Genomic DNA, 114,217 nt, shown 5'->3' with positions numbered 1-114,217 from the left:
AGTTTACCATGCACAAATTTACTAAAGCGCTGGCGGCCGTTGGTCTGGCTGCTGTTATGTCACAATCCGCTATCGCAGAGAATTTAAAACTCGGTTTTTTGGTAAAACAGCCAGAAGAGCCGTGGTTCCAGACTGAGTGGAAATTCGCCGATAAAGCCGGAAAAGATTTAGGTTTTGACGTCATTAAAATCGCCGTCCCTGACGGTGAAAAAACCCTGAACGCCATCGACAGCCTGGCGGCCAGCGGTGCGAAAGGTTTCGTTATCTGTACACCCGATCCAAAACTGGGGTCGGCAATTGCGGCTAAAGCGCGCGGTTACGACATGAAGGTTATTGCCGTTGACGATCAGTTCGTCAATGCCAAAGGCAAGCCAATGGACACCGTGCCGCTGGTAATGATGGCCGCGACCAAAATTGGTGAGCGCCAGGGTCAGGAACTCTATAAAGAGATGCAAAAGCGCGGCTGGGATGTAAAAGAGACGGGCGTCATGGCCATCACGGCCGATGAACTGGATACTGCACGTCGTCGTACTACCGGTTCCATGGACGCTCTGAAAGCCGCCGGCTTCCCGGAAAAACAGATCTATAAAGTTCCTACCAAATCCAACGATATCCCCGGCGCGTTCGACGCCGCGAACTCAATGCTGGTTCAACACCCGGAAGTTAAACACTGGCTGGTGGTCGGTATGAACGACAACACCGTGCTGGGTGGCGTGCGTGCGACAGAAGGTCAGGGCTTCAAAGCTCCGGATGTTATCGGTATCGGCATCAACGGCGTTGACGCCGTCAGCGAACTGTCCAAAGCGCAGGCGACCGGCTTCTATGGCTCTCTGCTGCCAAGCCCGGACGTACACGGCTACAAATCCAGTGAAATGCTCTACAACTGGGTGACCAAAGGAGCTGAACCGCCGAAATTTACTGAAGTGACCGACGTGGTGCTGATTACCCGCGACAACTTCAAAGAGGAACTGGCGAAAAAAGGACTGGGCGGTAAGTAATACGCTGTGATTGCGCCCCTCATTCACCATGAGGGGCCAGACGTACACACTACAGGAATCACGGAGACGTTATGCGACAGTCTGATCCGTATCTCTCATTTCGCGGCATCGGGAAAACGTTCCCCGGTGTTAACGCGCTGACCGATATCAGTTTCGACTGCTATGCCGGCCAGGTTCATGCCCTGATGGGTGAAAACGGCGCGGGAAAATCCACGCTGTTGAAAATCCTCAGCGGCAACTATTCCCCTACGACCGGCACACTGGCCATTCGTGGCGAAGAGGTGGCTTTCGCTGATACCACGGCGGCGCTTAATGCTGGGGTGGCCATTATCTATCAGGAACTGCACCTGATCCCAGAGATGACCGTGGCCGAGAATATCTATTTAGGACAGCTCCCGCACAAAAGCGGCGTGGTTAATCGTTCGCTACTTAATTATGAAGCAGGGCTGCAGCTTAAACATCTTGGGCTGGACGTCGATCCTCAGACGCCGCTGAAATACCTCTCCATCGGCCAGTGGCAGATGGTTGAAATTGCCAAGGCTCTGGCGCGTAACGCCAGAATTATTGCCTTTGATGAACCCACCAGTTCGCTTTCCGCACGTGAAATCGAAAACCTGTTCCGCGTGATCCGGGAGTTGCGCCAGGAAGGGCGCACGATTTTGTATGTTTCGCACCGTATGGAAGAGATATTTGCCCTGAGCGATGCCATCACCGTGTTTAAAGATGGCCGCTATGTGCGCACCTTTAGCGATATGGCGCAGGTGAACCATGACCAGCTTGTCCAGGCGATGGTCGGACGCGATCTGGGGGACATTTACCACTGGAAACCGCGTGAGTACGGCCCTGAACGCCTGCGACTGGATAATGTAAAAGCGCCGGGAGTACGCATGCCGGTTTCGTTATCGGTACGCAGCGGTGAAATCGTCGGGCTGTTCGGCCTGGTGGGCGCAGGGCGTAGCGAGTTAATGAAAGGGTTGTTCGGCGGCACGCGCATTACCGAGGGCGTGGTGTCTATTGACGGCGCACCGGTGGATATTCAGAAGCCCGCCCACGCGATTAAGGCAGGCATGATGCTCTGCCCGGAAGATCGCAAAGCGGAGGGGATTATTCCGGTGCATTCGGTGCGTGACAACATCAATATCTCCGCCCGTCGCAAATTTATCCGCGCAGGATGCCTGATCAACGATAGCTGGGAATCGAGCAATGCCGATCACCACATTCGTTCACTCAATATCAAAACGCCGGGACCGGAACAGCTGATCATGAATCTTTCCGGGGGGAACCAGCAGAAGGCCATTCTGGGCCGCTGGCTGTCGGAGGATATGAAGGTCATTTTACTGGACGAACCGACGCGCGGTATCGATGTAGGGGCAAAACACGAGATTTATAACGTGATCTATGAACTGGCAAAACGCGGCGTGGCGGTGCTCTTCGCCTCCAGCGATCTGCCTGAAGTGCTTGGCGTCGCCGATCGCATTGTCGTCATGCGTGAAGGGGAAATTGCCGGTGAATTGCTTCATGAACAGGCGAATGAACAACAGGCGTTGAATCTCGCCATGCCTAAAGTCAGCCAGGCTGTCGCCTGAGTAAGGAGTTAATGATGTCCTCTGTTACTACATCCGGAGCGCCAAAGTCGGCGTTCAGTTTTGGCCGAATCTGGGATCAGTACGGCATGCTGGTGGTCTTTGCCGCCCTGTTTGTCGCCTGTGCGATCTTCGTTCCTAATTTTGCCACCTTTATTAATATGAAAGGGCTGGGGCTGGCCATTTCCATGTCCGGCATGGTGGCCTGCGGTATGCTGTTCTGTCTGGCCTCGGGCGATTTTGACCTGTCGGTGGCCTCGGTTATTGCCTGTGCCGGTGTCACCACGGCTGTGGTAATCAACATGACGGAGAGCCTGTGGATTGGCGTGCTGGCGGGTCTGTTACTGGGCGTGCTCAGCGGTCTGGTGAACGGCTTTGTCATTGCTCGTCTGAAGATTAACGCCCTGATCACAACGCTTGCGACCATGCAAATTGTGCGAGGTCTTGCCTATATCATCTCTGACGGTAAAGCGGTGGGGATTGAAGACGAGCGCTTCTTTACCCTTGGTTACGCTAACTGGCTGGGGCTGCCAGCGCCAATCTGGCTGACCGTGGCCTGTCTTATCCTGTTCGGGTTCCTGCTCAACCGGACCACGTTTGGCCGTAATACCCTGGCTATCGGGGGCAATGAAGAAGCCGCACGTCTGGCCGGTGTGCCGGTTGTGCGTACCAAGATTATTATCTTTGTTCTCTCCGGGCTGGTCTCTGCAGCCGCAGGGATTATTCTGGCATCGCGAATGACCAGTGGCCAGCCAATGACCTCTATCGGTTATGAGCTGATCGTCATTTCAGCCTGTGTTTTGGGGGGCGTTTCCCTGAAAGGCGGCATCGGAAAAATCTCATATGTGGTGGCCGGTATCCTGATCCTGGGGACGGTAGAGAACGCCATGAACCTGCTCAATATTTCGCCGTTCTCTCAGTACGTCGTTCGTGGCCTGATCCTGCTGGCAGCGGTGATATTCGACCGTTACAAGCAAAAAGCGAAGCGTACCGTCTGAGGTTTTTCCTATCTTTATATTGCTCAACTAATAACCTTAGCTGACCCCCGAACCGCCTCGCCAGTTTTGCTGGCGGGGCGGTTGTCAAATGGCGAGCGACGTCACACTGTCTATACTTACATGGCTATGAAAGAGGTAAAGGCGTTTACCTCTCGTAAACCGTAAGGAGGAATAGGGTGGCTGACTTGTTAACTGCACCGCCTGTACTGCCCGGACACTATGCTTTCTTTTTTGATCTCGACGGTACGCTCGCCGAGATAAAGCCGCATCCTGACCTGGTGGCGATCCCCGCCACGGTTCTTCAGAAGTTGCATCAGCTCTCGCAGATGACTGAGGGAGCAGTGGCATTGATATCAGGGCGCTCGATGGCCGAACTGGACCAGCTTGCCAGGCCTTATCGCTTTCCGCTGGCCGGTGTACACGGAGCGGAGCGCCGCGACATCCATGATCAAACGCATATCGTTTCACTCCCCGACGCATTAATCCAGGCGCTACAGGTACAACTCTCGTCTGCGCTGGCAGAACTGCCCGGTACGGAGCTTGAAGCCAAAGGGATGGCTTTTGCCCTGCATTATCGCCAGGCGCCGCAGCACGAAGCGGCTGTGCTTGCGCTTGCGACCGCTATAGCAAATGCACATCCGGAGCTGGCGCTGCAGCCGGGTAAATGCGTGGTGGAGCTTAAACCTAAAGGGATCAATAAAGGCGCGGCGATTGCGGCGTTTATGGCGACACCGCCTTTTAACGGCAGGACGCCCGTTTTTATTGGGGATGACCTGACCGATGAGGCAGGGTTTCGTGTGGTGAATCAGGCCGGAGGGATCGCCATCAAGGTCGGGCCTGGTGAGACTGTCGCCGAATGGCGTCTGGCGGATGTCGCCAGCGTCTGGCAGTGGATATCTGACATCGCTAACCAGCAACAACAACAAATAGCGCAAAACAAAGGGGGAAACCATTATGGGTCGCTTAGTCGTCGTCTCTAACCGAATTGCACCGCCTGATGATAAAAAATCCAGTGCAGGTGGCCTGGCGGTTGGGGTATTAGGTGCCTTAAAAGCCGCCGGTGGGCTGTGGTTTGGCTGGAATGGTGAAATCAGTGAAGAACAGAAACCGCTCAAGAAAGTGACGCGCGGAAATATTACGTGGGCGTCGTTTGCGTTAAACGAAAAAGATTATGACGAGTATTACTCGCAGTTCTCCAATGCTGTGCTGTGGCCAGCGTTTCACTATCGTCTGGATCTGGTCAAATTCCAGCGCGAGTCCTTTGAAGGCTACACGCGGGTGAATTCGCTGCTGGCGGATAAACTGCTGCCTTTAATCGAGGAAGACGATATTTTATGGATCCACGATTATCACCTGCTGCCTTTCGCCAGAGAGTTGCGTAAAAGGGGAGTGAATAACCGGATTGGTTTTTTCCTGCATATTCCGTTCCCGACGCCGGAAATCTTTACCGCGCTGCCGCCGCATGAAGAGTTGCTGGATGCGCTGTGTGACTACGATCTGCTGGGCTTCCAGACCGAGAATGACCGACTTGCGTTCCTTGATTCTGTGTCCGGCAAAACGCGAGTGGTGACCAAAGGGGGTAAAACCCATACGGCCTGGGGCAAGACATTCCACACAGAAGTGTATCCCATCGGTATTGAACCTGAAGAGATTGCCGAGCAGGCTTCCGGTCCGCTGCCGCCCAAACTGGCGCAGCTTAAGAATGAACTCAAGCACGTGAAGAATATCTTCTCGGTGGAGCGTCTTGATTATTCCAAAGGGCTGCCAGAACGTTTCCTGGCGTATGAAACGCTGCTGGAGAAGTATCCGCAGCATCACGGTAAAATCCGCTATACGCAGATAGCGCCCACCTCGCGCGGTGAAGTGCAGGCTTATCAGGATATTCGTCACCAGCTGGAGACGGAAGCAGGGCGCATTAATGGCCGCTACGGTCAGTTGGGCTGGACGCCACTGTTTTATCTCAATCAACACTTTGACCGTAAGATCCTGATGAAAGTGTTCCGCTATGCGGATGTCGGGCTGGTTACGCCATTGCGGGACGGGATGAACCTGGTCGCGAAAGAGTACGTCGCCGCCCAGGACCCCGCCGATCCGGGTGTGCTGGTGCTTTCCCAGTTTGCCGGGGCCGCCAATGAATTGACGTCTGCGCTTATCGTCAACCCTTACGATCGTGACGACGTGGCGAATGCCCTCAACCGTGCGCTGACGATGCCGCTCACGGAGCGTATTTCCCGCCATGCCGAGATGATGGAAACGATCCGTAAGAACGATATTAACCACTGGCAGGCGCGTTTTATTCGCGATCTTCGTGATATTGTGCCGCAGAGTAATGAAGGCCATCTGCAAAAAAAGATCGCGACATTCCCTAAACTCGCCTGATTTTCCTCTGGGGGTTTAACGACCCCCAAGAGGCACTAACAACACATCCACTTGGCTTGAGGCCACAATCGATTTCGCCGCACAGGCTGCGCGAGAAAAAAAGCTGTGGTTATGATTCCCGCATATTACTAAATCAATATTCTGCTTACTGCATATGCTGAGAATATGCGCATTAAGCTCCCCGGTCGCAATAATGGTGTCATATATAGGATATTTCGCCTTTTCTACCAGCTCGCGCATAAATTGCTGCGTTTCTTCCTGTAATACCTCACGAATATCTTCCAACATGGGGGCAGCCAGTTGATTATACATCTCAGGCTCGGCCGCGAGGGTGATCAGGCTGATACGGGCATTATGCGGTCTGGCAATGGAAACCGCCCGGGCGATGAGTTCATGGCTTTCGGGCGAAACCGCAACAGAAACAAGAAGATGGGAGTAACTCATAACGCACTCCTTAGGTGTCTGAAAGACAGCGTCTTAGTCACCATTACCGCGATTTCACCGGATCTGCAAGAGGTGAATACGACATAAGTGTGAAGCTAATCATAATTATTCATTAATTATTCTTATAAGAAGAATAACGGGAAAACGTGCCTAAATGAAAAAAATTAACAACTTAACCTGAATCACACTTTTTTACGTTTCCGGTGTTAAATCGTTTTAACGCGTTATAAACACATTTCTAATGATTACCATGTGAAACAATTGTTATGGGCGTTTTGCATAACTACATGTTTTTTATAGGTAATGAAAATGTGACCTTAAGATGGATTCGCTGTGACGCGCATCCGGTCGCTGACACGTTTCGAACCGCACATGTCATGCCACTTCTGCTCATACTCCTGCATGAGTATTCGCCCATAAAGAATAGAAAACAGTGCTGATTGTTCAAAAAACAACCAACTTACAAGTCATACTGATGGATTTATGGGAGATATTCACTTAAATTGTGTGACGTAGATCACATTTTTTTTAAATTTGGGGGTGGCTGCATTGTATGTGTCAAAACTGACGAGTAGAGTTTGCGTCGAATTAGGAAAAATCTTAGTTATTTGTAAGAAATGATAAAACGTGTAAGAGACGTAACCGCGTTTCAGCTGTTGCGCGTTTCAATGAATACAAACCTAAATTCGACTATGCATTTAGCCTTTTCTTTTTTATACCGGGTGATTTCCCGGCGACATCACGGGGTGCGGTCTTTCCGCATAAAAATAATAGTTGGTTATTCGGGATGGGAACAATGCATACATCCGAGTTGCTAAAACATATCTATGACATCAATTTGTCGTATTTACTGCTCGCGCAGCGTTTGATTAGTCAGGACAAGGCGTCCGCGATGTTTCGTCTGGGTATTAATGAAGAAATGGCAACCATGCTGGGTGGGTTAACCCTTCCTCAAATGGTTAAACTGGCGGAAACAAACCAACTGGTTTGCCAGTTCCGTTTTGACAATCCTCAGACTATCACGCGTCTGACGCAGGATTCCCGTGTTGACGATCTTCAACAGATCCATACCGGTATTCTTCTTTCCACTCGCTTGCTTACCGAAATCAGCCAGCCTGATGACGCAGCCCGTAAGAAAAGGGCCTAGCAATGAGCGAGAAAAGCATTGTTCAGGAAGCGCGTGACATACAGTTAGCAATGGAGCTGATTACGCTCGGTGCTCGTTTACAAATGCTGGAAAGCGAGACTCAGCTGAGTCGTGGTCGCCTCATCAAATTGTATAAAGAGTTACGTGGTAGTCCCCCGCCGAAAGGAATGCTGCCGTTTTCAACGGACTGGTTTATGACCTGGGAACAGAACATTCATGCCTCCATGTTCTGTAATGCCTGGCAGTATCTTCTCAAAACCGGTTTGTGTAGCGGCGTTGATGCCGTGATCAAAGCGTATAAACTTTACCTTGAACAATGCCCGCAGCAGGACGAGGGTCCTTTGCTGGCGCTCACCCGCGCATGGACGCTGGTGCGTTTTGTTGAAAGCGGAATGCTTGAGCTGTCGCGCTGTAACTGCTGCGATGGCAATTTTATTACCCATGCGCATCAGCCTGCAGGCAGCTTCGCCTGTAGTTTATGCCAGCCTCCATCCCGAGCAGTAAAAAGACGTAAACTTTCCCGGGAAGCTGCCGATATTATTCCACAACTGCTGGATGAACAGATCGAACAAGCTGTTTAACCCGAACGTGTGGGCAAGATTCCAGCAGCGGTAAGCAATTACCGCTGCTTTTTTTTACCCCGCAAACGGTAAACGCTGCGAGCTGAACATCCTTGCCATAGTCACTAGCGGAAGGATGATGTCGTGCTTATCTTATTAGGTTACCTGGTAGTTCTCGGTACAGTTTTCGGCGGTTACATGATGACCGGCGGGCACCTTGGAGCACTCTATCAACCGGCTGAACTTATTATCATCGGCGGCGCAGGGGTAGGGGCTTTTATCGTTGGTAATAACGGTAAATCGATCAAGGGCACGCTGAAAGCTATTCCACTGCTGTTCCGTCGCTCTAAATACACCAAAAGCATGTATATGGATCTGCTTGCGCTGCTCTATCGTCTGATGGCGAAGTCGCGTCAGCAGGGCATGTTCTCGCTTGAGCGGGATATTGAAAACCCGAAAGAGAGCGAAATTTTTGCCAGCTACCCGCGCATTCTCGCTGACGCAATGATGCTGGATTTCATCGTCGATTACCTGCGACTGATCATCAGCGGCAACATGAATACCTTCGAAATCGAAGCGCTGATGGACGAAGAGATTGAAACGCATGAAAGCGAATCCGAAGTGCCGGCAAACAGCCTGGCGCTGGTGGGCGATTCCCTTCCTGCGTTCGGTATCGTCGCGGCGGTGATGGGCGTGGTACACGCGCTGGCCTCGGCGGATCGTCCTGCGGCAGAGCTGGGCGCGCTGATTGCGCATGCGATGGTGGGCACCTTCCTCGGTATTTTGCTGGCGTATGGTTTTATCTCTCCGCTGGCCAGCGTTCTGCGTCAGAAGAGCGCGGAAACGACCAAAATGATGCAGTGCGTGAAGATCACGCTGCTCTCTAACCTCAACGGTTATGCGCCACCTATCGCAGTTGAATTCGGCCGTAAAACGCTTTATTCCAGCGAGCGCCCGTCGTTTATCGAGCTTGAAGAACACGTGCGTGCGGTGAAAAACCCAAACCAACAGACGACAACTGAGGACGCATGAAAAATCAGTCCCATCCGATCGTCATCGTAAAAAAACGCAAGCACAAGGGGCATGGGCACGGCGCGCATGGCTCCTGGAAAATCGCGTACGCCGATTTTATGACCGCAATGATGGCATTCTTTCTGGTGATGTGGCTCATCTCCATCTCCAGTCCGAAAGAGTTGATCCAGATTGCCGAGTATTTCCGAACGCCGCTGGCGACCGCCGTGACCGGTGGGCAGCGAATCTCTAACAGCGACAGCCCGATCCCTGGCGGCGGCGATGATTACACCCAGCAGAAGGGTGAGGTGAAGAAAGAGCCGAACATCGACGAGCTGAAAAAACGCATGGAGCAAGCGCGCCTGAAGAAACTGCGCGGCGATCTCGATCAGCTGATTGAGGCGGATCCTAAACTGCGTGCCCTGCGACCACACCTGAAGATCGATCTGGTGCAGGAAGGTTTACGTATACAGATTATTGATAGCCAGAACCGCCCGATGTTCAAAACGGGCAGCGCGGAAGTTGAGCCATACATGCGCGACATTTTGCGCGGCATTGCGCCAGTGCTGAACGGTATTCCTAACCGTATCAGCCTGTCTGGACACACGGATGACTTCCCGTACGCCACGGGTGAGAAGGGATACAGCAACTGGGAGCTTTCTGCCGATCGTGCCAACGCCTCGCGTCGCGAGCTGGTGGCAGGTGGGCTTGATGATGGCAAGGTACTGCGCGTGGTCGGCATGGCATCAACCATGCGTGTCACTGACCGCGGGCCGGATGACGCCATCAACCGTCGTATCAGTCTTTTAGTGCTGAACCAGCAGGCGGAGCAGGCCATCCTGCACGAAAACGCCGAAAGTCAGAATGAGTCACTGGACGATTTAAAACAGCCTGGGGCCGTTCCTTCGGCTGCCGTTCCAACATCGCCACCAGCCAATCCGAGGTGATAGCGTGAGCATGGATATTAGCGATTTTTACCAGACATTCTTTGATGAAGCCGACGAATTGTTGGCCGATATGGAGCAACACTTGCTGGATTTGGTGCCTGAAGCACCGGACTCCGAGCAGCTCAATGCCATCTTCCGTGCGGCGCACTCGATTAAAGGCGGAGCCGGAACGTTTGGATTTACCATCCTGCAGGAAACGACCCATTTAATGGAAAACCTGCTGGATGAAGCACGACGCGGTGAGATGCAGCTCAATACCGACATTATCAACCTGTTTTTGGAAACCAAAGATATTATGCAGGAACAGCTCGACGCCTATAAAAGCTCGGCAGAGCCTGATGCCGCCAGCTTTGAATACATCTGCAATGCGCTGCGCCAGCTCGCGCTGGAAGCCAAAGGTGACGCAGCCGCAGCCGTTGTTCCGGCAGCCAAACTGAGCGTTGTCGATGCCGTTACCGCACAAGAGGCGGCCCCGGCCGCCGCTGCGAGTAAAGTGCGCGTGGTGCTGTCACGCCTCAAAGAGAACGAAGTTGACCTGCTTGAAGAAGAGCTGAGTAACCTGGCGAAATTAAGCAACGTGGTGAAAGGCAAAGACAGCCTGAGTGCGACGCTGGAAGAGGGGATCAGCCAGGACGATATCGTGGCGGTCCTGTGCTTTGTTATCGAAGCCGACCAGATCGCGTTTGAAACTGAAACGGCGGCGGTTGACGTGCCAGCGGCAGTGGAAGAGGTGGCGGTTGTTCCTCAGGCGGCCGCGCCTGCCGTTGCGCCTGCGGCGCCGGTATTGAAAGCGGTGCCAAAAGATGCTGCCGCGCCAGGCCGTGGTGACAAACCGGCCGCGCGTTCCAGTGAATCCACCAGCATCCGTGTCGCCGTCGAGAAAGTTGACCAGCTGATTAACCTGGTGGGTGAACTGGTGATTACCCAGTCGATGCTGGCACAGCGGTCTAACGAACTGGATCCGGTGACCCACGGCGATCTGATCACCAGCATGGGGCAGTTGCAACGTAATGCCCGCGACCTGCAGGAATCGGTGATGTCCATCCGTATGATGCCGATGGAATATGTCTTCAGCCGCTTCCCGCGTCTGGTGCGTGACCTGGCCAGCAAACTGAATAAACAGATTGAACTGACGCTGATGGGCAGCTCCACCGAGCTGGATAAAAGCCTGATCGAACGCATTATCGACCCGTTAACGCACCTGGTGCGTAACAGCCTCGACCACGGTATCGAACTGCCGGAAAACCGCATTGCCGCCGGAAAATCCCCGGTCGGGAATCTGATCCTCTCCGCCGAACACCAGGGCGGGAACATCTGCATCGAAGTGACCGATGACGGTGCGGGCCTGAACCGTGAGCGCATTCTGGCGAAAGCCATTTCGCAGGGAATGGCGGTCAACGAAAACATGACTGACGAAGAAGTGGGCATGCTGATCTTCGCGCCAGGCTTCTCGACCGCAGAGCAGGTGACGGACGTTTCCGGCCGCGGCGTGGGAATGGACGTGGTGAAGCGTAACATTCAGGAGATGGGCGGCCACGTTGAGATCAAGTCTAAGCAAGGTTCCGGCACCACCATTCGTATCCTGCTGCCGCTGACGCTGGCAATCCTCGACGGCATGTCGGTGAAAGTGGCGGACGAAGTCTTTATTCTGCCGCTGAACGCAGTGATGGAATCGCTGCAGCCGCGTGAAGAAGATCTGCATCCGCTGGCGGGTGGCGAGCGCGTTCTTGAAGTGCGCGGTGAGTACCTGCCGCTGGTCGAATTGTGGAAAGTGTTCGAAGTGGATGGCGCGAAAACCGAGGCCACGCAGGGGATCGTGGTGATCCTGCAAAGTGCGGGTCGCCGCTACGCGCTGCTGGTTGATCAACTGATTGGCCAGCACCAGGTGGTCGTGAAGAACCTCGAAAGCAACTACCGCAAAGTGCCAGGTATTTCTGCCGCCACTATTCTGGGTGACGGTAGCGTGGCGCTGATCGTTGATGTGTCGGCGCTTCAGGGATTAAATCGTGAACAACGTGTGGCGTACACAGCCGCCTGATTAAGTAGAAGGTAATAACATGACCGGTATGAGTAATGTAACGAAACTGGCGGGCGAGCCATCAGGGCAGGAATTCCTGGTATTCACTTTAGGCGATGAGGAGTACGGCATCGATATCCTGAAAGTGCAGGAAATTCGTGGTTACGACCAGGTTACCCGCATCGCGAACACGCCTGCCTTTATTAAAGGTGTCACCAACCTGCGCGGCGTGATTGTGCCTATCGTTGACCTGCGCGTGAAGTTCAGCCAGGGCGACGTGGACTATAACGAGAACACCGTGGTGATTGTCCTGAATCTGGGGCAGCGCGTGGTTGGGATCGTGGTGGATGGCGTATCTGATGTGCTGTCTCTGACGTCCGATCAAATCCGTCCGGCGCCGGAGTTTGCGGTCACGCTGTCTACCGAGTATCTGACGGGGCTGGGAGCACTGGGTGAACGTATGCTGATTCTGGTGAATATTGAGAAGCTGCTGAACAGTGATGAGATGGCGCTGCTGGATATCGCGACGAATCACGTGGCGTAATGTTTCTCTAAACGGTTCTGTGAGGCTTTCGTGGAACCGTTTCGTTCAGTCGGGCATTTCGGTTATCTGATTCGCCCGCTGCGGTGAACGTATTAAGGGGGCTATTGCAGCCCCCTTATCTTATTCACTTACTGCAGGCGTAGTATTTTCTGCTGGCCTTAAGGTGAACGAAACCATTCGGCCAACCCGTTACGCTTCCTGCTCTACCAGCTCAGTCTCCGCTTCACGCGCCCCTTCATTTTGCGACAGCATCGCAGTCGCAATACCGTTACCCAGCACGTTAATCGCTGAACGTCCCATATCCAGGAAATGATCGATCCCCATCAGCAGCAAAATACCCGCCACCGGAATATTGAAACTCGGGATGGTTGCCGCCAGCACCACCAGCGACGAACGAGGCACCCCCGCAATCCCTTTTGAAGCCAGCATCAGCGTCAGCATCAGCACGGTCACTTCGGTGAAGCTCAGGTGAATATTGTACGCCTGGGCGATAAACATCGAGGCGAAAGAGCAATACACCATAGAGCCCACCAGGTTAAAGGAGTAACCGATCGGCAGAACGAAAGAGGCGATATTGCGCGAGCAACCAAAACGCTCAAGCTGCTCCAGCGTTTTTGGATACGCCGCTTCTGAACTGCTGGTGGTAAACGCCACCAGCACCGGGTCCTTCAGCATGCTGACCAGGCGGAACACCTCTTTCTTCAGCACCATATAGCCGACGGCCAGCAGCACCATGCAGGTGAGAAGGATTGCCACGTAGTAGCCGCCAATAAAGGAGGCGTAGTTCAGCAGAATGCCCAGACCCTGAGTGGCAATCACAGATGAGATGGCGGCGAAAATGGCCAGCGGGGCGACGTACATCACGTAACCCGTCACCTTCAGCATGATATGGGAGACCACATCCAGCGCGGCCACCAGCGGGGCATTGAATTTTTGCCCCAGCGACGCGCCGGCGATGCCGAAGAACATAGAGAAGACCACAATCTGCAGGATTTCATTGTTCGCCATCGCACCGGCAATACTGGTCGGAATGGTATGGGACAAGAACGCTTTCAGCGTCATCCCCCCCACCGCAAGGCCGGTGTCTACCGCCTCTTTCGGGATAGCCAGGTTCAGGCCGCTGCCCGGACGCTCCAGCGTGACGATAAACAGTCCCACCAGAATGGAAAGCACGGATGAGCTAATAAACCACACCATCGCTTTGCCGCCCACGCGACCAATGGTGGAGGTTTCACCCAGTTTCATAATGCCCACGGTCAGCGTGCTGAAGACCAGTGGCGCAATAACCATTTTAATCAGACGCAGGAAAATATCGGTCAGCAGCGTGATGTTATCCGACCATGCTTTGATAGCATCCGCAGAGGCATACTCATGAATCGCCGCCCCTGAAAGAATACCCGCCAGCATGAATATCACGATGAAGAGTGTGAGTTTGTTTGCACTTGCCACGAAAAAAGACCCTCTATGCGCTTTGGTTGCCGTCTGCGCCGATGTATATAGATTTTTTATTACGACGCAGGAAATTATTCGGCACATAAATTGAAGTAAAGCGGAGGGAGATACAACTAGTTTTTAATTTTTATTAATTTTGTTGTTAATGCCTCGACGATATATTGTGATGCAGATCACATTTCGATGGATATATCCTCTGCGTATACGAGAAATAAGGCATTCACAAAGTATTAACATCCTGTTTTATAAATAAATATTCAGTCAATAAGCCATCAGTCTTGCCCTCCGCGGCGCGGGTGGTCGAAGCGGTATCCATAAACTAAATTCTCAATAACCCCCGGAAGAGGAACGTTAAGTGGGGCTAACATCTTGAACAGCAAAAATAAAATGTGGCAAGCGAACGGAAATGTCTTCTGGAGGGTGGTAAATGAAAAGAAAACTCCTTTTGATCTGTGCAGGCACGTTGCTGACGGTGACAACAGCCCAACAGGCGCTGGCGGTGACCAGCAGCGGTACTATTGGCGCGACGTTAACCCTGACGAACGGTTGTCTGATAAACGGCTCGCCCACGCAAAATGGCATTAACTTCGGGACCCTGGATTTCGGCACCCACCCCGCAACGTTTTCCACCCTGACGACGCAGTTGACCGGTGCCAGCGGCGGTAACACTTTCACCATTCAATGCACGACCGCCAGCTATACGGTGGCGATCACCGGGAATACCAACTCCACCGCGCCGGGTACCGTTGTGGGGACGCCAGGCACGCCTGCGCGCTATCTGGTCAACACCACCAATGCTGCACAGGGTGTGGCTTACAGCCTGTATAGCGACAGCGGATTTAACAACGTCGTTGCCAACAACGCGGCACTGCCAATAGCGTCAACCGCCGGGGGCATCGACAGTTACACACTTTACGGGCGAATTACCGGGGGCGGTAACAGCGTTACGGTCGTTCCGGGCACCTACACCGACACGATTAACGTCAGCGTCACCTACTAGTTTCACGCAGCCATGAAGGCATCCATTTTGCGTCTGCGCAACAGCGCGGAGGGGATCGTGCACCCGTTGTACGCGCTGATCGTCTGCCTGATGCTGGTGCCTGCGGCGGGGGCTGTGACGTCACAGTCATTTAAGGTCAGCGCGACCATTGTGCCCGGGTGCGCGGTATCCACGGGCAGCGGAGGAGTTTTCGGTACGCTCGATTTCGGTACCCACAACGGGGTGGAAAGTGCCCCGGTGAGCACCAGTTTTGTGCCTAACGGGGCCTTGTCCATCGCCTGCACGCCCGGCGTGGCGCTGAGTATGAGCATTAACGGCGGACAGAATTACTCCTCCGTTCGGCGTATGAAGCGCTCAGGGGGAACGGAAGTGGTGGGATATCGCCTTTACAGCAGCAGTTCGCTGGCGGCGAACAGCGAAATTGGCGTCAATCAGGCAATACCGGTGACCTATACCAACAGTAATAACATTGCGCTGCCGCTTTTTGGCGTGGCGCTGCTGACCGGGTTTAGCCCGGCAGGAACGTATTCTGATCAGCTCACCGTGACCTTGTCATGGTGATAAAGGGAGACAGTCGATGAAGCCATTTTTCAGACACCTTTGTCTGGTGAGTTTGTTGGGGGGAATGGCTGCGGCGACAGGCCAGGCGCAGGCGGCGGCAACCATTCTGTTGTGGCCCATCGATCCGTGGCTGTCAGCGGATGCCAAAGCCACTGAATTATGGATCCAGAATCAGGGGAACAGCGCAACGACAATGCAGGTCCGCATTGTGCGCTGGAAGCAGGAGGGCGGTTATGAACGCTACTCCGCACAGCAGGACGTGGTGGCCAGCCCGCCCATCGTCACCATTGGCAAAGGCAGTAAGCAGCTTATTCGTCTGATTAAGCAGGGTTCGGTGCCGCTCGGCGTCGAACAGGCCTACCGCATTATTGTGGATGAAATCCCCCAGCCGGATGCCAAAGCCGAGCCGGCCATTGGCCTGAAATTGCAAATGCGCTACTCCATTCCTTTGTTCGTTTATGGACAGGGGATCCCGACCCTAAAAGAGGGGGCACATCATGCGCTGGTGGAGACCAAAAATCTGAGCTGGCGGGTGACGCAGGAGAAGGGACAGCCTGCCCTGGAGGTCCGTAATCAGGGGGATGTGCACGTCAAACTCAGCCAGGTGGCGCTGGAGCAGGGCGGGCAGAAGCGGACGGTTGCAGACGGATTACTCGGGTATGTTCTTGCGGGCAGCACCCGCACCTGGTCAATCCCGGCCGGAATAGGTCAGCCAGACCGGCTGAGCGCGCAGATTAATGCCAGGGATACGCAATGGCAGTCGACGCCCGTCAACTGAAACCGGCGATGATGATCCTGCTCTTCGTCAGTACCAGCACCTGGGCTGAGCCCGGGGATGACAGTTTACCGCCGCCGCCGCAGGCTCAGGCGTTGAACGGCGAAGCGGTCTTTCAGCTCTCGATTGTGTTGAATCACTACGACACCGGTATGGTGGTGCCCGTGACGCAGCGCGAGGGGGCATTCTTTATTTCCAGCGCCGACCTGCTGCGGGCAGGGCTTCCGCCGGAGCATGTGCCTGCCGGAGACGTGAACCTTTCTACCCTGCCGCAGGTGCGCGTAGAGTACGACAGCGCCGCGCAGCGTCTGCTGCTGGGCGTTCCGGCCGACTGGGTCGCCTCACGCGTGACCCCTTTCAGCGGACAAATGTCACAAAGCAAACCGCACTTCGGGCGGGGAGCACTGCTTAATTACGATCTCTACACCAACCATACGGAACATGTTGGCGGACAGGCCTCGCTCTGGCATGAATTCCGCTACTTCAATGAGAACGGCTCCTTTTCTTCAACCGGCTATGCCCGGGAAAATTTCACCGGAAACGACGGTCAGCAGGAAGGGTATGTGCGCTATGACACGACGCTTCTGATAACGAACGAGGACGAGGCAACGACCTGGACCGTCGGGGATGTGATCAGCGATGCCCTGAGCTGGAGCACCAGTGTGCGTATGGGCGGGATCAGCTACGGGCGGGATTTCTCCCTGCGTCCTGATCTCGTGACCTGGCCACTCCCAGAGTTCTCGGGCGAAGCGGCGGTTCCCACCTCGGTGGATCTCTTTATCAATGGCTATCGTTCCGGCTCGACCCAGCTTCAGCCGGGACCGTTCACCCTGACCAATCTGCCCTATATCAACGGAGCAGGGGACGCGGTACTGGTCACCACCGATGCGCTGGGCCGCCAGGTGAGTACCACGCTGCCGTTTTACGTCACCAGCGAATTGCTGAAACAAGGCCTGAGCGACGGGGCGGTGACGCTCGGCAGCCTGCGGCGTAATTACGGCATCAAGAATTTTGACTACGGCCCGGCGGCGGGTAGTGGGTCGTATCGCTATGGCGTTACGGACTGGCTGACGCTGGAGGGCCATGCCGAAGGGGCAGAAACGCTGGCCCTGGGTGGGATGGGGACGGTGGTTAAATTGGGTCGGTTTGGCGTCGTGAATACCGCGTATTCTCAAAGCCGCATGCGCGGAGATAATGGCGGGCAAATCAACTGGGGCTATCAGTACAGTACCAGTGAATTTAGTGTAGCGACACAGCATACGCGGCGCGATCGCGACTTTGGCAACCTCGCCCTCTACGACCAACCGACGGTCTATGACGAAAATGACCGGCCCATCGCCAGTTTTAGTCGCAACACCGACCAGTACTCTCTCACCTTTAACCTGGGCGAATATGGCAGTCTCGGTGCTGCCTGGATCGGCGTGGAGAGCTTTGACAACCAAAAAACCGAACTGCTGAATCTCTCCTGGAGCCGCAATTTGTGGGGGGCGAGCAGTATTTATCTGGCCGCAAGCCGCGATCAGCAGCGGGGAGACTGGACGGTGGCCATGTCGCTTCAGGTGCCGCTGGGAGAGCGTGACAGTGCGGCCGTAACCTATGAAAACACGCCAGATGCCGGCAGCACGCAGCGTATCAACTACAACCACTCCATGCCTTCCGACGGTGGCTTTAGCTGGAACATGGCATGGGCCAACCAGTCGAAAGCCAATGATTATCAGCAGGGAACGCTGGGCTGGCGCAATAACAACATCGAACTTCAGGGCGGTGGTTATGGCGAAAGGGGCATGATGACCTGGTGGGGAGAGGCGATGGGCGCGATTGTGCTGATGGACGGCGAACTGTTTGCGGCAAACAAAATCAACGATGCGTTTGTGGTGATCAGCACCGACGGTCACCCGGACGTTCCCGTCAGCTATGAGAACCAGCCGGTCGGCAAAACGAACAATAACGGCTACCTGCTGGTCAGCGGTGTATCGGCTTATTACCCGGCCAGTTATCGCATTGATACCCTGAATCTGCCCGCGGATACCCGGCTGAAAGAGACAGAGCGGCGGATCGCTATTCGCCGCCACAGCGGTTATCTGGTCGATTTCCCGATGGAGCAGGAGCGGGTGGCAAGCGTCATTCTGCATGACAAGCAGGGGCAGGCTATCCCGGTGGGAAGCCAGGTTCGACGCGCCTCGCGCAACAATGCGGTGGTGGGGTATGACGGCATCGCCTGGCTGGAAAATCTCAGCGATGTGAACCCGCTTGAGGTGATTACGCCAGACGGAAAACACTGCTCGGCCACGCTGACCGTGGGGGCCAACCCGGAACATAAGCTGCAGACATACGGACCGCTGATTTGCCGGGAGGAACGGTGAAGCGCTTACTGCTGTTGATACTGCTGCTGTTTTCCGGCGGCGGCTGGGCGGCGTGTACCGTCAGTACGGTAAATGCGTCATTTGGTAGCGTCACCTCGTTCGCGCTCAGCGGAACCGGGGAGGTCGAAACCACCGGCAGGCTGATCGTGGCATGCGACGCTGTGCTCAATCTTCTGACCAACGACTCGGTGACGCTGAACTACACCGCCGCGTCGGTTTCAGGCAACAGCCGTGCCACCATGAAACGCACCGACAATGCGGCCATCACGGATGTGATCCCCACCCGGTTGTGCGGGTTAACGGGGTGTTCGAGCAATAGCGAAGTGCAAATCAGCAAAGCTTATACCTGGAGCGGCAACACCCTGCTGGGATTACTGGGGTCAAAACAGTACAGCATTCCGCTTTATTTCCGCACCGTTGCCGGACAAAACGTCACGGCCGGTCCTTATCAGGTGCTGCTCACCTTCAGCATCAACTACAGCGTCTGTTCCGTGGGCGTGCTGGGCCTTTGCACCGTTCCCCAGACAGGCACGGCGACCACCAGTATTCTTCTCAACATGACCGTCACCAACGACTGCAGCGCCATGACCACGCCGGACGTCAACTTCAACAGTGCGCCGCTGGTGCAAAGTTTCCCCACTGTCTCGCAGGCGATTGCCGTCACCTGTACCAAAGGAAGCACTTACACTATCGGAATTAATAATGGTGCCAACGCGCTGAATAATGTTCGCCGCATGGTGAGCGGCAGTAACTACATGAGTTACGACATTTATAAAGAAGCCACGACCAACCGCTGGGGTGGCAGCGGTACCGAGCGCTGGACCAGCGCAACCTCCTCGCAGGTCAGTACCGACGGTTTATTGCGAACCTACAACTACACTGCCAAAGTCCTTACCAGCCAGTCTACGCCGCCTGCCGGCACCTATACCGATACACTGATCGTTGACGTTGCGTTTTAACCCCGCGCTTTTCCCTTTCTCAAATGTAAAGTTCCTGTAGTCAGTGCCGATAACACCGTTAATAAATCTATGAGAAGGTGTTGTATGTTGAACCGTATCCGCGTTGTCACAATGCTTATGATGGTGCTGGTCATTTTCGCACTTCTTCAGCTTACCTCCGGCGGGCTTTTTTTCTCGTCACTTAAACAAAACCAGGACAGTTTCGCCGCCTCGAACGATCTCCGCGTACAGCAGAGTGAACTGACGTCGACGTGGGATCTGATGCTGCAAACGCGTATCAACCTGAGCCGCTCTTCCGCCCGCATGATGATGGATCCAAATAATCAGCAGAGCAGTGCGAAAACGGAACTGCTGAAAAATGCGCGGGCGACCCTTGCTGACGCCGCGAAACACTACGACGCCTTTAAGAAAATCACGCCACAGCCTGCCATGGCGCAGGTGAGCCAGAATATCGATGAAAAGTACAACGCCTACTACACCGGTCTGACGGAGCTTATTCAGTTCCTGGAAAGCGGCAACATGGACGCGTATTTCGCGCAGCCTACCCAGGGGATGCAAAACGCCCTCGGTGCGGCACTCGGGGAATATGCCAAAGCCAGTGGCGACCTGTATCACTCGGCCTTTACGCAAAGCCAGAATGATTACCGCTTTGCCAAATGGCAGATGGCCGTCATGGCGCTGGCGCTGGTCATCGTGCTGGTGGGCGTGTGGTATGGCATTCGCCACATCCTGCTTAATCCTCTCGGTCGCGTCATTGCCCACATTCGCGAGATTGCCGGTGGTGACCTGACCAAAACGCTGACCGTCTCCGGGCGCAATGAAATTACCGAGCTGGCAAACAGCGTTGATCATATGCAGCGCTCGCTAATTGAGACCGTCGCCAACGTGCGTAACGGATCGGAAGCCATTTATACCGGTACCAGCGAAATTGCGATGGGCAACAACGATCTGTCGTCGCGCACCGAACAGCAGGCGTCGGCGCTCGAAGAGACCGCCGCCAGCATGGAGCAACTTACCGCGACCGTGAAGCAGAACGCGGACAACGCCCGTCAGGCCTCACAGCTGGCGGAAAGCGCGTCCGAAACGGCGCAGCGAGGCGGTCGCGTGGTGGACGGCGTGGTGAAAACCATGCACGAAATCGCCGACAGTTCGAAGAAAATCGCCGACATCATTAGCGTTATCGACGGCATCGCTTTCCAGACCAATATCCTCGCCCTCAACGCCGCCGTTGAAGCCGCACGTGCGGGCGAGCAGGGGCGCGGGTTTGCCGTGGTGGCCGGGGAAGTGCGCAACCTTGCCAGCCGCAGTGCCAACGCGGCGAAAGAGATCAAGGCCCTGATTGAAGACTCCGTTTCCCGCGTCGATACCGGCTCCGTGCTGGTAGAAAGCGCAGGGGAAACCATGAATGACATCGTGAATGCCGTTACCCGCGTAACGGACATCATGGGTGAAATCGCCTCTGCGTCGGATGAGCAGAGTCGTGGTATCGACCAGGTCGCTCTGGCGGTATCGGAAATGGATCGCGTGACACAACAAAACGCCGCGCTGGTGCAGGAATCCGCTGCGGCGGCCGCTGCGCTGGAAGACCAGGCAAGCCGTCTGAAGATGGCCGTCTCGGCGTTTCGTCTCGCTTCACTCGCTGGAAACACGGTCACCCCGCAAGCAACGTATCTCGCGCCTGCCGCAGCAGCGGCAGCGACCCGTAAACCTGCAGCGACGACCGGACATGAAAACTGGGAAACATTTTGACTGACATTTAAACCGCGGCTGCTTGCCGCATGATGGGAGCGTGGATGTTAAATCGTATTCGTATCTCGACCACACTGTTTTTGATTCTGATCCTTTGCGGTGTGTTGCAGGTTGGCAGTAACGGGTTGTCTTTTTGGGCGTTTCGCGATGGCTATCAGAATTTGCAGGAAGTTGAGGCGAGTAACCAGCAGCGCGCCGCCGTGGCACAGACGCGCGCCGTACTGTTGCAGGCAAGCACGGCGCTGAACAAAGCGGGAACCTTAACCGCCCTGAGTTATCCGCCGGATGACATCAAGGCGTTAATGGTGACCGCGCGCGACAGCCTGAAGCTGGCTGACGCGCAGTTTAACGCCTTCGCGGCACAGGACGCCGGCAGCGCGGAAGTGAAAGCGCTGAAAGTCGCGATGAAGAAGCGTTTTGATCAGTGGCACAGCGACCTGGATCACCAGGCGACCTGGCTTGAGAACAACCAGCTCTCGGACTTTATGACCGCGCCGGTCCAGGCGTCCCAGGCGGCGTTTGATGCGAGCTTTAATGCCTGGCAGCAGAACATTAACCAGTTTGTCCAACGCGCCGGGAATGACAGCCGTAAAAACTACCATATGTCAGGCGTGATTTTTGCCGTGGTGGTGATTCTGGCGGTGCTGCTGACCGGCGGTGCCCTGTACTGGTCGCGCAGAATGATTGTTCAACCGCTGGCGATCGTCAGCAGCCACTTCGACAGTATTGCGAAGGGTAACCTGGCGCGTCCGGTGGCGGTGTACGGCAAGAACGAAATTTCGGCGATTTTTGCCAGCCTGAAGGCGATGCAGGGCGCCCTGCGGGAAACGGTCTCCGATGTGCGACAGGGCAGTTATGCCATGCACACCGGGATCTCGGAGATTGCGGCAGGCAATAACGATCTCTCGTCGCGCACCGAGCAGCAGGCAGCTTCGCTGGCGCAAACGGCTGCCAGCATGGAGCAGCTCACCGCGACGGTAAGCCAGAACGCGGATAACGCGCGTCAGGCGTCTGACCTGTCCAGACAGGCGGCGATGACGGCGAAGAAAGGGGGCGATCAGGCCTCTCACGTGGCCAGTACCATGCAGGATATTGCCGCCAGTTCACAGAAAATTGGCGACATCATCAGCGTGATTGACGGTATTGCGTTCCAGACCAACATTCTGGCGCTGAACGCGGCCGTTGAAGCGGCACGAGCCGGTGAGCAGGGGCGTGGTTTTGCGGTTGTGGCCGGTGAAGTCCGTAATCTGGCGAGCCGCAGCGCCAACGCCGCGAAAGAAATTAAAGGACTGATTGAAGAGTCCGTCTCACGCGTCCAGCAAGGCTCTGCCCTGGTGGACACGGCGGCGAAAACCATGCACGAAATCGTCACCTCCGTTACGCGGGTTAACGACATCATGGGTGAGATTGCTTCTGCGTCCGATGAACAGCGTCGCGGAATTGAGCAGGTGGCCCAGGCGGTAAGCCAGATGGATCAGGTCACGCAACAAAACGCCTCGTTAGTGGAGGAAGCGGCAGCGGCAACCGATCAGCTGGCCAGCCAGGCGGATCATCTGACCGGGCTGGTCGCGGTATTTAATGTGAAAGAGCACGTTGAAGCAGTAACAGAAGTCGGGCGGTCGCAGGCCGTGCCAGTTGTATCCTGAATGTAATTAAGAAGGCGCTATGACATCACCAATGCCCCCAGGGCAAACGTCATTACTGTTGCAGATGACACAGCGCCTCGCGCTGTCCGACGCGCATTTTCGTCGGATATGTCAGTTAATCTACCAGCGTGCGGGGATTGTGCTTGCCGATCATAAGCGAGACATGGTCTACAACCGTCTGGTGCGGCGCTTGCGTACGCTGGGGCTGGACGATTTTGGTCGCTATCTGAGCATGCTCGAAGCGAACCAGAACAGCGCAGAGTGGCAGGCTTTTATTAACTCGTTAACCACCAACCTGACCGCATTTTTCCGTGAAGCTCACCACTTCCCGGTCCTGGCGGAGCACGCGCGTCGCCGCAGCGGGGAGTATCGCGTCTGGAGTGCGGCCGCCTCAACCGGGGAAGAGCCGTACTCGCTGGCGATCACCCTTGCCGACACGCTGGGCATGGCGCCTGGACGCTGGAAAGTCTACGCCAGTGATATTGATACCGAAGTGCTGGAAAAGGCACGCAACGGCGTGTATCGCCAGGATGAACTGAAAACGCTGTCACCTCAGCAGTTGCAGCGTTACTTCATGCGCGGAACCGGCCCGCATGAAGGCCTGGTGCGCGTGCGCCAGGAGCTGGCGAACTGTGTCGAATTCGCGCCCGTTAACCTGCTGGATAAGCAGTACAACGTGCCGGGGCCATTCGACGCTATTTTTTGCCGTAACGTCATGATCTATTTTGATAAAACGACGCAACAGGACATTCTGCGTCGGTTTGTTCCGTTGCTCAAGCCTGACGGTTTACTGTTTGCCGGGCACTCGGAAAACTTCAGCAACCTCGTGCGTGAGTTTAGCCTGCGTGGGCAAACGGTATATGCGCTGAGTAAGGAAAAAGCATGAGTAAAATCAGGGTGTTGTCTGTCGACGATTCTGCGCTGATGCGCCAGATCATGACTGAAATTATCAATAGCCACAGCGATATGGAGATGGTGGCGACAGCGCCTGATCCGCTGGTAGCGCGGGATTTAATTAAAAAATATAACCCCGACGTGTTAACGCTGGATGTCGAAATGCCGCGCATGGATGGCATTGATTTCCTGGAAAAATTGATGCGCCTGCGGCCCATGCCGGTGGTGATGGTCTCATCCCTGACCGGAAAAGGATCTGAAATTACCCTGCGTGCGCTGGAGTTAGGGGCGGTGGATTTTGTCACCAAACCTCAGCTTGGCATTCGTGAAGGGATGCTGGCGTACAGCGAAATGATCGCCGAGAAGATCCGCACCGCGTCACGTGCGAAGCTTGCCGCGCACAAACCGATGGATGCACCGGTAACGCTGAAGGCCGGTCCTTTACTCAGTTCGGAAAAACTGCTGGTGATTGGGGCGTCAACCGGGGGAACAGAGGCAATTCGTCATGTACTCCAGCCATTGCCGCTTTCAAGTCCGGGTATTCTGATCACGCAGCATATGCCGCCAGGCTTTACCCGCTCGTTCGCCGAGCGTCTGAACAAGCTGTGTCAGATCAGCGTGAAAGAGGCGGAAGACGGTGAGCGCGTACTCCCCGGCCATGCGTATATCGCACCGGGTGACAAGCATATGGAGCTGGCGCGCAGTGGCGCTAACTATCAAATCAAAATTCATGACGGGCCGCCGGTAAACCGGCACCGTCCGTCGGTGGATGTGCTGTTTCATTCGGTGGCGAAACATGCGGGGCGCAACGCCGTTGGGGTGATCCTGACGGGGATGGGTAACGACGGTGCCGCCGGAATGCTTGCAATGCACCAGGCTGGCGCCTGGACGATTGCGCAGAATGAAGCAAGTTGTGTGGTGTTCGGCATGCCGCGCGAGGCCATCAATATGGGTGGCGTGAGCGAAGTGGTCGATCTTAGCCAGGTAAGCCAGCAGATGCTGGCGAAAATCAGTGCCGGACAGGCAATACGTATTTGACTCAGGAGTATTATTTTATGGCGGATAAAGAGCTTAAGTTTTTGGTTGTGGATGACTTTTCCACCATGCGTCGTATCGTACGCAACCTGCTGAAAGAGCTGGGCTTCAACAACGTTGAAGAAGCAGAAGACGGCGTTGATGCGCTGAACAAACTGCAGGCGGGCGGGTTTGGTTTTGTTATCTCCGACTGGAACATGCCAAACATGGATGGTCTGGAACTGCTGAAAACCATCCGTGCGGACGCGGGAATGGCGTCATTACCGGTTCTGATGGTGACCGCAGAAGCGAAAAAAGAGAACATTATTGCCGCAGCACAGGCGGGCGCTAGTGGCTATGTTGTGAAGCCGTTCACTGCGGCCACCCTGGAAGAGAAGCTCGGTAAGATCTTCGAGAAACTCGGCATGTGAGGTGTTGGTTATGATGATGCAACCTGCTATGAAACCCGTTGAAGAACACTCGCCCAGCGATATCATTGCCCGCATCGGCAGCCTGACACGCATGCTGCGTGACAGCCTGCGTGAACTGGGGCTGGACCAGGCAATTGCTGAAGCGGCGGAAGCCATTCCGGATGCCCGCGATCGTCTGGACTACGTTGTGCAGATGACCGCTCAGGCGGCTGAACGTGCGCTGAACAGCGTTGAAGCGTCACAACCGCATCAGGATGCGATGGAGAAAGGCGCGAAAGCGCTGACCAAACGCTGGGATGAGTGGTTTGAGAATCCAATCGAGCTGGCGGATGCCCGCGAGCTGGTCACGGATACCCGTCAGTTCCTGGGCGATGTGCCGGGCCACACCAGCTTTACCAACGCGCAGCTGCTGGACATCATGATGGCGCAGGATTTCCAGGACCTCACGGGCCAGGTTATCAAGCGCATGATGGATGTGATTCAGGAAATTGAACGTCAGCTGCTGATGGTGCTGCTGGAGAACATTCCGGAACCGGCCGCTCGTCCAAAACGCGAGAACGAAAGCCTGCTCAACGGTCCACAGCTCGACGCCACCAAAGCGGGCGTTGTGGCAAGCCAGGATCAGGTAGACGACCTGCTGGACAGCCTTGGTTTCTGATTGAGGTGATGACCCTCAGGTTGCGTACGCAACCTGAGGGTATGCCGCTTAATTTTGAGTGCATAACGCTGGGGTGGCTGGCCCTTGCTCACGCCCTGCTTGCTGACAGTGTTGCCAAACGCTATCTCAAATTTTTTTTTTGCCGTTTTTTACTCATCACCCGATTGCTCCGACGCTGAACTGGCTAAAAGAACCCGGTTATTGGGTTTTTTCAACCCATTGATGAAAGGTCAGGCTGGCATGATACCCGTGACTAAATGGGCTGCGAGCAGGCACTGTGGCAGAAGAGAACGACGACAAAACGGAAGCCCCCACACCCCACCGACTAGAAAAAGCGCGTGAGGAAGGGCAGGTCCCCCGATCCCGAGAACTGACATCCCTGCTGATCCTCATCGTAGGCGTGTGCATTATCTGGTGGGGTGGGGAGGCGCTCGCCCGCAAACTGGCGGGAATGCTCTCGGCTGGCCTACGTTTTGACCACAGTATGGTCAACGACCCTAACCTGATCCTCAGCCAGATAATCCTGCTCGTTAAAGATGCCATGCTTGCGCTGTTGCCCCTGATTACCGGCGTCGTGCTGGTGGCGCTGGTCTCGCCCGTGATGCTGGGCGGTCTGGTGTTTAGCGGGAAATCGCTGCAACCCAAGTTTTCGAAACTGAACCCGCTGCCGGGGATTGCGAAAATGTTCTCGGCGCAAACCGGTGCGGAGTTGCTTAAAGCGATTCTGAAATCGGTCCTGATGGGCAGTACCGGCGGTTTTTTTCTGTGGCACCACTGGCCGGAAATGATGCGCCTTATCAGCGAATCGCCGTTAACCGCGATGAGCAATGCGCTGAACCTGGCCGGGCTCTGTGCACTGCTGGTGGTGCTCAGCATTATTCCCATGGTGGGTTTTGACGTTATCTTCCAGCTTTACAGCCACTTCAAGAAACTGCGCATGTCTCGTCAGGATATTCGGGATGAATATAAGCAGATGGAAGGTGACCCGCACGTGAAAGGGCGTATCCGCCAGATGCAGCGTGCTGCCGCCCGTCGGCGGATGATGGAAGATGTGCCAAAAGCCGACGTCATTGTGACTAACCCGACACACTATTCCGTTGCGCTGCAGTACGACGAAAACAAAATGAGCGCGCCGAAAGTGGTGGCGAAAGGGGCGGGGCTCATCGCTCTGCGTATTCGTGAAATTGGTACCGAAAACCGGGTGCCCATACTCGAAGCGCCTCCGCTGGCGCGAGCGCTGTATCGCCATGCGGAAATTGGACAACAGATCCCAGGACAACTCTACGCCGCGGTGGCGGAAGTGCTGGCCTGGGTATGGCAGTTGAAACGCTGGCGTCTGGCTGGCGGTCAACGGCCTGTGAAACCTGAGAACCTTCCGGTGCCTGACGCGCTGGATTTTATGAACGAGAAGGACACTGATGGCTAATCTGGTGGCAATGTTGCGCCTGCCCGGCAACCTGAAATCGACGCAATGGCAGATCCTTGCCGGACCGATTCTCATCCTGCTAATTCTGTCGATGATGGTCTTGCCGCTTCCGGCGTTCATCCTCGACCTGCTTTTCACATTCAACATTGCGTTGTCCATTATGGTTTTGCTGGTGGCGATGTTCACCCAGCGCACCCTTGAGTTCGCCGCATTCCCGACCATTCTGCTGTTTACCACCTTGTTAAGGCTGGCGCTGAACGTGGCGTCAACCCGTATCATTCTGATGGAAGGCCACACCGGTGCTGCCGCGGCGGGTAAAGTGGTTGAGGCATTCGGCCACTTCCTGGTCGGCGGTAACTTTGCCATCGGTATCGTGGTGTTCGTCATTCTCGTCATCATTAACTTTATGGTTATCACCAAAGGTGCCGGACGTATCGCGGAAGTGGGCGCGCGTTTTGTGCTTGACGGGATGCCGGGCAAGCAGATGGCCATCGACGCGGATCTGAACGCCGGGCTTATTGCCGAAGATGAAGCCAAAAAGCGCCGCTCGGAAGTGACGCAGGAAGCTGACTTCTACGGCTCAATGGACGGTGCGAGTAAGTTTGTTCGCGGTGATGCCATTGCGGGCATCCTGATCATGGTGATTAACGTGGTCGGCGGCCTGCTGGTGGGCGTGCTGCAGCACGGTATGGACATGGGCCACGCGGCGGAAAGCTATACGCTGCTGACCATTGGTGACGGTCTGGTGGCGCAGATCCCGGCGCTGGTCATCTCAACGGCGGCGGGGGTTATCGTGACCCGCGTCAGTACCGATCAGGATGTTGGCGAGCAGATGGTCGGGCAACTCTTCAGTAACCCGCGCGTGATGCTGCTGGCCGCCGCGGTGCTGGGCCTGCTCGGTCTGGTGCCGGGAATGCCAAACCTGGTGTTCCTGCTGTTCACTGCGGCATTGCTGGGCCTTGCCTGGTGGATGCGTGGCCGTGAGATGACCCCGGCAGCGGAACCTGCCCCGGTAAAAATGCCGGAGAACACGCAGGCCGTGGAAGCGACCTGGAACGACGTTCAACTGGAAGACTCGCTGGGAATGGAAGTAGGGTATCGCCTCATCCCGATGGTCGATTTCCAGCAGGATGGCGAACTGTTGGGCCGAATCCGCAGCATCCGTAAAAAATTCGCCCAGGACATGGGCTTCCTGCCGCCGGTGGTTCACATCCGCGACAATATGGATCTGCCGCCTGCGCGCTATCGTATTCTGATGAAAGGCGTAGAGATTGGCAGCGGTGATGCTTATCCTGGCCGCTGGCTGGCCATTAACCCAGGCACCGCGGCGGGTACGCTGCCGGGCGAGCAAACCATCGACCCGGCCTTTGGCCTGGCTGCTATCTGGATTGAAAGCGCGCTGAAAGAGCAGGCGCAAATTCAGGGCTACACCGTGGTGGAGGCGAGTACCGTGGTGGCGACCCACCTGAACCATCTGATTGGACAATTCTCGGCAGAGCTGTTTGGTCGTCAGGAAGCCCAGCAACTGCTCGACCGTGTCACGCAGGAGATGCCGAAGCTGACGGAAGATCTCGTGCCAGGCGTCGTGACGCTGACCACGCTGCACAAGGTGCTGCAAAACCTGCTCGAGGAAAAAGTGCCGATCCGCGATATGCGTACCATTCTGGAAACCCTCGCCGAGCATGCACCGTTGCAAAGCGATCCGCACGAACTGACGGCGGTGGTGCGCGTGGCACTGGGGCGGGCGATCACGCAGCAGTGGTTCCCGGGCACCGGGGAAGTGCAGGTTATCGGCCTCGATACGCCGCTTGAACGTCTGCTGCTGCAGGCTCTGCAGGGCGGTGGAGGGCTGGAACCTGGCCTGGCCGACCGTCTGCTGGAGCAAACACAAGAGGCGCTGGCGCGTCAGGAGATGCTGGGTGCGCCACCGGTTCTGCTGGTGAACCATGCGCTGCGTCCGCTGCTGTCGCGCTTCCTGCGCCGTAGCCTGAACCAGCTGGTCGTGCTGTCGAATATGGAGTTGTCGGATAACCGTCATATCCGTATGACGGCGACGATCGGAGGAAAATAATGCGTAAGTGGTTATGGATTTTACTTTTTCCGCTGGTGGCCCAGGCCGCCGGGGAAGGGACCTGGCAGGCCAGCAGCATTGGCGTGACCCTCAGCAACCGCGGTGTCGCCATGTCTTCGCGACCACTATCACCGACTGAGCCGGTGTCCGGTCTGATGACCCTGGTGGTCTGGAACTACACGCTTATTGGCCCAACGCCTGCCGGGCTTCGGGTACGGCTGTGCTCCCAGACACGCTGTACGGAAATTGATGGAGAGAATGGCACCACTCAGGCCTTCAACGGCGTGCCTGCTGTCGAACCTTTGCGCTTTATCTGGGAAGTGCCGGGCGGCGGACGCCTGATCCCTGCGCTGAAAGTTCAGCGTAATTCCGTCATCGTCAACTACCGCTAATACCCCGCCTTCTGCGTCAGCCATCAGCCATTTCTGATGGCTGGCTCGCAAAAAATGACCTCCTCTTTTGATGTAAAAGAAACGCTGTTTTATAAATCAGTGACACGCGTAACGACACTCTTTGCATTTTTGCCAGCCGCTTGCCGGTGATGGCAAAAACAGAAAGGTATCACCAGGTGGATACTCTTACTGTAGCCGTGTAATAACTCCCGGATCAGATTTTGCTTACAGGGAGTCTCCCAAAACTGAGTAGGGTTGACGGCAATGAAAACACGAAAAATTGGACTCGCAAATTATCTTGCTTACGGGTCAGGCGATTTCCTCGGGGCGGGAACCACCGCCCTGACGGCGGCCTGGCTTTTGTATTTTTATACAACGTTCTGTGGACTCTCCCCGATTGAAGCAACCTTCATCTTTGCCGCCGCAAGGGTACTGGATGCTGTCGTCAGCCCTTTGATGGGCTTTTTGACCGATAACTTTGGCACGACCTGGCTCGGCAAGCGCTTCGGTCGGCGTAAGTTCTTTATTCTGCTGGGGATCCCGTGCGTGTTCAGCTACTCCCTGATGTGGGTGGGGGAGATGAGTTTCTGGTATTACCTGCTGACCTATCTGGTGTTCGATATCGTCTACACCATGATTCTGGTGCCGTATGAAACGCTGGTGCCGGAAATGACCGATGACTTCAAACAGAAAACCCGCTTCTCAGGTGCCCGTATCTCGATGGCGCAAATGTCTGCCATCCTGGCCTCATTCCTGCCGGGGATCCTGCTCACGCATTTCGGCAAAGACAACGCGGTCTCCTTTTTCTATGCAAGCCTGGTCTTCTCCGTGCTGTGCGCGCTGATGCTGATGCTCGTCTGGTTCTTCACCTGGGAGCGACCGCGGGAAGAGTGGAGCGAAGCCGCCCTGCGTGCCGAAGAAGAGAAGAAGAAACTGTCGCTCGGGCAGAGCCTCAACCGCCTGTTTGTGGAGTTGAGCTCTACGCTGCGCGTGAGAATTTTCCGTCAGCATCTGGGGATGTACCTTGGCGGGTATATCGCCCAGGACGTCTTTAATGCCGTGTTTACCTACTACGTGGTTTTCGTGCTGATGCAGGAAGCATCCATGGCCTCCAGCCTGCTGGGCACGATGGCCATCTTCCAGTTTATTGCGGTTATCGCCATGATCCCGCTGTGCATTCGCTTCGGACCCGCGCCGTCCTATCGAATGGTCGTGGTGCTGTTTGGCCTGGCATCGCTTTCCTACGCCGTGCTGTATTACGCGGGCCTGAGTGATATCTACTCTCTGTTATTGCTGGTCTCTGCAGTTGCCGGTCTGGGACGCGGTGGGATCAACTATGTGCCGTGGAATACCTACACCTACATTGCTGATGTCGATGAAGTGATCACCGGCCAGCGCCGCGAAGGGATTTTCGCCGGCATCATGACGCTGACCCGCAAAGCCTCGCAGGCGGGGGCGGTAATGCTGGTGGGCATTGTGATGCAGATGTCCGGCTTTGTCAGCGGACAGAAGACCCAGCCCGCGGAAGTGAGCCACACCATTCTGCTGATCCTGAGCGTGGGAACGCTTCTGGTTCTGTTCTGCGGCTTCCTGGTCTCGCTGCGTTTCAAACTCAATTTGCACACCCATACCACGCTGCGTGAAGAGACCGCCAAAATGCGCGCGTCTGGCCGCGCCATTCCTGAGAGTGCGACACCAGAAGCCCGCGCCACCGTAGAGATGCTGGCCGGTATGCCTTATGCGTCGCTGTGGGGCAATAACAACATCGGTTATCTGAATCGTAATAAGCCTGCGGCACCTTCGCTGAAGGGGCGCGCGGTACTGAATTCGACATACAACAGAGGTTAAGATAATGAAAGTTTGGCCGGTCAAACACAGTCCACTCCTGCGTCAGCCTGCGCATTTCATCGCCCGGGACGAGCTGAAATCGCTGATTGAAAAGGTGACGCATAACCTCGTTAATATCCACGACACGACAGGTGAGTTTTTACTGCGCCTGGACGACGGGCGGGTCATTGACACCAAAGGATGGGCAGGCTGGGAGTGGACCCACGGCGTGGGGTTATACGGTATCTGGCAGTATTACTGCCAGACGGGCGACGAAGCGATGCGTGACATCATTGACCGCTGGTTTGCCGATCGTTTCAGGGAAGGGGCGACCACCAAAAACGTGAATACCATGTCACCGTTCCTGACGCTGGCTTATCGTTACGAAGAGACCAGAAACCCGGCCTGGCTGCCGTGGCTGGAAAGTTGGGCGGAGTGGGCCATGAATGAGATGCCGCGCACCGACCATGGCGGCATGCAGCACATCACCCTGGCGGAAGAGAATTCTCAGCAGATGTGGGATGACACGCTGATGATGACGGTTCTGCCACTGGCGAAAATCGGCAAACTCCTTAATAAACCGGAGTACGTTGAAGAGGCGGTGTATCAGTTTCTGCTGCACGTGCAAAACCTGATGGATCGTGAAACCGGCCTGTGGTTCCACGGCTGGAATTACGAAGGCCACCATAACTTTGCGAAGGCACGCTGGGCACGAGGCAACAGCTGGCTGACCATCGTGATCCCGGATTTCCTTGAGCTGGTGGATTTGCCTGAACATAACGCCGTTCGCCGCTACCTTGTGCAGGTGCTGAACGCGCAGATTGCGGCCCTCGCCAAATGTCAGGACGATAGCGGCCTGTGGCATACGCTGCTCGACGATCCGCACGCCTACCTTGAGGCGTCAGCCACGGCAGGCTTTGCCTACGGTATTCTGAAAGCGGTGCGTAAACGCTATGTCGGCGCGGAATATGCTGAGGTGGCGGAGAAAGCGATTCGCGGCATTGTGGAAAATATCTCGCCGGAAGGGGAGTTACTGCAGACGTCGTTCGGTACGGGGATGGGCAGCGATCTGGCGTTCTATCGCCAGATCCCACTCACGTCGATGCCCTATGGACAGGCCATGGCAATCCTGTGTTTAACGGAATACCTGCGCAAATATTTTTGAACATAAAAAACCCGGCGATGGCCGGGTTTGTTTATTACATGCGCTCTACGGTTTCGATACCCAGGGTATCCAGACCCAGCTTCAGGGTCTTCGCCGTCAGCTGAGCCAGCTTCAGGCGGCTGTTGCGGACCGCTTCGCTTTCCGCAGACAGGATAGGGCAGTGTTCGTAGAAACCGGAGAACAGACCCGCCAGATCGTACAGGTAAGAGCACATCACGTGCGGGGTACCGTCACGTGCGACAACGGCCAGCGTCTCTTCAAACTGCAGCAGACGTGCCGCCAGCTGGGCTTCGCGATCTTCGGAAATGATCACCTCAGCATTGGCCAGCGCGCTTTCATCGATACTGGCTTTACGGAACACGGAGAGCACGCGGGTGTAGGCGTACTGCATATACGGCGCAGTATTACCTTCAAAGGCCAGCATGTTATCCCAGTCGAAGATATAGTCGGTGGTACGGTTCTTGGAGAGATCCGCGTACTTCACTGCACCGATACCCACGGCGTTGGCGAGTTTTTCCAGCTCATCGGCAGGCATATCCGGATTCTTCTCGGCCACCAGACGGCGAGCGCGTTCCAGCGCTTCGTCCAGCAGGTCGGACAGCTTCACGGTACCGCCTGCACGGGTTTTGAACGGCTTACCGTCTTTACCCAGCATCATGCCGAACATATGGTGTTCAAGCGGCACGGAATCCGGCACGTAGCCTGCTTTGCGCACGATAGTCCACGCCTGCATCAGGTGCTGGTGCTGACGGGAGTCGATGTAGTACAGCACGCGGTCCGCATGCAGCGTTTCGTAACGGTATTTCGCACAGGCGATATCGGTGGTGGTGTAGAGATAGCCGCCATCCTTTTTCTGGATGATCACGCCCATCGGTTCACCTTCCTTGTTTTTATACTCATCAAGGAACACGACCGTAGCGCCTTCGCTCTCAACCGCCAGGTTTTTGGCTTTCAGGTCGGCCACAATGCCAGGCAGCATCGGGTTATAGAGGCTTTCACCCATCACATCGTCACGGGTCAGGGTAACGTTCAGACGATTATAGGTGAGCTGGTTCTGGGACATGGTGATGTCAACCAGTTTACGCCACATCTCGAGGAAGTACGGGTCGCCGCCCTGCAGTTTTACCACGTAACTGCGCGCGCGCTCGGCAAAAGCGTCGTCTTCGTCGTAGTGTTTTTTAGCTTCGCGGTAGAACCCTTCCAGGTCTGCCAGGGCCATTTCACCCGCGTTTTCCTGCTGCTGTTTTTCCAGGTAAGCAATCAGCATCCCGAACTGGGTACCCCAGTCGCCCACGTGGTTCGCGCGGATCACTTTGTGTCCGAGGAACTCCAGGGTACGCACGGCTGCGTCACCGATAATGGTGGAACGCAGGTGCCCGACGTGCATCTCTTTCGCCACGTTTGGCGCTGAGTAGTCAATCACCACGGTCTGCGCTTCTGGCTGGGAGACACCCAGACGGTCAGATTTCAGCGCCGCGTCAACGTGGCGTGCCAGGAAAGCAGGCTCAAGGAAGATGTTGATAAATCCAGGGCCGGCGATTTCAGTTTTGCTGGCAATACCGGTGAGATCCAGATGAGTCAGCACCTGCTCGGCGAGTTGTCGCGGCGGCATACCCAGTTTTTTAGCCACTGCCATCACGCCATTAGCCTGATAGTCGCCAAACTGTACTTTTGCTGACTGACGAACCTGCGGTTCGCAATCCGCAGGCGCACCTGCTGCAATCAGTGCCTGACTGACTTTTTCGGAGAGAAGAGCCTGAATATTCACCTGGATACCTTACATTTTTGATGCGGGCAAATAACCGCCCGCGCCAGTTAAAGAATTTAGGGCGGGAGTATACTGCAAATGCCTTCTGGCGTCAGCATTGCGGGGGCCGAAGATTGCTCAGAATCCAGGCTAAGAAAGCATGCATAAACATGCAGTCGTAAAAACCGCTATTCAGAGGTTGGTCGAAAGAGGGCAACAGAGTAAATTAGCGGCTTTGCGACACGATAAGAGACTGACGTATGGCGAACTGGCACTCCATTGACGAACTGCATGATATTTCCGCAGATTTACCGCGCTTCACCCAGGCGTTCACAGAACTTGCCACCCGCCTTGGTCTGGATATTGCGCCGCTTGAGGCCGATCACATCTCCTTGCGCTGCCATCAGAACGCAACCGCCGAGCGCTGGCGTCGCGGATTTGAACAGTGTGGCGAGTTGCTCTCAGAGAACGTCATTAACGGTCGCCCCATCTGCCTGTTCAAACTGCATGAACCGGTGTGCGTGGCTCACTGGCAGTTCAGTGTGGTCGAATTGCCCTGGCCGGGCGAGAAACGCTATCCGCATGAAGGCTGGGAGCATATCGAAATTGTCCTGCCGGGTGAGCCCGAAACGCTGAATGCTCGTGCACTGGCGCTGTTGTCTGATGAGGGTCTGAGCAAGCCTGGCATTTTTGTGAAAACAAGTTCCCCGAAAGGCGAACGTGAGCGTCTGCCAAATCCTACTCTGGCCGTCACTGACGGACAGGTTACCGTGAAGTTCCATCCCTGGACGATTGAACAGATTGTTGCCAGCGAAGCATAAGATGTGACCGTACGCTGAGACCGGGCGTAGCCTGCGTGTCATGATGGTGCGTTAAGTGGATATTAAGGAGGATGTAATGGCGCTGCTGGAGATTTGTTGTTACAGCGTGGAGTGTGCCGTCACCGCGCAACAGCACGGGGCTGACCGCATTGAACTGTGCGCCGCACCCAAAGAGGGTGGGTTAACGCCTTCATACGGGATGCTGAAGTCTGCCCGTCAGGCTGTCACCGTTCCGGTACACCCGATTATTCGTCCTCGCGGCGGCGATTTCTGTTACACGCCGGGCGAGTTCAGTGCCATGCTTGAAGATATCACTCTCGTTGGCGATCTGGGATTCCCCGGCCTGGTTATTGGGTTGCTTGATGAAGACGGCAATGTCGATCTGCCGCGCATGCGTCAGGTCATGAACGCGGCAAAAGGGATGGCGGTCACTTTTCATCGCGCGTTTGATATGTGTAAAGATCCCCTGCAATCCTTTGATATTCTTGCTGAACTTGGCGTGGCGCGGGTCCTGACATCGGGTCAGCAGTCCTCTGCTGAAAAAGGACTGCAATTAATTACGGAACTAAAAGCACATTCCGGTGTTCCAATAATAATGGCGGGTGCGGGAGTGCGTGCCAGCAATATGGAACTGTTTTTAAACGCCGGGGTAGAGGAGCTTCACAGCTCTGCGGGCAAATGGATGCCATCGCCCATGCGTTATCGCAACACAGGGTTGTCAATGTCGACGGATGCTGAAGCGGATGAGTACTCACGCTACGGTGTAGAGGGAGCGTCGGTTGCGGTAATGAAATCGATGATTGAACGTCATCACGTGTAGCAACGTACCGATTTTTACCGCGCATCATGTCGCCCAATATGATGCTTGCTTGTACCAGGCCCCTGCAATTTCAACAGGGGCCTTTTTTTATGCCCCTCACCCTAACCCTCTCCCCAAAGAGGAGAGGGGACAGTACGGTGCGGTCTTTTCTCCCTCGCCCCTTTGGGAAGAGGACCGGGGGAATCTACGGTTTCGTCGCGATCAACACCGCGCGCATTGGCGCAGGATACCCTTCGACAGTCTTGCTGTGGTCTGCCGGGTCGAGGAATTCCGCCAGTGATTCCGTGATCATCCAGTCGGTGCGACGCTGTTCTTCAGTTGACGTTACGCAAACATCGGCAATTCGGACATCCACAAAACCGCACTTCTCCAGCCAGTTTTTCAGCGCCGGCGCGGAAGGAATAAAGTAAACGTTCCGCATCTGCGCATAGCGATCGCCCGGCACCAGAACGGTATTTTCATCACCCTCTACCACCAGCGTTTCCAGCACCAGTTCGCCGCCGCTGACCAGCTGATCTTTCAGCTGCCACAGATGTTCGAGTGGGGAGCGGCGGTGGTACAGGACCCCCATCGAAAACACGGTGTCAAACGCCTTCAGGGCAGGGAGCTGCTCAATACCCAACGGCAGCAGGTGCGCGCGCTGGTCGTTACCCAGCAATTTACGCACCGCTTCAAACTGGCACAGGAATAGCTGCATAGGGTCAATCCCCACCGCCAGATGTGCCCCTGCGCCAATCATGCGCCACATGTGGTAACCGCTGCCGCAGCCAACATCCAGAATGGTTCGCCCGGTCAGGTCGGAAAGGTGAGGCAGCACGCGATCCCATTTCCAGTCAGAACGCCATTCAGTATTAATGTTAACGCCGTAGAGTGAGAACGGACCTTTGCGCCACGGCATCAGGTTACGCATCAGCGTTTCAATGCGGTTTATCTGCCCGGGCGGAAGCGGCGTTTCGCTTTGCGCGGTAACACTGTGGAGCAGATCCAGACGGTGTGGGGTCAGTTCCGGCAGAAACTCCACCGCGTTGGACCACTGCTTTAACAGACCATGCTGCTGATCCCGCTGCCAGGCAGCAATTTGTGCAGGCAGCGTCTCCAGCCAGTGGGAGAGGTGGTTTTTGGCAATCAGCTGATAGAAATTACTGAACTCGATCATGCGATGTCCCCACCTTTCAGCGCCACCAGCGAGCCGAAGTTGAAGCACTGGAACCACAGTTCGCTGTGCTCGAAGCCTGCCTGACGCAGGCGTGCTTTATGGGTTTCGACGGAGTCCGTCAGCATCACGTTTTCGAGCATGCTACGTTTCTGGCTAATTTCCAGTTCGCTATAGCCGTTGGCCCGTTTGAAGTCGTGGTGCATATTGAACAGCAGCTCACCCACTTCGGCATCTTCAAAGCTGAATTTCTCGGACAGCACCAGCGCGCCACCGGGCTTCAGGCCTTTATAGATTTTGTCCAGCAACAGCTGACGGTCTTCAGGCACCAGGAACTGCAGAGTAAAATTCAGAACCACCAGCGACGCGTTATTGATGTCGATATCACGGATATCACCTTCCACAACCTCGACTGGCGTCGGGGCTTTATACGCGTCGATATGGCGACGGCAGCGTTCCACCATGGCCGGGGAGTTATCGACGGCAATGATTTTGCAGCCTTCATGGTGAACGTTACGACGAACAGACAGCGTTGCCGCGCCGAGCGAGCAGCCCAGATCATATACTTGCGTGCCGGGTTGAACGAAACGCTCAGCCAGCATGCCGATCATAGAGATGATATTGGAATAACCGGGAACAGAGCGCTGGATCATATCCGGGAAGACTTCGGCTACCCGTTCATCGAAGGTCCAGTCGCCCAGGCTGGCGATAGGCGCGGAAAAAAGCGTGTCGCGATCTGACATAACGTAAAAATCCGGGAAAAATAAAGTGGCGTATTGTGCGCTAATGGAAGGAGAAAACCAACTCCCACGGCATATACCAAAGGTTAGCCAGCACCATCAGCAAAAGCGAACACCAGGTCGCGCTCATGCCGGAACGACGCCAGCGGAATAAGCGGTGGTGAAAGCCGTAATAATGCATTAACCGGCCGGCAATCAGAAGCAGGCCGCAGACGTGCACCATCCAGGTTTCCGCGCCGTTCATTTCCATAAACAGCAGCAAAATTAACGCAACGGGGATGTACTCAACCGCGTTACCGTGAATGCGGATAGCGCTTTGTAACTCCGAAAAACCGCCGTCACCATAAGAAACACGGTACTGCATTCGCAGGCGCACAACATCAAATGAAAACTTAATCAGCAGTAATGCACCTAACACCGCATACAGCGCGCTGACCATACTAACTCCCTGTTTTTGGCAGATGGCACCTTCCTATGATAGGGGCTGATATCAGAAAAGAGAAGATTGTTGTGGGATAGAAGGGGCGCTGCCAACGGACGGAACCGCAGCCTGCAAGGCCTGCCAGAGAACATCGACCAGTTCGGGGGCATGAGCGATATCCGGCGTATGGAGAAAGAGATACGGCGTGGTGGTTTGCTCCCATTTCGCTAATTTTTGCAGCCAGACGGCGAACATCTCCTGGTTTTGCTGCATGTTATCGCTGCCGATAAACCTGACCATCGGGTTTTGCGCGGTGACCACGGCGTGAACAGGCACTCTGGGCTTTTTACGCTGGGCATCAATGATGGCCTCGTTATGCGGGATGGCGCTGTGCACGGGACGGCTGTCGAGAATCACCCGGTTCACCCCGCGCGCATGTAAGCCACGGTTAAGGGCCGTTTCAGCCTCTCCCTTGGCAAAAAACGCCGCATGTCTCACCTCAACGCCGTAGGTGAAGTCCTTGGGCAGGGTATCAAGGAACTGCCATAGCGCAGGCAGGTCGCGTGGGCTAAAGGTGGCCGGAAGCTGCAACCAGTACTGACCGATGCGGTTCGCCAGCGGCGACATCCGGCCAAAGAACTCGTCGGTCAAATCACCGCAGTTTCGCAGCGCAGCGGTGTGGGAGATCGTCGCCGGAAACTTGAAGCAGAAGCGGAAATCATCGGTCGTCTGGTCGCGCCAGCGCTCAACAATCTCTGCTCTGGGTAGCGCGTAGAGGGTGGTATTGCCCTCGACGCAGTTGAAATGACGGGCATATTCTTCAAGGCTGGTAATACCCAGGCGCACCCATTTCGGGTGCGACCACTGGGGCAGGCCAAGGTAGATCATAGGGCGCTTATAATGTCGTCCGTGCTACGCACGCGGCCAATGCGCGGGAAGATGTGGGTCATACTGCCCTGGTGCTGCTCCGCAGACGCTGCGCTGCATGCATCTTCAGCAATCACCAGGTTAAAGCCCAGCTCCCAGGCGTTCCGGGCAGTGGATTCCACGCCAATGTTGGTGGAGATCCCACAGAGAATCAGGGTGTCGATACCGCGCCGACGCAGCTGCAGCTCAAGATCGGTGCCGTAGAATGCGCCCCACTGGCGTTTGGTCACTTCGATATCGCTGTCCCGTTTGCCGAGCGAAACCGGATAGGTCCACCAGTTTTCAGGTAGTGAATGTGCTGCAACCTGAGCATCGACAGGCTGTTTTAAGGCCTCAGCGAAATCCGCTGACCAGCCAACGCGCACCATGATCACAGGGGCACCGCTGGCACGGCATTTTTCTGCCAGACGCGCGGCGCGGCTGACAACATCTTCGGCGCTGTGCGGGCCTCCGGCAAACGGCAGGATCCCTTCCTGTAAATCAATCACCACAAGCGCGGTTTTGCGGGCATTAAGTGTTAACATGGTAACTCCAGTGAAATGAGTCGCTTCCGCTACACCTTACGACGTAATGACCTGTTATCGGTCGGATAATTTTGTTAATTTTTGTGAGAATACGCAATAAGCGCGCAGCAAACGACCGTCTGGCCGTGGTTCGCTCTTATCGTCTGGCGGAATTTCCAGTATAATAGCCGCCTTTTTTCATCCAGTTGTGACATACAGAAAGCTGCGACATAGTAGCCTGCATTCCAGGCGACATTTAGCCTGCGGCTAATTAAGGGATATCTCATGCGTACAGAATATTGCGGGCAGCTGCGTCAGTCCCACGTTGGACAGCAGGTAACCCTGTGTGGTTGGGTCAATCGTCGTCGTGATCTTGGGAGCCTTATCTTCATCGATATGCGCGACCGCGAAGGTATCGTTCAGGTGTTCTTCGACCCAGATCGCGCAGATGCGTTGAAGCTGGCTTCTGAGCTGCGTAATGAGTTCTGCATTCAGGTCACCGGCACCGTACGTGCGCGTGACGAGAAAAACGTTAACGCAGACATGGCGACCGGCGCAATTGAAGTGCTGGCGTCGGATCTGGTTATCATCAACCGTGCTGAAGCGCTGCCGCTGGACTCCAACCACGTCAACACTGAAGAAGCGCGTCTGAAATACCGCTATCTGGACCTGCGTCGTCCGGAAATGGCTCAGCGCCTGAAAACCCGTGCGAAAATCACCAGCCTGGTGCGTCGCTTTATGGATGACCACGGTTTCCTCGACATCGAAACCCCGATGCTGACCAAAGCCACGCCGGAAGGCGCGCGCGACTACCTGGTTCCTTCCCGTGTACACAAAGGCAAATTCTACGCGCTGCCACAGTCTCCTCAGCTGTTCAAACAGCTGCTGATGATGTCCGGCTTCGATCGCTACTATCAGATTGTAAAATGCTTCCGCGACGAAGACCTGCGTGCTGATCGTCAGCCAGAATTTACCCAGATCGATGTGGAAACCTCCTTCATGACGGCCGAGCAGGTGCGTGAAGTGATGGAAGCCCTGGTGCGCAGTCTGTGGAATGACGTGAAAGGCGTGGAACTGGGTGATTTCCCCATCATGACCTTCGCTGAAGCTGAACGTCGCTACGGTTCTGACAAACCAGACCTGCGTAACCCGATGGAGCTGGTGGACGTTGCAGACCTGGTGAAATCCGTTGAGTTCGCGGTATTTGCCGGCCCGGCTAACGATCCAAAAGGTCGCGTGGCTGCCCTGCGTGTACCGGGCGGTGCGGCGCTGAGCCGTAAGCAGATTGACGATTACGGCAACTTCATCAAGATCTACGGCGCGAAAGGTCTGGCCTATATTAAAGTGACCGAACGTGCGAAAGGTCTGGAAGGCATTACCAGCCCGGTGGCGAAATTCCTGAACGCGGAAATCGTGGAAGCGATCCTCGAGCGCACCGGCGCACAGGATGGCGACATGATCTTCTTTGGTGCAGACAACAAGAAAATCGTTGCTGACGCGATGGGCGCGCTGCGCCTGAAGCTGGGTAAAGACCTGAGCCTGACGGACGAGAGCAAATGGGCTCCGCTGTGGGTAATCGACTTCCCAATGTTCGAAGACGACGGTGAAGGCGGCTTGACCGCAATGCACCACCCGTTCACCTCGCCAAAAGACATGACGGCGGCAGAGCTGAAAGCGGCACCGGAAGATGCGGTAGCAAACGCGTATGACATGGTTATCAACGGCTACGAAGTGGGTGGCGGTTCCGTGCGTATTCACAGCGGCGAAATGCAGCAAACCGTGTTTGGTATTCTGGGAATCAACGAGCACGAACAGCGCGAGAAATTCGGCTTCCTGCTGGATGCCCTGAAATACGGTACGCCGCCACACGCGGGTCTGGCATTCGGTCTTGACCGCTTGACCATGCTGCTGACCGGCACCGACAACATTCGTGATGTTATCGCCTTCCCGAAAACCACGGCTGCGGCCTGTCTGATGACGGAAGCCCCAAGCTTTGCCAACCCGGCCGCGCTGGCTGAGCTGGGCATTCAGGTGCTTCCGAAAGCTTCAAAAGAGATTTCGGAGAACGAATAATATGCAGTATAAGCGTCCCGTTTCGGTTCTGGTTGTCATTTATGCAGAAGATACGAAACGGGTGCTGATGTTGCAGCGGCGCGATGACCCTGATTTCTGGCAGTCGGTTACCGGCAGCCTGGAAGAGGGGGAGACCGCGTCGCAGGCCGCCGCGCGCGAAGTAAAGGAAGAGGTCACCATTGACGTTGCTTGCGAGCAACTGACCCTGAAGGACTGTCAGCGCACGGTGGAGTTTGAAATTTTTAGCCATTTACGTCATCGCTATGCGCCGGGTATTGAGCGCAATACGGAATCGTGGTTCTGTCTCGCGCTCCCCCATGAACGGGAGATCGTGTTTACCGAACACCTGACCTACCGCTGGGTGGATGCGGCGGATGCCGCTGCACTGACCAAATCGTGGAGCAACCGGCAGGCGATTGAAGAATTTGTAATTAACGTAGCCTGAAAAGGCGCGCTCTTTGAGGAAATTTTTATGGCAGGTCATAGTAAGTGGGCCAACACCAAACACCGCAAAGCGGCACAGGATGCCAAGCGCGGTAAGATCTTCACCAAAATTATTCGTGAGCTGGTTACAGCGGCACGTCTGGGCGGCGGCGATGCGGCGTCTAACCCGCGTCTGCGCGCGGCTGTGGATAAAGCCCTGTCCAACAACATGACGCGTGACACCCTGAACCGTGCTATCGCACGTGGCGTAGGCGGTGATGAAGACGCGAACATGGAAACCATCATTTATGAAGGTTACGGTCCTGGCGGTACGGCGGTGATGGTTGAATGTCTGTCCGACAACCGTAACCGTACCGTAGCGGAAGTGCGTCATGCCTTCAGCAAATGCGGTGGTAACCTGGGCACTGACGGCTCCGTGGCCTATCTGTTCAGCAAAAAAGGCGTCATCTCCTTCGAGAAAGGCGATGAAGACGTAATCATGGAAGCGGCGCTGGAAGCCGGTGCAGAAGACGTTGTGACCTATGATGATGGCGCAATCGACGTCTACACCGCGTGGGAAGAGATGGGCGCAGTACGTGACGCGCTGGAAGCGGCGGGTCTGAAAGCCGACAACGCTGAAGTCTCCATGATCCCGTCAACCAAAGCGGACATGGATGCGGAAACGGCACCTAAACTGCTGCGTCTGATCGACATGCTCGAAGACTGCGACGACGTGCAGGAAGTGTATCATAACGGTGAAATCTCTGATGAGGTTGCAGCGACTCTCTGATGAGAGCGTATAAACCGTTTACGGGAGACGCGTGATGTCGATTATCCTCGGGATTGACCCCGGCTCGCGCGTCACCGGTTATGGCGTCATCCGGCAGGTAGGGCGCCAGTTAACCTACCTTGGCAGCGGCTGTATTCGGACCAAAGTGGACGATCTGCCGTCGCGCCTGAAGCTAATCTATGCGGGCGTGTCGGAGATCATCACCCAGTTTCAGCCCGACTTTTTTGCCATTGAGCAGGTCTTTATGGCGAAAAACGCCGATTCAGCGTTAAAACTGGGTCAGGCACGGGGCGTCGCCATCGTTGCGGCGGTGAATCAGGATCTTCCGGTGTTCGAATACGCAGCCAGACAGGTCAAACAGACCGTCGTGGGGATTGGTAGCGCGGAGAAAAGTCAGGTGCAGCATATGGTGCGTACGCTCCTGAAGCTTCCCGCGAACCCGCAGGCAGACGCCGCCGATGCGCTGGCGATAGCCATTACCCACTGTCATATAAGCCAGAACGCGATTCAGATGAGCGAATCGCGGCTTAATCTGGCGCGAGGCAGGTTACGATAATGACAAATCAGGCTGGATGTTTATCCAGCCTTTTTTTATTATGTCGGCAGTTAATTTCTTCCAGAACGCAGGAGCGTCACGTGATAGGCAGACTCAGAGGCATCATCATTGAAAAACAACCCCCGTTAGTGCTGCTGGAAGTCGGTGGCGTGGGCTATGAAGTCCATATGCCGATGACCTGCTTCTATGAGTTGCCGGACGCGGGCAAAGAGGCAATTGTCTTTACCCAGTTTGTGGTGCGTGAAGATGCCCAGTTGCTGTATGGCTTCAACAACAAACAGGAACGGATGCTGTTTCGCGAGCTGATCAAAACCAACGGCGTCGGGCCGAAGCTGGCGCTGGCTATTTTGTCCGGCATGTCCGCTCCGCAGTTCGTCAATGCCGTTGAGCGCGAAGATCCTGCTGCGTTGATTAAACTCCCGGGTATCGGCAAGAAAACCGCGGAGCGTTTGATTGTCGAGATGAAAGACCGCTTTAAAGGTCTGCATGGCGATCTGTTTACGCCAGCCGCTGATCTGGTGCTTACCTCGCCGGGCGCACAAGCCTCTGACGATGCTGAACAGGAAGCGGTTGCTGCGCTGGTGGCGCTGGGATATAAACCTCAGGAGGCCAGCCGGATGGTGAGCAAGATTGCCAAACCGGATGCCAGCAGTGAAACCCTGATTCGTGAAGCGCTACGCGCGGCATTGTGAGGTAAAGGATGATTGAAGCAGATCGCCTGGTATCGGCAGGCACCCTTCAGGCAGAAGACGTGGTGGATCGCGCTATCCGCCCGAAACTGCTTGATGAGTATATTGGCCAGCCGCAGGTTCGTTCTCAGATGGAGATCTTCATCCAGGCGGCAAAACTGCGCGGCGATGCACTCGATCACCTGCTCATTTTTGGCCCCCCCGGTCTGGGGAAAACCACGCTAGCGAACATTGTCGCCAATGAAATGGGCGTTAACCTGCGCACAACCTCTGGCCCGGTGCTGGAAAAAGCGGGCGATCTGGCGGCAATGTTGACCAACCTTGAACCGCATGACGTGCTGTTTATCGATGAGATCCACCGTCTGTCGCCGGTCGTGGAAGAGGTGCTCTATCCGGCAATGGAAGATTACCAGCTGGACATCATGATCGGTGAAGGTCCGGCAGCACGTTCCATCAAGATCGATCTGCCTCCGTTTACCCTGATTGGCGCGACGACGCGTGCCGGGTCATTGACCTCTCCGCTTCGCGATCGTTTTGGTATCGTTCAGCGTCTGGAGTTCTATCAGGTTGCGGATCTTCAGCATATCGTTGGCCGCAGTGCCCGCTATATGGGGCTGGAGATGAGCGAGGAAGGGGCGTTTGAGGTAGCGAAGCGCTCCCGGGGGACGCCGCGTATTGCGAACCGCCTGTTGCGTCGCGTACGTGACTTTTCCGAAGTAAAGCACGATGGCACGATTTCGGCTGAGATTGCAGCGCAGGCGCTGGATATGCTGAATGTTGATGCTGAAGGCTTTGACTACATGGACCGTAAGCTGTTGCTGGCGGTACTGGATAAGTTCTTTGGCGGTCCGGTCGGACTGGATAACCTGGCGGCAGCGATTGGTGAAGAGCGCGAGACAATTGAAGATGTGCTTGAGCCGTATCTGATCCAGCAGGGTTTCTTGCAACGTACCCCGCGCGGTCGTATGGCAACGGTGCGGGCGTGGAACCATTTTGGTATTACCCCGCCAGCGATGCCGTAGCAGAGGTCCCCTCTCCCGGGTGGGAGAGGCGATCAGCTTGCAGGCTTCTTCATCATACTGAAGATAAACAGCACCGCCGCACACAGCACCACAGACGGGCCGGCAGGGGTATCGTAGAACGCCGAGAAGGTTAACCCTCCCGTTACCGCAATCATCCCGATGATAACCGCGACACCGGCCATTTGCTCCGGCGTACGGGCAAAACGACGCGCAGTGGCCGCGGGGATAATCAGCAGGGAAGTGATGATCAGCGCGCCGACGAATTTCATCGCCACACCAATCGTTAACGCCGTCACCAGCATCAGCAACAGCTTCACGCGCTGCAGCTTCACGCCGTCGACAAACGCCAGATCCGGGCTGACGGTCATCGCCAGCAAATTACGCCACTGCCAGAGCAGAATACCCAGCACGACCACCACACCAGCGGCGATGGAGATCAGATCTTCAGGCGTCACGGCCAGCAGGTCACCGAACAGGTAGGCCATCAGATCAACACGAATGTTCGACATCAGGCTCACGACCACCAGACCCAGCGACAGGGCGCTGTGGGCCATAATACCAAGCAGCGTATCGATGGCGAGGTGAGGGCGCTTTTCCAGCCATACCAGCCCTGCGGCTAGCAGCAGCGTGACCACAATCACCGCGTAGAAGGGATTCACGTCCAGTAACAGGCCAAAGGCAACGCCCAGCAGAGACGCGTGTGCCAGCGTATCGCCAAAATAGGACATTCTGCGCCACACCACAAACGAGCCCAGTGGGCCCGCGGCGCAGGCAAGCATAATCCCGGCCAGCCAGCCGGGCAATAAAAGTTCAATCATGAGTGTCCATTTCCCCGGCGCAGGACAATTCGTCCCTGTAAATCATGGCGGTGATTGTGATGATGGCGATAAATTCCCAGTTGCTCAGCGCCGCGAGGGCCGAACATGGAGATGAATTCAGGGTGCATTGACACCACTTCCGGCGTGCCGGAACAGCAGATGTGATGGTTAAGGCACAAGACTTCGTCGGTCTTGGCCATCACCAGATGGAGATCGTGGGATACCATCAGCACCGCACAGTTGAGTTCGCGGCGTAGCTGGTCGATTAAATCATAAAGTGCGACCTGACCATTGACGTCCACACCCTGCGTCGGCTCATCCAACACCAGAAGCTGTGGGCTGCTCAACAGGGCGCGGGCAAGCAATACGCGCTGGGTTTCACCGCCGGACAGTTTCTGCAGCGGGGCATCAATCAGATGGCCTGCCTGCACGCGTTTGAGCGCCGGAAGAATATCGGCTTTATGTGTCCCGGGGCGCAGACGCAGGAAGCGGCTAACCGTCAGCGGCAGTGTGGCGTCGAGGTGGAGTTTTTGCGGCACATAGCCGATGCGTAATTTTTCCTCACGGCGGATAACCCCTTCGTCAGGTGTTACCAGACCCAGCACCACACGCACCAGGGTGGATTTCCCTGCGCCATTGGGGCCGAGCAGCGTCAGAATTTTGCCGGGTTTCAGATCCAGCGACACGTCAGAGAGGACGCGACGTTGGCCAAATGAGACCGAAATATTGTCGAGAGAAACCAAAGTTGTCATGTCAATTTAAGCTTGCAGAAGTCAACGAATGTTATAATATCACATCCCACGCATTCATTACGATGATTAGTCGCATTATGTTACATAAAAATACGCTTCTTTTCGCAGCATTATCCGCTGCCCTTTGGGGTTCAACAGCACAAGATGTTAACGCTGCTGTTGTCGCTTCGCTTAAACCGCTCGGTTTCATTGCTTCCGCGATTGCAGATGGGGTTACTGACACCCAGGTTCTGCTCCCTGATGGGGCTTCCGAGCATGATTATTCCCTGCGTCCATCTGATGTAAAACGCTTACAAAACGCGGACTTAGTTGTCTGGATTGGTCCAGAGATGGAAGCGTTTATGCAGAAGTCGGCAAAACAGGTGCCGGGCGAAAAACAGGTCGCCATTGCCGAACTCCCGGGCGTGAAACCGTTGCTCATGAAAGGGGCTGACGACGACGGTGATGAACATGATGCCGGACACGCCGACGGCGAAAAAGGTGATGGGGATCACCATCACGGCGAGTACAACATGCACCTTTGGCTATCCCCAGAGATAGCGCGGCTTTCGGCGGTTGCAATCCATGACAAATTAGTGGAACTTATGCCGCAAAGTCGAGCCAAACTAGACGCCAACCTGAAGCATTTTGAGGCACAATTAGCCGCAACCGATAAGCAGGTGGGTAATGAGCTCGCACCGTTGAAAGGAAAAGGGTATTTCGTTTTTCATGACGCCTATGGCTATTACGAGAAACACTACGGCCTGACCCCGCTGGGGCACTTTACCGTCAACCCTGAAATTCAACCTGGTGCGCAGCGTTTACATGAAATCAGAACACAGTTGGTTGAGCAGAAAGCGACATGCGTTTTTGCTGAGCCACAGTTCAGGCCAGCGGTCGTAGAAGCCGTGGCCAGGGGAACATCCGTGCGCATGGGAACCCTTGACCCGCTAGGTACGAATATCCAGTTGAGCAAAGCGAGCTATTCGCAGTTTCTCAGCCAACTGGCGAACCAGTATGCGAGCTGCCTGAAAGGAGATTAACGAGGAAGTGAATACGTGCAACAGATAGCCCGCTCTGTCGCCCTGGCATTTAACAATCTGCCTCGACCCCATCGCGTTATGCTGGGGTCTCTTACAGTTCTCACGTTAGCGGTCGCCGTCTGGCGGCCCTATGTTTACCATCCGAGTTCTGCCCCAATCATCAAAACCATCGAGCTTGAGAAGAGCGAGATCCGCTCTCTCCTCCCTGAGGCCAGTGAACCTATCGACCAGGCGGCTCAGGAAGATGAAGCCATCCCGCAGGATGAGCTGGACGATAAAACTGAGAATGAAGCGGGGATCCACGAATATGTCGTTTCGACGGGTGATACGTTAAGCAGCGTTCTGAACCAGTACGGTATCGACATGGGAAACATCAGCCAGCTGGCGGCGGCTGATAAAGATCTTCGTAACCTGAAAATTGGTCAACAGCTCTCCTGGACGTTAACCGCTGATGGCGATCTGCAACGCCTGACCTGGGAAATGTCCCGTCGCGAAACCCGCACCTACGATCGCACTGCAAACGGTTTCAAAATGACCAGTGAAATGCAGAAAGGCGACTGGGTGAACAGCGTGATGAAAGGGACCGTAGGCGCAAGCTTTGTCTCCAGCGCGCGCGATGCGGGGCTGACCAGCGCCGAGATCAGCTCGGTAATCAAAGCTATGCAGTGGCAAATGGACTTCCGCAAACTGAAGAAAGGCGATGAATTCTCCGTTCTCATGTCCCGTGAAATGCTTGACGGCAAGCGTGAGCAGAGCCAACTGGTGGGTGTGCGTCTGCGCTCTGATGGCAAAGATTACTACGCCATTCGTGCCGAAGACGGTAAGTTCTACGACCGCAGCGGTACCGGGCTTGCGAAGGGCTTCCTGCGCTTCCCGACGGCTAAACAATTCCGAGTCTCATCCAACTTTAACCCGCGCCGCCTGAACCCGGTCACCGGGCGTGTTGCGCCGCACCGTGGCGTTGACTTTGCCATGCCGCAGGGGACACCTGTGCTGGCTGTGGGTGATGGCGAAGTGGTGATTGCAAAACGTAGCGGTGCAGCCGGGTATTATGTCGCGGTGCGTCATGGTCGTACCTATACCACCCGCTATATGCACCTGCGTAAGCTGCTGGTTAAGCCGGGACAGAAAGTGAAACGTGGCGACCGTATCGCGCTCTCCGGGAATACCGGGCGCTCTACCGGGCCGCATTTGCACTATGAGGTGTGGATTAACCAACAGGCAGTGAACCCGCTTACGGCGAAACTGCCGCGTACCGAAGGCCTGACAGGTAAAGATCGTTCCGATTACCTGGCGCAGGTGAAAGAGGTGATTCCGCAGCTGCGCTTTGATTAAGCCCTCTGTTTAGTGAAAAAGCCGGCCTCAGTATGTGCCGGCTTTTTGTTTTGTACGCGAGCGGCTGCCTCGCTACACTATCTGAATGAAATTTTGCGTCACCAGACCCTGGAACCAGCATGGAAACCCAAAAAAACAATATTGAGTACATTCCTGAGTTTGAAAAATCTTTTCGCCACCCGCGCAACTGGAGTGCCTGGCTTGGCGTTTACGCATTTGCGGGGATTGCGATGTTACCTGCCTCGGTTCGCGATCCGGTACTGGGAAAAATAGGCCGACTGGCGGGTCGGTTTGGTAAAAGTGCCCGTCGCCGTGCGCAGATTAACCTCCTGTACTGTTTCCCGGAGAAGAGTGACGCCGAGCGCGAAGCGCTGATTGACGACATGTACACAACCGCGCCTCAGGCCATGGCAATGATGGCCGAACTGGCGCTCAAAGGGCCGGAGAAAGTTCAGAGGCGTGTTGACTGGAAAGGGCTGGAAATCATCGAAGAGATGCGCCGCAACAACGAGAAGGTGATCTTCCTCGTTCCTCACGGCTGGGGTGTGGATATCCCTGCGATGCTGATGGCGTCACAGGGGCAGAAAATGGCGGCAATGTTCCATAACCAGGGCAATAAGATCTTTGATTACGTCTGGAACACCGTGCGGCGCCGTTTTGGTGGCCGTCTGCATGCGCGTAATGATGGCATCAAACCGTTTATACAGTCCGTGCGTCAGGGCTACTGGGGTTACTATCTGCCGGATCAGGACCACGGCCCCGAGCACAGTGAGTTTGTGGATTTCTTCGCGACGTATAAAGCCACGTTGCCGGCGATTGGCCGCCTGATGAAAGTCTGCCGTGCGCGCGTCATCCCGCTGTTTCCGGTATACGACGGGAAAACCCATCGCCTGAGCATTGAAGTGCGTCCACCTATGGATGATTTACTGACGGCGGACGATCACACCATTGCGCGTCGAATGAACGAAGAGGTCGAGATTCTGGTGGGACCGCATGCTGAGCAATACACGTGGATACTGAAGTTGCTCAAAACGCGTAAGCCCGGTGAAACAGAGCCGTACAAACGCAAAGAGCTTTACCCGAAGAAATAAGCAGAAATAAAAAAAAGCCCGCTTCGAAAAGAGCGGGCTTTTTAACAGGGACGTACTTACTCGACGGTCAATACGCGAGTGGTATTGGTCGAGCCGATGGTGCTCATCACGTCACCCTGAGTCACAATCACGATATCACCGGAGACCAGATAGCCTTTGTCGCGCAGCAGGTTCACGGCGTCGTGGGCAGCCGCGACACCGTCGTTGGTGCTGTCGAAGTGAACCGGCGTGACACCGCGATACAGCGCCGTCAGGTTCAGCGTACGCTCGTGACGGGACATGGCGAAGATGGGCAGACCGGAGCTGATACGGGAGGTCATCAGCGCGGTACGGCCAGATTCGGTCATGGTGATAATCGCCGTTACGCCTTTCAGGTGGTTAGCGGCGTACATGGCAGACATCGCAATCGCTTCTTCCACGTTGTCGAACTGCACGTCCAGACGGTGTTTAGAGACGTTGATGCTTGGGATCTTTTCAGCACCCAGGCAAACGCGTGCCATCGCGGCTACGGTTTCAGCAGGGTACTGGCCGGCTGCGGTTTCTGCAGAAAGCATTACGGCATCGGTACCGTCCAGCACGGCGTTAGCCACGTCCATCACCTCTGCACGGGTCGGCATTGGGTTGGTGATCATGGATTCCATCATCTGGGTTGCGGTGATCACGGCGCGGTTAAGCTGACGTGCACGGCGGATCAGGGCTTTCTGGATCCCCACCAGTTCAGGGTCGCCAATTTCCACGCCCAGATCGCCACGGGCAACCATCACCACGTCAGACGCCAGAATCACGTCATCCATCGCGTCCTGATCGCAAACGGCTTCCGCACGTTCCACTTTAGCAACGATTTTGGCATCACAGCCCGCATCACGTGCCAGACGGCGCGCGTAGTTCAGGTCTTCGCCACAGCGTGGGAAGGAGACGGCCAGGTAGTCAACGCCAATCAGCGCAGCGGTCACGATATCTGCTTTATCTTTATCGGTCAGCGCCTCGGCTGAGAGGCCACCGCCGAGTTTGTTAATGCCTTTGTTGTTTGAGAGCGGGCCCCCGACGGTGACTTCGGTGAATACCTTCATCCCCTGAACTTCCAGCACTTTCAGCTGAACGCGACCGTCGTCGAGCAGCAGGATATCGCCAGGCACAACATCAGCCGGCAGACCTTTATAGTCGATCCCAACTTTTTCTTTATCGCCTTCGCCTTTACCCAGGTTGGCATCAAGCAGGAATTTGTCGCCGATATTGAGGAAGACTTTACCTTCTTTGAAGGTTGAAACACGAATTTTTGGACCCTGCAGGTCCCCGAGGATAGCAACATGACGGCCAAGTTTGGCCGCAATTTCACGCACTTTGTCGGCACGTAATTTATGGTCTTCTGGCGTACCGTGAGAGAAGTTCATACGCACCACGTTGGCACCCGCGGCGATAATTTTCTCGAGATTGTTATCGCGGTCAGTGGCCGGGCCTAAGGTGGTTACGATCTTGGTTCTGCGAAGCCTTCTGGACATGTAATACTCCGTTGACTGAAACAACTTTGGTGTTGCGTGAACATTAAATCGGCCTTCATCTGCTGCAAGGCAACAGAGAGAGGACCGAATGCCGTAAATCGTTACATCGTAGTTATTAAACTATTTAGGGAACATCGCTTTTCATAAGCAATTCTTTATCAAAACGCGATTCCTTAAGCGCTTCCTTGACACGCTTCAAGTTATCTCTGAATTTTGCGCCACGGCGCAGGGTGAAACCGGTTGCCAGCACGTCAATCACCGTGAGCTGCGCCAGACGGGAGACCATCGGCATATACATGTCGGTGTCTTCCGGGACGTCAAGGGTGATGGCGAGCGTCGCTTCTCTTGCCAGCGGCGTGCCCGCCGTCGTGAGGGCAATAACCATGGCATCGTTTTCACGCGCCAGTTGCGCCAGCTCCACCTGGCTTTTGGTGCGCCCAGTGTGCGAAATGAGTACCACGACATCATCTTCACTGCAATTCATACAGCTCATGCGTTGCAGGACAATGTCATCGGAATAAATGACCGGGACGTTAAAGCGGAAGAATTTATTCATGGCGTCATGCGCCACGGCCGCCGACGAGCCGAGGCCAAAGAACGCAATGCGCTTGGCCTGGGTCAGTAAATCCACCGCGCGGTTCACGGAATTCATATCCAGGGACTGGCGAACGTGGTCCAGCGTAGCCATGGCCGACTCAAATATTTTTGCCGTATAGGCATCAACACTGTCGTCTTCATCCACATTGCGATTAACATAAGGCGTGCCGTTTGCCAGACTTTGTGCAAGATGCAGTTTAAAATCAGGAAAGCCGCGCGTTTCAAGGCTACGGCAGAAGCGGTTAACCGTCGGTTCGCTGACGCCTGCCTCCTGCGCCAGAGCGGCGATGCTTGAATGAATCGCCTGAGCAGGAGCGGCAAGAATGACTTCGGCCACTTTTCGCTCGGATTTGCTAAGGTGTTCCAGTTGGAACTGGATTTTTTCCAGCATGTTCATTGTTAACAGGGCGCTCATGGGTGGAAACGATTTCATTAATTCATGAAATCATGATTCGATTTAGCCGATATTACCCCTGCGGCTTCCATAAAGGGTAACAGTCGACAAGATAATGTTGTTGTTTTTTTTCATTACTTGATCGGTGTCGGGTTTTGTTATGACCCTGTAGTTCAAAGAATCAACGCTTTTTACGTGATTCCGCCACCACACGCGTCTGACGGCGAAAAAATCGCGGTATCGCACGCGAGGTTAAGCGCTAATGGTTTCGGGAATGACGTAAAAGCAGTACAGTGCAACGTAATAAAATTACAACGATACCTGGCAGAAGTACCAGGTGATCCAACTGAGGAGAATGACATGGCGGTAACGCAAACAGCCCAGGCATGTGACCTGGTCATTTTCGGCGCGAAAGGCGATCTTGCACGCCGGAAATTGCTGCCTTCCCTGTATCAACTGGAGAAAGCGGGCCAAATTCATCCGGATACGCGTATCCTGGGCGTTGGGCGCGCCGACTGGGACAAGGAAGCTTATACCAAGGTCGTACGCGAGGCGCTCGAAACTTTCATGAAGGAAAAGATTGATGAAAGTTTGTGGGATACCCTCAGCGGACGTCTTGATTTCTGTAACCTGGACGTGAACGACGTCAGCGCGTTTAACCGTTTAGGCGCGATGCTGGATCAGAAAAACCGTGTCACCATTAACTACTTCGCCATGCCGCCAAGCACTTTCGGTGCAATCTGCAAAGGCCTGGGCGAAGCGAAGCTGAACGCTAAACCGGCACGCGTGGTGATGGAGAAACCGCTGGGGACCTCTCTTTCAACCTCACGTGAAATTAACGACCAGGTCGGCGAGTACTTCGAAGAGTGCCAGGTCTACCGTATCGACCACTATCTCGGTAAAGAGACGGTACTGAACCTGCTGGCGCTGCGTTTTGCCAACTCCCTGTTTGTGAATAACTGGGACAACCGTACCATCGACCATGTGGAAATCACGGTGGCCGAAGAGGTAGGTATCGAAGGCCGCTGGGGTTACTTTGACCAGGCCGGTCAGATGCGCGACATGATCCAGAACCACCTGCTGCAAATCCTTTGCATGATTGCCATGTCTCCACCGTCTGACCTGACGGCGGACAGCATTCGTGACGCTAAAGTGAAAGTGCTGAAGTCACTGCGTCGCATCGATCGCTCAAACGTGCGTGAGAAAACGGTACGCGGCCAGTACACCGCAGGGTTTGCTCAGGGTAAAAAAGTGCCGGGCTACCTGGAAGAAGAGGGCGCCAACAAGGCGAGCAATACCGAGACGTTTGTGGCGATCCGCGTGGATATCGATGACTGGCGCTGGGCGGGCGTTCCGTTCTACCTGCGTACCGGTAAACGTCTGCCGACCAAATGCTCTGAAGTGGTCGTTTACTTCAAAAACCCTGAACTCAACCTGTTCAAAGAGTCCTGGCAGGAGCTGCCACAGAACAAACTGACCATTCGTCTGCAGCCAGACGAAGGGGTGGACATCCAGATCCTGAACAAAGTGCCGGGCCTGGATCACAAACATAACCTGCAGACCACCAAGCTGGACCTGAGCTACTCCGAAACGTTCAATCAGACGCACCTTGCCGATGCTTACGAGCGTCTGCTGCTGGAAACCATGCGCGGTATCCAGGCGCTGTTCGTGCGTCGCGATGAAGTGGAAGAAGCGTGGAAATGGGTCGACTCCATCACTGAAGCCTGGGCTGCGGATCAGGATGCGCCAAAACCGTATCAGGCGGGCACCTGGGGGCCTGTCGCGTCCGTCGCGATGATCACCCGTGATGGCCGCTCCTGGAATGAGTTTGAGTAAAATAATCAGCTGCCTCTTAGGTGTTATTTTACCGGTAACATGATCTAACACAGCTCGTGGCACAATTTATAAACTTTTAAGCTCCGCGTGGATTCACCCGCGGAGCTTTTTTTATTACACTGCCGGAAGTGATTTTGCCCCTGAGCTCCGGACAGCAAGCGTTTCAGCGTTGTTAATAATCGCCAGCGACTTTGTAAACTCCCGAGCCCGGACAGATAAATTAGAGGAGCTTTTATGAATCCGACATTGTTACGCGTAACACAACGCATTATTGAGCGCTCGAAAGAGACCCGTTCTGCCTACCTCGCCCGGATTGAACAGGCTAAAAGTAATACCGTTCATCGCTCACAACTCGCCTGCGGTAACCTGGCGCACGGTTTCGCCGCCTGCCAGCCCGACGATAAAGCCTCGCTGAAAAGCATGCTGCGTAACAATATCGCCATCATTACCTCCTACAACGACATGCTTTCTGCGCATCAGCCGTACGAAGTGTATCCGGAGATCATCCGTAAAGCGCTGCACAGCGTCAATGCGGTAGGCCAGGTCGCGGGCGGCGTGCCGGCCATGTGCGACGGCGTGACGCAGGGTCAGGATGGGATGGAGCTCTCTCTGCTGAGCCGCGAAGTGATTGCGATGTCGGCCGCAGTGGGCCTGTCTCACAATATGTTTGATGGCGCGCTGTACCTCGGCGTGTGCGATAAAATCGTCCCGGGGCTGGCCATGGCAGCGCTGTCGTTTGGTCATCTGCCTGCGATCTTCGTGCCATCAGGTCCGATGGCAAGCGGCCTGCCAAACAAAGAAAAAGTGCGTATCCGTCAGCTGTTTGCGGAAGGTAAAGCAGACCGTCAGGCACTGCTGGAAGCGGAAGCTGCCTCCTACCATGCGCCGGGCACCTGTACCTTCTACGGTACGGCCAACACCAACCAGATGGTGGTGGAATTTATGGGGATGCAGCTTCCTGGATCCTCTTTCATTCAGCCGGATGCGCCACTGCGTAAGGCCCTGACTGAAGCAGCTGCCCGCCAGGTAACGCGTCTGACCGGTAACGGCAACGCGTGGATGCCGCTGGGTAAAATGGTCGACGAGAAAGTGATCGTCAACGGTATCGTTGCGCTGCTGGCAACCGGCGGTTCAACAAACCACACCATGCATCTGGTGGCAATGGCGCGCGCGGCGGGCATCCTGATTAACTGGGATGATTTCTCTGATATCTCGTCTGTGGTGCCCCTGATGGCGCGCCTGTACCCGAACGGCCCGGCTGACATCAACCACTTCCAGGCTGCCGGTGGCGTGCCGGTGCTGATGCGCGAGCTGCTGAAAGGCGGTCTGCTGCATGAAGATGTGAACACCGTGGCGGGCTTTGGTCTGCAGCGTTATACCCATGAGCCGTGGCTCAATAACGGTGAGCTTGACTGGCGTGAAGGCGCCACCGCCTCGCTTGACGCACAGGTTATCGCCACCTTTGAACAACCGTTCTCTCGTCACGGCGGCACCAAAGTGCTCAGCGGTAACCTGGGGCGTGCGGTGATGAAAACCTCCGCCGTACCGGAAGAGAACCAGATTATCGAAGCGCCGGCCGTGGTGTTTGAAAGCCAGCATGACGTTTTGCCTGCGTTTGATACCGGTCTGCTCGACAAAGATTGCGTCGTTGTGGTGCGCCATCAGGGGCCAAAAGCGAACGGGATGCCAGAATTACATAAACTTATGCCGCCACTTGGTGTATTATTGGACCGCCGTTTCAAAATTGCGTTAGTGACCGATGGACGCCTCTCTGGCGCATCAGGTAAAGTGCCTTCTGCTATCCACGTGACCCCGGAAGCTTACGACGGCGGTTTGCTGGCGAAAGTTCGTGATGGAGACATGATCCGCGTTAACGGTCAGACAGGTGAGTTAACCCTGCTGGTGGATGACGCTGAACTGGCGGCACGTAAGCCACATATTCCTGACCTGAGCGCATCGCGCGTGGGAACCGGACGCGAAATGTTTGGCGCGCTGCGTGAGAAACTCTCCGGTGCGGAGCAGGGCGCAACCTGTATTACGTTTTAAGACGACTTGATTTTATCGATCTGGCGAGAGAAAACTCTGATGAAAAACTGGAAAACAAGTGCAGAAGCAATCCTGACCACTGGCCCTGTCGTGCCGGTAATCGTGGTGAATAAGCTGGAACATGCTGTCCCGATGGCGAAAGCCCTGGTTGCGGGTGGTGTTCGTGTTCTGGAAGTGACCCTGCGTACCGCCTGCGCGATGGACGCTATTCGCGCTATCGCCAAAGAAGTGCCGGACGCGATCATCGGTGCGGGTACCGTACTGAACGCACAGCAGCTGGCTGACGTGACCGAAGCGGGCGCGCAGTTTGCTATCAGCCCTGGCCTGACCGAGCCGCTGCTGAAAGCTGCAACCGAAGGCACGATCCCTCTGATCCCGGGTATCAGCACCGTATCTGAGCTGATGATGGGTATGGATTACGGCCTGAAAGAGTTCAAATTCTTCCCGGCTGAAGCTAACGGCGGCACCAAAGCACTGCAGGCTATTGCGGGTCCATTCTCTCAGGTTCGCTTCTGCCCGACGGGTGGTATCTCTCCGGCAAACTACCGTGACTACCTGGCGCTGAAAAGTGTCCTGTGCATCGGCGGCTCATGGCTGGTTCCTGCGGATGCGCTGGAAGCAGGCGACTGGGATCGCATCACTAAACTGGCTCGCGAAGCGGTTGAAGGCGCGAAGCAGTAAGCGAAGACAGTATGAAAAACGGGCCTGCTGGCCCGTTTTTTTTATCCTGCAACCTTCACATTCGCGGCGGCTGTTTTGGCTCTTGCTACAGCCTCATCCACGTTTTCACCGGTCGCTAGCGCCACGCCAAGGCGGCGCGTGCCGTCAATCTCCGGTTTCCCGAACAGACGAACCTGCAAGCCTGCACCCATAGCCCCTTCGACGTTATCAAAGGTGACGTTCTGGCTGGTTAATTGCGGCAGGATCACCGCCGAAGCCGCCGGGCCGTACTGACGAATGCCGCCAACGGGCAGGCCGAGGAAGGCGCGCACATGCAGGGCGAATTCAGAAAGGTCCTGTGAAATCAGCGTGACCATCCCGGTATCGTGCGGGCGAGGGGAGACTTCACTGAAAATTACCTCATCGCCGCAGACAAACAGCTCCACGCCAAACAATCCGTAACCGCCCAGCGCCAGAACCACTTTACGGGCAATTTCCTGCGCACGTGCCAGCGCCAGGTCGCTCATCTGCTGCGGCTGCCAGGACTCACGATAGTCGCCATCTTCCTGACGGTGGCCAATCGGATCGCAGAAATGGACGCCATCAACGGCGCTGACCGTCAGCAGCGTGATTTCGAAATCAAACTTTACGACACCTTCGATAATCACGCGACCGGCACCGGCACGTCCTCCCTGCTGGGCATACTCCCACGCCTTATCCAGCGTGCTGCTGTCGCGGATAAAGCTCTGTCCTTTACCGGAGGAACTCATGACGGGCTTAATGATGCACGGGTAGCCAATTTCGTCGACAGCCTGCAGGAAAGCGGCTTTATCGCCGGCAAAACGGTAGCCTGAGGTAGGTAAGGCCAGCTCTTCAGCTGCCAGACGACGAATGCCTTCGCGGTTCATGGTCAGTTTGGCCGCTTTTGCGCAGGGCACCACGTGCTGGCCTTCCTGCTCAAGGGCGATCAGCGTATCGGTGGCAATGGCTTCAATTTCGGGTACCACGAAATCCGGTTTCTCCTGCGTAATCAGCGTACGCAGGGCATCGCCATCCAGCATATTGATCACATAAGAACGGTGGGCGACATGCATGGCAGGTGCGTCAGCGTAACGATCCACTGCAATGACTTCCACGCCCAAACGCTGGCACTCAATGGCGACCTCTTTACCCAGTTCGCCCGATCCTAACAGCATCACACGGGTCGCCGCAGGTCGCAGCGCGGTTCCTAAACGAGTCATAACAATCCCCCTGAAAAAGTTGCGCGCATTATAAACGTAAACGTTTGCGTCTGTCTTGTTCAGGGCCCGAGAGCGGTTAAGAAATTTGCGCTTCTTTAGCCGTGGCAGACATTTCCTGACGCCTGCTCGCTTACGCTGGGAGACATATTTACCGTTAAGTGAGGGAAACCATGTCAGGCTGGCTAAATCAATTGCAATCCATGTTGGGACAGAAAACGTCGTCATCCGGCGAGCAGGGGCTGAGCAAACTCCTGGTACCGGGGGCGCTTGGCGGGCTGGCTGGACTGCTGGTTGCCAATAAATCCTCGCGTAAGTTACTGGCAAAGTATGGTACCGGCGCGCTGCTGGCGGGCGGCGGCGCTATTGCGGGTACCGTACTGTGGAACAAATACAAGGACAGAGTGCGGACCGCGCACAGCGACGAACCCCACTTTGGTGAGCAGACCTCGCCGCTGGATCTGCGTACCGAACGGCTCATCCTGGCGCTGGTGTTCGCGGCGAAAAGCGACGGGCACATTGATGACCAGGAACGATCGGCGATTGAGCAGCAACTGCGCGAAGCCGGTGTCGAAGAAAAGGGCAGAGCGCTGGTGGCGCAGGCCATCGAACAGCCACTCGAACCGCAGCGTCTGGCGCAAAGCGTGAAAAATGAGGAAGAGGCGCTTGAGCTCTATTTTCTGAGCTGTGCCGCCATCGATATCGATCACTTTATGGAGCGCAGCTATCTCAATGCGCTGGGTGATGCCCTGAAGATCCCACAAGATGTCCGGGACGGGATCGAGAAGGATATTCAGGAGCAAAAACGGGCGTTACAGGGCTAACTGCCACCGTCGCAGCCATGTTTCGCTTGCATCATGCGTGGGTTTTGCCAACCTTATAGGGTGTAAAACTCAAAAGAATGATGACATGCCACCGAAAGCCCGACGTACTCCTTATGCGATCACCACGCATGGCGATACGCGTATAGACAATTATTACTGGCTGCGGGACGACTCCCGTTCCCGGCCAGAAGTGCTCGACTACCTGCACGAGGAAAACGACTATGGCCGCAAGGTCATGTCCAGCCAGCAGGCATTGCAGGACCAGCTGTTAAATGAAATGGTGCAGCGTATCCCCCAGCGCGATATTTCCGCGCCCTGGACCAAAAATGGCTATCGATATCGCCATATCTACGAACCTGGCAACGAGTACCCTATCTACCAGCGACAGTCGGTGTTATGCGCCGAATGGGATGAGTGGGACATCCTGCTGGATGCCAACCAGCGCGCCGCCCACAGCGAGTTTTATACCCTCGGCGGCATGTCCATCTCCCCCGATAACACCATTATGGCGCTGGCGGAGGATTACCTCTCCCGTCGTCAGTACGGTTTGCGTTTTCGCAACCTGGAAACCGGTAACTGGTATCCGGAAATGCTGGATAACGTTTCGCCGGACTTTGTCTGGGCGAATGATTCCGAAACGGTCTACTACGTCAAAAAGCATGCCTCCACGTTGCTGCCTTACCAGGTGTGGCGCCATACCGTTGGGACGGATTCTGCTGACGACGAACTGGTTTACGAAGAGAAAGACGAAACGTTTTATGTCAGCCTGCACAAAACCTCGTCCCGCCACTATGTGATTATCTTCCTGGCCAGCGCCACAACCTCTGAAGTTCTGCTTCTGGACGCCGAACTACCCGATGCGCAGCCGCTATGCTTCCTGCCGCGGCGCAAAGATCATGAATACAGCCTCGATCACTTCCAGCACAGCTTTTACCTGCGCTCTAATCGGGAGGGTAAAAACTTTGGCCTCTACAAAACCAAAGTACGCGATGAACGTAAGTGGGAAGTGTTAATCCCCGCCCGGGAGCAGGTGATGCTCGAAGGGTTTACGCTGTTCACCGACTGGCTGGTGGTTGAGGAGCGCCAGCGGGGGCTGACCAGCCTGCGGCAAATTAACCGCAAAACGCGGGAAGTGATCGGGATTGCGTTTGACGACCCGGCCTATGTTACGTGGATAGGGTTTAATCCTGAGCCGGAATCGTCGCGTCTGCGCTACGGCTACTCGTCTATGACCACGCCCGATACGCTCTTTGAGCTGGATATGGACACCGGGCAACGTCAGGTGCTTAAACAGTCCGAAGTGAAAGGGTTCGATTCCGACAACTACCGAAGCGAACACCTGTGGGTTACCGCCCGCGATGGCGTCGAGGTGCCGGTCTCGCTTGTTTATCATCGGGCGCATTTCCAGAAAGGTAAGAATCCGATTCTGGTTTACGGCTACGGCTCCTACGGCTCAAGCATGGACGCTGATTTCAGCAGCAGCCGGTTAAGTCTGCTGGATCGCGGTTTTGTGTTCGCCATTGCGCATGTTCGCGGCGGCGGGGAGCTGGGACAGCACTGGTATGAAGACGGGAAATTCCTGAAAAAGAAAAATACTTTCAATGATTATCTCGACGTCTGCGATGCGTTGATTGAGCAGGGCTATGGCGATCCTGGGCTTTGCTTTGGTATGGGCGGCAGCGCGGGAGGATTATTGATGGGGGCCGTCATCAATCAGCGTCCCGAACGCTTTAAAGGGATTATTGCGCAGGTGCCGTTTGTCGATGTGGTAACGACCATGCTGGATGAATCCATCCCGCTGACGACCGGAGAGTTTGAAGAGTGGGGCAACCCGCAGGATGAGATCTACTATCGCTACATGAAAGAGTACAGCCCGTACGATAATGTGGAAGCGAAAGCGTATCCGCACATGCTGGTGACCACCGGATTGCACGATTCACAGGTGCAATACTGGGAGCCTGCAAAATGGGTGGCGAAACTGCGGGAACTGAAAACCGACGACAACCTGTTGCTGCTGTGCACGGATATGGACTCCGGTCACGGCGGGAAATCGGGACGATTTAAATCTTACGAAGGCGTGGCACTGGAGTATGCGTTTTTGATTGGCCTGGCGCAGGAGACGCTGCCAGGCCGTGCGGAGCGTTAAGCTTCGCCAAGATAGTGCTTAAGCGTTAAACGCAGTTCCGGGCTCATCTTATCGAGGTTGTTATAGAGCCAGCGCAGATAGCCCGGATCTTTATCCGCAATATCGGAAACCGCCCGACCGCGGTATTTGCCAAAGGTGAAGGTAGTCAGCAACGCCGGACGCCCGGTAATGGTCGCCATATCATCTGGGGTCCAGCCGGAGTTATTCATAATATCAATGAGTAACGCGGCGGTGATGTAGCAGTCATACAGGGCGCGGTGATGGTGCAGACCCTCCGGCGTTCTGACGCTCAGCTTACGGGATTTGTACAACGCCATATTGCTGTACTTAATCCCAGGCCAGAGACGACGCGCCAGTTTCATCGTGCAAATCCATTCTCCGGGCATGTCGGGGAGCACCCGGCGGTCAAAACTGGCGTTGTGCGCGACGTACCACGGGCTACCGTAATAATGGAGTATCACCTCTTCTATCCACGGTTTGTCCGCCACCATCGATTCTGTAATGCGATGAATAGCCATTGCCTGCGGGCTGATCGGGCGGTCGGGACGTACCAGATGGCTCATTGGGTTGACTATTTTTCCATCAATCACGTCGACAGAAGCCACTTCCACTATTCCGCCCTGAAGATCGCAGGTTTCGGTATCGATGACGCGCAGCATTGAACTCTCCTGAGCCTAAAACGCCTAGCCTAAAGGAATGATATCGCCTTGCCAACCCTGTCTGCCAAGAGATCCGGTCAATAGCAGTTCACCTTTGTCCGCGCGGACGATCAGCTGACCTTTTTCATCCCATAACGCGCTGCCGCCGCGCGCGTTCGCCATTAACACCGCAATGGCATATTTGTGTGCGAATCGCTGCAGGGTACTGATGGATTGCCGCCAGCGGCTATCTCCCACTGACTGGCAGCTGGTAAACAGCGTCGCCTGTGGGTCGAGATTTGGCGAATCAGCATGTGCATCGATGATCGTCAGCTGTTTATCACCCGGGATCAGGCTTGCACCACGACCCTGAGGGTAGCGCAGGATGCTATGGCGAGAAGGGGTAAACAGGGCAAGGCCTTTCTGACGACGGCCATTCACGTCGAGCGGAAGCCCGGCAATAATAGTGATCCGGTATAATTTCGCGGCGTTTAGCAACGGGGCCAGCTGTTTATCATCGGGAGGGGCAGGGAGCGTCGTTGTCCCTGGGCCAGTTAATGAGAGCTCCGGGAATACCAGCAAATCGCACTGCTGGCGTGCCGCTTCGGCAATGAAACGGAGATGGTGCGCGACATGTTCATCTACATTGTGGTGCAGCCCGGCATACTGGGCCGCAGCAATATTCCATTGTGACATCGTGACTTCCTTTACACAGAGTCGCAGTGATTTAAGAATACACCTAATTTAATCAGGGTTTTCTTATCCTGCCATATTCCGCGTAAGGAAGTGTAACGACTCGTTAAGCTTATTTAACTTTAGGTTCGTACGGTAAACGAGAGAGGTTAACTGAGGCGAGACGATGCGCAATTAAGCGTTCGCGAAACCAGTCGCGCAGATGAGCAGGTTGCTCACGTTCAACCACTTCAGCCACGATGGGCATGTTGTAACGCTCTTTAAATGCGACGCCAGCGGCAGCGAGATCGACATTCACTTTATCCATCTCGTCCTGAGGAAGGGCGGCCAGATTGATCTTCATTACCTTCTCCTTTTTAGACGGCGGCAACGTTACCGCGATTGCTCGACGATGACAAGCAGAGGTGGGATGATCCTCGACTCGCTTATTATACAGAGTTATTCTTTGCCATACAGGCATAACAAAAAGGAATGATTGCGATGGGTTTATCCTCTTCCCGCGCGGCAGGCGCACTGGTCTTTTTGGCCTCTTGCGTGATGTCACCCTCCGTGCTGGCGCACGCTCACCTTAAACAACAGACTCCGGCAGCAGATAGCCTCGTGACGGCACCGCGCACGCTGACGCTGACGTTTTCAGAAGGTATTGAGCCCGGTTTTAGCGGTGTGGTGGTGACGGATGCACAAAAGCAGACCATCAGGACCGGTGCCGTTAAACGCGACGAGAAAGACAAGACGCAGCTGAATGTGTCGCTGGATCGCGAGTTGACGCCCGGAACCTACCAGGTTGACTGGCATGTGGTGTCGGTAGACGGCCACAAGACAAAAGGCAGTTATCACTTTAGCGTGAAATAGCATGCTGGCGATGTGCTACGTAGGGCTGCGCTTTCTCCATTTCGGCGCGTTAATGCTTATTTTTGGCAATGCGCTGTATAGCGTCTGGTTTGCTCCTTCCTCTCTGCAACGGCTCATGTCCCGGCGTTTTCAGTCGCAGCAGAGAATGGCGGCGTTAATCAGCCTGGTGACAGCGCTCCTGATGTTTACGCTTCAGGGTGGGTTAATGGGGAATGGCTGGGGCGATGTCGTCAACCCCGACATCTGGCGTAGCGTGCTGGGGACGCAGTTTGGAAGCGTCTGGCTGTGGCAAATCATTCTCGCGGCCCTTACTGCCGGTACAGCATGGCTGGCTCCGCATAAAGGCTCACGACTGTTACTGCTCGCCATGGGACAGTTCGTCCTGCTGGCGGGAGTAGGGCATGCGACAATGAACGAAGGCGCGGTGGGCGCATTACAGCGTCTTAATCATGCTCTTCATGTGTTATGTGCTGCAACCTGGCTTGGCGGATTACTGCCGCTGCTGTTTTGCATGCGTCTGGCGAAAGGGCAGTGGCAGCCTGCCGCAATCTACACCATGATGCGCTTCTCACGCATGGGGCATTACGCCGTAGCAGGCGTGGTGCTTACCGGCGTTTTCAATGCGCTGTTTATTCTGGGTATCGATATTCCCTGGCAGGCCCGTTACGTGCAATTTTTGTTGTTCAAATGTGCGCTGGTGGCTTTGATGGTGGTAATTGCGCTGGCAAATCGGTATTTTCTGGTGCCACGGTTTCGTGCGCAAAGCGGGCGAGAACAACAAATATTTATCAGAATGACACAAGCAGAAGTGGTGCTGGGTGCGCTGGTGCTGGCTACAGTCAGTCTGTTCGCGACCTGGGAACCCTTCTGACAAGGTTAACTATCCTATGAAAAAGACACTACTCTCTCTCATCTTGCTGGCCTGCACGGGGAGTGCCCTGGCCGCACCACAGGTCATTACCGTCAGCCGTTTTGAAGTGGGTAAGGACAAATGGGCGTTTAATCGTGAAGAGGTGATGCTGACCTGCCGTCCGGGGCACGCCTTGTATGCGATTAACCCAAGCACGCTGGTGCAATACCCTTTAAATGATGTCGCAGAGCAGCAGGTCGCCAGCGGAAAAAGCAGTGGACAGCCAATCAGCGTTATTCAGATTGATGATCCCGCGCATCCGGGGCAGAAGATGAGCCTGGCACCGTTTATCGAGCGTGCAGACACGCTTTGTTAATCTTCGGGTTTCCAATAAAAAACCGCAGATGCTTGCGAAAGCACTGCGGTTTTTCACTTTTAATGATGCTCATACGCTTTTTTTCCGACCGCTTTAACTGAGGACTGGAAAACCTGGCGTCGTCATCTATTCTTAAAAGGCAAGGCGACTTAGCCTGCATTAATGCCAACTTTTAGCGCACGGCTCTCTCCCAAGAGCCATTTCCCTGGACCGAATACAGGAATCGTATTCGGTCTCTTTTTATCTATTTTAAATTTCAGTCACTTACAGCGATCTGCCACCAAAGTACCCTAAAATTGTCCGAACTTGAATATTCGGTATTTCCCGTTATACCACACCGTTTTTAACATTCACAATTCATTTACACGCAAATTTAGGGATCATCACGCACTCTTTTATCCTGCATCCCATTGTGTCCATGCGACGACAGTCAGTGCTGTTTGCCGCTTGAGTGTATGTCGGGACAGTGGCAATCATGGAAGATCGCTTGCAAATTTGCTTACAGGAACTGGGGTAACGGAGAGGTGTAGCACACATATGCGCGGCCATTAACCGTCAACTGTTGCGGAGCTATATCTTTTATCCGGGAAAGACTACGTTAAGGACAACCGGGAAAGGAGAGGGGGCATGGCATCAATGTTGATATAACCACAACACCCCGTTATGTTTGCTGGAAAGATATGACGTGATTAAAGGATAAAGTCTTTAAACTTATCTTTATTGTCAACGAGATAGGCTGGGAATACGGGTTTTTCTAGCGCCTGCCTGATTAGCTTCCTGTCTCTTCCCCAAATATCTTCTGCATTTTTGAGTACTTTCATAATGTGTTCTGGATTATTGAAATCAGGAGTATTGTATTCCTGATGAGAAATAGTCGCCATCTTCTCAGAAATGCGTTCAGGGGACATTACCCAGGAGAAATGCCAGCCACCATTATCGATAGTTTTATTCTTTAATTTAAAGAAGTTCCATTTAAACCACGACCAATTTTTATTTTTACGGGCATGCTTTATATTTCTGAAAGATTCAGGTTCACCATCAAAATAATTTAATAAATTTTTATATGTTGTTGCTCTCGGTAACGTGCATTTTCGGGGAGTACCATTAGTATTAAATACTTGCATATTAAACTGATAATTATAAAAATTTTGATGGATAGTCGTGCACAGATGGCGTGGGTTAATCCTGTCGATCACTGCGGGATCAAAAATTTCGTCTACATCAGAAACAAGAATGATATCGTCAGGCTGTGCGTTTACAAGCCCTTGCATAATGCTATTGCGGTGGTGCGATTCTACAGCCCAGGGATCAACTTCATTATCAGTGGTATATTTTGCACCCGGAATTTTTGTTGGGTCCGTATCGTTTACAACATAAATGATTTTATCGGCGAAACACGTGAACTTCTCGATGTCGAAATTGAGTTTCTTTGGTTTCCCGGTAAAAGTATATGTTGATTCAACAATAACGAATTTGTCAACGACATCCGAGAGTGTGTGTAGACGGATGTCTAACAACATATCTTCATCATAATATAAAAAACAATCATAAATCATCATCAATTCCTTAATCTTTTGCACCGATATCGCGCATTTTTCCTGTCACTTTATTTAATTCGTTTTCATTTAAAACTAAATGAGCGGCCAAAAAACACCTTGTACATCCCCATTACGCGAGGTAACTCACCGCCGGTGTATTTTCGCCAGCGATTGCTTCCTGCAAGCCCGGCAAACTTTGCCATTTGGGTACCCGTAAGACCGAGCGATGACTTGAGTAGAGCAAGGTCTTCCGGCGTAGGTGAGGCATAGTTTTCAATCAGAGGCATAACACACCAGTAAAAGCCGAACGGACATAGTTGGTTATCTAAATATAAGAAAATTAGGGTGGAGACAGCAATTGCATTCGTAAATCAGTATACAATTATAATCGTATCCCAACGAAATATCAGCAAAGTTTAGACACTTCAGTAATGAATAGCACCAGCATTTCTGTGACGATGATTGTACTACCTTTCGGGAGGTGAGACCCCGTGGCAAGAGGGCACGCTTTCGCACAACGGTAGCCCCTTCAGGATTTTTCATCAACGAACCAAAACAGAAACAAGCTTAATGTTCAGTCCGTTATTGTAAAATACCTTTGCAACAGCGGCAGAGTGGAGAGTAAATCACATTGAAAAGCGGGGCAAATGAACTGGGAGGAAGGTCAATTTTATCCCACAGATCGTCTGTTCTGGCCGGACGTAACCTCAAGGATCACTTTTTACCTATAAAAATACCCTTCGACCGAATCGACATCAATCACCCGGCAAAACAGCATGCCCTTTTTGCCGGTTTTGTTAAATTTTTGTGCAGAGTTGAAGAAAGCTCTCAGCGCGCTTAAAAGCGTGATTTCACCTCAGCCTCAATGCAGTCAAGCAGTTCAAAGCGACGGCGATATTCCGCCCGTTTTTTACTGGCGATATCTTCCAGGGATTTACGCTCCATCTGTAACGGCAGTTGCCAGCAGAAAGAGGATATTTTTTTACCGTCCAGACTTGCCCAGAATTCGTCATAGCTGGCATGGAAATGACGGCCTTTGCTCAGGCGGTAACGCAGTGCGCGGAAAACGTGTCCCTCATCACCAACAGCAAAAATTGCCCGGACGGATGAATGTGCGGCCAGCTGGAAAACCACTTCCATCAGCACGCGTTTTGGAAACAGGCCATGGCAGGCGCGGGTCGCCAGTTTAATGGCGTCATGCGAGACGTTGCGACGTGGCCCCTGAAGCCCACCAATCACCAGCACTCGCTGCCCGTTACTGCGGGCGACGCTAAACGTCAGGCTTGCGAGCACGGTATTCTCGCTGTCGCGCAGCCACAGCGTGCTTTCACCTTCCCGCTCGGCTTTGCCGGCAGAGGAGGCACTCACGGTATAGGTCGCGTCGTTTTTTGCCTGAAATTGCACTATCGTCTGCTCTTGCGGGCTGGTCAGCGCGTTGGCGAGGGTGATATTTTTCAGGCTATCGACCCAGTGATAATGGCTGATGATAGCGTCAGCCCGATCGCCGGCCGTCAGGCCACGCATCAGATACTGCCTATGGGTTTTACTCGGTAAGGTAATTTGAGAGGCCAGCAGACGGTCAAAATCATCACGTCCTGAGAGCGTTTCCAGCACGCGATGGGTGGAAGACCAGAACAGGAGCGAGCGCAGCAGGAACTTCAGACGATACTCGCGCTTCTGCCAGATTGGACCCGGAACGCGTTTTCCTTTCACCAGCTCGGAAATGATATTTGTGCGATGCGGATAGAACACATCGTTGTGCAGGTGCATATTAGACACGTTAAGACCTCTCGTTTAATTCATGCCTTATTCTAAAGAGTCAGCAAAAAGGGATTAATAGCGCGCGGATCTTTATTTCCATTTGGTTTACCGTTCGTTTGGCTTTGTGAATGCTGCGCGTGTCAGCTGTAATTTCTGCTGCGTCTATACTTAAGCAAGGAGGTTTTATGTATCAGCGAATCGATGGTGGGAAGTGGCGGCATGTCTGGGTTGTCAGCGACATACATGGTTGTTATCAGTGGCTCATGGATGAACTGAAACGCCGGCATTTTAATCCTTATGAGGATTTGCTTATTTCCGTAGGGGATGTAATTGACCGTGGCCCTGATAGTATTAAATGTTTACAGCTCATGAATGAAAAATGGTTTCGTGCAGTACGGGGCAACCATGAACAAATGGCTATCGACAGCCTTGATAATAATGATTTCGCACTCTGGACAATGAATGGCGGAATTTGGTTTACCCGCCTTGAGCACACACAGCAGCAGCTGGCGCTGACGTTACTTAATGCGTGTCGGGAACTGCCGCACATAATCGAGATAACCTGTGCAAACGGTTTGAATGTGATTGCTCACGCTGACTATCCCGCAGCGGAATACCGCTGGCAAAAACCCGTAAGCGCCCAGCACGTACTATGGGATCGCGACCGGCTGATGGGGTTTATGGTCGGGAAAGGGCAGGGGATCGGCGGTGCGGACCATTTCTGGTTCGGACATACGCCACTTGACCGGCGGTATGATTTTAATAACCTGCACTACATTGATACCGGCGCCGTTTTCGATGGTTACTTTACGCTGGCGCAGCTTCAGTAATAAATAACCCGCCTTCGGGCGGGTTCTCTTTAGGTCAGGCAAGACGCATGACCCAGGCATCGGATTGACTATCGTAATGCTCACGGTAAAGGACTGAGTGTTCGCCATCAAGTATTGCCGGTACGCTGGTATCGGCATCCCAGGCATCCAGTTGCATGCACAAATCCGGGTCGGATTTGCAGGGAATACTTAACGTTCGTTCGCCCTGTGCTTCGCCGCGCAATTCTGCGTCGTCGATTTCGAAAGCGCCAATACGCACGCTGGTTTTCGTCATATTGCTCTCCGGGTGTGTTATCAAAATCTGGTATGACCAGTATGGGCATCCATTTTTGATCGTAGACAAGGAGAGCAAAATCGCCAGTAAAAAAATGCGCTTTTTTCAGCCGGTGCGATCGTTACCGGTAAACAATCGCCCATCACGAACCAGCTCTCGCGGATAGCTGTTTTTCAGTCGTGAGCCTACCTTTTTCGCCAGCCCTAACGGATAACCCTGATAGGTCACCACCACTTCATCATGCGATGGCGTGTTGTCCGGATATACATCACGGCCCCGGTACCACTCTTCGGCTTCCTGGTGCGTCAGGGCGAACGTATTCTCGCTGCCGGCGAGGGCGATAACAGCCTCATGCTGCCAGCGATAGCCTTTATTGTGCACTTCCGCCAGGCGGATCCCGATGCGGGAAAAACGTACCTTGCCGATAAGCGGCTCAATATTTGCCGGGAAAAGCCAAATCTCTTTATCGCGAATCCAAAGATGGCATGTGTCATCCCAGGCCAGCCCGACCTTAGCGGCGGCGGTAGTGACTTGCTCCGCCTCACGCCTTTTCATGGGGGCGAAGGGGAAATTGCCGACCTTAAACGTCGGGGCTGGCAGTGGCTCAACCGTCTGCGTTTTACGCAACCGTGCGACAAAAAAACCTTCGCAGTCATAAATCTGGGGGAAAACGTGCAGAAATCCTTCAGGCGTGACGGCTTCATTGGCTGAAGCGAACAAGCCGTTTAACGGCAGGAACTCGACGGCATCAGGGTATTGCGCCTTGAGCCACAGACAGACGTCCTCGTTCTCGTCACGGTTTAAGGTGCAGGTCGAATAAACCAATGTGCCACCGGGACGCAGGGCATGGAAGGCGCTGTCGATCAGTTCGCGCTGGGTGGCGGCAATCTCAAGGTTACTCTCCACAGACCAGTTTTTTAACGCATCAGGATCTTTACGCACCACCCCTTCGCCGGAGCAGGGCGCGTCCAGCAGGATGGCATCAAACGCTTCTGGCAGGGCTGCGCCAAATACGCGGCCATCGAAGTGCGTCAGGGCAACGTTATGGATCCCGCAGCGGCTGATGTTAGCGTGCAGAACTTTAACGCGACTGGCTGAAAACTCGTTGGCGAGAATGGCCCCGCGATTTCCCATCCTGGCGGCAATCTGCGTGGTTTTGGAGCCCGGTGCGGCAGCGACATCCATGACGCGTTCTGGCGCATTATCATCCGTAAACAGGGCGGCAACCGGCAGCATCGAGCTGGCTTCCTGGATATAAAACAGACCACTCAGATGTTCTGCGGTACTGCCCAATGGCAACGACGCTTCGTCATCCCGTTCAATCCAAAAACCCTCTGCACACCATGGTACTGGCGTCAGTTGCCAGTTATACGGCGAGACCAGCGCCAGAAAATCGGCGACACTTATTTTCAGCGTGTTGACGCGAATACTCCGGCGCAACGGCCGCTGACAGGCGGCGATAAAATCGTCTAACGAGAGGTGAGAAGGAAGCGCCTCGCGCATCTGCGCCAGGAATTGTTCAGGAAGAAATACGGAGTTTTGAGCCACGTGCACACCACAGGGAAAAGTTCAGGGGCGCAGTGTAACATAAAGGCTCCGGTGCGTTGACACCGGAGCCCTGAGATTAACGCGGCAGGGCAGTGCCCCATTCACGCCACTCTTTCGGCTCGCTTTCGAGCAGCAGGAAGTGTTTGCCCGGTTGCGCTTTCGGCGCCAGCGGCGTCCCCGGTGGTGTAGCGAAAGCAATACCGCCACGAATAAACTGGTTGAAGGTGCCGGTTTTCACCACCCCGCCCGTCAGACCGAAGTCCAGTGAATAGCCGGAGGCCAGCCAGAACACCGAGTTATTACGCACCAGGTGCTGGTAACGATCGCTGATGCGTAATGCCACCATCACGCGGTCAGAGAGCGTACCGAGCGTCAGGCCCGTCACTGTACCCACCTCAATCCCGCGGAACAGCACCGGTGTGCCGATGTTCAGCGAGCCTGCTTCCGGCACTTCCACCACAATGCTCAGGCCATCCAGATAGCGAGAGTCAGTGATCGTGGCTTCCTGCAGTTCAAAGTCACGGCGAGCATTCCCTTTACCGGGTTCGACGTTGATATAAGGCTGCAGGATAGTGTCGAGGTGCTCAACGCCAGCGGCCGAAATCTGTGGCGTCACCACCGAGAAGCGGGAGCCTGAGCGGGCGAAGGTTTGAACATATTCCGGGTAGAGCACGGCGGTGGCCTGGACCTCGTTACGCGCGGTGATAAGCGTTAGCTTCTGGATCTGCCCGATATCAATACCCAGATAACGGATAGGCATCCCTTCCGCCAGCTTCCCTGCATCAAAAGCATGCAGGGTAATCTGCCCGCCAACGGCACGGGCAGCGGTTTCAGACGGGAAGAGAATACGCTTATCGCCTTTACGCAGGTTTGCACCCGCACCGCTGAGGTTATCGAAGCTGATCGCTCCGCGCAGCGCACGTGAAAGCGGGGAGGCCTGCACGGTCAGCCCGTTACCGTTAAGCTGCACTTTCGCACCACCTTCGGCCCAGAACACGCTATTCGGGGTCAGCAACTTGCGATACTCCGGTTTGATATGCAGTTCGATATCAAACGCGTCCGCATGAGGGCGTACGGCAATCACTTCCCCGACCTCAAACTTACGGTACAGCACGACGGAGCCAGCCTGGACATCAGGAAGCGTCTCGGCGCTTAGCGTCAGTGTCGTGGTTGGGAGATCGCTCATGCTGTTTTCAATCGCTTTGTCCAGGTTGGCATACAGCGGATAACTGTCGCGCACCGGGCCTTTATTGCCCGGTAAAATGCGGATCCCGCCGTTAACCCATTCGCTGGCGCTGGCACCGAGGAACTCAACGCCGTCGAGGCCAACCTTCACGTCGACGCGGCTGTTCACCACAAATTTACTGTCGCCATGCACGAGGTCGCTGTATTGCGGATCGATAGCCACCGAGAAGCTCACGCCGTTTTCAGAGAGCGTACGCTCCAGTACCTGGCCCACCTGGACGCCATGCAGAATCAGCGGCTGGCCGGCTTCGATACCGTAACTTTCAGGCGCGGTCAGTTTTACCGTTACGACGCCCGGTTTTTGCAGCAGCGCTTTATCTGCCGGCGCAACAACGAAACTGTTGCTGGGTTGACCTTCACCGGGGATCAGTTCAAACGTATTACCGGTCAGAAGATTGCTCAGGCTGGTATCGTTCAGAGACAGTTTTGGGCTGCGCATCTCGATACGCGTTTTTTCACGCAGGAGATCAACCACGCTCGGGTCGACGGTCATCTCACCGGTCACGGAACCGCCTGGATTGAGCGTCATTTTGGTGAGCTGCCCAACCTGCAATCCCTGATACATAAGCGGTGTGGAACCCGCTTTCAGCCCTTTAGCGTCGGGCAGGGCGAGTTTGACGATCACGCCGCGCTGGCTGTGCGCCAGGTCAGCATACAATCCGAAGGTGTCATCTGCCGTGGCCGGGCTGGAGTTTTCCGGAGAGTCGAAGGCAACGGCGCCGTTGACCAGTGCGGCCAGGCTCTCGAGCTTCACTTTGGCACCGCTCAGGCTGAGATCGGCATCCACGCCGGAGACGTTCCAGAAACGGCTGCCTTTTTTCACCAGGTTAGTGAAGCGGCGATCGATTAACACATCAATCGTCACGCCCTGTTTATTCGGGTTGATGGCGTAATCATAAACGCGACCTACCGGAATTTTACGGTAATAAACCAGTGAGCCACTGTTGAGGGAACCCAAATCCGGTGCCTGCAGATGGATCATCAGATCGCCGTTGTTCAGTCGGTATTTTGGTTGGGTATCCAGCGCAACAAAGTGATCCTGCGGTTCACCTTTACCCGGCATCATGCCGATGTAGTTACCGCCAACCAGTGCATCCAGCCCTGAAACACCCGCCAGAGAGGCCTTAGGCGTTACCAGCCAGAACTGCGTTTCGCTGCGCAGCGCATCCTGCATATCGGACTTAATGCTGGCGCGGACCTGAATTTTATTCAGCCCTTTTCCCAGGCTGATGTCCTGAACGGTACCCACCTCAACCCCCTGGAAGCGGACAGGGGTTCGCCCGGCCACAATGCCGTCGGCAGACTGAAAGTCAATGGTGATGGTGCTTCCGCGATCTTCATAACTCGTCCAGATAAGCCAGCCTGCAATCATCAGGGCGATGACAGGCAGCAACCAGAATGGAGAAATGCGGCGTTTTGTTTTAATTCTCGCTTCAGTCGGCGAAGCGGGCGTTTCCTGACTCATGTGCATCCCAAAGTAAGCGGCTATCCAGCCATTCCACAGCAAGAATAGTCAATATCACCGCGGAGCCGAAATAAAAAGCTGCGGGTCCCATTGTAAAAGCCAATAACTGGTCGCGATTGATCAGCGACATCATCAACGAAATCACGAACAGATCCAACATCGACCAGCGGCCAATCCAGGTGACGAATCGCAAAAGCAGAATTCGGGTACGTAAACCTTGCTCACATTTGAAGTGAATACTCAGGAGCAGGGTAAACATCACCACCACTTTGGTAAACGGCACCAGAATACTGGCGATAAACACAATTGCCGCCACCCCCACGTTGCTGTGGGCGAGGGAGATGATCCCGGAGAGGATGGTATCCTCCTGGCGCCCACCATTCACGTAAATGATGGAAATCGGCAGCATATTGGCCGGGATCAAAAAGACCAGTGAGGCAATCAGCGCGGCCCAGCATTTTTGCAGACTGTTGTTGCGCCGCAGTCTCAGGGGAATATGACACCGCGGGCAACGGCCACGTGGGTCGGGCAAGCCAGTATAGTGACACCCCAGACAGACCCGGAGACTTTCATCCGGTCGCGTGGCCGGGCGCTGAGGGTAAAAGCGCTCCCAGAGCTGTTCGACGTTCAGATGAATGAGTGTGAGGATGCTGAGCAAGACGAGGCAAATAAATGCAAAGAGTCCGACCCCGGGCTGCAAGAATGCATAGTCCTGCACTTTTATGGACGCCACGCCGACGCCCACCAGGTAGATATCCAGCATGACCCACTCTTTCAGTTTGTCCAGCATCAGCAACACGGGGCGGAGATTCATCCCCAGAATGTTACCAAACCAAAGATAGGCAATGGCAGCGACCAGCACCAGCGGCGCGCCGACCGTACAGAACAGCACCATGGCGGCGGTGAGCGGGTCACCCTGGCGCGTCATCTGCCAGATCCCCTGCAGTACGTTGGCATCAATACGCACACCAAGCAGGTACAGCTTCAGCAGCGGTTCGCCCCAGGCAAACGGCATAAGAAGCAGCATGGTGATGGCCATCGCGGCGAGACGGGTCAGCGACCAGTCGCGGCCGTCGCGAATTTTAGCGTCGCAGCGGGGGCAAAAAGCACTTTCATGCGATTTCATCTTCGGCAACATAAAAAGCGTATCGCACTGCGGGCAACGCTGATAATGTGCACGAGGCAAAGCTTCGCTTACCGTATGGACAGTTATCTTTTTTGTCGGCGTAATTTTGGTTGTTTTTAAGGCCATCAGCTGCGCACAAATAAGTATTGTTGAACGTTATATTAACTCATGAACGGATTCATCTTGAGCATGAGCGCATTTAATGCTTATTTTAATAGGCTATGCGGTAATTTTGTAAGACAACTAAGTGATTGAATAATGAACAAAACAGAATTCTACGCGGATCTTAACCGCGATTTTAAGGCATTGATGGCGGGTGAGACCAGCTTCTTAGCCACTCTGGCAAATACTAGCGCATTGCTGTTTGAACGGCTATCAGACGTTAACTGGGCCGGTTTTTACCTTCTGGAAGGTGAAACGCTGGTGCTAGGCCCGTTCCAGGGTAAAATTGCCTGCGTGCGTATTCCCGTAGGACGCGGCGTTTGTGGTACAGCGGTCGCGACTAAACAGGTACAGCGCGTCGAAGACGTCCATGCGTTTGACGGACACATTGCCTGTGACGCAGCTAGCAATTCTGAAATCGTTCTGCCTCTGGTGGTAAAAAATCAGATTATTGGCGTTCTGGATATCGACAGCACGGTCTTCAGTCGCTTCACAACCGAGGACGAACAAGGGCTGCGCGAGCTGGTGGCGAACCTCGAAAACGTTCTCGCCGCAACCGATTATCAAAAATTCTTTGCGAGCGTAGCAGGATAATCAACGGATAACGTAGCATTTACTGATAGCGTCATTATAATGACGCCTGTTCATGCCTGCGCTTGTTGGCAACGTCCGTTGTAATCAGGAAATTTCATGGAAAATCAACCTAAGTTGAATAGCAGTAAAGAAGTTATCGCATTTCTGGCCGAGCGTTTCCCACAGTGCTTCAGTGCTGAAGGTGAAGCTCGTCCCCTGAAAGTCGGTATTTTTCAGGATCTGGTGGCACGCGTTGAGGGGGAAATGAACCTCAGCAAAACTCAGCTTCGTTCCGCCTTACGTCTTTATACTTCGAGCTGGCGTTACTTGTACGGTATCAAAGCGGGCGCGACGCGTGTTGATCTTGACGGCAACCCTTGTGGTGAGCTGGACGAGCAGCACGTTGAGCACGCACGTAAACAGCTGGAAGAAGCCAAAGCACGCGTTCAGGCACAACGTGCAGAACATCAAGCGAAAAAACGCGAAGCCGCAGCGGCAAACGGCCAGGAAGAAGCGCCTCGTCGTGAGCGTAAACCACGCCCAGCGCCGCGTCGTAACGATAATAACGATCGCAAACCGCGTGCTGACAAACCAGCAGCTAAAGCCCCGCGCGCCCCTCGTGAAGAGCCGCGCCATACGCCGGTTTCTGACATTAACGCCCTGAGCGTGGGTCAGGCACTGAAGGTGAAAGCGGGTAACAACGCAATGGACGCCACCGTACTGGAAATCACCAAAGATGGCGTTCGTGTACAGCTGACTTCTGGTATGTCAATGATTGTACGCGCAGAACACTTGTTGTTCTGAAACGGAGGCCAAGCCTGGCATGAACACTTTTTTTAAGCTCACCGCGTTGGCGGGCCTGTTTGCTATAACAGGCCATGCTTTCGCAGTGGACGATATCACGCGTGTTGATCAAATTCCGGTCCTCAAGGAAGAGACGCAGCACGCGACGGTGAGCGAGCGTGTGACCTCACGCTTCACCCGTTCGCACTATCGTCAGTTCGATCTCGATCAGGCCTTTTCGGCCAAAATCTTTGACCGCTATCTGAACTTGCTGGATTACAGCCATAACGTACTGCTCGCCAGCGATGTCGAGCAGTTCGCTAAGCGTAAATCCGGGGTGGGTGACGAGTTGCGTTCAGGCAAGCTGGATCTGTTCTACGATCTCTATAACCTGTCGCAAAAGCGCCGCTTTGAACGCTATCAGTATGCGCTGAAAGTGCTGGAACGTCCGATGGACTTCACCGGCAACGACACCTTTAATCTGGACCGCAGCAAAGCGCCCTGGCCGAAAGACGAAGCCGAGCTGAATGCGCTGTGGGATGGAAAAGTAAAATACGACGAGCTGAGCCTTAAGCTGACCGGCAAAGATGAAAAAGAGATCCGTGACACGCTGACGCGTCGTTACAAATTCGCTATTCGTCGTCTGGCTCAGACCAACAGTGAAGATGTTTTCTCACTGGCGATGACTGCTTTCGCTCACGAAATCGATCCGCATACCAATTATCTCTCGCCTCGCAATACCGAACAGTTTAATACCGAAATGAGCCTGTCTCTGGAAGGTATCGGTGCGGTGCTGCAGATGGACGATGATTACACCGTGATCAACTCAATGGTCGCCGGTGGCCCGGCGTCGAAAAGCAAAGCGATAAGCGTAGGCGACCGCATTGTTGGTGTGGGTCAAACCGGACAGAACATGGTCGATGTGATCGGCTGGCGTCTGGATGATGTGGTTGCGCTGATCAAAGGTCCGAAAGGCAGCAAAGTTCGCCTTGAAATTCTGCCAGCCGGTAAAGGCACCAAAACCCGTATCGTTACCCTGACGCGTGAGCGTATCCGCCTGGAAGACCGCGCGGTGAAAATGTCGGTGAAGACCGTGGGTAAAGAGAAGGTGGGTGTTCTGGATATCCCGGGCTTCTACGTCGGGCTGACTGATGATGTAAAAGTCCAGCTGCAGAAGCTTGAAAAGCAGAACGTGAGCAGCGTCATCATCGACTTGCGCAGCAACGGTGGTGGGGCGCTGACCGAAGCGGTTTCACTGTCCGGGCTGTTTATCCCGTCTGGTCCGGTGGTTCAGGTGCGCGATAACAACGGTAAAGTACGTGAAGATGCCGACAACGATGGTGTGGTCTATTACAAAGGCCCGCTGGTGGTCTTAGTCGATCGCTTCAGTGCTTCCGCGTCTGAAATCTTTGCCGCCGCTATGCAGGACTATGGCCGTGCGCTGATTGTCGGTGAGCCGACATTTGGTAAAGGTACCGTACAGCAGTATCGTTCTCTGAATCGTATCTACGATCAGATGCTGCGTCCGGAATGGCCTGCACTGGGTTCGGTTCAGTACACCATTCAGAAATTCTATCGTGTGAACGGCGGCAGTACGCAGCGTAAAGGCGTGACGCCGGATATCATGATGCCGACAGGCACGGAAGAGACTGAAACCGGCGAGAAGTTTGAAGATAACGCATTGCCGTGGGATAGCATTAACGCCGCGACCTACGTGAAAGCGGGTGATATGACGCAGTTTGGTCCTGAACTGCTGAAAGCGCACAACGATCGCATCGCCAAAGATCCGGAATTCCAGTACATCATGAAGGATATTGCTCGTTTCAATGCCCTGAAAGATAAGCGGAATATTGTTTCTCTCAACTACGCTCAGCGTGAGAAAGAGAACAACGAAGATGATGCAACGCGTCTGGCGCGTATCAACGATCGCTTCAAGCGTGAAGGTAAGCCTCTGCTTAAGAAACTGGACGATCTGCCAAAAGATTACCAGGAGCCGGATCCTTACCTCGACGAGACGGTGCATATCGCTCTTGACCTGGCGAATCAGGAAAAGGCGAAGCCCGCCGTGCAACCCGCACCGGCAAAATAATTCCCCAACAGGCACAAGAAATTGTGCCTGTTTCTTTTTGTTCCGCATTCTCCCGTCAGGCAAATTTCCAATTGTGTAAAGTTGTGTCTTTCTGGTGACTTACGCCCGATGGATGCTTGAAAATAGCCGTAATACCCATACGATGTGGGTAATCGCATAGTGCGCTTTGTTAAACTGAGGTTAAAAGAAAATTATGATGCGAATCGCGCTCTTCCTGCTCACCAACCTTGCGGTGATGGTGGTTTTCGGGCTCGTGCTAAGCCTGACAGGAATTCAGTCGAGCAGCGTTCAGGGTCTGTTGATTATGGCGCTGCTGTTTGGTTTTGGTGGCTCATTCGTTTCACTCCTGATGTCGAAATGGATGGCACTGAAATCGGTAGGTGGTGAAGTCATTGAGCAACCGCGTAACGATATGGAACAGTGGCTGATGAATACCGTGGCTCAGCAATCGCAGCAGGCGGGTATCGCCATGCCGCAGGTGGCCATTTACCACGCGCCAGATATTAACGCCTTTGCTACAGGTGCCCGCCGTGATGCGTCGCTGGTTGCCGTCAGCACCGGGTTGTTGCAGAACATGAGCCGTGACGAAGCCGAAGCAGTTATCGCTCACGAAATCAGCCATATCGCTAACGGCGACATGGTCACCATGACCCTGATCCAGGGCGTAGTGAACACCTTTGTTATCTTCATCTCCCGTATTCTGGCGCAGATCGCCGCAGGCTTTATGGGCGGGAACCGCGATGAAGGGGAAGAGAGCAACGGCAACCCGCTGATCTACTTCGCGGTTGCGACGGTTCTGGAGCTGGTATTCGGTATTCTGGCCAGCATCATCACCATGTGGTTCTCCCGTCATCGTGAGTTCCACGCGGATGCTGGCTCGGCGAAACTGGTTGGCCGTGAGAAGATGATTGCCGCGCTACAGCGTCTGAAAACCAGCTATGAACCGCAGGAAGCGACCAGCATTATGGCATTCTGCATTAACGGTAAATCAAAATCGCTGAGCGAACTGTTTATGAGTCACCCGCCGCTGGATAAACGTATTGAAGCGCTGCGCAGTGGTGAATACCTGAAGTAACGCTAAGAAGAGCAATGAGCCGGGCTGGAGATATCCGCCCGGCTTTTTTTATGCCTGTACTCTGGGCTGGGTAATGCGCAGCCCGCTGATGATGGCGGCGAGGGTGGCAAGGGCGCCTGCGGTGAAAAGTGCAACGTGGTTGCCATTTTGCCCGGCAAGATTAAACATCAGCGCGACCAGGGCCGCGCCGGTGCTTTGTCCCAGCAGACGTGCGGTGCCTAACATACCGCTGGCACCACCGCTGCGATGGCGCGGCGCTGAGGTGATGATGGTGTGGTTGTTAGGCGACTGGAACAGACCGAACCCTGCACCGCACAGGATCATGCGCCAGATGATATCCAGATCGGTGGGTGATGAGGGGAGTAGTGCGAGTGCGAACAACCCCGTGGCCATGACGGCAAGCCCCAGCGCGCCAAGCAATCCGGCGTGGACGCGCTCAATCAAATACCCTGCCAGCGGCGCCATTACCATCGTCGCCAGTGGCCACGGCGTTAACAGCAGTCCGGTCTCGACTTCAGTACGTCCCACCACACTTTGCAGGAAGAAGGGCAGAGAGACCAGGGCCAGCATCTGAGCGCAGAATGAGCAAACAGAAGTACAAATCGAGAGAGAAAAAAGAGGAATACGCAGCAGGTCGACAGGCAATAAAGGGACAGGGAGCGCGAGCTGGCGGCGTACAAAGAAGAAGCCAATCACCAGCAACGCAATGAGCTCCGCGGCGGTAAGTAAAAGGGACTGACCTTGTGCAAAGCCGCTCAGGGCAGTAATCAGCAGGCCAAAGGTCAGGGCATTCATCACTGCGCTGATGAGGTCAAAGCGCGGCATCGTGCTTTTGGGACCGTTCGCGGGAAGATAGCGCAGAGCAAAGAAGAGGGCCACAATACCCAGCGGTACGTTAATGGCGAATAACCACTGCCAGGACGCGACAGAGAGTATGGCCGCCGCAAGGGTTGGCCCGGCCGCAGACGAGACGGCGACAATAAACGAGTTTATCCCCATACCGCGTCCCAGATGACGCTGCGGATAGATTAAGCGGATCAACGCCGTGTTGACGCTCATCAGTGCCGCCCCCCCAAAACCCTGCGCTATGCGCGCAAGCGTCAGAGTATGCAGCGAATCAGAAAGGGCACAGAAAAGGGAAGTAAAGGTGAATACCAGCAGGCCGCATTGATACACCCGTCGGTAACCGAACATATCGCCCAGGAAAGAGAACGAGAGCAGTGAAACCACGATCGCTATCTGGTAGGCATTGACTATCCATATAGAACTGGCAGGGGAGGCATGCAGGTCGCTGGCAATGGTTGGCAGGGCAACGTTAGCGATTGCACCGTCAAGGACGGCCATTGAAATACCGATAACAATCGTGGCGATAGCGCCATACCGCTGGGGCAAAGGCAGGCCATCGGACAAGTTTTTTTCCATTAGGGATGAAAAGCTCAGTGTGAAATTATTCTCAGGGTAACTATTTTAGCATCGTTATTTCAGTTTTATGTCGCAGATTTGTAACGAAGTAAACGAGGATCGATTGCAGGTAACATGACGGGAATTTATAATAAAAACCGGTTCTGATTTTTATAAAACACTCTCTATGAGGTGGTAAATGGCAATTGCAGATTTGGATAAACAGCCAGATTCTGTTTCTTCCGTGCTGAAGGTGTTTGGCATCTTACAGGCGCTCGGAGAAGAGCGTGAAATTGGTATTACAGAGTTGTCGCAGCGTGTGATGATGTCGAAAAGCACCGTTTATCGCTTTTTGCAAACCATGAAGTCACTGGGTTACGTCGCACAGGAAGGCGAGTCTGAAAAGTATTCTCTGACGCTGAAACTGTTCGAGCTCGGGGCCCGTGCGCTGCAAAACGTGGATTTGATCCGCAGCGCAGATATCCAGATGCGTGAGATCTCTCGCCTGACCAAAGAGACTATCCACCTGGGGGCACTGGATGAAGACAGCATTGTCTACATCCATAAAATCGACTCCATGTACAACCTGCGCATGTATTCACGCATCGGTCGTCGTAATCCGCTTTACAGTACCGCGATTGGCAAAGTGCTGCTGGCGTGGCGCGATCGCGAAGAAGTGAAGCAGATCCTCGAAGGCGTGGAGTATAAGCGCAGTACTGAACGCACTATTACCAGCACTGACGAATTATTGGCCGTGCTCGACAAAGTACGTGAGCAGGGGTATGGCGAAGATAACGAAGAGCAGGAAGAAGGGCTGCGCTGTATCGGTGTGCCGGTATTTGACCGCTTTGGCGTTGTCATTGCCGGGCTGAGTATCTCTTTCCCGACCCTGCGCTTTTCTGAAGAACGTCTGCATGAGTATGTGGCGATTCTCCATACAGCCGCACGCAAGATTTCTGAACAAATGGGCTATAACGACTACCCGTTCTGATCCTTACGGGCACAAAAAACGCCGCACACAGTGCGGCGTTTTTTGTCAGTATCAATCGGGGTGATTAGCCGTTATCAATGACGACGGATGTTTTACGCAGAACCGGGCAGTTGGTTAAACCAATGATCCCGCTGTCTGAATGAATATATTGTGCCGTGCTCATGCCCTGCGCGGTCATGTATTTGCATTGAATACCTAATCCAGCGGCGTTTTCGGTGCTTCCCACAAGCACGCCATAGCCGGTTAACAGAAGGCCAACCCATACTACGGCCAGTGCAATAATTGTACGAATGATTAAATGCATCATTGCCTCTTTATCTTTGTTGTCATGCAGTAAGCCTAAACGGTTTACTCTATGAAACAAGTGCATGATTCTGAAAACGACCAGATGGCGGTACAGTTAGTCCTTGTTTAAGATAGCCGTGATAACCTGGTTATATCGGGCCTTTAGACGGAGTGTGGAGTGAAAAAAATACGCTGGGTGATTCTGATTATTGTGCTGGTAGCCTGTGTGGTGTTGTGGACGCAGACTATCAATGTGATGTGCGATCAGGATGTACAGTTTTTTAGCGGCGTTTGCGCAATCAATAAGTTTATTCCGTGGTAACACGCATTTTTTCTCAAGGTGATTTCCTTCCTTCGCACCAGTGGTAAGATAGACGTTTTTATTGAGGTGGTGAAATGGGTGAGTTACTGAATTCAGGGCTGCTAAATATGGCATCCCTGATGATCTCGTTGGTTGTTCTGCTGGTGGGGCTTGTCATTTGGTTTTTCGTAAACCGTGCCAGTTCCCGTACAAACGAGCAGATCGAACTGCTGGAAGCGCTGCTTGACCAACAAAAACGTCAGAATGCGCTGTTACGTCGTCTGTGCGAGGCTAACGAACCAGAAGAGAAAGCGTCGGCGAAAGACGCGGTTGCTGAAGACAACACTGAGCAGGATGACTTTATCCGCCTGGTGGCTGAGCGTTAATTTGTCTTATCCGGGAGGTGGCTGTGGTCTGGAAAAATCCCTGGTATGACCCCTCCCTGAAACATCACACGCCGAACGGTTTTCGTAATACTGACCCCGTCGGGCATCAGCCCGGTGACGTTGATCGCTGGCGAAAAGCGCGCAAAGAAGCTGGCTTACCCCGCCCCCCGGCAAACGGATATGAGGACTTTATCCGCCAGTGGTGGCAGCCGGCAACGCTTAAGCAGCCGCAGGAAAATGGGGTATGGTGGCTCGGACACGCAAGCCTGTTGTTGCACATTGATGGCAACACTCTGCTGACCGACCCTGTTTTTTCTCGTCGCGCCTCTCCCTTACCTTTCCTCGGACCACAACGTAGAACGCCTCCCGCTCTGTCTGTCGAACAGCTCCAGCAGCTCGATGCAGTGGTTATTTCCCATAATCATTACGATCATCTGGATGACGCGACCATTCGCCGGATCCTTAAACGCTTCCCCGACGTCACTCTGTTTGTTCCCCTAGGTCTGGCAGTCTGGTTTCGCCGCCGGGGGGCAAGACGCATTGTTGAGCTCGACTGGTGGCAGAGTTTCACCTGGCAGGGGATAACGCTGTCCGCCGTACCGGCGCAGCACTGGAGTATGCGCACGCTCTGGAACCGCAATCGTTCCCTGTGGTGTGGCTGGGTGTTTGAAGGGCGGCATCATCGTTTCTGGTTTAGCGGCGACACGGGCTATTCACCTGAACTGCTGCGAATACCGGAAAGGCTGGGTAAAATTGACGCCGCGGCGTTGCCCGTTGGCGCTTATGCACCACGGTGGTTCATGGCCGTACATCATATGGATCCGCAATCTGCCGTTGCGTTGTGGCAACAGTTGGGATGCCCACTGGCGTTTCCCATTCACTGGGGCGTGTTTGAACTGGCTGATGAATCGCTTGATGACCCCGTGCGAGAGTTAACTGCAGTCCTCGATAATTTAGCACCGGTTAATAATTCCTTCAGGATACTGAAAATTGGTGAATATTTATCCTTATAAACGAAGCGCTGGATTGTTGCATATATTCTGTATGTCTAAGGTCTAAAGAATGTTTTATTTTTATCGAAACGTTTTGCTTGCCTTGTTTTGATGCAGAGTCATAAAAATTTCATTATTTTGGTGCATAACATTCTTTATTAGCTGGTGCTTTTTAATACAGTTTAGCGTGAAGGATTAACATTGTATTTCCACTGTAACAATACAGGGGCGTTACAATGATTTAAGCATAAGTTTTCACAAATTGTTCTAACTCAATCAATGTAGGGGTTTTTCTTAGCGGGTTGCTGGACGCACTGGAATGATTGAGCTATGTTAAAAAAGTCTTAGATAACAGCGGTTGTGAAAGCAACGGCGAGTCTGTGTAAGTGAGCAGGGCTGTCCATATGTCATGCGCATAATTGTGCAAAAGCATACCGGCACAGTTCGAATTTGTGCGGCGGATCGAGACATGTTTAAAAATGGCTTGCCATATTAAACATAGTGTGTGATAACACGTTTTGGGTCAAACGAGGTACAGTTCTGTTTATGTGTGGCATTTTCAGTAAAGAAGTCCTGAGTAAACACGTTGTCGTTGAATACCGCTTCTCTGCCGAACCTTATATTAGTGCCTCATGCAGTAATGTCTCAGTTTTATCTCAGTAATGCCTGCGGGCTAAGAAAACACTCTAAGGAATTTTGCAAATGGCAAAGATTAAAGGTCAAGTTAAGTGGTTCAACGAGTCTAAAGGTTTTGGTTTCATTACTCCTGCTGACGGCAGCAAAGACGTGTTCGTACACTTCTCTGCAATCCAGGGTAACGGCTTCAAAACTCTGGCTGAAGGCCAGAACGTTGAGTTCGAAATTCAGGACGGCCAGAAAGGCCCAGCTGCAGTTAACGTAACTGCTATCTGATCGAACCACTGCTGACTGAAGCACGTAGTACTTCACTCTCAGACATAAAGCCTCGCATATAGCGGGGCTTTTTTATGTGCCTTATCTTTCAAAATATTACCATCCCCGCTCTTGTTAGTAACTTGTTGCAAAGCTACGAGGTTAGTAGCACTGTTTTCCCTCCCTCTGGCCGTCTTTTCCCGTTAAATCAGGGCGTTGTTTAACAGTCCTGGGGTTCAGGTGAAGAAGAAAATGAAAACGACCGCCGGCAATTTCACACCGGCGCGTTTTGCGCTGCTCTGTTTAGCCATTTTTTGCAGTCTGGCGTTTTTGCTGGGCCGCGTTGCCTGGCTGCAAATTATTAAACCTGACAACCTGGTCAAGCAGGAGGATATGCGATCGCTACGCGAACTGCCGATTGATGCTCCCCGCGGAATGATCATGGATCGTGAGGGCCGGCCGCTGGCGGTCAGTGTCCCGGTCAGGGCCGTGTGGGCCGACCCAAAAACGGTGCTGGCAAAAGGGGGCGTGGGCTTTGACGATCGCTGGCAGGCGCTGGCGAATGCGTTACATCTCTCCCTGAACACCCTGTCATCACGGATTAACGCGAATCCACAGGGGAGATTCATCTACCTTGCCCGGCAGGTGGATCCTGCGCAGGCAAAATGGATCGATAAGCTGAATTTGCCGGGTATCAATTTACGCGATGAATCACGCCGTTTCTATCCTGCCGGGCATGTGGCGGCAAACCTGATTGGTTTCACCAATATTGACGGTCAGGGCATTGAGGGGGTGGAGAAAAGTTTCAACACCCAGCTAACAGGCAAGCCGGGCGTCCGGCAGGTCAGGGAAGACCGTTACGGTCGCGTGGTGGAGAATCTGACGGAAGTCGCGCCGGTGCCTGCGCACAATATTCAGCTCAGTATTGATGAGCGCCTGCAAACCATCACCGAAGATGCGCTTGATAACGCAGTGGCCTGGAACAAGGCGGAGTCGGGGGCATCAGTGCTCATTAATATCCCCACCGGTGAAATCCTCGCGATGGCGAGCTATCCGGATTTCAACCCCAATAACCGCCAAGGCGCGACAATAGACGATTTTCGTAACCGTGCCATCAGCGATACGTTCGAGCCAGGTTCAACCGTGAAGCCGCTTGTGCTGATGACGGCATTGCAACAGGGGCTGGTGCAGCCTGACAGCGTCATTGACACCCATCCGTATATGCTTGACGGGCACCGTATTCGGGACGTGGGTTACTACCCTGAACTCTCGATGACCGGGATCCTGCAAAAATCGAGCGACACCGGCGTATCGCGCCTCTCGCTGGCGATGCCTGTTCAGCATCTGATTGATACCTACCGGAACTTTGGTTTTGGTACAAACACCGGGCTTGGCTTAACCGGCGAGAGCGCCGGTCTGTTACCCCAGCGTAAATACTGGAGCCAGCTCGACAGAGCGACCTTCGCCTTTGGCTATGGCCTGATGGTTACCCCCCTCCAGCTGGCGCACGTCTATGCCACCATCGGCGGCTTCGGGCTGGAACGGCCCCTCTCAATTACCCGTATCGATCCGCCCGTTATCGGGCACAGAGTCATGCCGGAAGAGATTGCTCATCAGGTCGAGCATATGATGGAGAGCGTTGCGCTGCCGGGTGGGGGCGGCGTTAAGGCTGCGGTACGTGATTACCGTGTGGCGGTGAAAACCGGTACGGCGAAGAAAATCGATGATAGCGGCAAATATGTCGATAAATACGTTGCCTATACCGCGGGCGTCGCGCCTGCCAGCGATCCGCGTTTTGCGCTGGTGGTCGTGATTAACGATCCTCAAAACGGGGCGTACTATGGCGGCGCCGTCTCCGCACCGGTATTCAGCGAGATTATGGGTAACGTATTGCGTCTTGAGAACGTCAAACCCGATGGTCTGGCGCCTGATTCCTCGCACCTAATCGTCATGCGTTAACCCAGGCGTTTTATACCGGGGCGAATAGCGGTACACTTCGCCCTTTGATTTACGCCCCGGAGCTGCCATGTCCTTCAGTTGTCCCCTTTGCCACGCGCGTCTGACGCGATCAGAAAAAAGTTATGCCTGTCCGCAGGGACATCAGTTTGATATGGCAAAAGAAGGCTACGTGAATCTTCTGCCGGTGCAGCATAAGCGCTCGCGCGATCCGGGTGACAGTGCTGAGATGATGCAGGCACGCCGGGCATTTCTCGACGCCGGGCACTATCAGCCACTCAGAGAGGCCGTCGCGCAATTGCTGGAAGATAATCTGACTGACAGTGCAGCAGGCGTGCTGGATATTGGCTGCGGGGAAGGGTATTACACCGCGCGGTTTGCTGAGGTTGCACAAGAGAAGGGTGCGCAGACATTTGGTCTGGATGTTTCCAAAGTGGCTATCCGCGCGGCGGCAAAACGCTACTCCGGCGTGACGTACTGCGTGGCATCGAGCCACCGACTGCCGTTTGACGATGCCAGCATGGATGCGGTTATCCGCATCTATGCGCCCTGTAAGGCGCAGGAGCTGGCACGCGTTATCAAACCGGGCGGATGGGTCATTACCGTCACGCCAGGTCCCCGACATCTGATGGAGCTTAAAGGGCTTATCTATGATGATGTTCGGCTGCATGCGCCACATTCTGAGCAACTGGCGGGCTTTGCGCTGAAGCAGGAGCAGACGCTGGCCTACGAGATGAACCTGGCAGGGGAAGAAGCTGTAGCGTTGTTGCAGATGACGCCATTTGCATGGCGGGCGAAACCGGACGTGTGGGAAACCTTAGCGAAGCAAACAACGTTTCGCTGCCAGACGGATTTCAGTATCCACTGCTGGCAGAGCGAAGATTAACCGGCGAAGTGTGCCCAGAGGATCTGGGCACCAATGCCAATCAGCACGATACCGCCCAGGATCTCGGCGCGTTTGCCCAGCAGAGGGCCAATAAACCGCCCAACCATCATTCCCAGCGTCGACATAATCAGCGTGGCACAACCAATGGCCAGCGCGGTCGCAATAATATTGACCTGCAGGAATGCCAGGCCTACACCGACGGCCATGGCGTCGAGACTGGTGGCGATGGCAGTGGTCACCAGCAGCCAGAAACCGTGGCGGTGCTGCGGCTCGTCTTCCTCATCGCCATTGCCGCGAAAACCTTCAATCACCATTCGCCCCCCCAGAAATACGAGCAGCACGAAAGCGATCCAGTGGTTCCACTCCAGTATGAACTGGCTTGCCAGCATACCAAGACCCCAGCCGATGAGCGGTGTCAGCGTTTCGATAGCACCAAAGATAAGGCCTGTGCGTAGCGCTTCAGAGAATTTGGGTTTGTGCAGCGAGGCACCTTTACCGATGGAAGCGGCAAAAGCGTCCATGGACATACCGAAAGCAAGAAGAAGGGTTGCGGAGATATTCATTAAAGCGTCCAGACCGGGAGATATCCATATGACACATCACTGCCCCCAGTAAACAGCAGTTGATGTATCTATGGTCTCGCCTGACCGCCCTGCACAAATCTGTGCGGCAAACGGTCCGTACGTGCCACGTTTTTCAACGAGTATGTTGACACGTACATTTCCTGCGAACAGGAAATCAGCTACTCCCCAACGACGGGCGCAACCTTAACATATTTTGAGAATATAAAACAACAATGAAACGGCATTATTTCGCCAATGTGTTGATAACGATTTTCATTTAGATTTATGCGTGAAAATAACGTTAATAAATATAAGAGAAATGGCAGAATGGAATATAGCTTTGGCTATATCAGGTGCGCAAAATAAACGCAGAATATAGCCAAGGCTATGTAGTTAACTTACTGAGTTTTAAGCATTAGTTTGTATATTCTTTCCAGATCGTCAATATTCTTTACCCGAATAAGCAGCCGGCGTTGCTCTAATTGCATCACCAGTACACCGTCTTCCGATAAATTCATCTCTTTAATACGGTTATATTCTATCCATACATTGGCAAAGAAAAACCCGCGGCTTTTAAAAATGATTTTCGGAACACGGATCCAGAACAGATAAATCGCCATTAATGCCAGCGCACATAATAACCATGTGGTTAATATTGCACCATGACCGGTCACGTTGTTGTATATAAGAATGACGATGAGACCGGCGAAGATAAACGCATCCACGCGGCCGCGTCGCAGAAGGGGCAGGGAGAGCAGCGTTTCGCCGTGGCGGCGGGGCATGATGAACTCGTCATAGATCGCATATGCCAGAAGGGCCACAATAAACAAAACCAGTACGATGTCCGTGACAGTCATTCATCCTCCAGATAAAAAAACCGGGGGCAAGCCCCCGGCGTATTACGTGATGTCTTACAGGCCCAGCAGACCGACAGCGTAGCCCGCGATACCGATGACGAAGAAGCCAACAATGATCCACAGCGGGTTAACTTTCTTACGCAGCAGCCACATACAGGCGAAGGTCAGCAGCAGCGGTACCAGACCCGGCATCAGCTGGTCCAGAATCGTCTGCACGGTGGTAACACGGGTCTGACCATCCTGACCGGTGATGGTGGACACCACCAGCGGGATGTTCACGTGCGTCCACTTGTTAACCAGTGCCCCCATGACAAACAGGCCGAGGATTGACGCCCCCTCAGTCAGTTTCTGCAGGAAGCCGCCGCCCATATCCTTAACGATGTCCACCCCTTTACGGTAACCGTAAGCCACACCGTAGTAACGGGTCAGCAGACGCACCGCATTGAACAGGATGAAGAACAGCAGTGGCCCAAGCAGGCTTCCGCTCATGGCGATACCGGCACCCAGCGCCGCGAAGACCGGACGCACGGTACCCCAGAAGATCGGGTCACCGACGCCTGCCAGCGGACCCATCAGACCGACTTTGATACCGTTGATGGCACCATCGTCAATCTCTGCGCCGTTTGCACGCTGCTCTTCCATCGCCAACGTCACGCCCAGAACCGGAGCCGCCACATAGGGATGGGTGTTAAAGAATTCCAGGTGACGCTTAATCGCCTGACGGCGCGCTTCGTTGTTTTCCGGATACAGGCGTTTGATAGCCGGTACCATGGAGAAACAGAAGCCCAGCGCCTGCATACGTTCGAAGTTCCATGAACCCTGAAACAGGTTAGAACGGATGAACACGCCACGAATATCACCCGGAGTGAGTTTTTTCTCAGTGGTAGTTTTTGTCATATCAACCATTTCGCTCACCTGCTAGTCCAGTTCGTTATCGAGATCGTTATTACCAGCAGCCTGCGCTGGGGCACCCGCAACGCGGTTATATTTCGGGCTGAGCTGGATGTAGAGAATCGCCATCACTGCACCAATCACACCCAGCGCAACCAGGTTGAAGTTGGTGAACGCAGCAGTAACGAAGCCGAGGTAGAAGAACGGCATCAGGTAGCCTGCGCGCATCATATTGATAACCATCGCATAACCAACCACCACAATCATACCGCCTGCGATGTTCAGACCGCCGGTGACCACTTCTGGAATGGCGTTCAGCATGCTCTGTACTTCGCTGGTACCGACGGAGATCGCAACGATAACGGCCGGGATCGCGATACGCATCGCCTGCAGGAACAGGGACGAGACGTGGATCCAGGAGAGCGCCGTCAGGTTGCCATTTTCGGCCGCCTTATCCGCCGCGTGCTGGAAGGCCACGGTGATAGTACGCACGATGATGGTCAGTACCTGACCTGCTGCTGCCAGCGGGATGGCCAGGGCAATACCTGCACCGATACTCTGGTGACCGGCAATAACCAGAACCGTAGAAATGATGGACGCCAGCGCGGCATCAGGCGCAACTGCCGCACCGATGTTCATCCAGCCCAGGGCAATCATTTCCAGGGTACCACCGATGATGATCCCGGTTTTCATATCACCCAGAACGGCACCAATCAACGTACAGGCCACCAGAGGGCGGTGGAACTGAAATTCATCAAGTACGGATTCCATACCCGCAATACACGCGACGATGAACACCAGCACAATCTGAAGAGTGGTAATCTCCATTGTACTTCTCCTATTACATAAGCTTTATGTGAAAAACCGGCGCGGGCTTATTTCCCAACTTTACCGATCAGATCCATCATTTTCAGTTTCTGATCCGTGGAAACCTTACGGGCTTCCAGTTCGATACCGCGTGCATTCAGCTTGTTGAATGCCTCGATATCTTTCGCATCGACTGAAATGGCGTTGTTGACCTGCGTTTTGCCCTGACGGAATGCCATACCACCAATGTTTACGGAGGTAATTTTCACGCCGCCTTCAACCAGGCGTTCAACGTCTGTCGGGTTTGTGAACAGCAGCATCACGCGCTCGCCCGCATATTTCGGGTTGTTATAAACGCGGATCATTTTGGCGACATCCACCACGTGCGCGGTAACGCCAGGAGGAGCAACCTGTGTCAGAAGGGTTTTACGTACGGTATCAGCAGCAACTTCATCGCTGACGACAATAATGCGTCGAACGTTGGTCTCTTTGGTCCAGCGCGTTGCCACCTGGCCGTGGATTAAACGGTCATCGATACGGGCGAGGCCGATCACCATGTAATCATTCGGGCCCATGGGCTTCGCCGGGGCTGCAGCTTTTGGCGCCGCGGCCACTGGAGCAGGCTTCTCAACCGGTTGTGCTTTCAGCGCTTTCACGCCTTCGCGACCGGTTTCAACTGCCAGAGCGACCAGTTCATCGAAACTCGGATTGTCGTCGCGTGCCATGAAGGTTTCCACCAACATGGGGATATTCACCCCGGCGACAACTTCATAATGCTCTTTATCGACGACAATGCGGCTGGCAGCATTGAACGGACTGCCTCCCCATGTATCAACGAGAAACAGCACGCCTTTGCTGGTATCCAGTTTCTGCAGTTGAGCAGTGTACTTCTCAATCAGCGTTTCAGCGTTTTCACCGGGAACGAAATCGATCCAGCCGACGTTTTCCTGCTCACCCAACAGCATCTCTGCTGTTTTGAGTAACTGCTCTGCAGCCCAACCATGTGTGCCTATGACAATAGCAATGGTCACTTGCTACCTCCTTTTATTATCATTAATACGCCTGCCAGGCAGTCGCACTGTGAATCGTATCTGGCCAACCGAATCGATTCAGAAAAGGGTTAGAGTTAAAAAACTAAGACTTCCGCGAATTATTTTAGATAGTGAAAAAATAATTTATGTGATGAAGATCCGTAATTTAGCTATGGGTTACAGAATTATCTGTAAGGTAAAGCAGCTGTGTTACAGATCTTTGCAAAGGAACGTAAATCTTTGCTAAAAACGCATTGTCTCTGATATGTTTAGCCTCCGTTTAATTGTTCAGGAGTATAGGGCTACAGCCCACTATATGGACCGTCACCGACGTCAGTCATCCTCCAGGCCATTCCGCGCCTGTTTCACCGGCGATCCTCGCCACGTATCGACTCTGTCTGCCTCTGTTTTGCCCACGTTGAGTGGGGCACCGTTTGGTCATTCCGTTAGCAGGAGCGTTTCATGGAATTCTTAATGGACCCGTCAATCTGGGTGGGATTGCTCACGCTGGTCGTGCTTGAGATTGTTCTCGGCATTGATAACCTGGTGTTTATTGCCATCCTTGCGGACAAACTGCCGCCAAAACAACGTGATAAAGCGCGTCTGATCGGCCTCTCTCTGGCACTGGTCATGCGTCTGGCACTGCTGTCCGTGATCTCGTGGATGGTTACGCTGACGAAGCCGCTTTTTTCCGTCATGGATTTCACTTTCTCCGGCCGTGATTTGATCATGCTGCTCGGGGGGATATTCCTGCTTTTCAAAGCGACGACAGAGCTTCACGAGCGGCTGGAAAATCGCCAGCACGATGATGGACACGGTAAAGGCTATGCCAGCTTTTGGGTCGTGGTACTGCAGATCGTTGTGCTTGATGCGGTCTTCTCGCTGGATGCGGTGATCACGGCTGTCGGCATGGTGAACCACCTCCCGGTGATGATGGCTGCGGTGGTTATCGCGATGGCGGTGATGCTGCTGGCGTCTAAGCCACTGACGCGCTTTGTGAATCAGCATCCGACGGTCGTGGTGCTCTGCCTTAGCTTCCTGCTAATGATTGGTCTGAGCCTGGTGGCGGAAGGTTTTGGCTTCCATATACCAAAAGGCTACCTGTACGCAGCCATTGGCTTCTCGATCCTCATCGAGCTGTTTAACCAGATTGCACGACATAACTTTATCAAGCAGCAGTCTACCCAGCCGCTGCGTGCGCGTACGGCTGATGCGATTCTGCGTCTGATGGGCGGTCGCCGCCAGGTCAACGTGCAGAATGACAATGAAAGCCGTAACCCGGTTCCCGTCCCGGAAGGGGCATTTGTGGAAGAAGAGCGCTATATGATTAACGGCGTGCTCTCCCTGGCCTCCCGCTCGCTGCGCGGCATCATGACCCCGCGCGGTGAAATCAGCTGGGTCGATTCCCGCCTGAGCGTTGATGAGATTCGCCAGCAGTTGCTCTCTTCACCGCATAGCCTGTTCCCGGTATGCCGGGGTGAACTGGACGAGATCATCGGCGTGGTGCGTGCGAAAGAGATGCTGGTGGCGCTGGAAGAGGGGATTAACGTCGAAGCCGTCGCCGCCGCATCACCGGCGATTGTGGTGCCGGAAACGCTGGATCCTATCAACCTGCTTGGCGTCCTGCGCCGCGCACGCGGTAGCTTTGTTATCGTCACCAATGAATTTGGTGTGGTGCAGGGTCTGGTGACGCCGCTCGACGTGCTTGAAGCCATTGCCGGTGAATTCCCGGATGCGGATGAAACCCCGGAAATTGTCTCCGACGGTGACGGCTGGCTGGTGAAAGGCACCACCGATCTGCACGCGCTACAGCACACGCTGGGTCTGGAAAACATCATCAACGATGAAGAGGACATTGCGACCGTGGCTGGGCTGGTTATTGCCGTTAACGGACAAATCCCGCGGACCGGCGATATCATTGAACTGCCTCCGCTGCAGATCACGATAATCGAAGCGAATGACTATCGCGTCGATATGGTGCGCATTGTTAAAGAGCAGTCGGCCCACGACGAAGAAGAGTAACTGAGCCTAGCGTAACGGCATCAGCGGAACGATATGCCCGTTACGCGGTGCTGGCGGAGACGAACTCTCCGCCAGCCATTGCGGAAATTCCCTCAGCGGCATAGGCTGCGCAAACAAAAATCCCTGCAGTACCTCTACCCCGTGATGACGCAAATACCGCGCCTGCTCGGGCGTTTCTACCCCTTCAGCCACCAGCTCAATGCTAAGCCGTTGTCCGAGCGCAATGATGATGTCCGTCACCGTGGAGTTCACGGCATCAGTGCCGATAGCGCTGGTAAAAGACTTATCAATTTTCAGCACGTCCGGATGCAGCTTTTCCAGCCACGAGAGAGAGCTATTGCCGGTGCCAAAATCATCAATGGCCAGCTTCACGCCCTGACGGTGTAACTCTCTTACAATGCGATAATCCACGTCCTGCAGCGCGTCACGCTCCGTCAGCTCCACAATCAGCTGCTGGGTGGGATGCGCGCTGAACCAGTAGCGGTTCAGGTCCTGAATGAGCGTTCCATGCCGGAAATGGCTGGCGGCGGCGTTAATGCCAATGTGGAAGCCGGGCGTTGCCGGAAAATAGCCAATCTGACTCACCGTCTCGTTAATGACGTAACGTGTGAGAGGGATAATCAGGTTGTGCTCTTCGGCGAGCGGAATAAAAACGTCCGGGGAGATCCATCCCTGACGGGGGTTGTTCCAGCGCAGCAGGATCTCCACCCCCACGCATTTCTGCGTGCGGGCATTCAGCAGCGGCTGGCAAAACAGCTCAAATTCACGCGCGGCCAGGCCAAGGTTAATTTCCCAGGTAAAGCTCATGCGGTTCGCGGTCGCAAGCCAGGCGACGTAACCCATCAGGAGACTGAGCATCAGCGCCAGCGGCAGCTGAGAGGGCAAATATATCAACGCCAGCTCGCTGGCTCCCGGGCCACTGACGGTAATAGTGAACGGGAAATGGCTGGATTGCTGGCGCAGAACCCTCTCATCATCGTTTATTGTCAGCGAGTCGGAGACATTTTCACCGTAGCGCAGGTATTTATCCCCTACGGTCAGGGCCACGTCGGTGATAAGCGGGCGCTGTGGCTCCAGCATCAGGCGAGTGATGAGATCGATATTCACAATCTGCATCACCCCATCTTCTCCGCTATCAGAAACCGGATACCACTGGATCAGGATCGGGCTTCCCTTAAGCAAGGATTTGTCGGTGGAGAGCACCAGTTTTGTTTCGGCGGAGGGCAGGGCAGGCTGAATCTCTCGCAACGGGACGTCGCGATTGCCAAAAATACTTGAACAGTAAAGGATACCGTCTTTGACCAGTGCAATTGAGCGCACCGTTTGCAGTGAGGCCGCCTGTTTTCGTAACACTAAATGCGCCTGAGAGCAGGGCGCTCCGACCAGTGCCAGCAGCGGGTTGCGCCCTTTTTCCAGCGGCAATAAGACGTTATCCAGCACGTTGACGGAGTGCGCCGCAAAGTTCAGGGTGTTTTGCTGATTTACGTTACGCTGTGAAATAAAGCGTATACCCAGCGTAATGATGAGCGTAAGAAGCGCAACCATCACGCAGACGATGACGCGTTTTCGGCGATACTTTTTTATGATCCTCTGTGCTGTTTGCATGGGAGGCCGCCCAATACGCCTTCAGCACCAAAAGCCGAGGCAACACAGCAAGTGTAGTGGGGAAATATTAAGTCGACGAGAAAGGGATAAAAATTCGCCCATCCGTGGAAGATGGGCGAGAGAGGCGTTGAGGCGAAACGGTTAGTCGCACTGCACCTTTATCGCCAGACCGCCGCGGGAGGTCTCACGATATTTGGCGTTCATGTCTTTACCGGTTTCGTACATGGTCTCGATAACCTTGTCCAGAGAAACGCGTGGCTCGCTGGTACGGCGCATGGCCATACGCGTGGCGTTGATCGCTTTTACCGACGCGATAGCGTTACGTTCAATGCACGGTACCTGCACCTGACCCGCAACCGGATCACAGGTGAGACCGAGGTTATGTTCCATACCGATTTCAGCCGCCACACAGACCTGCTCCGGGCTGGCGCCCAGCAGCTCTGCAAGACCGGCCGCGGCCATAGAACAGGCCACGCCCACTTCACCCTGACAGCCCACTTCAGCGCCAGAGATAGACGCATTCATCTTGTACAGCGCACCAATCGCCCCTGCTGCCAGGAAGTAGCGAATGTAGATATCAGGCGTTACGGGTTCAATAAAGTGATCGTAGTAGGCCAGTACCGCCGGAACGATACCGCACGCGCCGTTCGTTGGTGCAGTCACCACCCGGCCACCCGCGGCGTTTTCTTCGTTCACCGCCAGCGCAAACATGTTCACCCAGTCGACCACGTTCATCGGGTCGTTAGAGAATTTGTCTGTGGTGACCAGCATACGGCGCAGCGCAGAGGCGCGACGCGGTACGCGCAGTGGCCCAGGCAGTACGCCTTCGGTGTTCATGCCGCGATCGATACAGGCCTGCATGGTTTGCCACACGTTCGCAAAATAGTCTTCAATTTCTTTTTTGCTGTGCAGCGCCAGTTCGTTCTGCATCACCATGCCGGAAAGTGACAGACCGGTTTCATGGCAGTAGTCCAGCATCTCTTTGGCGGACTTGAACGGGTAAGGTACGTTCACATCGCCCGTTGTATCTTTGCCAAAGTGTTCCTCATCAACGATAAAACCACCGCCAATGGAGTAATAGGTTTTGCTGTAGATCACTTTGTCGCCGTTAAAGGCGTGGATCTGCATACCGTTTTCATGCAGGGAGAGGTTATCGCTACGAAAACGCATGCCGTCATCATGCGGGAAATCCACTTCATGCTGACCGTTTGCCAGCAGCAGGCGGCCGCGCGTTTCCACGTCGCGGATAAATGCCGGAATGGCATCAATATCTACGGTATCCGGCATATTGCCCGCCAGACCCATAATAATGGCGATATCGGTGTGGTGGCCTTTACCCGTTAATGACAGTGAGCCGTAAACATCCACGGCGACACGGGTAACGCTTTCCAGTAATCCTTTTTCGACCAGATCATCGACGAACTGTTTACCGGCCTTCATCGGGCCAACAGTATGGGAAGACGAAGGGCCAATTCCCACTTTGAACATGTCGAATATACTAATCACTTTCACACTCCTGACAGGGTTACCGGGGTTCCAGTAACGATGTTATAACTGCGCATAGTGTAAGAGGGAAGACCGACCTCGGCTTAACTATTCACATGAATTAAACTAATGGTTAACGATGGTTTTGCTAATAGCGCGACGCCGATCGCAAACCTGGCAGAAGAGGGTGGAATGTAAAGTATAGTCAAGGCTTCAGGCCGATTTGCAGCGCCAGTTCACGAATGATGCCCGCCGTCATGCCCCAGACAAAATAATGCTGATACCAGGACAACCACACACGGTGCGCATGACCCCGACGCTGGATATCCAGCGGATGATAACGCCCGAGCCGAAGAGCCTCTTCCAGCGGCATCTCAAACACCGCAGACACTTCATCGACGCTGGCGTGATATTGCAGATCCGGCGGGATAATGCCGACCACCGGTGTGACCTGAAAACCGGTCACGCTGTCGACCGGCGGCAGCACGCCAATGATCTCAACCGCTTCAGGCGGAATGGCGACCTCTTCCTGGGCTTCGCGCAGCGCGGCAGCAATCAGCGAGGCGTCAGAACTGTCCACGGCGCCGCCCGGAAAGGCGACCTGACCGGCGTGCTTACGTAAATGTGGCGAACGCTGGGTGAGCAGCAGACCCGGCTGCTCACGACGGACCACCGGGATCAACACCGCTGCCTGACGTTGATTGAGGGCTTCGCGGCTCACGTTGGGCCGCAAAAGCTGAAAGCGCGACAGAAAATCATCCAGCGTCAGGTTCTCTTTTTCCACCCGTCATTACTCCAGTTGTTTCAGGATACGGTTAACTTTATCAAAGGTTTCCTGATATTCCGCATCGACCTGGCTATCCGCAACAATTCCGCCCCCTGCAGAACAGTACAGATTCCCGTTACAGGCGGTCAGCGTTCGAATGGTGATGCTGGTATCCAGCGTACCGCAGAGACTGATATAGCCAATGCTGCCGCACCAGGCGTTTCGACGATGCGGTTCCAGCTCATCGATTATTTGCATTGCCCGCACTTTAGGCGCGCCGGTTATTGAGCCCCCCGGGAACGCGGCGCGAAGCAGATCGCAGGCCGTGCGCGAGGCGGGCAGTTGTGCGGTAATGGTGCTGACCAGGTGATGCACCGCGGGGAACGGCTCGACGACAAACAGTTCAGGGACACGCACGCTTCCCGGTACAGCGACCCGGCCAATGTCGTTACGCATGAGGTCGACAATCATCAGGTTTTCAGCGCGATCTTTTAACGAGGCCGCCAGTTTTTCCGCCTGCTGGCGGTCGGCAACAGGATCGGCCAGGCGGGGAAGCGTGCCTTTAATCGGTCGCGTCTGAATAGTGCCATCGGCAAGATGAATAAAACGCTCGGGCGAGAGGCTCAGGATAGCGCCCTGTTCCAGGCGCAGAAATGCACTGAACGGTGCCCGGTTACTGGCGTTGAGGCGGGTAAATGCCTGCCACTCATCGCCTTCACAGGTTGCCTGAAAACGCTGGGCAAGGTTGACCTGATAGCAATCACCGCTCTGCAGATAGCCCTGAACCCGCTCAAACTTCGCGGCGTACTCCCGCGCGGTCATGTTGGCGCGCCAGGCAGAGGTCAGGTGGAAATCCGCTGTTGCGACGGGGACCTGTGCCTCAAGCCAGGCAAGCCGGGCGGACACATCCTGATGGCTGAGCAGAGAGACCGCCTGCTTGTGGTGATCGACGATTATTGCCCAGTCGTAAAGCCCCACCGCCATATCCGGCAGCGGAATGTCGTCCTGCGCAGTCTCCGGCAAGGTTTCGAAGCGGCGACCTAAATCATAGCCGAACAAGCCCAGCGCACCTCCCTGGAAGGGAAGGTCGGGATTTTGCGGAACGGTTAAGCTCAGCGCGTCCAGCGCCTGCTGAAGTAATGACAGCGGATCGTCCGTTGACTGCGTTTCGCCCGTCGTAGTCACATTCCCTTGTGTTATCAGGGTCTGCAGAGGGTCGGCAACCAGAATATCAAAGCGGCTATAGGGATGATCCGCATAACCGGAGTGCAGCAACATCGCAAAAGGAAGATGGCTGAGGCGGGCAAACCAGAATTCCGCGGCGTCTGAACGCCAGGGTAATGAAATGACTGTAGGGGGTAACGGGTTCATGTGTGGCATACTACCGGGCAGCGTGAAATAATTAGCGCGGATAATTTAGCAGGAGTTGACAATGTTTGCAGGTTTACCTTCTCTGAGCCATGACCAGCAGCAGAAAGCGGTTGAGCGTATTCAGGAACTGATGTCCCAGGGGATGAGCAGCGGACAGGCGATCACGCAAGTTGCTAATGAACTTCGCGCCACCCACACCGGCGAGCGGATCGTGGCGCGTTTTGAGGATGATGAAGAGGAGTAATCCGGCTTAAACCGCCGCGATAATCTTAATTTCGACTTTGTATTCCGGCTTCATCAGCGTCGCCTGTACGGTACACCGTACGGGCGCATGTCCCGCCACAACCCAGGCATCCCAGGCTTTATTCATCGCCGCAAAATCGTCTTTACTGGCAAGAAAAATGGTCGCATCCAGAATGCGTGATTTGTCGCTGCCTTGCTTTTCCAGCACGGCGTCAATCTGCGCCAGCGTATTCGCCGTCTGTTCGAAGGCATCTGCGTCGAGATTTTCCGGTACACCGGTGTAGTAGAGCGTCTGGTTATGGATGACCACATCAGACCAGCGTGCTTCGGCATCAATGCGCACAATTGTCATAAACGTTTCCTCGTTATTTTCATGTCAGTCGGCAAGACTGCCATATTGTGTTCCCCTCGTCACTATTTGGGGTGGCACTGGAGAGGATGGGCTGACATAATCCCTGTGCAAAAATACAGTGAGAGAGCAACGTGGCAGACGATTTTTCCCCAGAAGGTCAGTTAGCACAGGCGATTCCCGGTTTTAAACCGCGTGAACCCCAGCGGCAGATGGCGCATGCCGTGGCCCGCGCAATCGACACCGCGCAGCCGCTGGTGGTGGAAGCCGGTACCGGCACGGGCAAAACCTATGCCTACCTGGCGCCAGCGCTGCGGGCTAAAAAGAAAGTGATCATCTCCACCGGGTCTAAAGCGCTGCAGGACCAGCTTTACAGCCGCGATCTGCCCACGGTCGCCAACGCCCTGAAGTATAAAGGCCGCCTGGCGTTGCTGAAAGGCCGCTCCAACTACCTCTGCCTTGAACGGCTTGAGCAGCAGGCGCTGGCGGGCGGTGATCTGCCGGTGCAGACGCTCAGCGATGTCATTATTCTTCGCGCCTGGGCCAATCAGACGGAGGAGGGGGATATCAGCACCTGCGCGAGCGTGCCGGAAGACTCTCCCGCCTGGCCGCTGGTCACCAGTACCAACGACAACTGCCTGGGGAGCGACTGCCCGCTGTATAAAGATTGTTTTGTGGTGAAAGCGCGTAAAACCGCCATGGATGCGGATGTCGTGGTGGTAAACCACCATCTCTTCCTTGCCGATATGGTGGTTAAAGATAGCGGCTTTGGCGAACTGATCCCGGAAGCGGACGTGATGATCTTCGATGAAGCCCACCAGCTTCCTGACATCGCCAGCCAGTATTTTGGCCAGTCGCTCTCCAGCCGCCAGCTGCAGGACTTAGCGAAAGATTTCACCATTGCCTACCGCACCGAGTTAAAAGATACCCAACAGCTGCAGAAGTGTGCTGACCGCCTGGCGCAAAGTGCGCAGGATTTTCGCCTGCAACTGGGTGAGCCGGGCTATCGCGGTAATCTGCGTGAGCTGCTGGCAGACAAAAATATCCAGCGCGCGCTGTTGCTGCTCGATGATGCCCTTGAGCTTTGTTACGACGTCGCGAAACTATCGCTCGGCCGTTCCGCACTGCTGGATGCCGCCTTCGAGCGCGCCACGCTCTATCGGGCACGCCTCAAACGGCTGAAAGAGATAAACCAGCCGGGGTTCAGCTACTGGTATGAATGCACCTCCCGCCATTTCACGCTGGCCCTGACGCCGCTGACGGTAGCGGATAAATTCAAAGAGGTGATGGCGCAAAAACCGGGAAGCTGGATCTTCACGTCGGCAACCCTTTCGGTGAATGACGATCTACACCACTTTACCGGGCGTCTGGGGATTGAGGAGGCGGAGTCGCTGCTGCTGCCCAGCCCGTTTGATTATGAAAAACAGGCGTTGCTCTGCGTTCCGCGTAATCTGCCTCTGCCTAACCAGCCCGGCGCGGCGCGCCTGCTGGCGGCAATGCTCAGGCCGATGATCGAGGCCAACAACGGCCGCTGTTTTATGCTCTGCACCTCCCACGCGATGATGCGCGATCTGGCGGAGCAGTTCCGCGCCACCATGACTTTGCCAGTTCTGCTTCAGGGCGAGACCAGCAAAGGGCAACTGTTACAGCAGTTTGTCAGTGCCGGTAACGCCCTGCTGGTAGCCACCAGCAGCTTCTGGGAAGGGGTGGACGTGCGGGGAGATACCCTGTCACTGGTGATCATCGATAAACTGCCGTTTACCTCACCGGACGATCCGCTGCTGAAGGCACGTATGGAAGACTGCCGTTTGCGCGGCGGCGATCCTTTTGATGAGGTCCAGCTACCGGACGCGGTGATCACCCTTAAACAAGGGGTAGGACGCCTGATTCGCGACACAGACGACCGCGGTGTGCTGGTCATATGCGATAACCGGCTGGTGATGCGCCCTTACGGTGCGACCTTCCTTGCCAGCTTGCCGCCCGCGCCGCGCACGCGGGACATTAAACGCGCGGTTCGCTTCCTGGCAAACCCAACGGCGGAGTAATTTGCCCGTGAGTATGCTAAGATGCGCGCCATTTTGTGACTGACCATTGCGAGAGCGCGACGACTGATGCGAATTCTGGCTATTGATACCGCGACAGAGGCCTGTTCTGTTGCTCTGTTGAACGACGGTGCTATCTCTGCTCATTTCGAAGAGTGCCCACGAGAACACACCCAACGCATTCTGCCTCTGGTTAAAGAGATTTTAACCCGGGGCAACACCACCTTAACCGACCTTGACGCACTGGCCTTTGGCCGTGGCCCCGGCAGCTTTACGGGCGTACGCATTGGAATTGGCATTGCGCAGGGGCTGGCGCTGGGCGCAGAACTGCCGATGATCGGTGTTTCCACGCTGGCAACCATGGCGCAGGGCGCATGGCGCATGACCGGGGCAACGCGCGTTCTGGCGGCCATTGACGCCCGAATGGGGGAAGTTTACTGGGCAGAATACACCCGCGATGAAAACGGCATCTGGCACGGTGAAGAGACCGAGGCTGTCCTCAAGCCGGAAGCGGTGACCGAGCGGCTGAAACAGCTGTCCGGCGAGTGGGCGACAGTAGGCACCGGCTGGCCGGCATGGCCAGAGATGGCTAACGGCACCGGGATCACGCTGACAGACGGCAACATGCTTCTGCCCGCCGCAGAGGATATGCTTCCCATCGCCTGTCAACTGCTTGAGGCGGGCAAAACCGTGGCCGTTGAACATGCGGAGCCGGTTTATTTGCGAAACACCGTCGCGTGGAAGAAACTTCCAGGCCGGGAATGAATCTCAGTAACAGGAACTGAGAAAAAGGAGTCGCATCATGGCGGTTCAGACTAAAGTTGTACGCCTTTTTATGGCAGGCGCAGTGGCCATAGCACTGAGCGGATGCGTTTCCGTTCCTGATGCGATTAAGGGCAGCAGCCCCACGCCACAGCAGGATCTGGTTCGCGTGATGAATGCGCCTGAGCTTTACGTCGGCCAGGAAGCGCGCTTTGGCGGCAAGGTTATCGAGGTGCAAAACCAGCAGGGGAAAACCCGTCTGGAGATTGCCACCGTTCCGCTGGATAGCGGTGCGCGGCCCATCCTTGGCGAACCTTCCCGCGGGCGTATTTATGCCGACGTTGGCGGTTTTCTCGACCCGGTCGATTTTCGCGGACAGCTGGTCACCGTCGTCGGCCCGATTACCGGTTCGGTAGAGGGCAAAGTCGGCAACACGCCGTATAAATTTATGACCATGCAGGTTAACGGGTATAAGCGCTGGCGGCTGACGCAGCAGGTCATCATGCCACCTCAGCCGATGGATCCGTGGATGTGGGGACCACATCCTTATCGGTATGGCTACCCGGGCTGGGGCTGGTATAACCCGGGGCCTGCACAGGTTCAGACAATCGTTACTGAGTAACTCCCTGTAATTGTTAGAAAAGAGACAGCGGCTCAGCCGCTGTCTCTGTTTTTTACGAATAAAACGAAAAAAAAGAGTGACGCGCTTCGCAACCTTAAATCTGAACAATTAATAAACTGGTACGCTGAGTTAATATAATGTTAACAAACTGTTTATTATCGGGGTTGTGATGACGACGAACACTCATTTCAGAGGTGATGCATTGAAGAAGGTTTGGCTTAACCGTTATCCCGCAGATGTTCCTGCCGAGATCAATCCTGACCGTTATCAATCCCTGGTTGAATTGTTTGAACACTCGGTGAGGCGTTACGCAGACCAGCCTGCTTTTGTGAATATGGGCGAGGTCATGACGTTCCGTAAACTTGAGGAGCGTAGTCGGGCGTTCGCCGCCTATCTGCAGGAAGGGCTGGGGCTGCAAAAAGGGGACCGCGTCGCGCTGATGATGCCGAACCTGCTGCAATACCCGGTGGCGCTGTTCGGTGTCCTGCGTGCCGGGATGATTGTTGTCAACGTTAACCCGCTGTATACGCCGCGGGAGCTGGAGCATCAGCTCAACGACAGCGGTGCCGCCGCCATTGTGATTGTCTCTAACTTTGCCCACACGCTGGAAAAAGTGGTCGACAAAACCCAGGTCAAACACGTCATCCTGACGCGTATGGGGGATCAACTCTCAACCGCCAAAGGGACACTGGTTAACTTTGTCGTCAAATACATCAAACGTCTGGTGCCGAAATACCACCTGCCGGACGCGATCTCCTTCCGCAGTGCGCTGCAGGCGGGCTACCGCATGCAATACGTTAAACCGGAAGTGGTATCAGAAGACCTCGCGTTTCTGCAGTACACCGGCGGCACAACGGGTGTGGCTAAAGGCGCCATGCTGACCCACCGTAACATGCTGGCAAACCTTGAGCAGGTGAATGCCACCTACGGACCGTTGCTGCATCACGGAAAAGAGCTGGTGATCACCGCGCTTCCGCTTTATCACATCTTCGCGCTGACCATGAACTGTCTGCTGTTTATTGAGCTGGGCGGTCAAAACGTATTGATCACGAACCCGCGCGATATTCCGGGGCTGGTGAAAGAGCTGGCGAAATATCCGTTCACCGCCATGACCGGGGTGAATACGTTGTTTAACGCGCTGCTCAACAACAAAGAGTTCCAGAAGCTCGATTTCTCCACGCTGCACCTCTCTGCGGGTGGCGGTATGCCGGTTCAACAGGCCGTTGCCGAACGCTGGATGAAACTGACGGGTCAGTATTTACTGGAAGGCTATGGCCTGACGGAGTGCGCCCCGCTGGTCAGTGTGAACCCGCACGATATCGACTATCACAGCGGAAGCATTGGCCTGCCGGTTCCGTCGACCGAAGCCAAACTGGTTGATGATGACGATAACGAAGTGGCGCCAGGTGAACCGGGCGAACTCTGTGTCAAAGGGCCGCAGGTGATGCTGGGCTACTGGCAACGTCCCGATGCGACCGATGAAATTATCAAAGACGGCTGGCTGCACACCGGTGATATTGCCGTGATGGATGAAGAGGGCTTCCTGCGTATTGTCGATCGTAAGAAAGACATGATCCTGGTTTCCGGTTTCAACGTCTACCCGAATGAAATCGAAGATGTGGTGATGCAGCACAGCGGCGTGCTCGAAGTGGCTGCCGTAGGCGTCCCTTCCGGGAGCAGCGGCGAGGCGGTGAAGATTTTTGTGGTCAAAAAAGATCCTTCTCTTACGGAGGAGGCGCTGATCACCTTCTGTCGTCGTCAGCTGACCGGCTACAAGGTGCCGAAGCTGGTTGAGTTTCGCGAGGAACTGCCGAAATCGAATGTCGGAAAGATATTACGACGAGAATTACGTGACGAAGCCCGTGGCAAAGTAGACAATAAGGCCTGAGCTTCACGCTAATCGCCCAGACGCCGGTTAAGCCGGCGTTTTTTATGGGCGCAAACAAAAGAGAATCCGTTTTGAATTACCAGATGATCACGACCAACGACGAGCTGGCTTCGCTGTGCGAAGTGACGCGCGACTTTCCTGCCATTGCCCTGGATACCGAGTTTGTCCGTACCCGGACCTACTATCCGCAGCTGGGGTTGATTCAGATGTACGACGGTAAACACGTGTCGCTGATCGACCCGCTCGGCATTACCGACTGGACGCCGATGCGTGACCTGCTGCTCGATACTGCGGTAACGAAATACCTGCACGCAGGCAGTGAAGATCTGGAAGTCTTTCTGAATACTTTTGGCGTCATGCCACAACCGTTGATTGATACGCAGATCCTCGCGGCCTTCAGTAATCGACCGCTCTCATGGGGCTTTGCCGCCATGGTTGAGGAGTATACGGGCCTGACGCTGGATAAAAGCGAATCCCGCACCGACTGGCTGGCACGCCCATTAACCGAGCGTCAACTGGAATACGCGGCGGCAGACGTGTTTTACCTCCTGCCGATTGCCGGCCAGCTGATGAAAGAGGCGGAAGCGTCAGGCTGGTTGCCCGCCGCGCTGGATGAGTGCCGAATGACGCAGCAGCGTCGTCAGGAAGTGGTTGATCCGAAAGAGGCCTGGCGCGATATCAGTAACGCCTGGCAGCTGCGTACGCGTCAGCTGGCGTGTCTGCAGCTGTTAGCGGACTGGCGTTTGCGTAAAGCACGCGAGCGTGATCTGGCCGTTAACTTTGTGGTACGCGAAGAACACCTCTGGGCGGTCGCGCGGTATATGCCGGGCAGCATGGGCGAACTGGACAGCATCGGGCTTTCCGGCAGCGAGATCCGTTTCCACGGTAAAACCCTGCTTGCGCTGGTGGCAAAAGCGCAGGAAATGCCGGACGAAGCACTGCCGGAGCCACTGCTGAATCTGATGGATATGCCGGGCTATCGCAAGGCGTTCAAGGATATCAAAGCGCTGGTGCAGGACGTCGCGACGCAAAGCAAACTGGGCGCGGAACTGCTGGCGTCACGCCGTCAGATTAACCAGCTGCTGAACTGGCACTGGAAGCTGAAACCTCAGAATGGTTTGCCGGAAATGATGGCGGGCTGGCGCGGGGAATTGATGGCCGCTCGCCTGAATACTGTGCTGGAAGGTTATCCGCGATAATGAAAATGCCGGGTCATGCTGACATGCCCGGCACATTTCCCCGGCGGCATACGCTTACCGGGGATACACAATCCCGAACTACGGACGTGACTCTTCGGCTTCCGGGAGCGTAACGTTCAGCTCCAGAATCGAAATATCCCCGTCTTTTTGCTCCAGCTGCACCGTGACCATCTCCGGGTCAATCTGCACATACTTACAGATCACTTCCAGGATGTCCTTACGCAGCTGCGGCAGGTAGTGTGGCTCGGCGTCACTACGACGACGCTCCGCAACGATGATTTGCAGTCGTTCTTTTGCGATGTTGGCGGTGTTCTTTTTCCGCGAGAGAAAAAAGTCCAGTAATGCCATAACTTATCCTCCGAACAGGCGTTTGAGGAAACCTTTCTTCTCTTCTTCAATGAAGCGGAAAGGACGTTCTTCTCCCAGCAGACGGTCAACGGTATCCGCGTACGCTTTACCTGCATCTGCCATTGTATCCAGGATCACTGGCTCGCCCTGGTTAGAGGCGCGCAATACGGATTGATCTTCCGGGATCACGCCGACCAGTTTGATGCGCAGGATCTCCAGCACGTCTTCCATGCTAAGCATGTCACCTTTGTTCACGCGACCCGGGTTATAGCGGGTCAGCAGCAGGTGCTCTTTAATGGGTTCTTCGCCATTTTCCGCACGACGCGATTTGGAGGCGAGGATCCCCAGAATACGGTCCGAGTCACGCACGGATGAGACTTCAGGGTTGGTGGTGATGATGGCTTCATCAGCGAAGTAGAGTGCCATCAGGGCGCCCGTTTCGATGCCGGCAGGGGAGTCACAGACAACGAAGTCGAACTCCATTTTTTTCAGCTCGTCGAGCACCTTTTCCACGCCTTCACGGGTCAGGGCGTCTTTATCACGCGTCTGAGAAGCCGGAAGGATGTAGAGGTTTTCGGTGCGCTTGTCTTTAATCAGCGCCTGGTTCAGTGTGGCGTCGCCCTGAATGACGTTCACGAAGTCATAGACCACGCGACGTTCACATCCCATGATCAGGTCGAGGTTACGCAGACCGATATCGAAATCGATAACGACGGTTTTCTTTCCCTTCTGGGCCAAACCAGTAGCGATGGCCGCGCTGGAGGTGGTCTTGCCAACGCCTCCTTTACCCGAAGTAACAACAATAATGCGTGCCATAGAAATTCCTTGTTAAAAAGGGATCAATTCAACGGTTGAACGGTCAACGCGTCGTCTGCCAGTCGCAGACGAGCCGCTTTGCCATAAAATTCGGCTGGGATCTTGTCGCTCAGCCAATATTCACCTGCGATGGACACCAGTTCCGCCGTCAGATGAGTACAAAATATTTGCGCATCCCTGTCACCACTTGCACCCGCGAGCGCACGCCCACGCATCATACCGTATACGTGAATATTGCCATCTGCAATCAGCTCTGCGCCAGCGCTGACGTGGCTTGTAACAATCAGATCACAGTTTGGTGCATAAATGCGCTGACCGGAACGAACCGGCACATCAATCAATCGCGTTTTTGTGACAGGTGTAACGTTTTGCACCGGAGGAGGAGGCGTTTGGACTGCCGCAGGGGCAGGACGCGCGGCTTTTTCTTTGCCTTCGGTCAGAATGGGCAGACCCGCCCGGTCAATTTCTGCTTTCAGCTCAGCATCTTTGCAGCCGCTGATACCGACGATACGCAGCCCGGTCGCGGCCACGGCTTGCTGGAGAAGTTTCCAGTTAACCGGTGCATCCAGACCACTGACATTCACGACGACGGGGGCATGTTTCAGAAAAGCGGGAGCCTGCGCAATTTTGTCTTCTAACGCCTGACGAATAACCTCGGGTTTTGCATCATGCAAATGTACCACTGATAAGGTGAAGCTACTGCCTTTAAGCTCGATTGGCGTGTTTGACATCCTGGCCTTACTCAATTTGCTATTAACCGCAACACCGCCGTTGCGATATTCCGAAGAGTATCAGGCATGTTATAGTCAGGAGTATATTGAGGCAAGCAACCACCCATTAATTCAGAGTAAAAACATGTTTTGTGTGATCTACAGAAGTACAAGTCGTGACCAGACCTATCTTTATGTCGAAAAGAAAGACGATTTTTCGCGCGTACCTGAAGAATTAATGAAGAACTTTGGCCGACCTCAGTTGGCGATGCTGCTGCCGCTGGATGGCCGTAAGAAACTGGTCAACGCCGATCTGGAAAAAGTGAAAACCGCATTAGCGGAGCAAGGCTATTATTTACAACTCCCGCCACCACCCGAGAATTTATTAAAACAGCATCTTGAGGTGAACGGGAAAAAATAGTCCCGGCTGTTTTCGGGGTTAACACATCAACCGTTTAGGGGTCGTACATGTATCAACATCATAACTGGCAAGGTGCATTACTGGATTATCCCGTCAGCAAAGTGGTCTGCGTAGGCAGTAACTATGCCAAACATATTCAGGAGATGGGCAGCGCGACGCCAGACGAGCCGGTTCTGTTCATCAAACCAGAAACCGCGCTGTGCGACATTCGCCAGCCGCTGGCGCTGCCGCAGGGGTTGGGGTCGGTGCATCATGAAGTGGAACTGGCCGTGCTGATTGGCGCGACGCTGCGTCAGGCCTCCGAAGAGCATGTGCAAAAGGCGATTGCCGGATACGGTGTCGCGCTCGACCTGACCCTGCGTGATGTTCAGGGCAAAATGAAGAAAGCGGGGCAGCCGTGGGAAAAGGCCAAAGGGTTTGATAACGCTTGCCCGATCTCCGGTTTTATTCCGGTAAGTGAATTTACCGACGATCCGCAGAACACCGCGCTTAGCCTGAAGGTTAACGGCGAGATCCGCCAGCAGGGCACCACGGCAGATATGATCCATAAAATTGTGCCGCTGATTGCCTACATGAGCCGTTTCTTTACCCTGAAACCGGGCGATGTGATCCTCACCGGTACGCCAGAAGGTGTCGGCCCGTTGCAGGCCGGTGACGAACTGGACGTCAGTTTTAACGGCCTGTCACTGAAAACTCGCGTGCTGTAAAAGCATCTTGCCGCCTGAAGAGGGCGGCAAAACTTGCAACAACGTGCCAGACTCGTTATAAGGTGCGCTCTCTTTTGACGTGTGGACATCCTGATGAACAACATTCCTTTCTGGCAAAGCAAAACTCTCGACCAAATGACAGACGTGGAGTGGGAATCGTTGTGTGACGGTTGCGGGCAGTGCTGCCTGCATAAACTGATGGATGAAGATTCGGACGAAATCTATTTCACCAACGTTGCCTGCAAGCAGCTGAACATCAAAACCTGCCAGTGTCGCAACTATGAGCGTCGCTTCGAGTACGAGCCGGATTGCATCAAGCTAACCCGTGAGAACCTGCCCACCTTCGAATGGCTGCCGCATACCTGCGCCTATCGTCTGCTGGCGGAAGGCAAAGACCTGCCAAAATGGCACCCGCTGCTGACGGGCTCCAAAGCGGCGATGCACGGTGAACGCATCTCTGTGCGTCATATTGCGGTGAAAGAGTCAGAGGTACAGGACTGGGAAGATCACATCATGAATCATCCCAACCGTGGATAAGAAAAAACCCGCCGAGGCGGGTTTTTTTTACCTGCCAAACAGGTCGCGTTTCTTGGGTTTGAACGGTTGTGCGATGAGCACCAGCAGCGCCACAATGAAGTAGGCCACAAAAATCCCCACCAGCCACTGCGGCATCTCAAGGCTCAGGAATTCCCACTGGCGCACAGAGCAGTCACCGGAAGCAACAAACACCTGCGGCAGCCACTTATCAAGCGGCAGCCAGCTCGGGAAGCGGGCGGCGAAATCACAGGTCATAAAAGGTGACGGATGCAGCTGCATCATGGTGTGCTGCCAGGAGAGCTCAATACCTTTCCATGCGCTGTACAGCCAGATGGCAATTGCGGCATAGCGTAACGGCGATTTAGGGGCAATCGCGCCCACCAGACCCGCACCCATAATGCCGAACAATGCACAGCGTTCGTAAATACAGAGTACGCAAGGCTGAAGTCCCATCACATGCTGGAACCACAGCGCGACCATTTCCAGCGCAAAGGCGGTCAGGGCCATTAACAACCACGCTCCGCGACCGCGAGAGCACTGGTTTAAAAATCTCAACATAATCATTTCCCTGGAACATGCTTAGAAAGCGCAGTGTAAACGAATTCGTTTTTCGCGCCACCTGTACCTGACGAAATAAAACGTAATTGGATGTTTATCGTGCGAAAAGGTAAACGGGCAGCAAGCTGCCCGATATATCAGGTTTACTGCGCGGCAAGTATACCCGCTTGTATCAACCATTGCGTACAGGGAATAAGGGTAATTTTGACGCAAAGCAATCCTACAAGCGTGAGCACCAGCGTATAGGGAAGCGCCATCCAGACCATTCGCCCATAAGAAAGACGTATGAGTGGAGCCAGCGCAGAGGTCAGCAGGAACAGGAACGCCGCCTGACCGTTGGGCGTCGCCACCGACGGCAGGTTGGTCCCGGTGTTAATTGCCACCGCCAGCAGTTCGAACTGTCCGGCGCTGATGACGCCTTGCTCCATGGCCGTTTTGGCCTCGTTGATGTAGACCGTGCCAACAAACACGTTATCCGAGATAGACGACAGCAGCCCGTTAAACAGATAAAACAGCGAAAGCTGAGCATCCGGTGCCGCCTGCAAGACAAAGGTAATGATCGGCGCGAAAAGCTTCTGGTCGATGATCACCGCGACGACCGCAAAAAAGACGGCCAGCAGGGCGGTAAAGGGCAGGGCTTCCGTAAAGGCTTTGCCAATCGCATGCTCATCCGTCACGCCGGTAAAACTGGTGGCGAGAATAATCACCGACAGGCCAATTAAACCGACTTCGGCAAGATGAAACGCCAGCGCGGCGATAAGCCAGACGCCAATGACGCCCTGTGCAATAAGACGCAGCGTCTCCTGACGCGTCCGCTGGCTACGGCTTTGCTGGTCGAATTTCTGCAGCTCCTGACGCACGGGTGCCGGAATATGCGCGCCATAGCCAAAGAGGCTGAATTTCTCCACCACCACACAGGTCGCCAGACCGCACACCAGAACCGGTATGCTCACCGGTGCCATTCGCAGGAAGAAATCACCGAAATGCCAGCCCGCAGCTTTAGCAATAATCAGGTTTTGCGGTTCACCCACCATCGTCATCACGCCGCCCAGGGCGGTCCCGACGCCGGCATGCATCATCAGGCTGCGCAGGAAGGCGCGGAACTGTTCCAGCACCTCGCGGTGGTCATTATCGACCTGGCTGTCATCAAGCAGGTCATCGCCGGGACGTGAAGAGGCCACCCGGTGATAAATACCATAAAACCCGACCGCGACGCTTATCACCACGGCGACCACCGTCAGCGCATCCAGGAAGGCTGAAAGAAATGCCGCAGCCACGCAGAAAGCCAGCGACAAAAGCGTTTTTGAAGGAATGCTCAGCAGCAGGCGGGTAAAAATAAACAGCAGCAGCTGTTTCATAAAGTAGATGCCGGCCACCATGAACATCAGCAGCAGAAGCACTTCAAGGTTTGAGGCCAGTTCTGCTTTTACATGCTCTGCGCTGGTCATCCCAATGACAACCGCTTCAATGGCCAGCAAACCGCCAGGCAGCAGGGGATAGCACTTCAGCGCCATGGCCAGGGTGAAGATAAACTCCGCGACCAGCAGCCACCCGGCAATAAACGGGTGCACAATAAAGATGAGAGGATTAACAACCAGGAACACCAGAAGTATCAGCTTGTACCAGTCGGGAGACTGGCCTAAAAAATTGCGCCACAACGCGCGCCCAAAAGAAATTTCCACGACAGACGTTCTTCCCCGTGAAGTAAAACAAAACATCAGTATACGCAAAAATCACGGCCTGGAGGGGGATTCGGCTGCAATGTAAATTTCATAAAAATGAAACGGCGATCCCTCTTTTCTCTCACTGCTGCGCTATCTGCCTCTGCGAGCCTCTGGTATGATGAGTGCAATTTGCTAAAGCTGTGTAATGGAAATCTCACTATGGTCATTAAGGCGCAGAGCCCGGCGGGTTTCGCGGAAGAGTACATCATTGAAAGCATCTGGAATAATCGTTTCCCTGCAGGGTCCATTCTTCCGGCTGAACGCGAACTCTCTGAACTGATTGGCGTCACTCGCACCACGCTTCGGGAAGTGCTCCAGCGACTGGCGCGTGATGGGTGGTTGACGATTCAGCATGGCAAGCCAACAAAAGTAAACAATTTCTGGGAAACCTCCGGGCTGAATATTCTTGAAACGCTGGCGCGCCTCGATCATGAAAGCGTGCCGCAGCTGATTGATAATCTGCTCTCCGTGCGTACCAATATCGCTACCATCTTTATTCGTACGGCTTTCCGTCAGCACCCGGAAGATGCGCTCCAGGTTCTGGCCAGTGCCAACCAGGTGGAAGATCATGCGGATGCGTTTGCTACCCTTGATTACAACATCTTCCGCGGCCTGGCGTTTGCCTCCGGTAACCCGATTTACGGCCTCATCCTTAACGGCATGAAAGGGCTCTATACCCGTATCGGTCGTCACTACTTTGCCAATCCGGAAGCCCGCAGTCTGGCGCTGGGCTTTTACCACAAGCTGAGCGAGCTCTGTTCCACCGGTCAGCACGATCAGGTGTATGAAACCGTGCGCCGCTACGGCCGCGACTCCGGTGAAATCTGGCACCGGATGCAAAAAACGCTGCCGGGTGACCTGGCCATCCAGACCCGCTAAAAGAAAAAACCTCTCAGCTGAGAGGTTTTTTTTCGCCCTGACGCGGGCGTTTCGGTTCAGGCAGGCACTACAGCGTATTCATCCGCGTCGGGCAGCGCTCCAGCAGCTCCACGCTACCGTCTTCATTCTGCTGCTCCAGCAGCACGTCAAAGCCCCACAGGCGATGCACATGCTTCAGCACCTCTTTGCGCCCTTTATCCAGCGGGGCACGGTTGTGCGGGATGTAGCGCAGCGTCAGAGAGCGGTCACCGCGGAGATCCACGTTCCATACCTGAATATTGGGTTCAAGATTGCTCAGGTTGTACTGGGAAGAGAGGCGAGAGCGGATCTCCCGGTATCCCTCTTCGTTATGAATCGCTGAAATTTCCAGGAAGTTGTTACGGTCATCATCCAGCACGGTGAAGAAGCGGAAATCGCGCATGATCTTCGGCGACATAAACTGGCTAATAAAGCTCTCATCCTTGAAATCGCGCATCGCAAAATGCAGCGTTTCCAGCCAGTCCGAACCGGCAATATCCGGGAACCAGTATTTGTCCTCTTCCGTTGGCGACTGACAGATACGTTTGATGTCCTGGAACATCGCAAAGCCGAGGGCATACGGGTTAATGCCGCTGTACCACGGGCTGTTGTAAGGCGGCTGGAACACCACGTTGGTATGACTGTGGAGGAATTCCATCATAAACCGTTCGGTGACTTTCCCCTCGTCATACAGATGGTTGAGGATGGTGTAATGCCAGAATGTCGCCCAGCCTTCGTTCATCACCTGCGTCTGTTTTTGCGGATAGAAGTACTGGCTGACCTTACGCACAATGCGCAGGATCTCACGCTGCCATGACTCCAGCAGCGGCGCATTCTTCTCCATAAAGTAGAGCAGGTTTTCCTGTGGCTCAGACGGGTAGCGGCGCGCCTCAGCGACAGCTTTCTCTTCTTCACGCTTAGGGAGGGTGCGCCACAGCATATTCACCTGGCTTTGCAGATACTCCTCGCGGCTTTTCTGCCGGGCTTTCTCCTCCTGCAGGGAAATTTTCTGTGGCCGTTTGTAGCGGTCTACGCCGTAGTTCATCAGCGCATGGCAGGAGTCGAGCAGTTTCTC

General features: G+C 54.5%; 112 protein-coding genes and 1 riboswitch (1 of these 113 running past the window's edge). Of the genes, 71 read left to right on the top strand and 41 right to left on the bottom strand.

The window, feature by feature from the left end; genetic code table 11:
* Positions 1-8 precede the first annotated feature (8 nt).
* The 5 genes from araF to otsA all read left to right on the top strand — a co-directional run bounded on the left by araF (position 9) and on the right by otsA (position 5,958).
* Entirely contained in the window at positions 9-998 is a 990-nt protein-coding gene (gene araF / locus AAIR21_RS00790) for an arabinose ABC transporter substrate-binding protein AraF (RefSeq protein WP_020883371.1), read from the top strand.
* A 71-nt stretch (positions 999-1,069) separates the two neighbouring features.
* A complete protein-coding gene (gene araG, locus AAIR21_RS00785; RefSeq protein ID WP_032678442.1) occupies positions 1,070-2,584 on the top strand; it encodes an L-arabinose ABC transporter ATP-binding protein AraG in 1,515 nt (504 codons plus the stop codon).
* A 14-nt stretch (positions 2,585-2,598) separates the two neighbouring features.
* Positions 2,599-3,579: an arabinose ABC transporter permease AraH gene (gene araH / locus AAIR21_RS00780; RefSeq protein ID WP_014884358.1), complete on the top strand. Its 981-nt coding sequence runs from the start codon at positions 2,599-2,601 to the stop codon at positions 3,577-3,579.
* Between the two features lie 176 nt (positions 3,580-3,755).
* Positions 3,756-4,559 (top strand): trehalose-phosphatase, encoded by an 804-nt coding sequence (gene otsB / locus AAIR21_RS00775; RefSeq protein WP_014170681.1) that lies wholly within the window; start codon positions 3,756-3,758, stop codon positions 4,557-4,559.
* A complete protein-coding gene (gene otsA / locus AAIR21_RS00770; RefSeq protein ID WP_183516187.1) occupies positions 4,534-5,958 on the top strand; it encodes an alpha,alpha-trehalose-phosphate synthase in 1,425 nt (474 codons plus the stop codon). The genes otsB and otsA overlap by 26 nt, the downstream gene beginning before the upstream one ends.
* 15 nt (positions 5,959-5,973) lie before the next feature.
* Here the strand turns inward: otsA and uspC are convergent, their stop codons facing one another.
* Complete coding sequence (gene uspC / locus AAIR21_RS00765) at positions 5,974-6,402, bottom strand: universal stress protein UspC (RefSeq protein ID WP_183516188.1); 429 nt, start codon at positions 6,400-6,402, stop codon at positions 5,974-5,976.
* A gap of 796 nt (positions 6,403-7,198) precedes the next feature.
* On the opposite strand from uspC, the gene flhD reads away from it, so the two are divergent.
* The 6 genes from flhD to cheW all read left to right on the top strand — a co-directional run bounded on the left by flhD (position 7,199) and on the right by cheW (position 12,628).
* Positions 7,199-7,549 carry a flagellar transcriptional regulator FlhD gene (gene flhD, locus AAIR21_RS00760; protein ID WP_020883374.1) on the top strand — a complete coding sequence of 117 codons (351 nt, stop codon included), beginning with the start codon at positions 7,199-7,201 and terminating at the stop codon, positions 7,547-7,549.
* A 2-nt stretch (positions 7,550-7,551) separates the two neighbouring features.
* Positions 7,552-8,130 carry a flagellar transcriptional regulator FlhC gene (gene flhC, locus AAIR21_RS00755; protein ID WP_014170677.1) on the top strand — a complete coding sequence of 193 codons (579 nt, stop codon included), beginning with the start codon at positions 7,552-7,554 and terminating at the stop codon, positions 8,128-8,130.
* Positions 8,131-8,253: 123 nt separating this feature from the next.
* Complete coding sequence (gene motA, locus AAIR21_RS00750; protein WP_008500417.1) at positions 8,254-9,141, top strand: flagellar motor stator protein MotA; 888 nt, start codon at positions 8,254-8,256, stop codon at positions 9,139-9,141.
* Complete coding sequence (gene motB / locus AAIR21_RS00745) at positions 9,138-10,067, top strand: flagellar motor protein MotB (RefSeq protein ID WP_014170676.1); 930 nt, start codon at positions 9,138-9,140, stop codon at positions 10,065-10,067. Before motA ends, motB begins: the two co-directional genes overlap by 4 nt.
* Before the next feature lie 4 nt (positions 10,068-10,071).
* Positions 10,072-12,105 (top strand): chemotaxis protein CheA, encoded by a 2,034-nt coding sequence (gene cheA, locus AAIR21_RS00740; RefSeq protein WP_014170675.1) that lies wholly within the window; start codon positions 10,072-10,074, stop codon positions 12,103-12,105.
* Positions 12,106-12,124: 19 nt separating this feature from the next.
* Positions 12,125-12,628: a chemotaxis protein CheW gene (gene cheW, locus AAIR21_RS00735; RefSeq protein WP_020883376.1), complete on the top strand. Its 504-nt coding sequence runs from the start codon at positions 12,125-12,127 to the stop codon at positions 12,626-12,628.
* Between the two features lie 189 nt (positions 12,629-12,817).
* Here cheW and AAIR21_RS00730 read toward each other — a convergent pair whose 3' ends face one another.
* Complete coding sequence (locus AAIR21_RS00730; protein ID WP_025203835.1) at positions 12,818-14,077, bottom strand: dicarboxylate/amino acid:cation symporter; 1,260 nt, start codon at positions 14,075-14,077, stop codon at positions 12,818-12,820.
* A 430-nt stretch (positions 14,078-14,507) separates the two neighbouring features.
* On the opposite strand from AAIR21_RS00730, the gene AAIR21_RS00725 reads away from it, so the two are divergent.
* The 16 genes from AAIR21_RS00725 to AAIR21_RS00650 all read left to right on the top strand — a co-directional run bounded on the left by AAIR21_RS00725 (position 14,508) and on the right by AAIR21_RS00650 (position 33,011).
* Positions 14,508-15,080 (top strand): spore coat protein U domain-containing protein, encoded by a 573-nt coding sequence (locus AAIR21_RS00725; protein ID WP_050736993.1) that lies wholly within the window; start codon positions 14,508-14,510, stop codon positions 15,078-15,080.
* Positions 15,081-15,092: 12 nt separating this feature from the next.
* Positions 15,093-15,641, top strand: coding sequence for a Csu type fimbrial protein (locus tag AAIR21_RS00720; protein WP_025203836.1), 549 nt, complete (start codon positions 15,093-15,095; stop codon positions 15,639-15,641).
* A gap of 16 nt (positions 15,642-15,657) precedes the next feature.
* Positions 15,658-16,419: a fimbrial biogenesis chaperone gene (locus AAIR21_RS00715; protein ID WP_063156578.1), complete on the top strand. Its 762-nt coding sequence runs from the start codon at positions 15,658-15,660 to the stop codon at positions 16,417-16,419.
* Entirely contained in the window at positions 16,395-18,779 is a 2,385-nt protein-coding gene (locus AAIR21_RS00710; protein WP_183516189.1) for a fimbria/pilus outer membrane usher protein, read from the top strand. Before AAIR21_RS00715 ends, AAIR21_RS00710 begins: the two co-directional genes overlap by 25 nt.
* Positions 18,776-19,738 (top strand): Csu type fimbrial protein, encoded by a 963-nt coding sequence (locus AAIR21_RS00705; protein ID WP_040017802.1) that lies wholly within the window; start codon positions 18,776-18,778, stop codon positions 19,736-19,738. The genes AAIR21_RS00710 and AAIR21_RS00705 overlap by 4 nt, the downstream gene beginning before the upstream one ends.
* A gap of 84 nt (positions 19,739-19,822) precedes the next feature.
* Positions 19,823-21,487: a methyl-accepting chemotaxis protein II gene (tar, locus tag AAIR21_RS00700; protein ID WP_149376764.1), complete on the top strand. Its 1,665-nt coding sequence runs from the start codon at positions 19,823-19,825 to the stop codon at positions 21,485-21,487.
* A 44-nt stretch (positions 21,488-21,531) separates the two neighbouring features.
* Positions 21,532-23,133, top strand: coding sequence for a methyl-accepting chemotaxis protein IV (tap, locus tag AAIR21_RS00695; protein ID WP_032680769.1), 1,602 nt, complete (start codon positions 21,532-21,534; stop codon positions 23,131-23,133).
* Between the two features lie 19 nt (positions 23,134-23,152).
* Positions 23,153-24,019 (top strand): protein-glutamate O-methyltransferase CheR, encoded by an 867-nt coding sequence (gene cheR, locus AAIR21_RS00690; protein WP_014170664.1) that lies wholly within the window; start codon positions 23,153-23,155, stop codon positions 24,017-24,019.
* The gene (locus tag AAIR21_RS00685; RefSeq protein ID WP_014170663.1) at positions 24,016-25,065 is read left to right on the top strand and encodes a protein-glutamate methylesterase/protein-glutamine glutaminase; all 1,050 of its coding nucleotides are present in this window, start codon (positions 24,016-24,018) and stop codon (positions 25,063-25,065) included. The genes cheR and AAIR21_RS00685 overlap by 4 nt, the downstream gene beginning before the upstream one ends.
* A gap of 17 nt (positions 25,066-25,082) precedes the next feature.
* On the top strand, positions 25,083-25,472 hold the full coding sequence (gene cheY, locus AAIR21_RS00680; RefSeq protein ID WP_000763862.1) for a chemotaxis response regulator CheY: 390 nt from the start codon (positions 25,083-25,085) through the stop codon (positions 25,470-25,472).
* Positions 25,473-25,485: 13 nt separating this feature from the next.
* Entirely contained in the window at positions 25,486-26,130 is a 645-nt protein-coding gene (gene cheZ, locus AAIR21_RS00675; protein ID WP_013096065.1) for a protein phosphatase CheZ, read from the top strand.
* Between the two features lie 277 nt (positions 26,131-26,407).
* Positions 26,408-27,556, top strand: coding sequence for a flagellar biosynthesis protein FlhB (flhB, locus tag AAIR21_RS00670; protein WP_014170659.1), 1,149 nt, complete (start codon positions 26,408-26,410; stop codon positions 27,554-27,556).
* On the top strand, positions 27,549-29,627 hold the full coding sequence (gene flhA, locus AAIR21_RS00665; RefSeq protein ID WP_014170658.1) for a flagellar biosynthesis protein FlhA: 2,079 nt from the start codon (positions 27,549-27,551) through the stop codon (positions 29,625-29,627). The genes flhB and flhA overlap by 8 nt, the downstream gene beginning before the upstream one ends.
* Positions 29,624-30,019 (top strand): flagellar protein FlhE, encoded by a 396-nt coding sequence (flhE, locus tag AAIR21_RS00660; RefSeq protein ID WP_123266835.1) that lies wholly within the window; start codon positions 29,624-29,626, stop codon positions 30,017-30,019. The genes flhA and flhE overlap by 4 nt, the downstream gene beginning before the upstream one ends.
* Positions 30,020-30,283: 264 nt before the next feature.
* Positions 30,284-31,867: an MFS transporter gene (locus tag AAIR21_RS00655; RefSeq protein WP_025203842.1), complete on the top strand. Its 1,584-nt coding sequence runs from the start codon at positions 30,284-30,286 to the stop codon at positions 31,865-31,867.
* 4 nt (positions 31,868-31,871) lie between these two features.
* Positions 31,872-33,011 (top strand): glycoside hydrolase family 88/105 protein, encoded by a 1,140-nt coding sequence (locus AAIR21_RS00650; RefSeq protein WP_032680772.1) that lies wholly within the window; start codon positions 31,872-31,874, stop codon positions 33,009-33,011.
* Positions 33,012-33,045: 34 nt separating this feature from the next.
* On the opposite strand, the gene argS is transcribed toward AAIR21_RS00650, so the two are convergent.
* Positions 33,046-34,779, bottom strand: coding sequence for an arginine--tRNA ligase (gene argS, locus AAIR21_RS00645; RefSeq protein ID WP_014170653.1), 1,734 nt, complete (start codon positions 34,777-34,779; stop codon positions 33,046-33,048).
* A gap of 239 nt (positions 34,780-35,018) precedes the next feature.
* Between argS and AAIR21_RS00640 the strand changes: the two genes are divergently transcribed.
* Positions 35,019-35,579, top strand: a complete 561-nt coding sequence (locus tag AAIR21_RS00640; protein WP_020883387.1) for a VOC family protein — start codon at positions 35,019-35,021, stop codon at positions 35,577-35,579.
* Positions 35,580-35,655: 76 nt separating this feature from the next.
* On the top strand, positions 35,656-36,399 hold the full coding sequence (gene cutC / locus AAIR21_RS00635; RefSeq protein ID WP_073396023.1) for a copper homeostasis protein CutC: 744 nt from the start codon (positions 35,656-35,658) through the stop codon (positions 36,397-36,399).
* Positions 36,400-36,583: 184 nt separating this feature from the next.
* On the opposite strand, the gene cmoB is transcribed toward cutC, so the two are convergent.
* Genes cmoB through AAIR21_RS00610 form a run of 5 tightly spaced genes read right to left on the bottom strand, consistent with a single transcriptional unit; the run spans position 36,584 to position 40,164 of the window.
* Positions 36,584-37,555, bottom strand: a complete 972-nt coding sequence (gene cmoB / locus AAIR21_RS00630) for a tRNA 5-methoxyuridine(34)/uridine 5-oxyacetic acid(34) synthase CmoB (RefSeq protein WP_020883389.1) — start codon at positions 37,553-37,555, stop codon at positions 36,584-36,586.
* Positions 37,552-38,295: a carboxy-S-adenosyl-L-methionine synthase CmoA gene (gene cmoA, locus AAIR21_RS00625; protein WP_020883390.1), complete on the bottom strand. Its 744-nt coding sequence runs from the start codon at positions 38,293-38,295 to the stop codon at positions 37,552-37,554. The genes cmoB and cmoA overlap by 4 nt, the downstream gene beginning before the upstream one ends.
* A gap of 40 nt (positions 38,296-38,335) precedes the next feature.
* Entirely contained in the window at positions 38,336-38,731 is a 396-nt protein-coding gene (locus tag AAIR21_RS00620; protein ID WP_020883391.1) for an MAPEG family protein, read from the bottom strand.
* 51 nt (positions 38,732-38,782) lie between these two features.
* Positions 38,783-39,601 (bottom strand): DUF72 domain-containing protein, encoded by an 819-nt coding sequence (locus AAIR21_RS00615; protein WP_020883392.1) that lies wholly within the window; start codon positions 39,599-39,601, stop codon positions 38,783-38,785.
* The gene (locus tag AAIR21_RS00610) at positions 39,598-40,164 is read right to left on the bottom strand and encodes a hydrolase (protein ID WP_032678431.1); all 567 of its coding nucleotides are present in this window, start codon (positions 40,162-40,164) and stop codon (positions 39,598-39,600) included. Before AAIR21_RS00610 ends, AAIR21_RS00615 begins: the two co-directional genes overlap by 4 nt.
* A gap of 264 nt (positions 40,165-40,428) precedes the next feature.
* On the opposite strand from AAIR21_RS00610, the gene aspS reads away from it, so the two are divergent.
* The 6 genes from aspS to ruvB all read left to right on the top strand — a co-directional run bounded on the left by aspS (position 40,429) and on the right by ruvB (position 45,696).
* A complete protein-coding gene (gene aspS / locus AAIR21_RS00605; protein WP_032678430.1) occupies positions 40,429-42,216 on the top strand; it encodes an aspartate--tRNA ligase in 1,788 nt (595 codons plus the stop codon).
* Between the two features lies 1 nt (position 42,217).
* Positions 42,218-42,661 carry a dihydroneopterin triphosphate diphosphatase gene (nudB, locus tag AAIR21_RS00600; RefSeq protein ID WP_014170644.1) on the top strand — a complete coding sequence of 148 codons (444 nt, stop codon included), beginning with the start codon at positions 42,218-42,220 and terminating at the stop codon, positions 42,659-42,661.
* Between the two features lie 27 nt (positions 42,662-42,688).
* The gene (locus tag AAIR21_RS00595) at positions 42,689-43,429 is read left to right on the top strand and encodes a YebC/PmpR family DNA-binding transcriptional regulator (RefSeq protein ID WP_014170643.1); all 741 of its coding nucleotides are present in this window, start codon (positions 42,689-42,691) and stop codon (positions 43,427-43,429) included.
* A 34-nt stretch (positions 43,430-43,463) separates the two neighbouring features.
* Positions 43,464-43,985 carry a crossover junction endodeoxyribonuclease RuvC gene (gene ruvC, locus AAIR21_RS00590; RefSeq protein WP_020883394.1) on the top strand — a complete coding sequence of 174 codons (522 nt, stop codon included), beginning with the start codon at positions 43,464-43,466 and terminating at the stop codon, positions 43,983-43,985.
* A gap of 80 nt (positions 43,986-44,065) precedes the next feature.
* A complete protein-coding gene (gene ruvA / locus AAIR21_RS00585) occupies positions 44,066-44,677 on the top strand; it encodes a Holliday junction branch migration protein RuvA (RefSeq protein WP_020883395.1) in 612 nt (203 codons plus the stop codon).
* Positions 44,678-44,685: 8 nt separating this feature from the next.
* Complete coding sequence (gene ruvB / locus AAIR21_RS00580) at positions 44,686-45,696, top strand: Holliday junction branch migration DNA helicase RuvB (protein WP_014170640.1); 1,011 nt, start codon at positions 44,686-44,688, stop codon at positions 45,694-45,696.
* 32 nt (positions 45,697-45,728) lie between these two features.
* Here the strand turns inward: ruvB and znuB are convergent, their stop codons facing one another.
* Positions 45,729-46,514, bottom strand: coding sequence for a zinc ABC transporter permease subunit ZnuB (znuB, locus tag AAIR21_RS00575; protein WP_183516190.1), 786 nt, complete (start codon positions 46,512-46,514; stop codon positions 45,729-45,731).
* A complete protein-coding gene (znuC, locus tag AAIR21_RS00570; protein WP_014170638.1) occupies positions 46,511-47,266 on the bottom strand; it encodes a zinc ABC transporter ATP-binding protein ZnuC in 756 nt (251 codons plus the stop codon). The genes znuB and znuC overlap by 4 nt, the downstream gene beginning before the upstream one ends.
* A 77-nt stretch (positions 47,267-47,343) precedes the next feature.
* On the opposite strand from znuC, the gene znuA reads away from it, so the two are divergent.
* From znuA to lpxM, 3 genes are all read left to right on the top strand, one after another.
* Positions 47,344-48,288 (top strand): zinc ABC transporter substrate-binding protein ZnuA, encoded by a 945-nt coding sequence (gene znuA / locus AAIR21_RS00565; protein ID WP_183516191.1) that lies wholly within the window; start codon positions 47,344-47,346, stop codon positions 48,286-48,288.
* Positions 48,289-48,303: 15 nt separating this feature from the next.
* Positions 48,304-49,623 carry a murein DD-endopeptidase MepM gene (gene mepM, locus AAIR21_RS00560; protein WP_014170636.1) on the top strand — a complete coding sequence of 440 codons (1,320 nt, stop codon included), beginning with the start codon at positions 48,304-48,306 and terminating at the stop codon, positions 49,621-49,623.
* Positions 49,624-49,742: 119 nt separating this feature from the next.
* Positions 49,743-50,714 carry a lauroyl-Kdo(2)-lipid IV(A) myristoyltransferase gene (gene lpxM, locus AAIR21_RS00555; protein WP_113656008.1) on the top strand — a complete coding sequence of 324 codons (972 nt, stop codon included), beginning with the start codon at positions 49,743-49,745 and terminating at the stop codon, positions 50,712-50,714.
* A gap of 56 nt (positions 50,715-50,770) precedes the next feature.
* On the opposite strand, the gene pyk is transcribed toward lpxM, so the two are convergent.
* Complete coding sequence (gene pyk / locus AAIR21_RS00550) at positions 50,771-52,213, bottom strand: pyruvate kinase (RefSeq protein ID WP_020883399.1); 1,443 nt, start codon at positions 52,211-52,213, stop codon at positions 50,771-50,773.
* A gap of 124 nt (positions 52,214-52,337) precedes the next feature.
* Positions 52,338-53,207 carry a MurR/RpiR family transcriptional regulator gene (locus AAIR21_RS00545; protein ID WP_025203851.1) on the bottom strand — a complete coding sequence of 290 codons (870 nt, stop codon included), beginning with the start codon at positions 53,205-53,207 and terminating at the stop codon, positions 52,338-52,340.
* A gap of 357 nt (positions 53,208-53,564) precedes the next feature.
* Here AAIR21_RS00545 and zwf point away from each other — a divergent pair, with 357 nt between their 5' ends.
* The 3 genes from zwf to kdgA all read left to right on the top strand — a co-directional run bounded on the left by zwf (position 53,565) and on the right by kdgA (position 57,767).
* A complete protein-coding gene (gene zwf, locus AAIR21_RS00540; RefSeq protein ID WP_020883401.1) occupies positions 53,565-55,040 on the top strand; it encodes a glucose-6-phosphate dehydrogenase in 1,476 nt (491 codons plus the stop codon).
* Positions 55,041-55,274: 234 nt separating this feature from the next.
* On the top strand, positions 55,275-57,086 hold the full coding sequence (gene edd / locus AAIR21_RS00535; protein WP_183516192.1) for a phosphogluconate dehydratase: 1,812 nt from the start codon (positions 55,275-55,277) through the stop codon (positions 57,084-57,086).
* 39 nt (positions 57,087-57,125) lie between these two features.
* A complete protein-coding gene (gene kdgA / locus AAIR21_RS00530) occupies positions 57,126-57,767 on the top strand; it encodes a bifunctional 4-hydroxy-2-oxoglutarate aldolase/2-dehydro-3-deoxy-phosphogluconate aldolase (protein ID WP_020883402.1) in 642 nt (213 codons plus the stop codon).
* A gap of 41 nt (positions 57,768-57,808) precedes the next feature.
* Here the strand turns inward: kdgA and purT are convergent, their stop codons facing one another.
* Positions 57,809-58,987, bottom strand: coding sequence for a formate-dependent phosphoribosylglycinamide formyltransferase (purT, locus tag AAIR21_RS00525; RefSeq protein WP_020883403.1), 1,179 nt, complete (start codon positions 58,985-58,987; stop codon positions 57,809-57,811).
* A 170-nt stretch (positions 58,988-59,157) separates the two neighbouring features.
* On the opposite strand from purT, the gene AAIR21_RS00520 reads away from it, so the two are divergent.
* Positions 59,158-59,808 carry a tellurite resistance TerB family protein gene (locus tag AAIR21_RS00520; protein WP_014170628.1) on the top strand — a complete coding sequence of 217 codons (651 nt, stop codon included), beginning with the start codon at positions 59,158-59,160 and terminating at the stop codon, positions 59,806-59,808.
* 85 nt (positions 59,809-59,893) lie between these two features.
* Positions 59,894-61,954, top strand: coding sequence for an oligopeptidase B (ptrB, locus tag AAIR21_RS00515; protein ID WP_032678427.1), 2,061 nt, complete (start codon positions 59,894-59,896; stop codon positions 61,952-61,954).
* On the opposite strand, the gene exoX is transcribed toward ptrB, so the two are convergent.
* The 3 genes from exoX to AAIR21_RS00500 all read right to left on the bottom strand — a co-directional run bounded on the left by exoX (position 61,951) and on the right by AAIR21_RS00500 (position 63,628).
* Positions 61,951-62,613 carry an exodeoxyribonuclease X gene (exoX, locus tag AAIR21_RS00510; RefSeq protein ID WP_183516193.1) on the bottom strand — a complete coding sequence of 221 codons (663 nt, stop codon included), beginning with the start codon at positions 62,611-62,613 and terminating at the stop codon, positions 61,951-61,953. The two genes, ptrB and exoX, sit on opposite strands and share 4 nt — an antisense overlap.
* 24 nt (positions 62,614-62,637) lie before the next feature.
* Positions 62,638-63,288 carry a carbon-nitrogen hydrolase family protein gene (locus tag AAIR21_RS00505; RefSeq protein WP_148576286.1) on the bottom strand — a complete coding sequence of 217 codons (651 nt, stop codon included), beginning with the start codon at positions 63,286-63,288 and terminating at the stop codon, positions 62,638-62,640.
* 109 nt (positions 63,289-63,397) lie between these two features.
* Positions 63,398-63,628: a DNA polymerase III subunit theta gene (locus AAIR21_RS00500; protein ID WP_013096102.1), complete on the bottom strand. Its 231-nt coding sequence runs from the start codon at positions 63,626-63,628 to the stop codon at positions 63,398-63,400.
* 137 nt (positions 63,629-63,765) lie between these two features.
* Between AAIR21_RS00500 and yobA the strand changes: the two genes are divergently transcribed.
* Genes yobA through AAIR21_RS00485 form a run of 3 tightly spaced genes read left to right on the top strand, consistent with a single transcriptional unit; the run spans position 63,766 to position 65,363 of the window.
* The gene (yobA, locus tag AAIR21_RS00495) at positions 63,766-64,137 is read left to right on the top strand and encodes a CopC domain-containing protein YobA (protein WP_113656005.1); all 372 of its coding nucleotides are present in this window, start codon (positions 63,766-63,768) and stop codon (positions 64,135-64,137) included.
* 1 nt (position 64,138) lies between these two features.
* Complete coding sequence (gene copD / locus AAIR21_RS00490) at positions 64,139-65,008, top strand: copper homeostasis membrane protein CopD (protein ID WP_113656004.1); 870 nt, start codon at positions 64,139-64,141, stop codon at positions 65,006-65,008.
* Positions 65,009-65,024: 16 nt separating this feature from the next.
* Positions 65,025-65,363 carry a YebY family protein gene (locus tag AAIR21_RS00485; protein WP_014170622.1) on the top strand — a complete coding sequence of 113 codons (339 nt, stop codon included), beginning with the start codon at positions 65,025-65,027 and terminating at the stop codon, positions 65,361-65,363.
* Positions 65,364-66,052: 689 nt separating this feature from the next.
* On the opposite strand, the gene AAIR21_RS00480 is transcribed toward AAIR21_RS00485, so the two are convergent.
* The 3 genes from AAIR21_RS00480 to AAIR21_RS00470 all read right to left on the bottom strand — a co-directional run bounded on the left by AAIR21_RS00480 (position 66,053) and on the right by AAIR21_RS00470 (position 68,680).
* Complete coding sequence (locus tag AAIR21_RS00480) at positions 66,053-66,919, bottom strand: glycosyl transferase family 17 (RefSeq protein WP_020883409.1); 867 nt, start codon at positions 66,917-66,919, stop codon at positions 66,053-66,055.
* 65 nt (positions 66,920-66,984) lie between these two features.
* Positions 66,985-67,188 carry a hypothetical protein gene (locus tag AAIR21_RS00475; RefSeq protein ID WP_230075023.1) on the bottom strand — a complete coding sequence of 68 codons (204 nt, stop codon included), beginning with the start codon at positions 67,186-67,188 and terminating at the stop codon, positions 66,985-66,987.
* 550 nt (positions 67,189-67,738) lie between these two features.
* Complete coding sequence (locus tag AAIR21_RS00470; protein ID WP_020883410.1) at positions 67,739-68,680, bottom strand: VirK/YbjX family protein; 942 nt, start codon at positions 68,678-68,680, stop codon at positions 67,739-67,741.
* Positions 68,681-68,847: 167 nt separating this feature from the next.
* Here AAIR21_RS00470 and pphA point away from each other — a divergent pair, with 167 nt between their 5' ends.
* A complete protein-coding gene (gene pphA / locus AAIR21_RS00465) occupies positions 68,848-69,492 on the top strand; it encodes a protein-serine/threonine phosphatase (RefSeq protein ID WP_020883411.1) in 645 nt (214 codons plus the stop codon).
* A gap of 34 nt (positions 69,493-69,526) precedes the next feature.
* Here pphA and AAIR21_RS00460 read toward each other — a convergent pair whose 3' ends face one another.
* From AAIR21_RS00460 to yebS, 4 genes are all read right to left on the bottom strand, one after another.
* Entirely contained in the window at positions 69,527-69,766 is a 240-nt protein-coding gene (locus AAIR21_RS00460; protein WP_020883412.1) for a YebV family protein, read from the bottom strand.
* A 105-nt stretch (positions 69,767-69,871) separates the two neighbouring features.
* A complete protein-coding gene (gene rsmF, locus AAIR21_RS00455) occupies positions 69,872-71,314 on the bottom strand; it encodes a 16S rRNA (cytosine(1407)-C(5))-methyltransferase RsmF (RefSeq protein ID WP_032669968.1) in 1,443 nt (480 codons plus the stop codon).
* Positions 71,315-71,390: 76 nt separating this feature from the next.
* The gene (locus AAIR21_RS00450) at positions 71,391-74,024 is read right to left on the bottom strand and encodes a PqiB family protein (protein WP_020883414.1); all 2,634 of its coding nucleotides are present in this window, start codon (positions 74,022-74,024) and stop codon (positions 71,391-71,393) included.
* The gene (gene yebS / locus AAIR21_RS00445; RefSeq protein ID WP_020883415.1) at positions 73,993-75,276 is read right to left on the bottom strand and encodes a membrane integrity lipid transport subunit YebS; all 1,284 of its coding nucleotides are present in this window, start codon (positions 75,274-75,276) and stop codon (positions 73,993-73,995) included. Before yebS ends, AAIR21_RS00450 begins: the two co-directional genes overlap by 32 nt.
* 132 nt (positions 75,277-75,408) lie before the next feature.
* Between yebS and AAIR21_RS00440 the strand changes: the two genes are divergently transcribed.
* The 4 genes from AAIR21_RS00440 (at position 75,409) to htpX (ending at position 79,832) form a co-directional block, all read left to right on the top strand.
* The gene (locus AAIR21_RS00440; RefSeq protein ID WP_183516242.1) at positions 75,409-75,906 is read left to right on the top strand and encodes a GAF domain-containing protein; all 498 of its coding nucleotides are present in this window, start codon (positions 75,409-75,411) and stop codon (positions 75,904-75,906) included.
* A 96-nt stretch (positions 75,907-76,002) separates the two neighbouring features.
* Complete coding sequence (gene proQ / locus AAIR21_RS00435; protein ID WP_183516243.1) at positions 76,003-76,689, top strand: RNA chaperone ProQ; 687 nt, start codon at positions 76,003-76,005, stop codon at positions 76,687-76,689.
* 19 nt (positions 76,690-76,708) lie between these two features.
* Positions 76,709-78,757 carry a carboxy terminal-processing peptidase gene (gene prc, locus AAIR21_RS00430; protein ID WP_020883416.1) on the top strand — a complete coding sequence of 683 codons (2,049 nt, stop codon included), beginning with the start codon at positions 76,709-76,711 and terminating at the stop codon, positions 78,755-78,757.
* Positions 78,758-78,950: 193 nt separating this feature from the next.
* Positions 78,951-79,832 (top strand): protease HtpX, encoded by an 882-nt coding sequence (gene htpX, locus AAIR21_RS00425; RefSeq protein WP_014170610.1) that lies wholly within the window; start codon positions 78,951-78,953, stop codon positions 79,830-79,832.
* Between the two features lie 48 nt (positions 79,833-79,880).
* On the opposite strand, the gene AAIR21_RS00420 is transcribed toward htpX, so the two are convergent.
* Complete coding sequence (locus AAIR21_RS00420; protein ID WP_020883417.1) at positions 79,881-81,254, bottom strand: MFS transporter; 1,374 nt, start codon at positions 81,252-81,254, stop codon at positions 79,881-79,883.
* A gap of 178 nt (positions 81,255-81,432) precedes the next feature.
* Between AAIR21_RS00420 and kdgR the strand changes: the two genes are divergently transcribed.
* On the top strand, positions 81,433-82,224 hold the full coding sequence (gene kdgR, locus AAIR21_RS00415; protein ID WP_014170608.1) for a DNA-binding transcriptional regulator KdgR: 792 nt from the start codon (positions 81,433-81,435) through the stop codon (positions 82,222-82,224).
* A gap of 64 nt (positions 82,225-82,288) precedes the next feature.
* On the opposite strand, the gene AAIR21_RS00410 is transcribed toward kdgR, so the two are convergent.
* On the bottom strand, positions 82,289-82,528 hold the full coding sequence (locus AAIR21_RS00410; protein WP_020883418.1) for a YobH family protein: 240 nt from the start codon (positions 82,526-82,528) through the stop codon (positions 82,289-82,291).
* 159 nt (positions 82,529-82,687) lie between these two features.
* Here AAIR21_RS00410 and mgrB point away from each other — a divergent pair, with 159 nt between their 5' ends.
* From mgrB to rlmA, 7 genes are all read left to right on the top strand, one after another.
* Entirely contained in the window at positions 82,688-82,831 is a 144-nt protein-coding gene (mgrB, locus tag AAIR21_RS00405) for a PhoP/PhoQ regulator MgrB (RefSeq protein ID WP_014170606.1), read from the top strand.
* Positions 82,832-82,905: 74 nt separating this feature from the next.
* Positions 82,906-83,196, top strand: a complete 291-nt coding sequence (locus AAIR21_RS00400; RefSeq protein WP_020883419.1) for a YebO family protein — start codon at positions 82,906-82,908, stop codon at positions 83,194-83,196.
* Positions 83,197-83,219: 23 nt separating this feature from the next.
* Complete coding sequence (locus AAIR21_RS00395) at positions 83,220-84,209, top strand: MBL fold metallo-hydrolase (protein WP_020883420.1); 990 nt, start codon at positions 83,220-83,222, stop codon at positions 84,207-84,209.
* A gap of 525 nt (positions 84,210-84,734) precedes the next feature.
* Positions 84,735-84,851, top strand: coding sequence for a DUF2627 domain-containing protein (locus AAIR21_RS00390; RefSeq protein WP_032611517.1), 117 nt, complete (start codon positions 84,735-84,737; stop codon positions 84,849-84,851).
* A gap of 39 nt (positions 84,852-84,890) precedes the next feature.
* A complete protein-coding gene (gene cspE, locus AAIR21_RS00385) occupies positions 84,891-85,100 on the top strand; it encodes a transcription antiterminator/RNA stability regulator CspE (protein WP_001062678.1) in 210 nt (69 codons plus the stop codon).
* Positions 85,101-85,331: 231 nt separating this feature from the next.
* Entirely contained in the window at positions 85,332-87,038 is a 1,707-nt protein-coding gene (gene ftsI, locus AAIR21_RS00380) for a peptidoglycan glycosyltransferase FtsI (RefSeq protein ID WP_020883421.1), read from the top strand.
* A 67-nt stretch (positions 87,039-87,105) separates the two neighbouring features.
* Positions 87,106-87,921 carry a 23S rRNA (guanine(745)-N(1))-methyltransferase gene (gene rlmA / locus AAIR21_RS00375; protein WP_020883422.1) on the top strand — a complete coding sequence of 272 codons (816 nt, stop codon included), beginning with the start codon at positions 87,106-87,108 and terminating at the stop codon, positions 87,919-87,921.
* Here the strand turns inward: rlmA and mntP are convergent.
* The 5 genes from mntP to manX form a co-directional block, all read right to left on the bottom strand.
* Positions 87,918-88,484: a manganese efflux pump MntP gene (mntP, locus tag AAIR21_RS00370; RefSeq protein WP_014170601.1), complete on the bottom strand. Its 567-nt coding sequence runs from the start codon at positions 88,482-88,484 to the stop codon at positions 87,918-87,920. The genes rlmA and mntP overlap by 4 nt on opposite strands.
* A 10-nt stretch (positions 88,485-88,494) precedes the next feature.
* Positions 88,495-88,684: riboswitch (yybP-ykoY riboswitch) on the bottom strand.
* Positions 88,685-88,882: 198 nt separating this feature from the next.
* Positions 88,883-89,341, bottom strand: coding sequence for a DUF986 family protein (locus AAIR21_RS00365; protein ID WP_014170600.1), 459 nt, complete (start codon positions 89,339-89,341; stop codon positions 88,883-88,885).
* Positions 89,342-89,395: 54 nt separating this feature from the next.
* Complete coding sequence (locus tag AAIR21_RS00360; RefSeq protein ID WP_006810994.1) at positions 89,396-90,247, bottom strand: PTS mannose transporter subunit IID; 852 nt, start codon at positions 90,245-90,247, stop codon at positions 89,396-89,398.
* 12 nt (positions 90,248-90,259) lie between these two features.
* The gene (gene manY, locus AAIR21_RS00355) at positions 90,260-91,060 is read right to left on the bottom strand and encodes a PTS mannose transporter subunit IIC (RefSeq protein WP_014170599.1); all 801 of its coding nucleotides are present in this window, start codon (positions 91,058-91,060) and stop codon (positions 90,260-90,262) included.
* Between the two features lie 47 nt (positions 91,061-91,107).
* Positions 91,108-92,070 carry a PTS mannose transporter subunit IIAB gene (gene manX, locus AAIR21_RS00350; RefSeq protein ID WP_014170598.1) on the bottom strand — a complete coding sequence of 321 codons (963 nt, stop codon included), beginning with the start codon at positions 92,068-92,070 and terminating at the stop codon, positions 91,108-91,110.
* A 265-nt stretch (positions 92,071-92,335) separates the two neighbouring features.
* Here manX and AAIR21_RS00345 point away from each other — a divergent pair, with 265 nt between their 5' ends.
* Together AAIR21_RS00345 and yoaE are read left to right on the top strand one after the other, a co-directional pair.
* Positions 92,336-92,545: a protein YoaL gene (locus AAIR21_RS00345; protein WP_071605456.1), complete on the top strand. Its 210-nt coding sequence runs from the start codon at positions 92,336-92,338 to the stop codon at positions 92,543-92,545.
* Positions 92,533-94,092, top strand: coding sequence for a CNNM family cation transport protein YoaE (yoaE, locus tag AAIR21_RS00340; protein ID WP_014170597.1), 1,560 nt, complete (start codon positions 92,533-92,535; stop codon positions 94,090-94,092). Before AAIR21_RS00345 ends, yoaE begins: the two co-directional genes overlap by 13 nt.
* Positions 94,093-94,098: 6 nt before the next feature.
* Here yoaE and AAIR21_RS00335 read toward each other — a convergent pair whose 3' ends face one another.
* The 4 genes from AAIR21_RS00335 to pabB form a co-directional block, all read right to left on the bottom strand.
* Entirely contained in the window at positions 94,099-95,697 is a 1,599-nt protein-coding gene (locus AAIR21_RS00335; RefSeq protein ID WP_020883423.1) for an EAL domain-containing protein, read from the bottom strand.
* Positions 95,698-95,838: 141 nt separating this feature from the next.
* Complete coding sequence (gene sdaA, locus AAIR21_RS00330; protein ID WP_020883424.1) at positions 95,839-97,203, bottom strand: L-serine ammonia-lyase; 1,365 nt, start codon at positions 97,201-97,203, stop codon at positions 95,839-95,841.
* A gap of 184 nt (positions 97,204-97,387) precedes the next feature.
* Positions 97,388-97,966: a CoA pyrophosphatase gene (locus AAIR21_RS00325; RefSeq protein WP_014170594.1), complete on the bottom strand. Its 579-nt coding sequence runs from the start codon at positions 97,964-97,966 to the stop codon at positions 97,388-97,390.
* A gap of 6 nt (positions 97,967-97,972) precedes the next feature.
* Positions 97,973-99,319, bottom strand: a complete 1,347-nt coding sequence (gene pabB / locus AAIR21_RS00320) for an aminodeoxychorismate synthase component 1 (protein ID WP_183516245.1) — start codon at positions 99,317-99,319, stop codon at positions 97,973-97,975.
* 61 nt (positions 99,320-99,380) lie between these two features.
* Between pabB and AAIR21_RS00315 the strand changes: the two genes are divergently transcribed.
* The gene (locus AAIR21_RS00315; RefSeq protein WP_020883426.1) at positions 99,381-99,563 is read left to right on the top strand and encodes a YoaH family protein; all 183 of its coding nucleotides are present in this window, start codon (positions 99,381-99,383) and stop codon (positions 99,561-99,563) included.
* Between the two features lie 6 nt (positions 99,564-99,569).
* Here AAIR21_RS00315 and AAIR21_RS00310 read toward each other — a convergent pair whose 3' ends face one another.
* Positions 99,570-99,914, bottom strand: a complete 345-nt coding sequence (locus AAIR21_RS00310; RefSeq protein WP_014170591.1) for a RidA family protein — start codon at positions 99,912-99,914, stop codon at positions 99,570-99,572.
* 131 nt (positions 99,915-100,045) lie between these two features.
* On the opposite strand from AAIR21_RS00310, the gene AAIR21_RS00305 reads away from it, so the two are divergent.
* The 5 genes from AAIR21_RS00305 (at position 100,046) to rnd (ending at position 106,424) form a co-directional block, all read left to right on the top strand.
* On the top strand, positions 100,046-101,956 hold the full coding sequence (locus tag AAIR21_RS00305; protein WP_014170590.1) for an ATP-dependent DNA helicase: 1,911 nt from the start codon (positions 100,046-100,048) through the stop codon (positions 101,954-101,956).
* Between the two features lie 66 nt (positions 101,957-102,022).
* On the top strand, positions 102,023-102,718 hold the full coding sequence (gene tsaB / locus AAIR21_RS00300) for a tRNA (adenosine(37)-N6)-threonylcarbamoyltransferase complex dimerization subunit type 1 TsaB (protein WP_014170589.1): 696 nt from the start codon (positions 102,023-102,025) through the stop codon (positions 102,716-102,718).
* Between the two features lie 37 nt (positions 102,719-102,755).
* Positions 102,756-103,337 carry a Slp family lipoprotein gene (locus AAIR21_RS00295; RefSeq protein ID WP_020883430.1) on the top strand — a complete coding sequence of 194 codons (582 nt, stop codon included), beginning with the start codon at positions 102,756-102,758 and terminating at the stop codon, positions 103,335-103,337.
* 202 nt (positions 103,338-103,539) lie between these two features.
* Positions 103,540-105,225 (top strand): long-chain-fatty-acid--CoA ligase FadD, encoded by a 1,686-nt coding sequence (gene fadD / locus AAIR21_RS00290; RefSeq protein ID WP_032669980.1) that lies wholly within the window; start codon positions 103,540-103,542, stop codon positions 105,223-105,225.
* An 83-nt stretch (positions 105,226-105,308) separates the two neighbouring features.
* Complete coding sequence (gene rnd / locus AAIR21_RS00285) at positions 105,309-106,424, top strand: ribonuclease D (protein WP_139252547.1); 1,116 nt, start codon at positions 105,309-105,311, stop codon at positions 106,422-106,424.
* Positions 106,425-106,502: 78 nt separating this feature from the next.
* Here rnd and minE read toward each other — a convergent pair whose 3' ends face one another.
* Genes minE through minC form a run of 3 tightly spaced genes read right to left on the bottom strand, consistent with a single transcriptional unit; the run spans position 106,503 to position 108,319 of the window.
* Positions 106,503-106,772 (bottom strand): cell division topological specificity factor MinE, encoded by a 270-nt coding sequence (gene minE / locus AAIR21_RS00280; protein WP_008500504.1) that lies wholly within the window; start codon positions 106,770-106,772, stop codon positions 106,503-106,505.
* A gap of 3 nt (positions 106,773-106,775) precedes the next feature.
* Positions 106,776-107,588, bottom strand: coding sequence for a septum site-determining protein MinD (gene minD / locus AAIR21_RS00275; protein ID WP_014170584.1), 813 nt, complete (start codon positions 107,586-107,588; stop codon positions 106,776-106,778).
* 23 nt (positions 107,589-107,611) lie between these two features.
* Entirely contained in the window at positions 107,612-108,319 is a 708-nt protein-coding gene (minC, locus tag AAIR21_RS00270) for a septum site-determining protein MinC (RefSeq protein ID WP_020883433.1), read from the bottom strand.
* Between the two features lie 124 nt (positions 108,320-108,443).
* On the opposite strand from minC, the gene AAIR21_RS00265 reads away from it, so the two are divergent.
* The 3 genes from AAIR21_RS00265 to AAIR21_RS00255 all read left to right on the top strand — a co-directional run bounded on the left by AAIR21_RS00265 (position 108,444) and on the right by AAIR21_RS00255 (position 109,963).
* Entirely contained in the window at positions 108,444-108,719 is a 276-nt protein-coding gene (locus AAIR21_RS00265; protein WP_020883434.1) for a YcgL domain-containing protein, read from the top strand.
* Positions 108,720-108,766: 47 nt separating this feature from the next.
* A complete protein-coding gene (locus AAIR21_RS00260) occupies positions 108,767-109,426 on the top strand; it encodes a fumarylacetoacetate hydrolase family protein (protein WP_047744830.1) in 660 nt (219 codons plus the stop codon).
* A gap of 93 nt (positions 109,427-109,519) precedes the next feature.
* Positions 109,520-109,963, top strand: coding sequence for a YcgN family cysteine cluster protein (locus AAIR21_RS00255; RefSeq protein WP_020883436.1), 444 nt, complete (start codon positions 109,520-109,522; stop codon positions 109,961-109,963).
* Positions 109,964-109,990: 27 nt separating this feature from the next.
* Here the strand turns inward: AAIR21_RS00255 and dsbB are convergent, their stop codons facing one another.
* Both dsbB and nhaB read right to left on the bottom strand, forming a co-directional pair.
* Complete coding sequence (gene dsbB / locus AAIR21_RS00250; protein WP_020883437.1) at positions 109,991-110,521, bottom strand: disulfide bond formation protein DsbB; 531 nt, start codon at positions 110,519-110,521, stop codon at positions 109,991-109,993.
* A gap of 143 nt (positions 110,522-110,664) precedes the next feature.
* On the bottom strand, positions 110,665-112,203 hold the full coding sequence (nhaB, locus tag AAIR21_RS00245) for a Na(+)/H(+) antiporter NhaB (protein WP_020883438.1): 1,539 nt from the start codon (positions 112,201-112,203) through the stop codon (positions 110,665-110,667).
* Positions 112,204-112,404: 201 nt separating this feature from the next.
* Here nhaB and fadR point away from each other — a divergent pair, with 201 nt between their 5' ends.
* On the top strand, positions 112,405-113,124 hold the full coding sequence (gene fadR / locus AAIR21_RS00240) for a fatty acid metabolism transcriptional regulator FadR (RefSeq protein WP_025203875.1): 720 nt from the start codon (positions 112,405-112,407) through the stop codon (positions 113,122-113,124).
* Positions 113,125-113,191: 67 nt separating this feature from the next.
* On the opposite strand, the gene AAIR21_RS00235 is transcribed toward fadR, so the two are convergent.
* Positions 113,192-114,217: the 3' portion of a SpoVR family protein gene (locus tag AAIR21_RS00235; RefSeq protein WP_020883440.1), read on the bottom strand. The gene runs 507 nt beyond the window's last position; 1,026 of the gene's 1,533 nt are visible here — the last part of the coding sequence; its start codon lies off the right edge, out of view — the gene reads right to left on this strand; it ends in the stop codon at positions 113,192-113,194.

This window comes from Enterobacter sp. PTB (assembly GCF_051130085.1).
Lineage (GTDB): Bacteria > Pseudomonadota > Gammaproteobacteria > Enterobacterales > Enterobacteriaceae > Enterobacter > Enterobacter ludwigii.
The sequence above is the reverse complement of the archived record's forward strand: the minus strand, read 5'-3'. Positions and strand labels throughout refer to the sequence as shown.

What these genes read in the sequence shown, in the direction of transcription:
- araF (WP_020883371.1), top strand. Translation starts at nt 9, where the DNA reads ATGCACAAATTTACTAAAGCGCTGGCGGCCGTTGGTCTGGCTGCTGTT.
- araG (WP_032678442.1), top strand. Translation starts at nt 1,070, where the DNA reads ATGCGACAGTCTGATCCGTATCTCTCATTTCGCGGCATCGGGAAAACG.
- araH (WP_014884358.1), top strand. Translation starts at nt 2,599, where the DNA reads ATGTCCTCTGTTACTACATCCGGAGCGCCAAAGTCGGCGTTCAGTTTT.
- otsA (WP_183516187.1), top strand. Translation starts at nt 4,534, where the DNA reads ATGGGTCGCTTAGTCGTCGTCTCTAACCGAATTGCACCGCCTGATGAT.
- uspC (WP_183516188.1), bottom strand. Translation starts at nt 6,402, where the DNA reads ATGAGTTACTCCCATCTTCTTGTTTCTGTTGCGGTTTCGCCCGAAAGC.
- flhD (WP_020883374.1), top strand. Translation starts at nt 7,199, where the DNA reads ATGCATACATCCGAGTTGCTAAAACATATCTATGACATCAATTTGTCG.
- flhC (WP_014170677.1), top strand. Translation starts at nt 7,552, where the DNA reads ATGAGCGAGAAAAGCATTGTTCAGGAAGCGCGTGACATACAGTTAGCA.
- motB (WP_014170676.1), top strand. Translation starts at nt 9,138, where the DNA reads ATGAAAAATCAGTCCCATCCGATCGTCATCGTAAAAAAACGCAAGCAC.
- cheW (WP_020883376.1), top strand. Translation starts at nt 12,125, where the DNA reads ATGACCGGTATGAGTAATGTAACGAAACTGGCGGGCGAGCCATCAGGG.
- AAIR21_RS00725 (WP_050736993.1), top strand. Translation starts at nt 14,508, where the DNA reads ATGAAAAGAAAACTCCTTTTGATCTGTGCAGGCACGTTGCTGACGGTG.
- AAIR21_RS00720 (WP_025203836.1), top strand. Translation starts at nt 15,093, where the DNA reads ATGAAGGCATCCATTTTGCGTCTGCGCAACAGCGCGGAGGGGATCGTG.
- AAIR21_RS00715 (WP_063156578.1), top strand. Translation starts at nt 15,658, where the DNA reads ATGAAGCCATTTTTCAGACACCTTTGTCTGGTGAGTTTGTTGGGGGGA.
- AAIR21_RS00710 (WP_183516189.1), top strand. Translation starts at nt 16,395, where the DNA reads ATGGCAGTCGACGCCCGTCAACTGAAACCGGCGATGATGATCCTGCTC.
- tar (WP_149376764.1), top strand. Translation starts at nt 19,823, where the DNA reads ATGTTGAACCGTATCCGCGTTGTCACAATGCTTATGATGGTGCTGGTC.
- tap (WP_032680769.1), top strand. Translation starts at nt 21,532, where the DNA reads ATGTTAAATCGTATTCGTATCTCGACCACACTGTTTTTGATTCTGATC.
- cheR (WP_014170664.1), top strand. Translation starts at nt 23,153, where the DNA reads ATGACATCACCAATGCCCCCAGGGCAAACGTCATTACTGTTGCAGATG.
- AAIR21_RS00685 (WP_014170663.1), top strand. Translation starts at nt 24,016, where the DNA reads ATGAGTAAAATCAGGGTGTTGTCTGTCGACGATTCTGCGCTGATGCGC.
- cheY (WP_000763862.1), top strand. Translation starts at nt 25,083, where the DNA reads ATGGCGGATAAAGAGCTTAAGTTTTTGGTTGTGGATGACTTTTCCACC.
- cheZ (WP_013096065.1), top strand. Translation starts at nt 25,486, where the DNA reads ATGATGCAACCTGCTATGAAACCCGTTGAAGAACACTCGCCCAGCGAT.
- flhA (WP_014170658.1), top strand. Translation starts at nt 27,549, where the DNA reads ATGGCTAATCTGGTGGCAATGTTGCGCCTGCCCGGCAACCTGAAATCG.
- AAIR21_RS00655 (WP_025203842.1), top strand. Translation starts at nt 30,284, where the DNA reads ATGAAAACACGAAAAATTGGACTCGCAAATTATCTTGCTTACGGGTCA.
- AAIR21_RS00650 (WP_032680772.1), top strand. Translation starts at nt 31,872, where the DNA reads ATGAAAGTTTGGCCGGTCAAACACAGTCCACTCCTGCGTCAGCCTGCG.
- AAIR21_RS00640 (WP_020883387.1), top strand. Translation starts at nt 35,019, where the DNA reads ATGGCGAACTGGCACTCCATTGACGAACTGCATGATATTTCCGCAGAT.
- cutC (WP_073396023.1), top strand. Translation starts at nt 35,656, where the DNA reads ATGGCGCTGCTGGAGATTTGTTGTTACAGCGTGGAGTGTGCCGTCACC.
- cmoB (WP_020883389.1), bottom strand. Translation starts at nt 37,555, where the DNA reads ATGATCGAGTTCAGTAATTTCTATCAGCTGATTGCCAAAAACCACCTC.
- cmoA (WP_020883390.1), bottom strand. Translation starts at nt 38,295, where the DNA reads ATGTCAGATCGCGACACGCTTTTTTCCGCGCCTATCGCCAGCCTGGGC.
- AAIR21_RS00620 (WP_020883391.1), bottom strand. Translation starts at nt 38,731, where the DNA reads ATGGTCAGCGCGCTGTATGCGGTGTTAGGTGCATTACTGCTGATTAAG.
- AAIR21_RS00615 (WP_020883392.1), bottom strand. Translation starts at nt 39,601, where the DNA reads ATGATCTACCTTGGCCTGCCCCAGTGGTCGCACCCGAAATGGGTGCGC.
- AAIR21_RS00610 (WP_032678431.1), bottom strand. Translation starts at nt 40,164, where the DNA reads ATGTTAACACTTAATGCCCGCAAAACCGCGCTTGTGGTGATTGATTTA.
- aspS (WP_032678430.1), top strand. Translation starts at nt 40,429, where the DNA reads ATGCGTACAGAATATTGCGGGCAGCTGCGTCAGTCCCACGTTGGACAG.
- nudB (WP_014170644.1), top strand. Translation starts at nt 42,218, where the DNA reads ATGCAGTATAAGCGTCCCGTTTCGGTTCTGGTTGTCATTTATGCAGAA.
- AAIR21_RS00595 (WP_014170643.1), top strand. Translation starts at nt 42,689, where the DNA reads ATGGCAGGTCATAGTAAGTGGGCCAACACCAAACACCGCAAAGCGGCA.
- ruvC (WP_020883394.1), top strand. Translation starts at nt 43,464, where the DNA reads ATGTCGATTATCCTCGGGATTGACCCCGGCTCGCGCGTCACCGGTTAT.
- ruvB (WP_014170640.1), top strand. Translation starts at nt 44,686, where the DNA reads ATGATTGAAGCAGATCGCCTGGTATCGGCAGGCACCCTTCAGGCAGAA.
- znuB (WP_183516190.1), bottom strand. Translation starts at nt 46,514, where the DNA reads ATGATTGAACTTTTATTGCCCGGCTGGCTGGCCGGGATTATGCTTGCC.
- znuC (WP_014170638.1), bottom strand. Translation starts at nt 47,266, where the DNA reads ATGACAACTTTGGTTTCTCTCGACAATATTTCGGTCTCATTTGGCCAA.
- znuA (WP_183516191.1), top strand. Translation starts at nt 47,344, where the DNA reads ATGTTACATAAAAATACGCTTCTTTTCGCAGCATTATCCGCTGCCCTT.
- lpxM (WP_113656008.1), top strand. Translation starts at nt 49,743, where the DNA reads ATGGAAACCCAAAAAAACAATATTGAGTACATTCCTGAGTTTGAAAAA.
- pyk (WP_020883399.1), bottom strand. Translation starts at nt 52,213, where the DNA reads ATGTCCAGAAGGCTTCGCAGAACCAAGATCGTAACCACCTTAGGCCCG.
- AAIR21_RS00545 (WP_025203851.1), bottom strand. Translation starts at nt 53,207, where the DNA reads ATGAACATGCTGGAAAAAATCCAGTTCCAACTGGAACACCTTAGCAAA.
- zwf (WP_020883401.1), top strand. Translation starts at nt 53,565, where the DNA reads ATGGCGGTAACGCAAACAGCCCAGGCATGTGACCTGGTCATTTTCGGC.
- edd (WP_183516192.1), top strand. Translation starts at nt 55,275, where the DNA reads ATGAATCCGACATTGTTACGCGTAACACAACGCATTATTGAGCGCTCG.
- kdgA (WP_020883402.1), top strand. Translation starts at nt 57,126, where the DNA reads ATGAAAAACTGGAAAACAAGTGCAGAAGCAATCCTGACCACTGGCCCT.
- purT (WP_020883403.1), bottom strand. Translation starts at nt 58,987, where the DNA reads ATGACTCGTTTAGGAACCGCGCTGCGACCTGCGGCGACCCGTGTGATG.
- AAIR21_RS00520 (WP_014170628.1), top strand. Translation starts at nt 59,158, where the DNA reads ATGTCAGGCTGGCTAAATCAATTGCAATCCATGTTGGGACAGAAAACG.
- ptrB (WP_032678427.1), top strand. Translation starts at nt 59,894, where the DNA reads ATGCCACCGAAAGCCCGACGTACTCCTTATGCGATCACCACGCATGGC.
- exoX (WP_183516193.1), bottom strand. Translation starts at nt 62,613, where the DNA reads ATGCTGCGCGTCATCGATACCGAAACCTGCGATCTTCAGGGCGGAATA.
- AAIR21_RS00505 (WP_148576286.1), bottom strand. Translation starts at nt 63,288, where the DNA reads ATGTCACAATGGAATATTGCTGCGGCCCAGTATGCCGGGCTGCACCAC.
- AAIR21_RS00500 (WP_013096102.1), bottom strand. Translation starts at nt 63,628, where the DNA reads ATGAAGATCAATCTGGCCGCCCTTCCTCAGGACGAGATGGATAAAGTG.
- yobA (WP_113656005.1), top strand. Translation starts at nt 63,766, where the DNA reads ATGGGTTTATCCTCTTCCCGCGCGGCAGGCGCACTGGTCTTTTTGGCC.
- copD (WP_113656004.1), top strand. Translation starts at nt 64,139, where the DNA reads ATGCTGGCGATGTGCTACGTAGGGCTGCGCTTTCTCCATTTCGGCGCG.
- AAIR21_RS00485 (WP_014170622.1), top strand. Translation starts at nt 65,025, where the DNA reads ATGAAAAAGACACTACTCTCTCTCATCTTGCTGGCCTGCACGGGGAGT.
- AAIR21_RS00480 (WP_020883409.1), bottom strand. Translation starts at nt 66,919, where the DNA reads ATGATTTATGATTGTTTTTTATATTATGATGAAGATATGTTGTTAGAC.
- AAIR21_RS00475 (WP_230075023.1), bottom strand. Translation starts at nt 67,188, where the DNA reads ATGCCTCTGATTGAAAACTATGCCTCACCTACGCCGGAAGACCTTGCT.
- pphA (WP_020883411.1), top strand. Translation starts at nt 68,848, where the DNA reads ATGTATCAGCGAATCGATGGTGGGAAGTGGCGGCATGTCTGGGTTGTC.
- AAIR21_RS00460 (WP_020883412.1), bottom strand. Translation starts at nt 69,766, where the DNA reads ATGACGAAAACCAGCGTGCGTATTGGCGCTTTCGAAATCGACGACGCA.
- AAIR21_RS00450 (WP_020883414.1), bottom strand. Translation starts at nt 74,024, where the DNA reads ATGAGTCAGGAAACGCCCGCTTCGCCGACTGAAGCGAGAATTAAAACA.
- yebS (WP_020883415.1), bottom strand. Translation starts at nt 75,276, where the DNA reads ATGGCCTTAAAAACAACCAAAATTACGCCGACAAAAAAGATAACTGTC.
- AAIR21_RS00440 (WP_183516242.1), top strand. Translation starts at nt 75,409, where the DNA reads ATGAACAAAACAGAATTCTACGCGGATCTTAACCGCGATTTTAAGGCA.
- proQ (WP_183516243.1), top strand. Translation starts at nt 76,003, where the DNA reads ATGGAAAATCAACCTAAGTTGAATAGCAGTAAAGAAGTTATCGCATTT.
- prc (WP_020883416.1), top strand. Translation starts at nt 76,709, where the DNA reads ATGAACACTTTTTTTAAGCTCACCGCGTTGGCGGGCCTGTTTGCTATA.
- htpX (WP_014170610.1), top strand. Translation starts at nt 78,951, where the DNA reads ATGATGCGAATCGCGCTCTTCCTGCTCACCAACCTTGCGGTGATGGTG.
- AAIR21_RS00420 (WP_020883417.1), bottom strand. Translation starts at nt 81,254, where the DNA reads ATGGAAAAAAACTTGTCCGATGGCCTGCCTTTGCCCCAGCGGTATGGC.
- kdgR (WP_014170608.1), top strand. Translation starts at nt 81,433, where the DNA reads ATGGCAATTGCAGATTTGGATAAACAGCCAGATTCTGTTTCTTCCGTG.
- AAIR21_RS00410 (WP_020883418.1), bottom strand. Translation starts at nt 82,528, where the DNA reads ATGCATTTAATCATTCGTACAATTATTGCACTGGCCGTAGTATGGGTT.
- AAIR21_RS00400 (WP_020883419.1), top strand. Translation starts at nt 82,906, where the DNA reads ATGGGTGAGTTACTGAATTCAGGGCTGCTAAATATGGCATCCCTGATG.
- AAIR21_RS00390 (WP_032611517.1), top strand. Translation starts at nt 84,735, where the DNA reads ATGTGTGGCATTTTCAGTAAAGAAGTCCTGAGTAAACACGTTGTCGTT.
- cspE (WP_001062678.1), top strand. Translation starts at nt 84,891, where the DNA reads ATGGCAAAGATTAAAGGTCAAGTTAAGTGGTTCAACGAGTCTAAAGGT.
- ftsI (WP_020883421.1), top strand. Translation starts at nt 85,332, where the DNA reads ATGAAAACGACCGCCGGCAATTTCACACCGGCGCGTTTTGCGCTGCTC.
- rlmA (WP_020883422.1), top strand. Translation starts at nt 87,106, where the DNA reads ATGTCCTTCAGTTGTCCCCTTTGCCACGCGCGTCTGACGCGATCAGAA.
- mntP (WP_014170601.1), bottom strand. Translation starts at nt 88,484, where the DNA reads ATGAATATCTCCGCAACCCTTCTTCTTGCTTTCGGTATGTCCATGGAC.
- AAIR21_RS00365 (WP_014170600.1), bottom strand. Translation starts at nt 89,341, where the DNA reads ATGACTGTCACGGACATCGTACTGGTTTTGTTTATTGTGGCCCTTCTG.
- AAIR21_RS00360 (WP_006810994.1), bottom strand. Translation starts at nt 90,247, where the DNA reads ATGGTTGATATGACAAAAACTACCACTGAGAAAAAACTCACTCCGGGT.
- manY (WP_014170599.1), bottom strand. Translation starts at nt 91,060, where the DNA reads ATGGAGATTACCACTCTTCAGATTGTGCTGGTGTTCATCGTCGCGTGT.
- AAIR21_RS00345 (WP_071605456.1), top strand. Translation starts at nt 92,336, where the DNA reads ATGTTTAGCCTCCGTTTAATTGTTCAGGAGTATAGGGCTACAGCCCAC.
- yoaE (WP_014170597.1), top strand. Translation starts at nt 92,533, where the DNA reads ATGGAATTCTTAATGGACCCGTCAATCTGGGTGGGATTGCTCACGCTG.
- AAIR21_RS00335 (WP_020883423.1), bottom strand. Translation starts at nt 95,697, where the DNA reads ATGCAAACAGCACAGAGGATCATAAAAAAGTATCGCCGAAAACGCGTC.
- pabB (WP_183516245.1), bottom strand. Translation starts at nt 99,319, where the DNA reads ATGAACCCGTTACCCCCTACAGTCATTTCATTACCCTGGCGTTCAGAC.
- AAIR21_RS00315 (WP_020883426.1), top strand. Translation starts at nt 99,381, where the DNA reads ATGTTTGCAGGTTTACCTTCTCTGAGCCATGACCAGCAGCAGAAAGCG.
- AAIR21_RS00310 (WP_014170591.1), bottom strand. Translation starts at nt 99,914, where the DNA reads ATGACAATTGTGCGCATTGATGCCGAAGCACGCTGGTCTGATGTGGTC.
- tsaB (WP_014170589.1), top strand. Translation starts at nt 102,023, where the DNA reads ATGCGAATTCTGGCTATTGATACCGCGACAGAGGCCTGTTCTGTTGCT.
- AAIR21_RS00295 (WP_020883430.1), top strand. Translation starts at nt 102,756, where the DNA reads ATGGCGGTTCAGACTAAAGTTGTACGCCTTTTTATGGCAGGCGCAGTG.
- rnd (WP_139252547.1), top strand. Translation starts at nt 105,309, where the DNA reads ATGATCACGACCAACGACGAGCTGGCTTCGCTGTGCGAAGTGACGCGC.
- minE (WP_008500504.1), bottom strand. Translation starts at nt 106,772, where the DNA reads ATGGCATTACTGGACTTTTTTCTCTCGCGGAAAAAGAACACCGCCAAC.
- minD (WP_014170584.1), bottom strand. Translation starts at nt 107,588, where the DNA reads ATGGCACGCATTATTGTTGTTACTTCGGGTAAAGGAGGCGTTGGCAAG.
- minC (WP_020883433.1), bottom strand. Translation starts at nt 108,319, where the DNA reads ATGTCAAACACGCCAATCGAGCTTAAAGGCAGTAGCTTCACCTTATCA.
- AAIR21_RS00265 (WP_020883434.1), top strand. Translation starts at nt 108,444, where the DNA reads ATGTTTTGTGTGATCTACAGAAGTACAAGTCGTGACCAGACCTATCTT.
- AAIR21_RS00260 (WP_047744830.1), top strand. Translation starts at nt 108,767, where the DNA reads ATGTATCAACATCATAACTGGCAAGGTGCATTACTGGATTATCCCGTC.
- AAIR21_RS00255 (WP_020883436.1), top strand. Translation starts at nt 109,520, where the DNA reads ATGAACAACATTCCTTTCTGGCAAAGCAAAACTCTCGACCAAATGACA.
- dsbB (WP_020883437.1), bottom strand. Translation starts at nt 110,521, where the DNA reads ATGTTGAGATTTTTAAACCAGTGCTCTCGCGGTCGCGGAGCGTGGTTG.
- fadR (WP_025203875.1), top strand. Translation starts at nt 112,405, where the DNA reads ATGGTCATTAAGGCGCAGAGCCCGGCGGGTTTCGCGGAAGAGTACATC.